The sequence below is a fragment of the Leptothrix sp. (in: b-proteobacteria) genome (assembly GCF_965250675.1).
Taxonomy (GTDB): domain Bacteria; phylum Pseudomonadota; class Gammaproteobacteria; order Burkholderiales; family Burkholderiaceae_C; genus Sphaerotilus.
The window spans coordinates 1-115,343 of record NZ_CBDFPH010000012.1 but is presented as its reverse complement, the minus strand read 5'-3'; the positions used below and the strand labels follow the sequence as shown (position 1 = coordinate 115,343).

The following is a 115,343-nucleotide window of genomic DNA, read 5'->3' as shown; positions in this document are numbered from 1 at the left end:
GGCTTCGGCGCTCATGCCGTCGCCGCCAGCACCTGTCTTGGTGTCCGAGCCAACGTTCTTGACCAGCAGTACGATCAGGAAGATCGGCACGATGAACGCAAAGACCACCGCAGCGATCAGTTGCTTGGAGGTCTTGATCGGGCCCTCATGGCCTTCTTCGTGGGCGTGTTCGGTATGTTGAGCGTCGCTCATGGGTTCCTCTGACTTAGAAAACGCGGCGTGCGCCTGGCGAAAAACCTGCAGATTATAGAGGCCCGCATGCTGTCGGCGGGCTTGCAAGGCCGCAGATCGCGGCGTGGCTGCTACACTTCGGCGCTTAGCGTCTGTAGCTCAGTGGATAGAGTATTGGCCTCCGAAGCCAAGGGTCGCTGGTTCGATCCCAGCCAGACGCACCACATCAGAAGCCGGAATGCTGTAAAGCATTCCGGCTTTTTCTTTGCTCAGATGCCGGAGTCTTGATGGACTGGAACCAGCAAATCGCCAACAGTGCCCTCTGGCTGGCGCAGGCTTATGTGATCACGCTGATCTCGTTTGCGGCGGTCATGACGGTGCTGGCGCGCACCACGGTCTGGGGTCGGCAGTTCTGGGCGCTCAGCGGCGACTACTTCAGCCCCCGGCGCAGCTGGCGGCCGTTGCTGGGTGTGGCGCTGATCCTGTTCTTCGTGCTGCTCGGCGTGCGCATGAACGTGCTGTTTTCCAACTGGTACAACGGTTTCTACAACAGCCTGCAGGCGCTGGACGCCAAGGCGTTCTGGTTCCACATGAGCCTGTTTGGCCTGCTGGCGGCGCTGCACGTGGTGCGCGCGCTGCTCAACGCCTACATCCGCTCGGCCTTCACGATTCATTGGCGGCTGTGGTTCAACGACCGGCTGGTATCGAGCTGGCTCAATGGCCGAGCCTATTACCTCGGCCGCTTCGCCCAGCCGCAGGTCGACAATCCTGAGCAGCGCATCCAGCAGGACGCCACCAGCCTGGTGGCCGACACGCTCGGCCTGTCGATGGGCCTGGTCGGCGCAGTGGTGTCGATGTATGAGTTCACCGGCATCCTCTGGGGCCTGTCTGCGCCCATGCCGGTGATGGGCGTGGAGGTGCCGCGGGCCATGGTGTTCCTCGTCTACTTCTACGTGCTGACCGCCACCGTGTTTGCGGTCTGGATCGGCCGGCCGCTGATCGCGTTGAACTTCATGAACGAGAAGCTCAGCGCCACCTACCGCTACCTGCTGATGCGGTTGCGCGAGTACGGCGAGAGCATCGCGCTTTACCGGGGCGAAACGGTCGAGCAGAAGAGCCTGCTGACGGGCTTCAACGCCGTGATCGCCAACGCCTGGGCGACGCTGTTCCGGTCGCTCAAGTTCGATGGCTACAACCTCGGCGTCAGCCAGCTGGCGGTGGTGTTCCCCTTCCTGATCCAGGCGCCACGGCTGTTTGCCGGCCAGATCAAGCTCGGCGACGTCATGCAGACCGGTGAGGCCTTCGGCCAGGTGCAGGAATCGCTGTCGTTTTTCCGGAGCTCCTACGACTCGTTTGCCGGCTACCGTGCCGTGCTGGACCGTCTGCACGGCTTTGCGCGCAACGTCGAGGGTGCGCGCGACCTGCACCTGCCGCAGCTGCAGACCCAGCCCGACGCGCTGCGCCTGCAGGACCTGACCGTGCTGCGCCCCGACGGCCGCGCCCTCACGCTTGGCGTCAACCTGCAGCTCGCCCCCGGCCAGGCGCTGCTGATCCGCGGCCCGTCCGGCGCTGGCAAGACCACGCTGCTGCGCACCTTGGCCGGCCTGTGGCCGTACTCCAGCGGCTCGGCCAGCCGCCCGGCTGACGCGCAGTGCCTGTTCCTGTCGCAAAAACCCTATCTGCCGCTGGGCAGCCTGCGCGCCGCGCTGGCCTATCCGGGCGCCACGGTCGATGACGCCAGCGCTGCCCGCATCCTCGACCAGGTCCAGCTTGGCCAGCTTGCCGGCCAGCTCGACGACGAGCGCGACTGGTCCCAGCAACTCTCGCCCGGTGAACAGCAGCGCCTGTCCTTCGGCCGCGTGCTGGCCAACCGCCCGGCACTGGTCTTCCTCGATGAAGCCACCTCCGCCACCGACAGCGGTCTGGAACACAGCCTCTACCAACTCCTGCGCCGCGAACTGCCCGATGCCATGCTGGTCAGCGTCGGCCACCGCGAAACCCTGGCCGCCTTCCACGACCAGGCGCTGACGCTGGATCGGGAGGGCGGGTGGAGCGTGCAGCGCCTCGGCGCTCAGCCGGGCTGATGGGCCTCGCCGGTCTTGAACGGATTGCGCTCCCGCAACTCGTCCACGTAAGCCGCAATCCCGTGCCCTTCCTGCGCCAGGAAGCGCGCCACGGCATCCTCGAAGCCGGGGTGGCTCAATTTGTGGGCTGACCAGGTCTGCACCGGCAACAGGCCGCGCGCCATCTTGTGTTCGCCCTGCGCGCCGCCCTCGAAGCGCTGCCAGCCCTGGGCGATGCACCACTGCAGCGGCTGGTAGTAGCAGGCCTCGAAGTGCAGGCAGTGGATGGGCTCGGTCGCGCCCCAGTAGCGGCCGTAGGCGACGCGGCGTTCGGGGTCGAGTGCGATCAGCGAGGCGGCGACTGCCACGCCTTCGCGCTCTGCGATGAACAGCAGCCAGTGCTCGGGCATGTCGCGGGCCTGGGCGGCGAAGAAATCGCGCGTCAGGTAGGGCTTGTTGCGGTGGGCGAGGTAGGTGAGGGTGTAGCAGCGGTAGAAGAAATCCCAGTCGGCGTCGGTGATTTCGGTGCCGCGCAGCACCTTGAAGGTGACGCCGGCCTCGGCGACGTAGCGGCGCTCCTGGGCGATCTTCTTGCGCTTGTCGCGCTGCAGGCTGCTCAGGAATTCGGGGAAATCGGCGTAAGGCTGCGGCACGTTGTCGACGACGCGGTTATGCCAGTGGAATTGCACCGTGCTGCGCAGCAACCAGCCGGCGTCCAGGGCGCTCTGGCGGTCGGCCTCGGCCATGAACAGCAGGTGGGCGGACGAGACTTTCTGCGTGTGCATCAGCTGCTCGATGGCCTGCAGCAGCAGCGCCCGGCCGGCGTCGCTGCGCGCCAGCAGGCGCGAGCCTGGCACCGGCGTAAAGGGCACGGCACCGAGCAGCTTGGGGTAGTAGGCGAGGCCGTGGCGCTGGTAGGCGTCGGCCCAGGCCCAGTCGAAGACGTATTCGCCGTAGGAGTGCTGCTTGAAATAAAGCACGCAGCCGGCCTCGTAGCCTGAGCCTTCCGGCGCTTCGAGCGTCAGCCACAGCGGCTGCCAGCCGGTCTCGGGCGTGGCGCTGCCGCTGTCGGTCATGGCGGCCAGATAGGCGTGGCGCAGAAAGGGGGTGGGCTCGGGCGAGGCGGCCAGCAGCGCGTCCCAGGCGGCGGCGTTCACGTCGGCGGCGGCTTCGTGCAACTGGACTTGCCATTGGACTTGCCATGAAGGGCCGGATTTGTCGGCGCCATGGGGCTGCTCGCTACTATCCGCATTTCGTGCCGGCGCCGTGCCGGAAATGTCTTCGTCTTGCCTGGCCTGGTTCATGTCCTCTTCGACCCTGGAGTCGCCTGTTTTGTCTTCTGCCACCTGCGACATCGCCCTGCTGCAGATCAATCCCACCGTGGGTGATCTGGCCGGCAACACCGCCCGAATCGTGCAGGCTGCCCGCACGGCGCAAGCCCAAGGTGCGCTGCTGGCGCTGGCGCCGGAGCTGGCGCTGACCGGCTATCCGCCCGAAGACCTGCTGCTGCGCCCGGCGTTCCTGGCCGCTTGCGAGGTGGCGCTGGCCGACTGCGCCGCGCAACTGGCCGATCTGGGCGGTTTCACGCTGGTGCTCGGTCACCCGCGTGCGCTGCCCGATGCCGGCGGCGATGTTCGCACGCGCTCGCATCGCCTGCAGGGCTGCCTGAATGTGGCCTCGGTGCTGCGGGGGGGGCAGGTCATCGCGACCTACGCCAAGCGCGAATTGCCCAACTACCAGGTGTTCGACGAGCGGCGCTACTTCGTCAGCGGCCGCGATGTCGGCCTCGGCCCGGTGGTGTTCGAGGCCGGTGGCGTGCGCTTCGGCATCAACATCTGTGAAGACGCCTGGTTCGAGGAGCCCGGCCAGGCCGCACGGGACGCCGGCGCCGAAGTGCTGCTGGTGCTCAACGCCTCGCCGTTCCACCTCGGCAAGCAGGGTGAGCGCGAGGCCCGCATGGCCGAGCGCGCCCGCGCGCTGGGGCTGCCGCTGGTCTACGCCCATCTGGTGGGCGGGCAGGACGAGGTGGTGTTCGACGGCGCCTCGTTCGCGCTGCAGGCCGATGGCGCCGTGGCCGCCCGCGCGCCGATGTGGGCCGAGCACGTTGCGCTGGTCCACGTGTCGGCGCAGCAGCCGACGCAACGGCAACTGCACGGCGACATTGCCCCGCTGCCGTCGCTGGAAGAGCAGGCCTGGGGCGCGCTGACCACCGGCGTGCGCGACTACCTGGACAAGAACGGTTTTCCGGGCGCGATCATCGGCCTGTCGGGCGGCGTCGATTCGGCGCTGGTGCTGGCGATCGCGGTGGACGCGATCGGCGCCGACCGCGTGCGCTGCGTCATGATGCCCAGCCCGTACACGGCCGAGATCAGCTGGATCGACGCCCGCGACATGGCCACCCGCCTGGGCGTGCGCTACGACGAGCACAGCATCGTGCCGATGTTCGACGCCTTCCGCGCCACGCTGGCCGGTGAATTCGCCGGCCGGGCCGAGGACGCGACCGAAGAAAACATCCAGGCCCGCATTCGCGGCACGCTGCTGATGGCGCTGTCCAACAAGTTCGGCTCCATCGTGCTGACCACCGGCAACAAGAGCGAGATGGCCACCGGCTACTGCACGCTCTATGGCGACATGGCCGGCGGCTTTGCAGTCATCAAGGACGTGGCCAAGACGCTGGTCTACCGGCTGTGCAACTGGCGCAACGAGCAGGGCCGCATGTGCGGCGAGGGCGAGATCATTCCCGAGCGCATCATCATCCGCCCGCCCTCGGCCGAGTTGCGCCCGGACCAGACCGACCAGGACAGCCTGCCGCCCTACGACGTGCTCGACGCCATCCTGGCGCGCTATATGGAAGAGGACCAGAGCCTGGAGGAAATCCTGGCTGCGGGCTTCGAGCGCGCCGACGTGGAGCGCGTCACGCGCCTGATCAAGATCAACGAGTACAAGCGCAGGCAGGCGCCGGTGGGCATCCGCATCACGCACCGCGCGTTCGGGCGGGATTGGCGCTACCCAATTACGTCCAAATTCCGTGCCTGATCGGGTCTTTACAGGGGCGGCGCATGATGCACGCTAATGTCTCGCCTGTTTTTTCTTGAAGAGCCTGTCCCATGCCATTCCGTCTTGATCTGTCTCATGCCGCTGCCGTCTCAGTGGCCCTGCTGTTGGCAGGCTGCGCTCATCAGACGGGCAGCGTCAGTCAGGTGGCGTCTGCCAAGCCGGCAGCCGTGGCCGCTGCCGCCGCAGCGGCTCCGCGCCCCGGCCAGCCGCCTGCGTTCGACAGCGTCATCAAGGAGGCCCGCAAGATCAGCGGCCCGCTCACGGTCTGGCAGAAGGACGACAAGTTCTGGCTCGAACTGGCCGAGAGCGATTTCGGCGTGCCGCTGTTCTTCGCGCCCAAGCTGGTGTCGGGCATCGGCGAGAGTCGGCTCTTCGGCGGCCTGCCCGGCGGCACGTTCGGGCTGTTCAGCAGTGAGCAGCTGGTGGAGTTCCGCCGCGTGCACAACCAGGTGCAGCTGATCGCGCGCAACACCGAATTCAGCGCCCGCGCCAACACGCCCGAGGCGCGTTCGGTGCGCGCCGCCTACTCGCCCAGCCTGCTGGCCAGCACGCCGGTGGCGAGCCTGCCGCACCCGGAGCGCAAGTCGGTGCTGATCGAGGTCAACCCGCTGCTGCTGAGCGATCTGCCCGGCATCGGCGCGCAACTGCAGCGCAGCTACCGCCAGGGCTACGGCTTCGACGCGCGCAACTCGGCCATCCTGAGCGCGCGTGGCCGGGCTGACGAGCTGGTCTTCCAGGTGCAGAGCCATTACGCCACCAGCTCGGTCTCGCTGCCGCAAGGCCCGTCGCTGCCTGGCCAGCCCGCGCCCAGCCTGCCCAACACGCTGCCCGATGTGCGCAGCATGTTCTTCACGCTGCAATATTCCATCACCCGCCTGCCGGCCGAGCCGATGCGCGCCCGCGCGGCCGATGCGCGCCTGGGCCACTTCGTCGTCACGCACAGCGACTTCAGCGACGACCTGGCACGCAACCCGCGCCAGCGCTTCATCTACCGCTGGCGGCTGGAGAAGAAAGATCCGGCGGCCGAGCTGTCCGAGCCGGTCAAGCCCGTCACCTACTGGATCGACCGCAGCGTGCCGCTCAAGTACCGCGCGTCCATCACGGCGGGCATCCTGGAGTGGAACAAGGCTTTCGAGCGCATCGGCTTCAAGGACGCCATCACCGTCAAGGTGCAGCCCGACGACGCCGAGTTCGACACGCTCGACACCCAGTACGCCTCGGTGCGCTGGATGACCAACGCCGGCACCAGCTTCGGCGCCATCGGCCCGACCCAGGTCGACCCGCGCAGCGGCGAGATCCTGGACGCCGACCTCGCCATCGAGAGCCTCAGCTCGCGCGGCCTGCGCACGCTGCGCGGCCAGATCCTCAACACCAGCGGCAGCCACGGCCACAATGCCTCGGCGGCGCAGTCCGCCCAGGCCGGCTGGGCCGAGCTGCTGCAGGCGCGCGACCTGCAGCGCGAGCAGGGTACCGCCCACGCCACCGATCACGCCAGCCATCAGCATGACGCGGACTGCAGCTACGGCGACTTCGCCGCCGAGCAGCTCAGCTACGCCGTCGACCTGCTTGAAGCACGCGGTGAACTCGATGCGGGCAGCCCCGAGGTCGAAGCCTTCGTGCAGGACTACATCAAGGACGTGACCATGCACGAGGTCGGCCACACCCTCGGCCTGCGGCACAACTTCCGCGCCTCGCGGGTCTATACCGAGCAGCAGCTGGCCGACCCGGAGTTCGGCCGCGCCAATGCGCTGAGCGGCTCGGTGATGGAGTACGCGCCGGTCAACCTCGGCCTGCCCGGCGAGCCAACGCCTCAGCCCTTCCAGGGCACGCTCGGGCCGTACGACTACTGGGCGATCGAATACGCCTACAAGCCCATCGCCCCGGCGCTGGAGGCGGCCGAGTTGAAGCGCATCGCCTCGCGCAGCGGCGAGCGCGAGCTGGCGTTTGCGACCGACGAGGACAACTTCCTCGGCATCGACCCCGAGGCGCTGCAGTTCGACCTGGGCGACGACCCGGTCGCCCACGCCCGCAAGCGCATCGACATTGCCCGCGACCTGCTGCAGCGCCTGGAAACGCGCAGCCTGCAGGACGGCGACAGCTACGCCACCCTGCGCCGTGGCGTGGCCTACGCGCTGCGCGACGTGGGCCGCGCCACCGGCCTGCTGGTGCGCCAGATCGGCGGCGTGCGCACGCTGCGCGACCAGCCCGGCACCGGGCGCGACCCGATCCAGCCGGTGCCGGCGGCCGAGCAGCGCGCCGCGCTCGACCTGCTCGCCTCGGGCGTGTTCTCGGCGCAGGGGCTGGGTGTCACGCCGGCGCTGCAACGCCGGCTGGCGCCCGATTACCTTGACCGCAACGATGCGCTCGCCAGCGGTGAATTCCAGGTCGCGACCGATTTTTCGCCCCAGCAGATGCTGTCCGACCTGCAGCGCGCGTTGCTCGGCCAGCTGATGAGCGACGGCGTGGCGCAGCGCCTGCTCGACAGCCAGGCCAAGGTCAGCGCCCCTGACCAGAGCCTGCGCCTGGGCGAGTTGCACCGCCGCCTGGTGCAGGACGTCTGGAGCGAGCTGGACGCGCGCACCGACGTCGACATCGCGCCGCTGCGGCGCGAACTGCAGCGCGAATACGTGCAGCGCCTGAGCGGCCAACTGCTGCGCCCGGCCAGCCTGGGCCGGGTCGACGCACGCAGCCTGCTGCGCCAGCAGGCGCAGGACCTGCTCACCCGGCTGCAAACCGCCCAGCGCCGCCGGGGGCTGTCCGAGGAAGCCCGCGCCCACGTGGTGGACGCCGCGCAAATCCTGACTGAATCGCTCACCGCCAAGGTCGTGCGGCCGGGCGCCTGAGCCGCAGTCGCAGGTTTTGCGTTTATTGCATTGCTGCCGGTTCGAGCGGCTTTTGAGCCACTTTTGACCGGGGTCGAGCGCCTGCATTAGGGGGATGGCCGGGGGCGGGACAGAGGTTCAGAATCAATGTCATGAACTCGTCGCAGAACTCAACCTTGTCCTTCAGCCCCTCGCGCCCGCTGCGGTGGGGATTCGCGGCGCTGATTGCCGCCACGCTGGTGCTGTCGGCCGTGCAGCTCTACAGCCTGCAGGCGCATCGCCTGCAGCTGGAGCCGCAGTTCTGGCTGGCTGCCGGCCTGATGGCTTGTGCTTTCTCACTGGCCTGCCTGGCGGTCTGGGGCGTATCGCACCCGCGTGCGCAGCCCCGTACCGAATCGGCTGAAGACGAGGCGATGAACTCGATGTTCGACCCGCGCGACCACGAGGCCGCCAGCCTGAACAACCCGCTGACCCGTTCATTGAGCCATCCCTTGGGCGGCTCCTCATCAAGCAGCCCGCTGATGTCGGTGCTGGCGCAGGAGCCCCCCGCCGCACCGGCCGTCGCTGCCGTGCCGGTTCCGGCCCCAACCCAGGTCGATTTTGACCTGAGCGCTGCCGCCTCTGCGCTGGCCGCCGACCCGAGTCGCACGCTGGTGCACAGCAAGGTGGTGTTCCATGCGGCGGAAGCCGCGCAGCGCGGCGGCGAGGTGGTGTCCAGGGTGGTCTCCAACATGGAGGACATCGCCAGCTCCAGCCGCAAGATCAACGAGATTCTGTCCACCATCGACAGTATTGCCATGCAGACCAACATCCTGGCGTTGAATGCGGCGGTGCAGTCGGCCCGGGCGCGCCAGGAAGGGCGCGGCTCCGACGACGTGGCCGGCGAAGTGCGCACGCTGGCGCAGCGCGCAGCGAGTGCTGCCAAGGAAATCAAGACGCTGATCCACGCCTCGGTCGAGAAAGTCGAGTCCGGTGACCGCCTGATGCGCGATGCCAGCGCCACCATGGATGCCATGGTGTCGTCGGTGCAGAGCGTGACCGAACTGGTCGGGCAGATTTCCGGTGCCGATGGCGCCAATGGCCTGGCGCTGGCGCAGGTCGACGTGTCGGTACAGCGCCTGGACCACCTGACCCAGCAGCACCTGGGGCTGGTCGAGCAGAGCACCACGGCGGCCGAATCGCTGCGCATGCAGGCCGAGCGGCTGCAGAAGGTGGTGGGCGCCTTCCGCCTGCTGCAGCAGACCCAGGAAGCGGCCTGGGAGGCTCACACCGTGATCCACAGCGTGCGCGCCAGCGCCCGCGCCGACACGCGCCCCGGCAGCCTCGACAAGCACGGCCCGCCCAGCGGCTGGACCAATTTCTAGATCGGCCGGGTGCGCGTTTCCAGCCAGTCGCGCGCTGCGCTGCTGGCGGTGCCGCCCAGATGCGGGCTCAGGCGCCGCAAGACCTCGGCGTGATACGCGTTGAGCCAGGCGCGCTCATCGTCGCGCAGCAGGCTCAGGTCGATGCAGCGGGTGTCGATCGGGCACAGCGTCAGCGTCTCGAACTGCAGGAAGTCGCCGAACTCGTCGGTCACGTCCGACGGCACGTTCAGCACCAGGTTCTCGATCCGCACGCCCCAGCGGCCAGGCCGGTACAGGCCGGGTTCGATCGAGGTGATCATGCCCGGCTGCATCGCCATGTCGGCGTTCGGGATGGTGGGCGAGATGCTCTGCGGCCCCTCGTGCACGTTCAGGAAATAGCCCACGCCGTGGCCGGTGCCGTGGCCGTAGTTCAGGCCGGCCTCCCACAGCGGTGCGCGGGCGATGGCGTCGAGCATCGGTGACAGCGTGCCCTGCGGATAGCGTGTGCGGCTCAGCGCGATCGTGCCCTTGAGCACGCGGGTGTAGTCGGCCTTCTGCTGCGCCGTGGGCGTGCCGATCGGCCAGACCCGCGTGATGTCGGTGGTGCCGCCCAGGTACTGCGCACCGGAGTCGATCAGCAGCAGGCCTTGCGCCACCAGTCCGGTAGCAGTCGATATTTGCGCGTGCGATTCGGGCGTGGCGCGGTAGTGCGGCATGGCGCCGTTGGCGTTGAAGCCGGCGATGGTCGGGAAGCTCAAGCTGACGAAATCGGCCTGCTTCTCGCGCTCGGCCGTCAGCCACTCGTCCACTGTCAGCTCGCTGATCTGCTCATGGCCCAGCGCGGCCTCGAAGCGGGCGTAGAACGCGCACATCGCCGCGCCATCGCGCTCCATCGCTTCACGCACGAAGGCAGCCTCGGCGGCGGTCTTGCGGCTCTTGGCCAGCGTGCTCGGGTTGATGGCTTCCACCACCTTCACCGCCGCCGGTACCGCCTGGCGCAGGCCGAGCGTGATGCGCTTGGGGTCGACCAGCAGCACGGCGCTGGCGGGCAAGGCGGCCAGCGCGGCGCGGGCGGCTTCATAGGGCGCGACCGCGACGCCGTCCTCGGCCAGCCGCGTCTGCAAATCAGCGTCGATCTTGCTGGCGCCGACAAACAGCGTCGCGCCTTGCACGTCGATCAGCAGGTGCGCCAGAAACACCGGGTTGTAGTCGACGTCCGCGCCGCGCAGGTTGGTGATCCAGGCGATGTCGTCCACCGTCGACACCAGGTGGTGGCTGGCACCGGCGCGGGCCATGGCGGCGCGCACGGCGGTCAGCTTGTCGGCGCGCGGCGTGGGCGCCTGCGGTGCCACGTGCTCATAGACCGGTGCGGCGGGCAGGGCAGGGCGGTCGGGCCAGGCGGCACCGATCAGGTCGATGTCCGTGCGCAGTTTCAGGCCGCTCGCGCTCAGGCCTTCGTCCAGCGCCTTGGCAGACGCCAGGCCCAGCACCGCGCCATCCACCGCCACCGTGTCGCCCGCCTTCAGCTGCGCGGCCAGCCACTCGATGTGCGCGGGCGCCACCGCACTGGCGATCTTCACCAGTTCGACACCGCTGCCGGCCAGCTCGGCCTCGGCCTGGGTCCAGTAGCGGCTGTCGGCAAACACCGCCGCCCGCGTCAGCCCGACCACCAGCGTGCCCATCGAGCCGGTGAAGCCCGAAAACCGCACCCGGCCCTGCCAGTGCTCGGGCAGGTATTCCGACAAGTGCGGATCGCTGGAGGGCACCAGCACGGCGGCAATCTGCTGCTGCGCCATGGCCTGGCGCAGCGCGGCCAAGTGCGTCGGAACGGCGGTGTTGGAGGGCATGCAGGTATCCGTGATGAGTTCAATTTCAATGAAAACCAGAGTAACTCAAGCGAGTTTTGAGCCGTTCATGCATCGGCATTGAGCCCATGGTTTTATGGCTGAAAGATTGTCCTCAAGTTATGAGGTGGCGTGCCGATGAAAAAAACATGACGTCACCGAAATATCGATTTGCACGTCACTGAAGCAGAAAGGTACTGCTTCATAAGCACGTTGTTCAGTCGCCTGTTTCAGGGATCGAAAACGCGACCGCATCTGAAAATTTCCGACGTTGTATCAGACAAAAACAGACGTTACCCATCGCTTGGAAAGTTCCTTCATGACACGTGCCGCTGCCTTGCCCCTTGCTCTCTTACTGGGAGCGTCCCCCATGTTGTCGGCGTGGGCTCAGCAGCAGCCTGATGCGGGCAGTTTGTCGAGGGAGGTCGAGCGCCGTGCCCCTGTCCTGCCTGTGCCCAGCGCGCCGTTGCTGATCGAGCCGGCCGTGACTGCGCCGGCCGTGCCCAAGGTCGTGGTGCGGGTCAACGAGTTCGTCCTGACCGGTGTGACCCTGATGGCCGAGAGCGATTTGCAGGCTGTCCTGCTGCCGTTCAAGGGCAGGGATCTGTCGTTCACGGAGCTTCAAAAGGCGGCGGATGCCGTCGCGCAGGCCTACCGCCGACAAGGTTATCTGGTGCGGGCGGGGCTGCCGGAGCAGGATCTGTCGTCCGGCCGCCTGATGATCGCCGTCGTGGAGGGTCGACTCAGCGAGTTGCGTGTCGACGCGGGCGGGGCGACGCTTCGCCTGCGCGAAGACACCGTTCGCCGCTTTCTGCTGTCGCGTCAGAAGCTGGGCGATGCGATCCGGGCGGATGACCTGCAGCGCGGCATCAGCCTGCTCAACGACCAGCCGGGCATCAAGGCCGACTTGCTGCTGGAGCCGGGGCGCCGCGAGGGCGAATCGCTCGCTGTCGTGCGTGTGCGGGATGAGCCGCTGCTGAGCGGCACCGTTCAGATGGACAACACTGGTGTGCTCACCACAGGCAGCCAGCGCGCGCAGGCGTTCCTCAACCTCGACGATCCGCTCGGCATGGGCGACCAGTTGGGTCTGGGTGTGCTCAAGACCTCCCATTCAGACTACGGCCGCCTGGCGTACAGCCTGCCCGTGGGCGGGCAGGGCTTGCGCGTGGGGGTGTCGATCTCGCGGTTGAACTACGACTACACGGCCAGTGGCTCGCAGTTTGCCGGCACCGCCGACATCACCTCGCTGACGATGGGCTATCCGCTGCTGCGAGGCGTGGAGACCAACATCAACGTTGTCGCCTCGGTGGACGACAAGCACTTCCAGAACACGATCGCCAGCGTGGAGATCAACAACAAGCAGGCCCGGGTCGCGACGCTTGGCCTCAGCGCGGATCGCAATGATGCCCTGGGTGGCGGTGGGGTATTGCTTGGCGGACTCCACTGGAGCCGGGGCGACTTGAATCTGGAGCGTAATTCCTCGGACTTCGGTGCCGACCAGACGGGAGCGCAGCGCCAGGGCAGCTTCGACAAGTTTCAGTTCAATCTGGCACGCCTGCAGCAGATCAGCGTCCGTCACACGGCCTGGCTGGCCGTGAGTGGCCAGGCCGCAGGCAAGAATCTGGATTCGTCGGAAAAATTCAGTCTGGGCGGTGTCTCGGGTGTGCGCGCCTACCCCTCGGGGGAGGCCAGCGGTGACGATGGCTGGCTGATGACTGCCGAATGGCGCTACCAGCTCAATCCCGCCGTGCAACTCAGCGGTTTCTATGACCGCGGTGGCATCAAGCGCGATCACACGCGCTATGCCGGAACCCTAGACCCCAATTCCGTCGTCCTCAGCGGCGCAGGTGTGGGCGTGAAGTCGTTGCTCGGCTACGGCGTCTCGATCAGTGCGAGTGCAGCCTGGCGCATCGGTGACAACCCCTTGCGCGACGCCGCCGGGAAGGACAGCGATGGAAGCCATCGCAGCCCGCGCGTTTGGCTGTCCGTCAGCAAGACCCTTTGACGATGGCTGACACGACGTCCGGCACGCCGCCGGAGTTGTGTCGCCGCGCCCGTATTCCCCTTCCGGCACCTGCTGGACATCGTGTGTGGAGCAAAAAATGAACAACGGCCCTGGATCCCTGAATCGCATCTATCGTCTTGTGTGGAATGAGGCCTGTGGCGGCTTTGTCGCCGTCGCGGAAAACGCCAATGCACGCGGCAAGCGGGCGTCGGCCCGAACGGCCGGCGCGCTGATCTCCAGCGCCCTGCTGGTGGGGGCTGCCATGGCGGCAGGTCCGCAGGCGCCGCCCGTGAATGCGTTGCCGGTCGGCGGCCAGGTGGCAGCGGGTCAGGTGCAGATCGACCAGAGCGGCAACCGCATGAACATCAGCCAGGCCAGCGCCCGGGCCGTTCTGAACTGGGACAGCTTCAATATCGGGGCTTCGGCGCAGGTGCGTTTCCAGCAACCGAACGCCAGCGCCGTTGCGCTCAACCGGGTGACGTCGGCGGATCCGACGGCGATTTTCGGCCAGCTCTCCGCCAATGGCCAGGTGATGCTGATCAACCCGAACGGCATCGCCTTCGGTGCCAGTGCGCGGGTGGATGCAGCAGGGATCGCCGCCAGTACGCTGAAACTCAGCGATGCCGACTTCCTGGCCGGTCGCTACCGCTTCACCCGCGACGGCAGCACCGCCAGCGTGGTCAACCAGGGCGAGATTCGCGCGGCCGATGGTGGCTATGTGGCACTGCTGGCGCCTGAAGTGCGCAACGAAGGTGTCTTGCAGGCCCGTCTGGGCACGGTGGCGCTGGCTGCGGGTGATGCAGTCACGTTCGACCTGTCGGGCAACAGCCTGCTGGGCGTGCGGGTTGACCCTGCCAGCGTGGCGACGCTGGTGGAAAACCGCCAGCTGATCGAGGCCGAGGGCGGCCAGGTGCTGCTCTCCGCAGGTGCCGCGCAGCGTCTTGCCGAACAGGCGATTGCCGGCGGCGCCGGTGCCACGACGCTGATCAGCGACAACGGCGTAATGCGCCTGGTGTCGGCCGGTGGCGAGATCAAGGCCGGCAGCGGCCGCGTCAGTCTCGAAGGGCGCGTGGTCGATGTGTCGGGCACCGTCACTGCCAGTGGCGTGCACGGCGGCCAGATCGATGTCAGCGCGGATGCGCTGCTGCAATCGGGGGCGCTGCATGCAGAAGGCCAGGCCGGCCAAGGAGGCCGCATCGGCGTGAGCGCCACCGAGGTCGTGCAGACCGCGTTCGCGACCCTGTCGGCCGACGGCAGTGCCGGTGGCGGCATCGTGCGTGTCGAGGGAGCCCGCACGGGGGCGCTCGGTGAATCCGCTGGCCGCATTTACACGTCGGCCACCTTCAGTGCCCGGGGCACCGGCACGGGCGCGGTCGGCGGTCAGATCGATCTCTCGGCCGACAGCGTGCAGTTGCGCGCAGCGACGCTCAACGCGGATGGCCGCACCGGCGGGGGTCGGGTGCGCGTGGGCGGCGGCTTCCAGGGCAAGGAGGGTGATCTCGCCAATGCGCTGGACGTGGGTATCAACGCCAGCACCGTGCTGCGCGCCGATGCGGTCGACAGCGGCAACGGCGGCCAGGTGGTGGTGTGGAGCGATGGAACGACAGCCTTTGCCGGGCGCATCGCTGCCCGCGGCGGCGATGCGGGGGGTGATGGCGGCCAGGCTGAAGTCTCAGGCCGCCAGGGCTTGGCTTTTGCGGGGTCTGCCGACTTGTCGGCGGCCCACGGCGGCAAGGGCAGCCTGCTGCTCGATCCACGCGACATCGTGATCGACGACGCTGGTGCCACCATCGCTTCGCTCTCGCTCGACAACCCGAACGCAGGCACGCAGGCCGGTTTCGGCAGCGGCGTCAGCACGTTGGGCAATGGCAACGTCGTCATCACTGCGCCGACGGCCAGCACTGCAGGCGTCAGCCGTACGGGTGCCGTCTATCTGTACAACAGCCGCACCGGCGCCCTGCTGGGTCAACTGCGCGGCAGCCACGCCAATGACCAGGTCGGCAACGGCGGCATCACGGTACTGGACAACCAGAACTATCTGGTCAAGAGCACTGAGTGGGACCCGATCACGGCCACCGCCACGACGGTCGACTCCGTCACCACTTACAGCGGGGGTGCGACTTACTACAGTGGCAACTCCGGCTACTACCGGCTCAACTCCAATGTCAACGGCGCTGCGGGCGCCATCACCTGGCAGAGCGGCACCGGCAGCAACGGCGGCGCGGCGGCTGTGGTGGACGCATCCAACAGTCTGGTGGGCGACAAGACCACCAACGACCGGGCGGCCAACGCAGCGCAGACCCTGCTGTCCAACGGCAACGTGGTGTTCAGCAACGCCGGCTGGAACAACGGCCGCGGCGCCGTGACCTGGATGAATGCTGCCACCGGCCAGCTGGGCGATGGCAGCGGCGGCGGGGTGATTTCAGCCGCCAATAGCCTGGTCGGCACGACACCGATCCGCGCCACTGCGCTGCAGGAAGGTGGCGTCTGGATCACCGGCGTGGACAGCGCCGCCCTGACCCTGCACACCTACATCGCCGGTGCCAAGGGAGGCACCAGCGACACACCCAACGTGATGGGTCCGGGTGACGAGATCGGCCGCAGCGGCGTGACCGTGCTGGCCGGCGGCGGCTACGTCGTGGCCAGTCCGCTGTGGACCAACAACGCGCAGGCTTATGTCGGCGCAGTCACCCATGGGGACGCCAACGGCACGGTGGGTGCGGTCTCGACGGGCAACAGCCTGTATGGCAGCAGTGCGTTCGACTTCGTCGGCAGCCTGGGCGTGAAGACCGTGGGCGCAACCGACGTCAACGGCTTGCGCAGCAACTACGTGGTGATGAGTCCCTACTTCGGCTCAGGTGGCCAGTTCCTGTCCACCACGGCCACCGGTGCGGTCACCTGGGTCGACGGCACCACGGGCTTCCTGCAGGGTGGGAGTTCCGCGAGTGACGCCATCGACAGCAGCAACAGCCTGATCGGCAACGCCAGCGACCGGCTGGGCAGCGCGAGTTCGGGAACGACGTGGTTCTACACCCGCAGCAGCGACAGCTGGGTCCCCTACAACGGCGGCGGGGGCTACTACAACAGCATCAGCCAGACCCCTTCGTCTCCCCGCAGCTATGCCACACAGCAAGGTGTGACGGTTCTGGACGATGGCAACTATCTCGTCACCAGCACCACCACGGGCGGCGGCAAGGGCTCGGTCACGTTTGGCGGCGGCAGCGCCGGCAGCACGGGTACGCTCGGCAGCAGCAACAGCCTCATCGGCAGCGGCACGGGCGATTCGATTGGCTCGGGCGGAATCCTCCAACTCTCCGGGGGGCGTTATGTCGTGAATTCGCCGAACTGGGATGGTGACGGCGCCACGGATGCCGGTGCCGTGACCTGGGGCAGCGCCACGGGCATCGTCGGCGTGCTTTCGGCCGCGAACAGCCTGGTGGGCAGTACCGCGTATGACCGGGTCGGCAGCGGTGGCGTGATCGGCGTTGGCGCGAAGGATGCCAATGGCCGCTTTGACAACGCGCTGGTGCTCAGCCCGTATTGGGGCAGCGGCAGCGCCCTCAGCACAACCGGCAAGGGCGCCGTGAGCTGGATCAACGGCGTGACCGGCCAGCTTGCCGACAGCAGCGGCGGCGGCAGCGTGGCTGCTGTCAACAGCCTGGTGGGCGGCAGCAGCGGCGACTATGTCGGCAGCTTCCACGCGTCCGACAGCCGCAACGGCGGCTACACCAGCACGGGCGTCTACACATCGGCCGCCGCCTGGAGCGCCAACCTGACCGCCACGGTGGATGTGCTGGCCAACGGCAATTTCCTGGTGCGCAGTCCGAGTTGGTCCGACGGCAAGGGTGCTGCCACCTGGGGCAGTGGCACCGCAGGCGCCGTCGGCGTCGTCAGTGCCGATAACAGCTTGGTTGGCAGCACCAGCGACGTCTATGCACCGCAGTCTGGCACCGCCACGCCCGCTGGTGACCAGACGGGCCGCACCTTTGACACGGTGACGCGCACGATGACCGCGACCGGCGATCACGTCGGTCTGCAGGCCAGGAGCTTGAGCAATGGCAATGTGGTCGTCGCCAGCCCGTTCTGGAGCGATGGCCGTGGGGCGGTGACGCTGGTCGGTGGCCCCACCGGCGAAGTGGTCTCGGCCAGCAACAGCCTGGTGGGAAGCACCCCCGACACCTACACGCTCGACAACAGCGGGGGGCGCATTGCGGTGGCGAGCTCCGGTGATCACATCGGCATCAACCTGTACAACCCCACCAACTACGTCGTGCCGGTGATCTCGAGCCTGCAGGGCAACAGCAGCACCGTCGTGACCACCTCGATGCTGCTGGCGCCGTATCAGCTCGGCTACCTCAACCCCGTCACCTACAGCTGGAACGACCCCAGCTACAACCCGACAAGCAGCTATCACTACCGTCCCGTCACCACGGGCAGCAACAGTAGTTTCAGCGGGTTCCCCAGTCTGACCATTGATGAACTGGCCAACGGCAACGTGCTGGTGCGCAGTCCGATGTGGAACAACGGGTCGGCCACCCGCGCGGGCGCCGTGACCTGGCTCAATGGCAGCACGGGCGCACTCGGCACCGGCAGCGTCGGTGGCACGGTGTCCACGGCCAACAGCCTGGTGGGCAGCCACACCGACGACAAAGCAGGCCTCAACGCGCCCCTGCTGCTGGGCAATGGCAACGCGGTCCTCGGCAACAGCGGCTGGAACGTCAACCGCGGCGCGGTGTCCTGGATCAACGGTGCCACCGGCCAGCTCTCTGATGGCTCCCTGGGCGGCACCGTCAGTGAGGCCAACAGCCTCGTGGGCTCTGTGGCTGACAGCATCACCACGCTGACGGGCTATCACCTGGTCGACGGCAGTTACGTCTACGGTGACTACCAGGGGCCCGACGGCAAGGGCGACCGTGTCGGCTCGGGTCTGACCCTGCTTTCCGATGACGATGTCGTGGTCAGTTCATCCGGTTGGGGCAAGACCGGCACCAATTCTGCCGCCAAGGGGGCCGTCAGCTGGATCAGCGGCGCGACCGGCCAGCTCGTGGACACGCAGGCCGGGGGCGTGGTCAGCGCAGCCAACTCGCTGGTGGGCAGCCAGGGGGGTGATCAGATCGGCAGCCAGGGCGTGACGGCGCTGGCCAATGGCCGCTACGTCGTCAACAGCCCGAACTGGAGCAATGGCGCGATTTCCTACGCCGGGGCTGTCACCTGGGGTGACACGGGCGGCGTGTCCGGCCTGGTCTCCAGCAGCAACAGCCTGGTTGGCACGCACACCTACGACATGGTCGGCTCCAACGGCATCACGCTGCTGCGCGATGCCAATGCCACCTACACCAACTACCTGGTGCAAAGTTACATGTGGAATGGCTATGCCGGCCAGGTCACCTGGGTGGATGGCAGCACGGGCCATGCCTACGGCGAGACCGGGACCGGTGCCACCGTTTCAGCCGCTAACAGCCTGGTTGGCACACAACGTGCCAGTGGCTATATCGGTCTGGAGGTGACCGCCCTGTCGATCGGTGACGTGACCACCGGCGACGCACTCATCAACAGCAACTACTGGTCGGACTGCGGTCTGACGGGCGCCATCACCCTGATGCCCGGCGCCACCGGCCTGGCTGGCGAGGTGGGCTGGCGCAACAGCCTGCTGGGCCTGCAGGGCTCGGCTTCCTCCAACGGGGGCTATGCCTACCTGCAGTACCAGGTGCTGCCCTATGCCGCCAGTGCGGAAGAGAAGGTCAGCAACCGCGTGATGGTCTGGACCGGCGGCGGCAACTCGCGCGCCGCCGTGCTGTCGGTGGTCGATGAAACGGCGGCCCAGCCGCTGGGCACGCTGGGGCATTCCAGTCTCAGCCTGGCGGCGGGCGACAACGCGAACTGGTCAACCGCAGGCTTCGCAGCCGATGCGGCGGGCTTCGCCTCGCTGGGCGGCAGCAACGGCACGGTCGGCTTCTCGGCCTTCAGCGGCGGCAACCTCGTCATCACGCCCACGCTGATCACCAGCATGCTCAATGCAGGTACGGACGTCACGCTGCAAGCCAGCAACGACATCACCGTGGCCAAGGCCGTGGTGGCCAACAACCCGAACGGCAATGGTGGCGATCTCACGCTGCAGGCTGGGCGTGCCATTCACGTCAATGCCGATGTGGTCACCGACAACGGCCAGTTCACCGCCACGGCCAACATGTCCACCGACGATGGCGTGGTCGTTGCCGATTGCGGCACCTGCACGGCCGAGATCACGATGAAGGACGGCGTGAAGATCGACGCCGGCAGCGGCAACGTCCGCCTGACCGTGAAAACGGGCAGCAACAGCGGCGACATCGTGCTGGGCAGCGTGTTCGGTCACAGTGTTCAGATCGTCGACGAGATTGGCAGCATCCGCACCAATACCGCCACGGCCGTGGACCTGAAGTCCGATGCCGCGCCCGGTAGCGAACTGCTGCTGCGTGCCCGCGAGCAGGTGGTGCTGGGCAACGACACGGTGTCACAGGCAGTGGCCATCGACGCGGCCAGCATCACGCTCGAAGCCCGGGGCTACGACAACGCCGGCAGCGTGCAACTGACCACCGGTGTCGCCCTGAGCGGTAAAACGCTTGCAGTGCGTGCCCTCGACGCCACGGTGCGCACCCAGATCGGGGACTCCAGCGCCGGCAGCGCCATGAACTCCGGCAACGGCGATTTCTGGCTCACCGATGCCAACGTGGGCCGCGTGTTCAGCCAGGCCAGCGGGTTTGACAGCATCACCTTCGGCCGGGCTGACCAGATGGGTGTCACTGACTTCCGGGGCGCCGACCTGAGCCAGGCTGCGTCCTCATCGATCGCCGTGAAGGGCGGGGCCGGTGGCCTGCTGCTGTCCGGCAGCACCACGCTCGCCGCGGGCAAGACCCTGACGCTTGCAGACACCGGCGGCAGTATCGCCACGGTCGGAAGCTTCAGCGTCAGCAACCCGGCCCAGGGCGCCAGCGCGCTGGCGCTGCGTGCCGACGGTGTCATCACGCTGGCCAACGCCACGCTCGACCTGACGGGCGCGACCCTGTCGATCGAGACCGGCTCCAGCACGCCGATGACGCTGGACGGCGCCACCACGCTGACGGCCGACGCGCTGCGTCTGAAGGGGGTGAATGCTCAGTTCGACCTCACGGCTGCCGCGGTGCAGGTCGGTACGCTGGCCGCCGACGTGCGTTCGCTGCAACTCGTCAACGCGGGTGGACTCACGGTCGGTTCGGTGGGTGACGTCCAGGGTGTCACCACCCAAGATGGCGTCCTGCTCGAAGCCCGTGGCAACAGCGCTGATCTGGCCCTTGATGCTGCCGTGAACAACACCAGCGGCGACACGGTGCTGGCAGCCGGTCGCCACTTCCTCAACCGGACGGCGTTCGACACCGGCATCAACCCCGGCAGCGGTCGCTTCATGGTCTATTCGAGCAATCCGGTGGATTCGCTCGAAGGCGTCACGGTCTCGGCCAAGCGCTACAACCAGACGTACACGCCCGGCAGCGCGCCGGCGTATGCGGCCGGTGGCAGCTGGTTCCTCTACAGCGTGGCGCCCACGCTGACGGTGGGCGCCGGCAATGCCTCGGCGATGTACGGCACCAGCGACGCCAACAGCGCCGTACCGTCCTTCGGTGGCTTCATCGATGGCGATACCTTGCAGACAATCGGTCTCACCGGCAACCTGCCCGCGCTGAACATTGCGGCCGGCGCGACCAGCGGTGCGGGGTACCGCGCGGTCGGCACTTATGCCACCAGCCTCGCTGGCGACCCGTCGGCCTTGGCAAGCAGCCTGGGCTACCGCTTCGTGACGGGCGCCGCCACCGGCACCTACACCGTGACCCAGCGTGATCTGACGCCCGGCGGCACGCAGGTCTATGACGGCACCACCCGCGTGGCCGCCAGCCAGTTGACGTCGCTGGGCGCCTTGAGCGGCGATGCGGTGCAACTCACCGGTGAAGGCGGCCGCGACCGCAATGTCGGCAGCAACAAGACCGTGACGCTGGACACCCTGGCGCTGAGCGGGGCCGATGCGGCCAACTACCGCCTGGCAGGCGCCACGGTCACCGTGACGCCGCGTACCCTGACCGTGACAGCCGACAACCAGCACAAGGTCTATGGCGATGCCGATCCGACCCTGGGCTTCCAGGTGGGCGGACTGGGTCTGGCCAGTGGCGACAACCAGGCGGCGGCACTCAGCGGCGCGCTGGTCACGACCACCGGCGCTGCGGCGACGGCGGGCAACCATGCCATCACGCAGGGCAGCCTGCTGGCGTCGGCCAACTACCAGATCGGCACCTTCAATGACGGTACGTTGAGCGTCGACAAGGCCGTGCTGACCGTGACGGCCGGTGACCGGAGCAAAGTCGTTGGCGCAGCCACCCCCGCTCTCGGCTACACGGTCAACACGGCCCAGCTGAAGTACGACGACACCGCCAGTGTCGTCAGTGGCGCCACCCTGGCCACAGCGGAGGGTGCGCTGGCTACGGCTGGTACACACGCGATCACCGTGCGCGGCAGCACGGCTGCCAACTATGAGGTGACCGAGGTTGACGGCACGCTCACCGTCAACTCGAACGGCTTGCGGGCCGAGAACCTGGTGACGCTGATCTCTGCCGCACCAGCGACGACGGTCTTTGTCCCGCCCAGCAGCACTGCGGCCAATGTGGCGGCCGTCAGCAGCACGCTGCAGCCAGGCCAGGTTACGGTGGTGGCCGGTGGTCTGCAACTGTCGACGCCCGTGCTGCCGAATGGCGTTATCAATGCGCCGCTCCAGGCTGCGATGCCCTTGCTCACGCAAAGCGCCGTGCCGGGTCAGGCCATGTTGTTCACCTTGCCGGCCGGCACCTTCATCCAAGGCACCAGCATGGCGAAGGTCAGTCTGGAAGCGCAATTGGCCGACGGTCTTCCTCTGCCCGCCTGGCTGGTGTTCGATGCCAAGACCGGTCAGCTTGCCGGCACCCCGCCGGCCGGCTTCTCAGGCAAGGTGATGGTGCAGATCCGAGCTGTTGACGCCAGCGGGGCGCAGGTCACCACGATGGTGGAGGTCGACGTCAGCAGTCGCTGATCGACGGGTCCGTGCTCAGGCTCCCTCGGGGGCCTGAGCCTGCATCAGCCGCTGCCGCACCATCACGATGTGGCTGCGCAGCGAGTACAGCTCGTCGGCGTGCGACAGCGGCACGGGCAGTTTCTCGACCCGGGTGTCGATCTCGTCCAGCTCGGTCAGCAGCGCTTCGCGCTGGGTGGCGTCGGCACCGAGCTGGTCTTCGATCTCGCGCAGGCGGCCGTACCAGCGGAAGATGCGGCTGCGGATGCGGAAGGTGTAGAGCGGCGGCACCACGCGGGTGAGCGGAATCAGCACCGCCACGATCGACACCAGCACCACCCACATGCGGTCGATCAGGTTGGCCAGCCAGAACGGCAGGTAGCGCTGCAGCAGCGGCGCGCCGCTGGCGTAGAAGCGCTGGGCCTCGCCGGCGAGCGCAAATTCACCCGCCTCGGCACGCGGAAACTCGCCCTTGCGCTGAAACCAGTTGGCCTCGCCGTGGATGCGTTTGGCCGCCTGCACCAGCAGCTGTTGCAGCGCCGGATGGGTTTCGTCGCGCACCACCAGCGTGGCATTGGCGGCCAGCAGGCGCACGTCCTGCGTGGGCAGGTTCTTGGCCAGATCGACCACGCCACGCGGCAGCCGCACCGGGCTGACCTGCGGCACGCGGCGCGAATAGGCCTCGGCCTGGGAAAAGTCGAGCAGGCCGATGCCGGGCGTGATCAGCAGCATGCGCACCAGCGGCGACTCGGGCGCCGACACCAGCGCCAGCGCGTCGATGCGGCCGGCCAGCAGCTCGACCACGGCGGGGGTGGGTTCGAGCCGGCCGAGCTTCATCTTGGCCATGTCCAGGCCGTTGGCGTCGAGCAGGCGCCGCATCAGGTTGGAGACGCCGCTGCCTTCGTGGCCGATGTTGAGGCGCCAGCCGGCCAGCTGCGCCAGGCTGTCGAGCCGCTCCTGCTTGAGCCGCTGTTGCGCCGCCGGCAGGCGGTAGAAGACCCAGACCGGCTCGCGGAACAGGCTGCCCAGGCTCATCATCCCCTCGGGCGGCGGCTCGTCGATGGGCTTGAGCTCATCGGCGCCGCCTTGCACAAAGGCCGCATCGACCTCGCCGGCCTGCAGCAGCGCCAGGTTCTCCTGCGAGCCGCGCGTCTCGCGCAGCGTGACGGTGATGCCCTGCCGCGCCAGCGCCTGCGCATAGCGCTGGCCGAACTCGGCGTAGGCGCCCGATTGCGGGCCGGTGGCCAGGCTCATGCGCTGCGGCGGCGTCGGGTTGAGCACCTTGTAGGCCAGCACGACCAGGCCGACGGCCAGCAGCAGCACCGGGCCGGCGGTGAGCAGCAGATCCCAGATCTGCAGCAGGGTGGTTTTGAGGCGTCGCATGCGGGTGGGTGGCGTGAGGCGGTTCAAGAGAGGTGGGTCAGCTTGGGTTTTGACGGCTGCGCCAGAACAGCTCGGCGCTGAAGATCAGGCAGGCCAGCCAGATGATGCAGAAGCCCACCGCGCGCTGGGCGCCGAAGGGCTCGCCCAGCACCCACACGCCCATCGTCAGCGCCAGCGTCGGGCCGATGTACTGCAGCATGCCCAGCAGCCCGAATGGAATGCGCTGCGCTGCCGCGCCGAAGAACAGCAGCGGAATGGCGGTGGCCGGCCCGGCCGCCAGCAGGAGCAGCTGCATGGGCAGATCGGTGTGGTTGAAGGTGGCCTGACCGTTGTGGAGCGCCCAGGCCAGGTAGGCCACGGCCAGCGGCGCGAGCACCAGGCTCTCGACCGTCAGGCCTTCCAGCGCACCCAGCGGCGCGGTCTTGCGCAGCAGGCCGTAGGTGGCAAAGGTGCCGGCCAGACTGAGCGCAATCCACGGCACATGGCCCTGGTGCCAGGTCAGCCAGCCGACGCCAAAAGCGGCAATCACCACCGCCAGCATCTGCGGCCGGCGCAGCCGCTCGCGCAGCACGAAACTGCCCACCAGCACGTTGATGAGCGGGTTGATGAAGTAGCCCAGGCTGGTCTCGACCACCCGGTTCTGCCCGACCGCCCAGATGAAGATGAACCAGTTGACGCCCAGGATCAGCGCGCTGGCGCTGAAGGTGGCCCAGACCCTGGGCTGGCGCAGCGCGGGCCCGACCCAGTCCCAGCGTCGCGTGACGGCCAGCAGCCCGAGCAGGAACACCAGCGACCAGACCACCCGGTGTGACAGGATTTCCAGCGGCGTGACCTGGTGCAGCAGCGCGAAGTACAGCGGCAGCACGCCCCAGATCGTGTAGGCGGTGGCGGCGTAGCCGATGCCGCGGCGCATCAGCGGGGCAGCGCGGTGTCCGCGCGGGCGTTTTGCAGGATCGGGGGGTGCAGAAGATTCAAGATCGGTTCCGGCCAAGGTGGGCGGCGAGCATACCCGGCGGCGTTGCCGTCCGTGACCGGCAGGACTTGAAGCGGGCGCCTTCCGGCCCCAGATCAGGGCTGTTGTTTTTCGCGGTGAGTGCCATGCCCATGTCCCGATCATCTTCCTTGTTGCGCGCGGTGAGCCGCGCTGTGCTGCTCGCGCTCGGCCTGACGGTGGCCGGTGGTGCGGCCCTGGCGCGTGACGCCCAGCCGCGCAGCGTCAACCCGCGTGGCGCGCTGCTGTCCGACGAGCAGGCAGTGGTCAAGCTGTTCGAGGACACCGCGCCGTCGGTCGCCTACATCACCACCGAGACGGTGCAGCGCAACGCGCTGGGCGGCGCGGCGGTCAGCCAGGGGGCGGGCAGTGGCTTCGTGTGGGACACCGCCGGCCACGTCGTCACCAACTTCCACGTCGTGCAGGGCGCGCGCCGTGTCTTCGTGCAACTGGACGCCGGCAAGCCCATTGAGGCCGAAACGGTGGGCGGTGCGCCCGAGTACGACCTGGCCGTGATCCGCCTCAAGACCGTGCCGGCCGGCCTGCGTCCGGTGCCGCTGGGCAGCAGCCGCGACCTGCGCATCGGCCAGAGCGTCTACGCCATCGGCAACCCATTCGGCCTCCAGCGCACGCTGACCAAGGGGCTGGTGAGCGCGCTCGACCGCGAGTTGCCCACCGCCAACTACCGCGAGGTCATCGGCGTGATCCAGACCGACGCGGCCATCAACCCCGGCAACTCGGGCGGCCCGCTGCTCGACAGCGCCGGGCGGCTGATCGGTGTCAACAGCGCCATCCGCTCGGCCAGCGGCAGCAGTTCCGGCATCGGCTTCGCGATTCCGGCCGATCTGGTCAACCGCGTGGTTCCGTCGCTCATCAGCAAGGGCCGCGCGCCGCTGCCCGGCATCGGCGTGACGCCGGTGCGGCCGGACCTGGTGGCGCGCGCCGGCATCAGCGGCGTGGTGCTGGCCGAGGTCGGCCGTGGCACCCCGGCAGCAGCGGCTGGCCTGGTGCCGCTCAACCGCAAGACCGGCGATGTGGGCGACGTGATCGTGGCGGTCAATGGCCGCTCGACCGAGAGCCTGTCATCGTTCGTGGCCGAGCTGGAGCGGGCCGGTGTCGACAACGATGTCGAGCTGACCGTGCGCCGCAAGGAGCGCGACCGCAAGGTCAAGGTGCGGGTGATCGATTTGAGGGAGTGAGGGGGATTTGCATTCACCCCCCATGCCGCCGCCTGTAGACGGCCACATAAGAGCAACTCGCCTCCACCTGCAGCCCTTCGGCCTGCGCCCAGGCCAGCGCCTCGCGCACCAGCGCGGCGGCGATGCCACGGCCTTCCAGCTGGCGTGGCACGCCGGTGTGGTTGAAGTCGACGGTGTCGCCGTCGCGGCGGTAGCTGGCGACGCAGAGCAGGCCGTCGACGGTGGTCTCGAATCGGTGTGCGGCGGCGTTGTGCACGATCGCCGGTCCCAGCTGGACCTGCGCACCGGAGGCGATGGCCTGCAGGCAGCTCACGCACAGGCAGTCGCTGTAGGCCGCGCGCAGGGCGGCGCGGTGGGCGTCAGTCAGTTCAAGGTTGCAGCAGGCGCAGGGCTGGGCGTCGTTGGTGCCGCAGTGGAAGGCGCCGCCGCAGCGTGGGCAGCGGTCAGACAGGGTCGGGATGGTGCTCATGGCGAGGTTCCTGCAAAGGTGCCGGCCCAGTGGCGCACGGCCGTGTCCAGCCCCAGCCAGCGCAGCGCCACACGACGCAGCAGCTCGGTGTCGCCGCTGGTCCAGAACTGCGGGGTGGGTGCCGGGTCGGGGATGCGTGCGCCGGGGCGGATCTGCGCGCAGAGCTGCTCGGCGCGGCGGGCGATGGCTTCGGCGGTGTCGACCAGTTGCACGTCTGCGCCCATCTGCGCCTGGATGTGGTGGGCCGCAAACGGGTAGTGGGTGCAGCCGAGCACGACGGTGTCCACGCCGTGCTCGCGCAGCGGCTGGCAGCAGGCGGCAATGCGCTCGACCACGGCCGGCGCATCGGCGTCGCCCGCTTCCAGCGCGGCGGCCAGGCCGGGGCAGGGCTGCAACACCAGTTCGATGTGCGCGGCGTGGGCGGCCGCCAGCAGGCGGAACTTGTCGCTGCGCAGCGTGCCTTCGGTGGCCAGCACGCCGACGCGGCCGTTGCGCGTCAGCGCCGCTGCGGGCTTGATGCCCGGCTCCACGCCGACGATGGGCCAGTCGGGCCAGTGCGCCCGCACCGTCTGCGCGGCGGCAGCGGTGGCGGTGTTGCAGGCCATCACGAGCACGTCGCAGCCCTGTTCGCGCAGGAAGCCCGCCACCGCCAGCGAGCGCTGCACGACGAAATCGGTGCTGCGCTCGCCATAGGGCGCGTGGCCGGAATCGGCGACGTAGACGTATTCCGCCTGCGGCAGCCGCGCCCGCAGTGAGCGCAGCACCGACAGGCCGCCGACGCCGGAATCGAACACGCCCAGGCGTGGCGCGGCGGCGGGAGGGGCGGTGGGGTGATCAGACATTTGCACCAGTCTAGCAACGCGTTGCACAGAAGACGCTGGACAAGACGCCGCAGATTCAGACAAAATAGAACGATCGTGCTTTTTATGGCGCGTCAGGCTGGTGCATAGATCTGCCACGAAGATGTGCAGCCCATGCCGCCCAAAAGGTGCGCCCTAAAATCAGTCGTTGTACGTTTCATTCAACTACCTCACCGCTTCCCCGCAGGAGAACATCGCATGAAGGCACTGGTGCCCGTCAAACGGGTCGTCGATTACAACGTCAAGGTTCGGGTCAAGAGTGACGGCACGGGCGTGGACATCGCCAACGTCAAGATGAGCATGAACCCCTTCGACGAGATCGCGATCGAAGAAGCGGTGCGACTGAAGGAAAAGGGCGTCATCACCGAGGTGATCGCCGTTTCCTGCGGCGTGACCCAGTGCCAGGAAACCCTGCGCACCGCGATGGCCATCGGCGCCGACCGCGCCATCCTGGTCGAGACCGACGCCGAACTGCAGCCGCTGGCCATCGCCAAGCTGCTCAAGGCCCTGGTCGACAAGGAACAGCCCGGCCTGGTGATCCTGGGCAAGCAAGCCATTGACGGCGACAACAACCAGACCGGCCAGATGCTGGCCGCGCTGACCGACCTGCCGCAGGCGACGTTTGCCAGCAAGGTCGAAGTTGTCGACGGACGTGCTGTCGTGACGCGTGAAGTCGACGGCGGCCTGGAGACGCTCAGCTTGAGCCTGCCGGCCATCATCACCACCGACCTGCGCCTGAACGAGCCGCGCTACGTCACGCTGCCCAACATCATGAAGGCCAAGAAGAAGCCGCTCGAGGTCATCAAGCCCGACGCGCTGGGTGTGGACGTGACGCCGCGCCTCAAGACCCTGAAGGTCTCTGAGCCGCCCAAGCGCGGCGCCGGCATCAAGGTGGCCGACGTGGCCGCGCTGGTCGACAAACTCAAGAACGAAGCGAAGGTGATCTGATGGCCTGCCTGGTTATTGCCGAACACGACAACGCCCACCTCAAGGGCGCCACCCTCAACACCGTCACCGCTGCCGCCCAACTGGGCGAAGTGCACGTGCTGGTCGCCGGCCACCACGCCGCCGCCGTGGCGCAGGCCGCCAGCCAGATTGCCGGCGTCACCAAGGTCATTCACGCCGACGGCGCCAGCCTCGAATCGGGTCTGGCCGAGAACGTCACCGCGCAGGTCGTGGCCTTGGCCGCCGGCTACAGCCACATCCTCTTCCCCGCGACCGCCAGCGGCAAGAACATCGCCCCGCGCGTGGCCGCCAAGCTCGACGTCGCGCAGATCAGCGACATCAGCAAGGTCATCAGCGCCGACACCTACGAGCGCCCGATCTACGCCGGCAACGCCGTGGCCACGGTGCAGAGCAGCGACAAGACCCAGGTGCTGACCGTGCGCACCACCGGCTTTGACGCCGCAGCGCAAGGCGGCAGCGCCGCGATCGAAACCATCGCCGCGGCAGCCGATTCGGGCCAGAGCAGTTTCGTCGGCCGCGAGGTCACCAAGAGCGACCGGCCCGAGCTGACCGCCGCCAAGATCATCGTCAGCGGTGGCCGGGCCCTGGGCAGCAGCGACAAGTTCAATGAAGTGCTGACGCCGCTGGCCGACAAGCTCGGCGCGGCGCTCGGCGCCAGCCGTGCGGCAGTGGACGCCGGCTACGCGCCCAACGACTGGCAGGTCGGCCAGACCGGCAAGATCGTGGCGCCGTCCCTGTACATCGCTGCCGGCATCAGCGGCGCGATCCAGCACCTGGCCGGCATGAAGGATTCCAAGGTGATCGTGGCGATCAACAAGGACCCGGAGGCGCCGATCTTCAGCGTGGCGGACTACGGCCTGGAGGCCGATCTGTTCACGGCGGTGCCTGAGCTGGTCAAGGCGCTGTAAGCCGGCCGGCCTGACCTGCTGACCCCGACGCTCTGACGCGACAAGGCACCCAACCGCGGTTGAGGTGCCTTTTTTACGCCCTGAATTCAAACGACTGGAGACTTCCCATGACCTACCGCGCCCCGCTGAACGACCTGCTGTTCGGCATCAAGGAACTCGCCGGCATCGACGCCCTGACCGCCTTGCCCGGCTATGAAGACGCCGGCTACGACACGGCTGCCGCCGTGCTGGAAGAGTGCGCCAAGTTCAACGAAGGCGTGGTCGCGCCGCTCAACTGGGAGGGCGATCAGAAGCCCAGCTTCTTCAAGAACGGCGAGGTCACCACCACGCCGGGCTTCAAGGAAGCGTTCAAGCAGTTCGGCGAAGGCGGCTGGCAGGGCCTGCAGCATCCGGCAGACTTCGGCGGCCAGGGCCTGCCCAAGACCATCGGTGCGGCCTGCATCGAGATGATCAACAGCGCCAACCTGAGCTTCGCGCTCTGCCCGCTGCTGACCGACGGCGCCATCGAGGCGCTGCTGACGGCCGGCACCGACGAGCAGAAGGCGCTGTACCTGCCGCCGATGATCGAAGGCCGCTGGACCGGCACCATGAACCTGACCGAGCCGCAGGCCGGCTCCGACCTGGCGGCGGTGCGCTCCAAGGCCGAGCCGCAGGCCGACGGCAGCTACAAGGTCTTCGGCACCAAGATCTACATCACCTACGGTGAGCACGACATGGCCGAGAACATCGTCCATCTGGTGCTGGCGCGGGTGGTCGGCGCGCCCGAGGGCGTCAAGGGCATCAGCCTATTCATCGTGCCCAAGTTCATGGTGAATGCCGACGGCAGCCTGGGTGCGCGCAACGACGTGCACTGCGTGTCCATCGAGCACAAGCTCGGCATCAAGGCCAGCCCGACGGCTGTTCTTCAATATGGCGACAACGGCGGTGCGGTCGGTTACCTGGTCGGCCAGGAAAACCGCGGTCTGGAATACATGTTCATCATGATGAACGCCGCCCGCTTCGCCGTGGGTGTGCAGGGCATCGCGGTGGCCGAGCGTGCGTACCAGAAGGCGGTGCAGTACGCCCGCGACCGCGTGCAGAGCCGCCCGGTCGACGGCTCGCTGCCGGCAGCCGGCGCCATCATTCATCACCCCGACGTGCGCCGCATGCTCATGACCATGCGCGCCTACACCGAAGGCTGCCGCGCGCTGGCGCTGGTGTCGGCTGCCGCCTACGACACGGCGCATGCGCATCCGGACGCCGACACGCGCAAGGCCAGCATGGCCTTCTATGAATTCATGGTGCCGCTCATCAAGGGCTACAGCACCGAGATGAGCCTGGAAGTCACCTCGCTGGGCGTGCAGGTGCACGGCGGCATGGGCTTCATCGAGGAAACCGGTGCGGCGCAGTACTACCGCGACGCCAAGATCCTGACCATCTACGAAGGCACCACCGCCATCCAGGCCAACGACCTGGTCGGCCGCAAGACCGCGCGCGACGGCGGTGCCGTGGCCCGCGCCATTGCCGCGCAGATCGAACTGACCGAGATCGCGCTGGACGCCCGCGACGGCGCCGCCAAGACCTACGCCCAGCGCCTGAAGGCTGCGCGGCTGGCTTTCCTGGACGTGGTCGATTTTGTGGCTGCCCACACCCGCTCCAACCCGAACGCGGTGTTTGCCGGCTCGGTGCCCTACCTGATGCTCGCCGGCAACCTGATGGCCGGCTGGCAGATGGGCCGCGCGCTGATCGCCGCCGAAGACGGCCTCAACGAGGGCGACAACGCCGCCTTCATGCAGGCCAAGATCGCCACCGCCCGCTTCTACGGCGACCACCTGCTGACCAAGGCGCCCGGCCTGCGCGACAGCATCGTGCAGGGCGGCGAGTCGGCTTGCGCGATGGCGCTGGAGGCTTTCTGATGGCCCGCCAACTTCCGGGCGCTTTGGCGCATTTGCCGCTGCCCATCATCGGCTCGCCGCTGTTCATCATCAGCAACCCCAAGCTAGTGATCGCGCAGTGCATTGCCGGCGTGGTCGGCTCGATGCCCGCGCTCAACGCCCGCCCGGCCGAGCTGCTCGACGACTGGCTGGCCGAGATCACCGAGACCCTGGCCGCCTACAACGCGGCCCACCCGGACGCGCCCGCTGCGCCGTTCGCCATCAACCAGATCGTGCACAAGAGCAACGACCGGCTGGAGCACGACCTGCAGGTCTGCGCCAAGTACAAGGTGCCGATCATCATCACCAGCCTGGGCGCGCGCGCCGACCTCAACCAGGCGGTGCACAGCTGGGGCGGCGTGGTGCTGCACGACATCATCAACAACGCCTTCGCGCACAAGGCCATCGAGAAGGGCGCGGACGGCCTGATCGCCGTGGCTGCCGGCGCCGGCGGCCATGCCGGCGTCAAGAGCCCGTTCGCGCTGATGCAGGAAATCCGCCAGTGGTTCGACGGCCCGGTGGCGCTGTCGGGCTCCATCGCCAGCGGCGGCGCGGTGCTGGCCGCGCAGGCCATGGGCGCGGATTTCGCCTACATCGGCTCGGCCTTCATCGCCACCGAAGAGGCCCGCGCCAGCGATGCCTACAAGCAGGCGATCGTCGACGGCAACAGCGACGACATCGTCTACAGCAACCTCTTCACCGGCGTGCACGGCAACTACCTCAAGCCGAGCATCCGCGCCGCGGGCCTCGACCCCGACAAGCTGCCCGAGAGCGACCCGAGCGCGATGAACTTCGGCGGCGCCTCGGCCAAGGCCTGGAAAGACATCTGGGGCTGCGGCCAGGGCATCGGCGCCATCGACGCCGTGGTGCCGGCGGGCGAGCTGGTGGCGAAGTTGAAGCGCGAGTATGCGGAGGCCAAGGCGCGGGTTTGCGGGTGAACGCAGGCTGGGCTCAGCCCTCCGCCTCCACCACCATCTGGACCCGCTGCCGCCCCTGGTAGCTGTCCAGGTTCAGCCGGTAGGCCAGCCGCGTGTGCGCCGGCAGTGAGGCGGTCTGGTTGAACCAGATCGCGTCGCGCAGCTGGCCGTTCAGGCGCAGGCTGAGCTTGAGGTGCTTCTCACCGACCAGGCGCTGGCTGATGACGTCGACCTCGTCGGTGAACAGCGGCGCCTCGAAGGCCTGGCCCCAGACCTCGCGGTCGAGCATCTCGACGATCTTGGCGTCAAAGCACTCGGGCGGCAGCGGGCCATCGGTGGCCAGCCGGCGTTGCAGCGCAGCGGCGTCGAGCCATTCGGTGGCGACCTGCTGGAAGGCGGTCTCGAAGGTTTCGAGGTCTTCTTCTGCCAGCGTGCAGCCGGCGGCCATGGCGTGGCCGCCGAATTTCTTGAGCACGCCGGGGTGGCGCTTGACGACCAGATCGAGCGCGTCGCGCAAATGAAAGCCGGGAATCGAGCGGCCTGAACCCTTGAGCAGCCCGTCCTGACCCAGCGCCAGCACGAAGGTCGGGCGGTGCAGGCGGTCTTTCAGGCGGCCGGCAACGATGCCGACCACGCCTTCGTGGAACTCCGGGTCGAACAGCACCACGGCGGGCGGCGGGTCGCCTTCAGGCATGACGAGGTCCAGCAGCGCCTCGGCCTGTTCCTTCATGCCGGCCTCGACCTCGCGGCGGGTGCGGTTGATGGCGTCGAGCTGCTGCGCCAACTCGGCCGCGTAGCCGGCGTCGTCGGTCAGCAGGCAGGCGATCCCCAAGCTCATGTCGGCCAGCCGGCCGGCGGCGTTCAGGCGCGGCCCGAGCGCAAAGCCGAAGTCGAAGGCGCTGGCCTTGCTGGCGTCACGCCCGGCTGCGGCAAACAGCGCGGCCACGCCCGCGTGCATTTGCCCGGCGCGGATGCGCTTCAAGCCCTGCGCGACCAAGCGGCGGTTGTTGGCGTCGAGCTTGACCACATCGGCGACGGTGCCGAGCGCGACCAGATCCAGCAATACATCCAACCTGGGTTGATTGGCCGGCGTGTAGACGCCGCGCTGGCGCAACTCGGCGCGCAGCGCGAGCAGCACGTAGAACATCACGCCGACACCGGCCAGCGCCTTGCTCTCGAACGGGCAGCCGGGCTGGTTGGGGTTGACGATGGCGTCGGCGGTAGGCAATTGCACCGCGCCGCTGGCGTCGACGCCGGGCAGGTGATGGTCCGTGACCAGGACTTTGATGCCCAGCGATTGCGCGTGTGCCACGCCGGCCAGGCTGGCGATGCCGTTGTCGACCGTGACCAACAGCGTGGGCCGGTGCGGCAGGCACAGGTCGACGATGGTGGGCGTGAGGCCGTAGCCGTGCACGGCGCGGTCGGGCACGACGTGGCTGAGGCGGTCGCGCTCGAAGCCCAGCAGCGCCAGGCCGCGCAGCGCGACGGCGCAGGCGGTGGCGCCGTCGCAGTCGTAATCGGCCACCACCACGACGCGCCCGCCCGCCTGCAGCGTGTCGGCCAGCAGGCGGGCGGCGGTGTCGGTGCCTTTCAACTGGTGGGGCGGGATGAGCTTGGCCAGGCCGTCGTCCATGTCGGCGGCGTTGCGGATGCCGCGCGCGGCAAACAGCCGTGCCAGCAGCGGGTGCACGCCGGCCTGTTCCAGTGCCCAGACGGCGCGCGGCGGCACGTCGCGGATGTCGATGTGAGGGGAGGTCATAGCGCGTGCAGGGTGGTGGCGATGTCGGCGCGGCTCTGGCGCAGGCCGAGTTTTTCGAGCAGGCTGAGCGGGCGCGGGGCCCAGCTGCTCGCCTGGCTTTCGCCACAGAGCGTCAGGCGCACCGGCTGGCCCGCGCGTGAGGCTTGCAGCAGCGCCTGCACCGGCCCGGCGTCCAGCGCCTGCCAGCCGTCGCACCAGGCCTGCCAGTCGCCGGCCAGCAGCGGCGCGGCCAGGCGGGTGTCGATCTGCAGGTCCGCGGGCAGGACCGATGCGGCCGGCGCGATGCCCGTGCCGCTGAGCCAGAAGGAGTTGACCGGCAGCGCGCCGCGCGCCTCGCGCTCGGCGCTGAGCGGGTGCTCATGCAGCGTCATCTGCAGCTCGACCTGCAGGCGGCGCACGATGCGGGCGTCCGGGTCGCGCGGTAGCCACAGGTCGATGTTGCGGCCGATGACGCGCTCCAGCGACGCGCTGCGGATGCGGCCCATCAGCGGCGCCGTCACGTACCAGCGCGTCGGCGCGCCGTAGTGCAGCGTCCAGCCGGCCTCATTCACCAGCGACTGCAGCATCGCCAGCAGCACGCGCGACTCAGGCTCGGTCAGCGCCAGCAAGGCCGGGTCGAGCAGGCTGATCTTGTCGGAGCCGACGCTCCAGTGCACCGGCGTGATCAGGCCGACCGCGCGGCCGGCGGGCAGCGCCAGGCCGTCTTGCGCCGCCCGCCACGCAGCCCACGGCAGCTGGCCGTCTGCGGCGGCGGGCCAGCCCGCTGCTTGCAGGATGGCGCGTTCGTGCGGCGGGTTGAGGCTGTATTCATCGAGCGGGGCATCGATATCAGGCGCAGCCTGCAGGCGGCCCAGCAGTGCGCTCAGGTGGGGCAGGTTCTGTTTCTGCAGCAGGGCGATGGCGGCGTCTGCCGCCTCGCCCAGGGCGCTGGCGTGCGGAATGAGGAGGTGCATGGGCCGCGATTATGGGCAGGCCCCGCCGCCGCGCTGACGCAGGTGGATTCATTGCGCAGAAGTGCACGCGCTGGCGGGGACTGTTGGCGGCTTTGTCCTGAACAATGATGAGTATGCTTTTGGTGCTGCGCTGCAAAAAATCGGTGGCCGGCGTTCGTTGGACAGGGAATGAAATTCATGATGATGAACATAAGAATCAGAGCCCGATTGCTCATCGCTTTCGCCACCATGGCGGCTGTCGTGTTCGGTGTGGTGGTCTTCGCCATCCATTCATTGGGGCGCGCCGATGAGCGGTTCAGGGATTACCTTTCAGGCATTGCCCAGATGGAGCAGCTGGCGTCCGAGGTCCAGAACGCGGCTGGGCGGCGTGCGATTGCTGCGCGGAATTTGGTGCTGATCCGGTCTGCGGCAGAGCGTGAGCATGAACTGGCCGACGTCCGCCAGGCCCACGCCGACATGGGCCGGGTGCTGGGGCAGCTCAAGCAACTGCTGATGTCCGACACCACTCAGGATGCCCAGGCGCGTGAGTTGCTCGTGCGCATCGATGCCATCGAGGCCCGCTACGGGCCGCTGGCGCTGAACATCGTGGAGATGGCGACCCAGGGCGACCGAGAGGCGGCCGTCCAGAAGATGAACGACGAATGCCGGCCCCTGCTGGCCGCGCTCGTCCAGGCCACCGATGCGTTTGTCAAGCATGACAAGGAGATCGGACATGTGCGCATCGCGCAGGCGTCTGCCGATTACACGGCAGATCGCCACATCCTGATGCTGGTGAGCGGCCTGGCGATCCTGTTTGCGCTGGGGCTGGGCTGGGTGATCAGCCAGTCGCTGACGCGGCCTCTGGCGAACGCGGTGGAAGTGGCCGAAGCGGTGGCCGCCGGCCACCTGGACACGCCGATCCACACCACGCGGCGCGACGAGATCGGCCAGCTCATGACGTCGCTGCAGGGCATGAGCGCGGGGTTGTCGACCCTGGTGTCCAAGGTGCGCGAGTCGGCCCAGGGCATTGCCGTGGCGTCGGATCAGATCGCCACCGGCAACCAGGATCTGAGCGTGCGCACCGAGGAACAGGCCAGCGGGCTGGAGCAGACCGCCGCGTCGATGGAAGAGCTCAGCGCCACCGTGCGCCACAACGCCGCGAGCGCCCAGGAGGCCAACCGCCTGGCGCAAAGTGCCAGCGCCGTGGCCGCGCAAGGCGGGGTGGCGGTGGGCCAGGTCGTGCAGACCATGCGCGGCATCCAGGACAGCAGCCACAAGATTGCCGAGATCATCGGCGTGATCGACGGCATTGCCTTCCAGACCAACATCCTGGCGCTGAACGCCGCCGTGGAAGCTGCCCGTGCCGGTGAGCAAGGCCGCGGCTTTGCGGTGGTGGCGGGCGAGGTGCGCCAACTGGCGCAGCGCAGCGCCGAGGCGGCGCGTGAAATCAAGGCGCTGATTTCCGCCAGCACCGAACAGGTCGAGCAAGGCACGGCGCTGGTCGATCAGGCCGGCCAGACCATGGACAGCGTGGTGGCGGGCATCCGCCGCGTCACCGACATCGTGTCCGAGATCAGCGCGGCCAGCCAGGAACAGAGCGAGAACATCGGCCACGTCAGCACGGCGGTGTCGCACATGGACCAGGCCACCCAGCAGAACGCCGCGCTGGTCGAGCAGGCGACCGCCGCGGCCGAAAGCCTGCGCGGCCAGGCCGCGCAACTGGTGCAGGCGGTGGCGGTGTTCCGGCTGGCCTGACGTGGCCGGGGCCGGCAGGCCCCTCGGTTAGCATGCCGCTCCTATGTCCTCACTGAATTGGCCTTTCGAGCTGCGCATTGGCTGGCGCTACACCCGAGCCGGGCGCAGCGGGCGGCGCAACGGTTTCATCTCCTTCATTTCTGGCGTGTCGATGCTGGGCATCGCGCTCGGTGTGGCGGCGCTCATCATCGTGCTGAGCGTGATGAACGGCTTCCAGAAAGAGGTGCGCGACCGCATGCTGAGCGTGATCGCGCACGTCGAGGTCTTCGGCAACGGCGGCGACGCGCTGGGCGACTGGCGTCAGCTGGCCGCTGCCACGCTGCGCAACCCGCAGGTGGCCGCTGCCGCGCCGTTCGTGACCGCGCAGGCGTTGATCGCGCGCGGCGACGACATGCGCGGCGTGATGGTGCGCGGCATCGACCCGGCCGAGGAAGCCGGCGTGACGCCGCTGGGCGCGCAACTCACCAGCGGCCCCGACGCCGTGCTGTCGCGCCTGACGCCCGGCAGCTGGGGCGTGGTGCTGGGCGCGCAACTCGCCAGCAGTCTGGGCGTGCGGGTGGGCGACAGCATCACGCTGGTCACGCCCAGTGGGCAGACCACGCCGGCCGGCATCGTGCCGCGCCTGAAACAGGTCACGGTGGTGGGCACCTTCAACGCCGGCCACTACGAATACGACAGCGGCATGGCGCTGATGCACATCGACGACGCCGCGCGGCTGTTCCGCACCGGCGGCCCGCAGGGCGTGCAGCTGCGGCTGAAGGATTTCCACCAGGCGCGCGAGGTGTCGGCCGAACTGTCGACCCAGCTGGGGCAGGGCGTGGTCGTGCGCGACTGGACCCGCACCAACGCCACCTGGTTCGACGCGGTGCAGATCGAGAAACGCATGATGGGCCTGATCCTGACGCTGATCGTCGCGGTCGCGGCCTTCAACCTGGTCAGCACGCTGGTGATGACCGTGACCGACAAGCGCGCCGACATCGCCATCCTGCGCACGCTGGGCGCCAGCCCGCGCTCGGTCATGGCGATCTTCATGGTGCAGGGCGCCGCCTCGGGCGTGATCGGCACCTTCAGCGGCCTGGCGCTGGGGCTGCTGGTGTCGTTCAACATCGACGTGATCGTGCCGGCCATCGAGCGGGCGTTCAACACCACCTTCCTCCCCAGCAACGTCTACCTGATCAGCCGCATGCCGAGCGATCCGCAAAGCAGCGACATCATGCCGATCGTCATCACCTCGCTGGTGCTGGCTTTCCTGGCCACGCTGTATCCGAGCTGGCGCGCCAGCCGCGTCAACCCGGCCGAGGCGCTGCGCTATGAGTGACACCACGACAAACCCGGTGCTGCGCGCCACCGCGCTGGTGCGGCGCTACCACGAGGGCGGCGCAGGCGGCCCGGACGTGACCGTGCTGCGCGGCGTCGACCTGGACATCCGCCGGGGCGAGGTCGTGGCGGTGGTCGGCTCGTCCGGCTCGGGCAAAAGCACGCTGCTGCACCTGCTGGGCGGGCTGGATGCGCCCAGCAGTGGCTCGGTCGAGCTGATGGGCCGGCGCCTGGCCAGCTTCAGCGCGGCTGAACTGGGCCGCTGGCGCAACCAGCACCTGGGCTTCATCTACCAGTTCCACCACCTGCTGCCTGAGTTCACGGCGCTGGACAACGTCGCCATGCCGCTGCTGATCCGGCGCGAGCCGCAGGCGGCAGCGCGTGCGGCGGCGCTGGAGTTGCTGACGGCGGTGGGCCTGAAGGACCGCGTGCAGCATCGCCCGTCCGAGTTGTCTGGCGGCGAGCGCCAGCGCGTGGCCATCGCCCGCGCGCTGGTCGCCCGCCCGGCCTGCGTGCTGGCCGACGAGCCGACCGGCAACCTCGACCGCGAAACCGCCAGCACGGTGTTCGACCTGCTGGTCGGCCTGGCCCGCCAGCGCGGCACCGCCTTCGTGCTGGTCACGCACGACCCGCTGCTGGCCGCGCGCTGCGACCGCACGCTGCGGCTCGATCGCGGCGCCATCGTCTGATCGCGTTTTCCTAGGGTTCACCCTGATGGATGAGGGGGAACCTTTTTCTTTAAACTAATCATCAGCATACACATCATATGTATTCATACGAACTGATCTGGCTGCGCTCCTGTCACTGACCTTCCGAACCCGACCCGCCGAGGTATTGAATGAACACATCGACTTCCCCGCAGACCGTGCTTGTGGCCGGTGGTGGCATCGGCGGTCTGGCTGCCGCGCTGGCGCTGACGCGTCGCGGCCTGGCCGTCAAGGTGCTGGAGCAGGCGCCGCAGCTGGGCGAGATCGGCGCGGGCATCCAGCTTGGGCCCAATGCCTTCAATGCGTTCGACGCGCTGGGCGTCGGCCCGCAGGCGCGCGCCAAGGCGGTCTACACCGACTTCATGGTGATGCACGACGCGCTTGATGAATACCAGGTCGGCAAGATCCCGACCGGCGAGGCCTTCCTGGCCCGCTTCGGCAACCCCTACGCCGTGATCCACCGCGCTGACGTGCACGGCACGCTGCTGCAGGCGGCGCAGGCGTCCGACCGCATCGAGGTCTGCACCGCCACCGCGGTGCAGCGCGTCGAGCAGGACGCGCAGGGCGTGACGGTCTTCGACCAGCACGGCACCGCGCACCGCGGCGTGGCGCTGATCGGCGCCGACGGCGTCAAGTCGGCTGTGCGCCGGCAGTTCGTGGGCGATGAGGCCCGCGTTTCTGGCCATGTGGTCTACCGCGCCGTGGTCGACAAGGCCGATTTCCCCGAAGACCTGCGCTGGAACGCCGCCAGCATCTGGGTCGGCCCGAACTGCCACCTGGTGCACTACCCGCTGCGCGGCGGCGAGCAGTACAACGTCGTCGTCACCTTCCACAGCCGCGACAAGGAAGAGTGGAGCGTGCGCGAGGGCAGCAAGGAAGAAGTGCAGAGCTACTTCCAGGGCATCAGCCCGCGGGCGCGTCAGCTGATCGACCTGCCCAAGGACTGGAAGCGTTGGGCCACCGCCGACCGCGAGCCGATCGACCAATGGACGTTCGGCAACGTTACGCTGCTGGGCGATTCGGCCCACGCCACGCTGCAGTACCTGGCGCAGGGCGCGTGCATGGCGCTGGAAGACGCGGTGACGCTGGGCGAGGCGCTGCGGGTACACGACAACGACTTCGCCAAGGCCTTTGAGCTGTACCAGCGCTCGCGCATCGCCCGCACCGCGCGCATCGTGCTGTCGGCGCGCGAGATGGGCCGCATCTTCCACGCCAAGGGCGTCGAGCGCCTGGTGCGCAACGACCTGTGGCGCGGCCGCACGCCGGAGCGTTTCTATGACGCGATGGAATGGCTCTACGGCTGGACCGCCGCGAAGTGCCTGGCGGCCTGACCGCCCCTGACCGCGATTCACCGAACACTGAATGAGGCCTTCCCATGAATGACGACGCCCCCCTCGGCACGCTGGCCGACCTGCCCGCCGATTACGTGCAAGCCCTGCGCGACCAGAACCTGGTGCCGCTGTGGCCCAGCCTGCGCGGCGTGCTGCCGCCCAAGCTGCCGACGCGCCAGACCCGGCCGACGCACTGGGCCTATGCCGACATCAAGCCGCTGCTGCTGCGCGCCGGCGAGCTGACGCCGATCGAGAAGGCCGAACGCCGCGTGCTGGTGCTGGCGAATCCCGGCCACACGCTGGAGAAGATGCAGGCCAGCGCGGCGATCTACCTCGGCATGCAGCTGCTGCTGCCGGGCGAGTGGGCGCCGTCGCACCGCCACACGCCCAACGCAGTGCGCATGGTGGTCGAGGGCGAGGGCGCCTGGACCAACGTCGATGGCGAGCGCTGCCCCATGTCGCGCGGCGACCTGATCCTGACGCCCACCGGCCTGTGGCACGAGCACGGCCACGACGGCACTGAGCCGGTCATATGGCTCGACGTGCTCGACCTGCCGCTGATGTTCTACATGGAAGCGAGCTACCACTTGAACGGCGGCCGGCAGGACGTCAAGCCTGGCCGGGGCGACCAGTCGTATCAACGCGCCGGCCTGGTGCCCACGCCGATCTTCGGCCGTGCATTGGAGGGCAGGGGCAAGCGCTACCCGATGCTGCGCTACCCCTGGGTCGACGCCCGCGCCGCGCTGCTGTCGCTGGCGGCTGACCAGCCCGGTCTGGACGCGGTGCAGATTACCTACATCAACCCTGAGACCGGTGAGGATGCCGAGAACGTGCTCGGCTTCTACGCCCTGATGCTGCGCCCGGGCCAGACGCTGGCGCTGCCGGCGCGCTCGCCGGCGTCGGTGTTCCACGTCATCGAGGGCGCGGCCCGCGCCACGATCGACGACACGCGCTTCGACCTGGCGGGCGCCGACACCTGCTGCGCCCCCGGCTACACACCCATCACGCTGAGCAATGGCTCAGCCACCGAGCCTGCCTTCCTGTTCATCGCCGACGAGAGCCCGCTGCACCGCAAGCTGGGCGTCTACGAAGTGCGTTGAACGAGCCGCCGACCCCATTCATTGACTCAAGAGAACTCACCCATGACCACCTACCTCTGGAACCCGCCCGCCGTTCAGTCCCTGCCCGTGCGCGGCCAGGAAGAGCGCCTGCCCATCAACCGCCTGTTCTTCGTGGGCCGCAACTACCACGCGCATGCGGTCGAGATGGGCAAGCCGGTCGACAAGTCGGTCGAGCGGCCGTTCTACTTCACCAAGGCGCCGCAGACGCTGGTCGAGTCGGGCGCCACCACGGCCTACCCGCCCGAGACCCAGAACTACCACTTCGAGATGGAGCTGGTCGTCGCCATCGGCAAGGCGGGTTTCCGCGTCAAGGCCGAAGATGCGCATGAGGTCATCTACGGCTACGCCACCGGCCTGGACATGACGCGCCGCGACCTGCAGCTGGTCGCCCGCGACAAGGGCCGGCCGTGGACGCTGGGCAAGGACGTCGAGCAGTCGTCGGTCTGCAGCGAAGTGGTGCCGATGCCGGGCGTGGTGATCGAGCAGGGCGAGATCGCACTGGCCGTCAACGGCGTCACCAAGCAGCACTCCGACGTCAACAAGCTGATCTGGAACATCCGCGAAATCATTGCCGACCTGAGCCTGTTCTATCACCTGCAACCCGGCGACCTGATCTACACCGGCACGCCTGAAGGTGTGGGCGCTGTGCTGCCGGGCGACCGCATCACCGGCCATGTGGCCGGTGTGGGCGAGATCGCACTCAACGTTGGCGCGGCCGAATAAGCCATGAGCACCTCGCACGATGCCGCGCTCGACGCGCGGCGCATGCGGACCGTGGTGTGGGTGATCTCGCTCGCCACGGTCGGCCTGATCTTCGATGGCTACGACCTGGTGGTCTACGGCGCGGTGGTCTCGACCTTCCTGCGTGACCCCTCGCAGATCGGCACCGTGACGCCGGCCATCGCCGGCCTGCTGGGCAGCTACGCGCTGGTTGGCGTGCTGGTGGGGGCGCTGCTGGCCGGCACGGTGGGCGACCTCCTTGGCCGCCGCAAGGTGATGCTGTTTTCCTACGCCTGGTTCTCGGTCGGCATGGCGCTGACCGCGCTGACCACCACGGTGGCGATGTTCGGCTGGATGCGCTTCTTCACCGGCCTGGGCATCGGCTCGCTGGTGGCCACCACTGCGGCGCTGGTGGCCGAATACGCACCCAAGGGCAAGAAGAACCTCTGCAACGCCATCAGCAACGGCGGCATCCCGCTCGGCAGTCTGCTGTCGGCGCTGGTCGCCATTCTGTTCATGCAGGACATCGGCTGGCGCGGCATGTTCTGGATCGGCGCGCTGCCGCTGGTCACGCTGCTGCCGCTGGCGTATTTCAGGATGCCCGAGTCGGTGGCCTGGCTGGCCGCACGCGGGCGGATGGACGAGGCCCGCGCGCTGTCCGAGCGCACCGGCGTACCGTTGCCGGCGGTTGCGCCAGCCATGTCTGCCGCGTCGGCGCGTCCGGTCCGGGCTCCTGTGGCCGACGCGGGTGGCAAGGCCGGTTTTGCCGGGCTGTTCGGCTCGCTCTATCTGCTGCCGACGATCGTGCTCGGCCTGATGAGCGCCACCGGCCTGATGCTGGTGTATTCGCTCAACACCTGGCTGCCCGAGCTGATGCTGCGCGCCGGCTTCAACGCGAAGGGCTCGCTGTCCTTCCTGCTGGTGCTCAACGGCGGCTCGCTGCTGGGGGCGCTGGCGGCGTCGCGGGCGGCGGACCGCTTCGGCCCCAAGCCGGTGGTGGCCACCTGCTTCGCGATCGGCGCGGCGGCGCTGGTGCTGCTGACGATGGGCTTCCCGCTCGCCGCACTGCTGGCGATCGTCGCGGTGGTCGGCCTGGGCACCAGCGGCACGCAAACGTTGATCTACGGCTTCGTCGCCAACTACTACCGCACCAACGTGCGCGCGGCCGGCGTGGCCTGGTGCGCCGGCTTCGGGCGCCTGGGCGGCATCGGCGGGCCGATGCTGGGCAGTGTGCTGATCGGCGCCAACTTCGCGCTCGACTCGATCTTCTACGTGCTGGCGGGCATCGGCGTCGTCGGCATCCTGCTGACGCTGCTGGTGCCGATGACCCGTGCCAGCGCCGAATTGCGCGCCATGGGGCAAAGTCCCCAGCCGGATCTGGTTCCGGTGGCCCCGGTGGCGCCGTCCCATTGATACCTAGACGACAGAGGTCCATCTTTGAAGCTCTACACCTTCTTCCGCAGCGGCACCTCGCACCGGCTGCGCATCGCGCTCAACCTCAAGGGGCTGGCGCCCGAGCACATGGCCATCGATCTGCGCACCGAGCAGCACCTGGGCGCCGCCTTCAAGGCCATCAACCCGCAGGGCTTCGTGCCGGTGATCGAGACCGACGAGGGCGCGCTGCTGACCCAGTCGCCTGCCCTGATCGAGTGGCTGGAAGAGCGCTACCCCACGCCCGCGCTGCTGCCGGCCCTACCGGAAGACCGGGCGCGGGTGCGGGCGCTGGCGGCGATCGTCGGCTGCGACATCCACCCGATCAACAACCGCCGCATCCTGGAGGCGCTGCGCAAGACCTTCGGCGCCGATGAAGCCGCGATCAACGCCTGGTGCGCCACCTGGATCGGCGACGGCTTCGACGCCATCGAAGCCCTGCTGGCCGCCGATACGAAACGTGGCGCGTTCTGCTTCGGCGATGCGCCCACGCTGGCCGACGTCTACCTGATCCCGCAGGTGGAAAGCGCCCGCCGTTTCAAGGTCGACCTGACGCGCTGGCCGCGCATCGCTGCCATCGACGCGACCTGTGCTCAACTGGATGCCTTCAAGCGTGCAGCACCGGCGCTGCAGCCGGACGCGGGCTGAGCATGGCACCTCGGGCCATCCGGCCCGTCCCCTGTTTCTTCAACCACAAGAATTTTTCCCCGGAGACAACACGATGAACCGCAAGACCTTTCTCGCCACGCTGCTGCTTGGCACCACCCTCGCCCCGCTGGCCGTGCAGGCCCAGACCGATTTCCCGAACAAGCCGGTGACGCTGATCACCGCCTTCGCCCCCGGCAGCGGCCCGGACGCGACGCTGCGCGTGGTGGCCGAGAAGCTCGGCAAGTTGTGGAACCAGCGCGTGATGGTCGAGAACAAGCCCGGCGGCGGCGGCTTCATCGCCATGGATTCGGCCAAGCGTGCCGCACCCGATGGCTACACCCTGCTGCAACTCGACAGCGACCACCTCGGCGCCGTGCCCCACCTCTACAAGCAGCGCGGCGCGGACACGGTCAAGCAGTTCGAGCCGGTGGCCTCGATCTTCCGCACCACCTTCCTGTTTGCCGTGGCGACCAACTCGCCGTTCAAGACTGTGGCCGACATCGTCAACGCCGCCAAGGCTGCGCCGGGCAAGGTCACCTACGGCTCGTGGGGCGTGGGCAGCCCGGGCCACCTGGGCGCCGAATTGCTGGAGTTGCGCACCGGCATCCAGATGCAGCACATCCCCTACCGCGAGGTCAGCCAGCTGTTCACCTCGGTCGCGGCGAGTGATGTGCAGTGGAGCCTGGGCACGCTGCCGTCCAGCGCGGGCGTCTACAAGGCGGGCAAGCTGCGCTACATCGCCGTCGCCTCGGGCAAGCGTCTGTCGCAACTGCCTGACGTGCCGACGGTGGCCGAAGCCGGCGGCCCCAAGGACATGGATGTCAACGCCTTCGTCGTGCTGATGGCCCCCAAGGGCCTGCCGACCGCCGTGCGCGACAAGATCAACGCCGACATGCTCAAGGTGGTGGCCGACCCCGAGGTCAAGGCCCGCTTCGACACCTTCGCGTTCGAGCCGATCGGTTGGTCGCCGGCCGACATCACGCGCGGCGCGGAAGAAAAATACAAGCTCTACGAGCAGTTGGTGAAGAAGGCCAACATCAGCCTGGATTGAGGCCGGGGCGGCGCGTGCCGCCTGCTTCAGTCAAGTCCCGACCTGTGCGGCAGCAGCGCCCGCGTCACGTCTGCCGCCGGCACCGCCCGGCAGCCGCTCAGGTTCTGCCCCGCCCACAGCGGTGAAAAGTCGCTCCGGCCCTGCGCCTCGGCCGCCGCGCGCAGCGGTGCCAGCGCGGCGCTGGCCCCCGGGAACGCTGGGGCGACCGGGTTGAGCGGGCCCAGTTCGCGCATCAGCCGGTTGACCAGCCCGCGCGCCGGGCGGCCGCTGAAGAGGCGGGTGAGGGCGGTGAGTGCGCCATCGGCCTGGGCTGCGGCGAGGGCGGCGCGGTGCACGGCGCTGGTGGTGGCCTCCGGGCACAGCAGGTAGGCGCTGCCGATCTGTACTGCCGCCGCGCCCAGCGTGCGGGCGGCTGCGACGCCGGCTGCATCGGCCACACCGCCAGCGGCGATCACCGGAATCTGTACGGCCGCCACGACCTGTGGCAGCAGCGCGAAGGTGCCCTGCTGGCTGTGCAGGTCATCGCTCAGGAACAGCCCCCGGTGTCCGCCGGCCTCCAGCCCCTGGGCGATGACGGCATCTGCGCCATGTGCCTGCAGCCAGCAGGCCTCGGCCACCGTGGTGGCGCTGGACAGCACCATCGCGCCCAGCGCCTTGACGCGCGCCAGCAATGCGGGCGCGGGCAGGCCGAAGTGGAAGCTGACGACGGCGGGGCGAAAGCGCTCCAGCACCTCGGCCAGGGCGGCGCTGAAGGGCGCGCGGCCAGGGCTGGCGGGAATGCAAGCCAGGTCCAGGCCGAGTTCGGCGTAGTACGGCGCCAGTGCGGCGCGCCAGCGGGCTTCGTGTGCTGCGTCGGGCTCGGGCGGGCGGTGGCAGAAGAAGTTGACGTTGTACGGCGCCCCGGCGCAGCCCAGCGCGGCCAGACGCGTCTGCAGCGCGATCAGCTCGTCATGCAGGCCTTGGGGCGTGAGCATGGCGGCGGGCAAGGCGCCCAGCCCGCCTGCGCTGCAGACGGCTGCCGCCAGCGCGTGGCCTTGCGAGCCGGCCATGGGTGCCTGCAGCAGGGGCAGGGGAGTGAGGGTCCAGCGGGTGTCCATCGTGCGGTCGATTTTCAGCAGGCCAGCGATTCGGTGAAGGGCAGCGGCGCGGGCGCCTCGCTGCGCAGCGCGTGTGCGTCCAGGCTGAGCGTTGTGCCGTTGGCGAACTGCAACTCCAGCGTCAGCGGACCCATCAGGACGGCGGGCAGCGGGATGTCGCCTTGCCAGCGCCCGGTGCGCTGCAGGCGCCCGTCGCGCAGGCGACCGAAGGCGTCGGTCAGTGCACCGGGATCTGTCGCAGGCGCCACGCCGGTCAGGTGCAGCACCAGGCTGCGGGCATAGCCTTCCAGGGGCGCTGCGCCCTGCTCATCCGTCTGGCGTCGGACGCAGGCCGCTGAAAAGCGCAGTTGCAGGTCGGCGCCGTCGGGCGTCAGGCGGGCGATTTCGCTGTCGGCCAGCAGCAGGGTGTCGGTGGGCATGGGGCAGATTCTGGCGGCTTGGCTATGCTGATGGCCCCTTTTGTCGATCTTGAAAGGCTCCGAGATGCCAGCCACCGCCTTACCCGACTTCAACCCGCAACTGGATCTGCGCCTGGAGCGCTTCGTGGATCTGACCCCTGCCCAGATGTGGGCGGCGTGGACAGATCCGCAGCACCTGCCGCACTGGTTCACGCCCCGGCCATGGACGGTGTCGGATTGCGAGATCGACCTGCGCCCGGGTGGCCGCTTCTACACGCGCATGCATGGGCCGAACGGGGAGGACTTTCCCAACGTCGGCTGCTTCCTGGAGGTGGTGCCCGGGCGCAGGCTGGTCTGGACCGACGCGATGCAGCCGGGCTGGCGGCCGTCGGAAAAACCGTTCATGACCGGACTCATCGACCTGCAGCCCGAAGGTGCCGGCACGCGTTACACCGCGATCGCCCTGCACCGCGACGAGGCCAGCCGCCAGCAGCATGAGGCGATGGGCTTCGAGCAGGGCTGGGGCGCGGCGCTGGACCAACTGGTGGCGCACATGAAGGCCGTTGCTGCCACGTGACCGCGGGCGGCAGGAATTGCTTCCTGCCGCCCGCAGCGTTTGTGATCAAGGCCGTGTGTGGCGGCCCCGGTGCGATTACTCGTCGCGGCCGCCGAAGATGCCCAGCAGCGCCAGCAGGTTCTGGAACACGCTGAACAGGCTCAGGTAGACGCCCAGCGTGGCGGTGATGTAGTTGGTCTCTTCGCCGTCCTTCACGCGCTTGAGGTCATGCAGGATGAAGGCCGAGAACACGCCGATGGCCAGCACCGACAGCGTGATCATCAGCGCGCTCGACTGGATGAAGATGTTGGCAATGCCCGCCACCAGCATCAGCAGCATGCCGATGAACAGGAACTTGCCCATGCCCGACAGGTCGCGCTTGATGACCGAAGACAGCGCCGCCATGCCCAGGAAGATGCCGCCGGTGCCGGCAAACGCCGTCATCACCAGGCTGGCGCCGTTGGCCAGGCCCAGCACGCTGCCGACCAGGCGCGACAGCATCAGGCCCATGAAGAAGGTGAAGGCCAGCAGCACCGGCACGCCGGCTGCGCTGTTTTTGGTTTTCTCGATCGCGAACATGAAACCGAACGCCCCCGCCATGAAGACGACCAGGCCGACCATGGGCGACATGGCCCGGCTCAGCCCGGTGCTGATGCCCAGCCAGGCGCCCAGCACGGTCGGCACCATCGACAGGGCCAGCAGCCAGTAGGTGTTGCGCAGCACGCGGTTGCGCTCGGCAGCAGTGGTGGAGCCGTAGACGTCGGTGACGCTGGACAGGGCAGAGTAAGCACGGTTCATGGAAGTCTCCTGCAGGGATGGGTGGCGGAACGAAATGAATGGACTGGAGTGTGAATGAAACCAGTGTCCGCGTCAGGCTGCGGCTTTCAGGCGCTTGCCGCGGGCGCGGATGTTGAGCGACTCCACCGCCAGCGAGAACGCCATCGCGGCGTAGATGTAGCCCTTGGGCACATGCACGTCGAAGGCTTCGGCCGTCAGCGCCATGCCGACCATCACCAGGAATGCCAGCGCCAGCACCTTGACCGACGGGTGCGCGTCGACGAAATCGCCGATCGACTTGGCGGCAAACAACATCACGCCCACCGAGGTAATGACGGCCGCCACCATGACGCCGATCTGGTCGACCATGCCCACGGCGGTGATGACCGAGTCCAGCGAGAACACGATGTCGATCACGCCGATCTGGGCCACCGTGCCCCAGAACACCTTCTGGCCGGCCGCAGCCGCAGCCTTGGCGTCAGCCGGCGAGCCGGTGTGTGCGGCAGGGGGGCCTGCTTCCTCGCGGGCCTCGACTTCCACGAAGATCTCGTGCGAGGCCTTGTAGAGCAGGAACAGGCCGCCCAGCAGCAGCACCAGATCACGCCCGCTGATGCCCTGGCCCATCACGTTGAACAGGTCGGTGGTCAGGCTCATGACCCAGCTCAGCGAGAACAGCAGCGCCAGGCGGCTGAACATGGCGAAGCCCAGGCCCATGCGGCGGGCCATGTCACGCTGTGCAGCCGGCAGGCGCCCCACCAGGATGGAGATGAAGATGATGTTGTCCACACCCAGGACGATTTCCAGGGCGGTGAGCATCGCGAAGGCGATCCAGAGGTTGGGGTCGAAGAGAAATTCCACGGTGTGTTCCGGTTGTAGTTGTCGCGGACTTTAAGGGCTTTCAATACTTCGCGTAAATTCGAAAATCAGGAAGAAAATATTCGAGAAAACCGCATAGTGGCGCCGACGATGAACTCCCGACTCAATTTCAAGCATCTTCACTACTTCTGGGCCACCGCCCGTGCCGGCGGCGTGATGCGCGCGGCCGAGCAACTGCACACCACGCCGCAGACGCTCTCGGGCCAGATCAAGCTGCTGGAGGTGCAGCTGGGTTGCGCGCTGTTCCGCAAAACGGGCCGGCGTCTGGAGCTGACCGAAGCAGGCCGCGCCGCGCTGGTCTACGCCGACCAGATCTTTGCGCTGGGCGCCGAGCTGGAGGCTGAGGTGCGGCCGTCAGGCGCCGTGCGGTCGGTCGATTTCCGCGTCGGCATTGCCGACTCGGTGCCCAAGGCGATGGCCTACCGGCTGCTGGAGCCGGCGCTCGACCTGCCCGGCGGCGTGCGGCTGATTTGCCATGAGGGCGAGTTCCGCGATCTGCTCGGCCAGCTCTCGGTGCAGCGGCTCGATCTGGTGATCGCCGACGAGCCGATGGGCCGCCAGCTCAGCGTCAAGGCCTTCAACCACCCGCTGGGCACGACGGCGATGAGCTTTTTTGCCACCGCTGCGCTCAAGCAATCGCTGCCGGGGGGCTTTCCCGGCTGCCTGGATGGCGCGCCGATGCTGCTGCAGGGGGCGGCGTCGGCTATGCGGCAGCGGCTGGAGGCCTGGCTGACGCGGCATCAGCTGCATCCGCAGCCGATTGGTGAATTCGACGACGCCGCGTTGATGAAGGCCTTTGGCGCCGAGGGCCGCGGCGTCTTCATGACCCCCACCGTGCTGGAGGCCGAGACCTGCGCGCAGTACGGCGTGCAGGTGCTGGGCCGCACCGAGGAGCTGGTCGAGGCCTTCTACGCCATCTCGGTCGAGCGGCGCATCACCCATCCTTGCGTGGTGGCCGTGACCCAGGCGGCGCGTCAGGCCCTGTTGCCGGCGTGAGTCCGGTCCCGGCGGCTCTCGCGCGGGATTGATTCTGGATAGACTGCGCAGCGCCGCCCGCCCCGTTGCGTCGCGCGGGCCCCCGATTCCTCATCGCTCACCCCATGCCCAAGAACATGACCTGCACTCCTTCTTCATTGCGCCCGGTTGTCGGGGCGGCCCTGGTGCTGATGGCCGTGCTGACACTGGCCGCGCCAGTGGTTCAGGCGCAGGCAGCTTCTGCGCCGGCCAAGGCGGCATTGACCGTCACGGTGGTCACGCCGAGTTCGGCCAGCGTGCCGGCGCTGCTGGCGGCCAACGGCAACATCGCGGCCTGGCAGGAGGCCAGCGTCGGTTCCGAGGCCAGCGGCCTGCGCCTGGCCGAGGTGCGCGTCGAGGTGGGCGAGCGCGTGCGGCGCGGCCAGGTGCTGGCCACCTTTGCCGGCGAAACGCTGCGTGCCGAGCTGGCGCAGTTGCAGGCGGCGCAGGCCGAGGCCGAAGCCAATCTGGTCGAAGCCGCTGCCAACGCCGACCGCGCCCGGGCCCTGCGCGACAGCGGCGCCATGAGCGCCCAGCAGGTCCAGCAGGCGCTGACGGCCGAGCAGACCGCCCGCGCCCGCGTCGCGGCGCAGAAGGCTTCGCTCGACGTGCAGCAGCTGCGCCTGGTCAAGACCCAGGTGCTGGCGCCCGACGATGGCCTGATCAGCGCCCGCAGCGCCACGGTCGGCGCGGTGGTCGGCGCCGGGCAGGAGCTGTTCCGGCTGATTCGTGGCGGCCGTCTGGAGTGGCGCGCCGAGGTGCCGTCGGCCGATCTCGCGCGCATCAAGCCTGGCCAGCGCACCACGCTGGTCACGCCGTCGGGCCGCAGCGTGCCGGGCACGGTGCGCAAGATTGCGCCCACGGTGGACGCGCAGACCCGCAACGGCCTGGTCTACGTCGACCTGCAGCCCGCGCCTGACAGCGATGCCCGCGCCGGCATGTTCGCGCGCGGCGAGTTCAGCTTCGAGGCCCGCCCGGCGCTCACGCTGCCGGCCTCGGCCGTGCTGCTGCGCGACGGCTTCAGCGTGGTGATGCGGGTGGGCGCCGATTCGCGCGTCAGCCAGGCCAAGGTCCGGGTGCTGTCGCGCGACGGCGAGCGCATCGCTGTCGAAGGCCTGGCCGCCGACGCCCGCGTGGTGGCGCGCGGCGCGGCCTTCCTGAGCGATGGCGACACGGTCAAGGTGGTGGCGCCATGAACGTCTCTGCCTGGTCCATCCGGAACCCGATTCCGGCCATCATGCTGTTCGTCCTGCTCACGCTGGCCGGGCTGATGAGCTTCAAGGCGATGAAGATCCAGAACTTTCCGGATCTGGAGTTGCCCACCGTCACCGTCAGCGCCTCGCTGCCGGGCGCCTCGCCGGCGCAACTGGAGACCGAGGTCGCGCGCAAGATCGAGAACTCGCTGGCCACGCTGCAGGGCCTGAAGCACATCTATACCAAGATCCAGGATGGCTCGGCCACCATCACGGCCGAGTTCCGCCTGGAGAAATCGACCCAGGAAGCGGTCGATGACGTGCGCGACGCCGTCAACCGCGTGCGTGCCGACCTGCCCGGCGACCTGCGCGACCCGACCATCAGCAAGCTCAACTTGTCTGGCGCGCCGATCCTGACCTACACCGTGGCCACGCCGCGCCTCGATGACGAAGCCTTGAGCTGGTTCGTCGACAACGACGTCACCAAGGCGCTGCTGAGCATCAACGGCGTCGGTTCGGTCGCCCGGGTGGGCGGCGTCACGCGCGAGGTGCGGGTGGAGTTGGACCCCGCTCGCCTGCTGGCGCTGGGCGCCACCGCCGCCGACGTGTCGCGCCAGTTGCGTGCTGTGCAGCAGGAGTCGTCCGGCGGCCGTGCCGACCTGGGCGGCGCCGAGCAGACGGTGCGGACCATCGCCACGGTCAAGTCGGCCGAGGAGCTGGCGCAGCTCGACATCCCGCTGTCCGACGGCCGCCGCATCCGGCTGGCGCAGGTCGCCCGCGTGGTCGACACCGTGGCCGAACGCCGTAGCGCCGCGCTGCTCAACGGCGCGCCGGTGGTGGGTTTCGAGATCACGCGCAGCCGGGGCGCGAGCGAGGTCGAGGTCGAGCAGGGCGTGCAGCGCGTGCTGGCCGAGCTGCGCACGGCGCATCCGGACGTCGAGTTCAAGCAGGCTTTCAACCTGGTCGACCCGGTGGTCGAGAACTACGACGGCTCGCTGGCGCTGCTCTACGAGGGCGCCATCCTGGCCGTGATCGTGGTGTGGTTTTTCCTGCGCGACTGGCGCGCCACGCTGGTGGCCGCCACCGCGCTGCCGCTGTCGGTGATCCCGGCCTTCATCGGCATGTGGTGGCTGGGCTTCAGCATCAACGTGGTGACGCTGCTGAGCTTGTCGCTGGTGGTGGGCATCCTGGTCGACGACGCGATCGTCGAGATCGAGAACATCGTGCGCCACCTGAAGATGGGCAAGAGCCCCTACCAGGCGGCGATGGAGGCGGCCGACGAGATCGGCCTGGCCGTGATCGCCACCACCTTCACGCTGATCGCGGTGTTCCTGCCGACCGCCTTCATGGCCGGCATTCCGGGCAAGTTCTTCAAGCAGTTCGGCTGGACGGCGGCGCTGGCCGTGTTCGCCTCGCTGGTGGTCGCGCGGGTGCTGACGCCGATGATGGCGGCCTACCTGCTCAAGCCCATCGTCGCCGGCCATGACGAGCGCGACGGCTTCGTCATGCGCCACTACCTGCGCGCGGCGGCGTGGTGCGTGCGGCACCGGCTGGTGACGGCCATCGGCGCGGGGCTGTTCTTCGTCGGCTCGATCTCGCTGGTGCCGCTGCTGCCCACCGGCTTCATTCCGGCGGACGACTTCGGCCAGAGTCAGGTCAGCATCGAGCTGCCGCCGGGCAGCACCTTCAAGGACACCTTTGCGGCGGCCGAGCAGGCGCGCGCCATCGTCAGCGCCAACCCGCACGTCAAGCAGGTCTACACCGCCATCGGCGGCGGTTCGTCGGGCGGCGATCCATTTGCGGCGGGTGGCGCGGCGGAAGTGCGCAAGGCCTCGCTGACGCTCACGCTCACTGCCCGTGCCGACCGGCCCGGCGTGCGCAAGCAGGTGATCGAAGGCGAGTTGCGCGACGCCATGCAGCAGCTGCCGGGTGCGCGGGTCAGCGTCGGCCTGGGCGGCTCGGGCGAGAAGTACGTGCTGGTGCTCTCAGGTGACGACGGCGTGGCGCTGCTGGAGGCGGCCCGCGCGGTCGAGCGCGACCTGCGCAGTCTGCCCAATCTCGGCAACATTGCCTCCACCGCCAGCCTGGTGCGGCCGGAGCTGGTGGTGCGGCCCGACTTCGCCCGGGCGGCGGACGCCGGCGTCACGTCGGCAGCCATGTCCGATACGCTGCGCATTGCCACCCGGGGCGACTACGACAGCGGCCTGCCCAAGCTCAACCTGGCGCAGCGCCAGGTGCCGATCGTCGTGCGCCTGCCGGATGCGGCGCGTCAGGACGCGGCGCTGCTTGGCCAGCTGGGCGTGCCCGGCAAGGGCGGCCCGGTGATGCTGGCCAACATCGCCACGCTCGGGCTCGAGAGCGGCCCGGCGCAGATCGACCGCTATGACCGCCAGCGCAACATCAACTTCGAGGTCGAGTTGAACAACCAGCCGCTGGGCGACGTGGCCGCCGCCGTGGCCCAGCTGCCCAGCCTGCAGCAGTTGCCCGCTGGCGTGCGCCAGACCACGCTGGGCGACGCCGAGGTGATGGCCGAACTCTTCGCCAGCTTCGGCCTGGCGATGCTCACGGGCGTGCTGTGCATCTACATCGTGCTGGTGCTGCTGTTCAAGGGCTTCATGCAGCCGGTGACGATCCTGGCGGCACTGCCGCTGAGCCTGGGCGGCGCATTCGTGGCGCTGCTGCTGACCAAGAGCGCGTTCTCGATGCCCAGCCTGATCGGCCTGATCATGCTGATGGGCATCGCGACCAAGAACTCGATCCTGCTGGTCGACTACGCCATCATCGCCCGTCACGCCGGCATGGGCCGCTTCGACGCGCTGATCGACGCCTGCCACAAGCGCGCCCGCCCGATCGTGATGACCACCATCGCGATGGGCGCCGGCATGATGCCGATTGCCTTGGGCCTGGGCGCCGACCCGAGCTTCCGCGCGCCGATGGCGGTGGCGGTGATCGGCGGGCTGATCACATCCACCTTCCTGAGCCTGCTGGTCATTCCAGTGGTGTTCACCTATGTCGATGATGCGGTGCAGCTGACGCTGCGCGGCGTGCGGCGGCTGCGTGGCACGCCGGCCGCAGCGGCCTCGAATCAAGGAGTGTCCCCATGAGTCATCTTGATGGGCCTGCTGCGCCGCTGTCGCGCCGGGCGCTGTTCGGCCTGGGGGCGGGTGCGGCTCTGGCGGTGCTGGGCCTGCCGGCGCTGGCGGCGCTGGCGGCCGAGACGCCGCCGTTCGCCACGCTCGATCTGGACTGGGTCGACGCCACCCGCGACCGCGCCGTGCCTTCGCGCCTGTACCTGCCGCACGCCTCGCAGGAACGCGCCGGGCCGCTGCTGGTGTTCTCGCACGGCATCGGCGGCTCGCGGCGCGGCTACAGCTACCTGGGCCGGCACATGGCCGAGCACGGCGTGGCCAGCCTGCATCTGCAGCACGTGGGCAGCGACCGCGACCTGTGGGCCGGCAACCCGCTGACGCTGGTGTTCCGCCTGCAGGCCGCCGCGCGCGAGGCCGAGGCGCTGGCGCGGGTGCAGGACCTGCGCTTTGCGCTCGACCGCCTGCTGGCCGACCCGAAGCTGGGCGAGCGCTTCGATGCAAACCGCATCGCCGGCGCCGGCCATTCCTACGGCGCCAACACCATGATGCTGGCCGCCGGTGCGCGCGTGCTGCGCCAGGGCCAGGCGCTGGCGTTGCGCGAGGAGCGCCTGAAGGGCGTGCTGCTGCTGTCGTCGCCGCCGTTCTACGGCGAGCCGGACCTGGCGGCGGTGCTGCGGCCGGTGCAGCTGCCGTCGCTGCACATCACCACCACCGAGGACATCATCACCATTCCCGGCTACGGCAGCCCGGCCAGCGACCGGCTGGCGGTGTTCGAGGCCATTGGCAGCCCGCGCAAGGCGCTGGCGGTGTTCCAGGGCGGGCCGCACAACATCTTCACCGACCGCACCACGCCGGGCGGGGCGGAGTTGAACGCGCGCATCAAGCAGGCCACACAGGAACTGGTGCGGGGCTTTGTCGACAGCCTGTTCCAGTCCGGTGGCCTGACCGAGGCCGAATTGGCGCCGTGGCGGGCGCGACACGCCGGGCTGCTGTCGCGCTTCGACCTGCGCAGCGTGGCCACCTCGGCCTGACGTTGCGTCTGTCATGCACCTGCCCCGCCGTCGCCGGCCCGAGTTCGAGCAGGAGCGCCACTTCGACTACCCGGCGCACCTGCTGCCGCTGATTGAAGACCTGCCGTCGGCGCCGGGCGTCTACGTCTTTCATGGCGAGGAGGGCGACCTGCCGCTCTACATTGGCAAGAGCGTCAACCTGCGCAGCCGCGTGCTGTCGCACCTGCGCAATGCCGACGAGGCGCGCATGCTGCGCCAGACGCGCCGCATCAGCCACATCCGCACGGCGGGCGAGATCGGCGCGCTGCTCTTGGAGGCGCAGCTGATCAAGCAGCAGCAGCCCGTCTTCAACCAGAAACTGCGCCGCAACCGCCAGCTGTGCTCGCTGCGGCTGCGCAGTGATGAGGCTGTCCGCCCCGAAGTGGTGCATTCCACCGACATCAACTTCGCCACCGAGCCGCACCTCTACGGCCTCTACGTCAGCCGCCACGCCGCGCTCGACGCGCTGCGCCTGATCGCCGATGAAGAGCGGTTGTGCCTGGGCGCCCTCGGCCTGGAAAAGCTCCCCGCCGGGCGGGCCTGTTTCCGGGCGCAGCTGAAGCAGTGCGCGGGCGTCTGTTGCGGCCATGAGAGCGCGGCGTCGCACCGCCAGCGGCTCTTCACCCGGCTCGAAGGCCTGCGCTTGGCCTGCTGGCCCTACCCGGGCGCGATCGGTCTGGTGGAGCAGCACGAGGCGCTGCGCCAGATCCACGTCATCCGCAACTGGTGCTACCTGGGCAGCGTGACCGAGGAGGCGCAGGCGGCCGCACTCGACGAGGTGGCCGCCGGCTTCGACGCCGACGGCTACAAGATCCTGTGCCGGCCGCTGCTGAGCGGCACGGCGGAGATCATGGCGCTCTGAGCGCCGCCGTGGCGGTTGAACTGGCGGCCGATCAGGCCTCGCCGCCGTCGGTCGACAGCGCTTCGACGCAGTGGTGCGGCGGAATCAGCACGCCCTGGTCGTTGGGCAGCGCTTCGATGTGGATCACCGGCGGGGCCGATTGCACGGTGCCGAAGATGGTGGCGAAGGCAGCGTCGGCCGCATCGCGCCCGGTGTCGAGCCGCACGAAGCCCATCGGAATGGCGGTGCCCGACGGATCGAACATGTACCAGCGGTTGCCCAGATAGGCCTCCACGTAGGCGTGGAAGTCGGGCGGGCCGAGGGCCGGGTCGGCGCCGAAATCGAAGCCGGTGGCAAAGCGGGCCGGAATGTTGACCGCCCGGCACAGCGCGATCATCAGGTGGGCGAAGTCGCGGCACACGCCCTTGCGGCTGGCGAGCGTGTCGCAGGCCGAGGTGATGCTGGTGGAGGTGTTGGACTCGAACGCCACGTGCCGGTTGACCCAGTCGCGGATCGCCATGACGCGGCTGTAGCCCTGCCAGAGCTTGCCGAACTCCTGCACCGCGAAGGTGTGCAGCCGGTCGGACTCGCAGTAGCGGCTCGGGTACAGATAGGGCAGCACGTGCGCGGGCAGGCCGACCACGGGCATCTCGCTGATCTGCTGCGGTGCCATGCGGTGGTGCGCAATGTCGACCGTGGCGCCGTAGGCCACCCGCAGCGGGCCGGTGAAGGCCTTCAGGCGCAGGTAGCGGGCGTGGGTGATGGCGTCGGTGTGGCCCTGCGGCTGCACGGCGCGGCTGAGTTCGAGCTTTTCACTCAGCACCAGCTGGTGGCGGGTGTGCGCGGCCTGGATGTTGAAGATGAAGTCGGCGTCCGGCCCCATCACCTGGTAGTTCAATTCCACCGAAAACTTCATGCGGACCATGACGAATCCTCGGTAGCAGTAGCGGTGGGGGTGGGCAGAAAACCTGCGCGGTGGGCGGGCGGCGGTGGGGTGCGGTTCGAGGCAGTGGAGTAGGGCATCTTGGTCGGTGGGTCGTGTCGTCTTGCGGGTTCAGGTCGGCAAACTGCCATTGAGGGCGCCCGACGGGTCTCGCACATTGTCAGGGTGTCCCGAGCGCCAGGCCTTGGGCGTGGTCCCGAAGTGCTCCCGAAACGTGCGAATGAAATAGCTTTGTGTGGCGAAACCACAGGCCCATGCAATCTCCTTGCCGGCCATGTCGCTTTCGGTCAACAAATGTGCCGCGCGCGCCATGCGCTGGCGGGTGATGTGACTGACCAGATGCTCGCCGCTGGCCTGGCGGAAGCGGTGCGAGAGGTAGTCGGCGCTGCAGCCCGATTGCTCGGCCAGCCGGCGCACGCTCAAGGCCTGGTCGCCCAGCTGGTTCTGGATCAGCACCCGCAGCCGGGCCAGCAGTGGCGGCTCGGGGCGGGTTTGCGCGGTGGTGGCGTCGTCCAGGGCGCGCTGGACCCCGGCCACGGCGGCCAGCACCAGCGCGCGGGCCTGCAGTGCGGCGGGGGTCGTGTCGACGGCTTCGACGTCCGCCAATGCCGCGTCGCCCAGCCAGCTCAGGATGCGCGCGGCCTGCGGGTGCTGGCGCGACTCCAGATGCTCGATGCCCGGCTGCCCCGGCGCGTGTTCATGCGCCAGGTGGCAGCTGAGCACCTGACCGTCGGCGTAGATGACCAGATTGCAGAACGGCGCGCCGCCGGCCCCGGCGCCCACGCTTTCGTGGTGCAGCAGGCGCGCTGGCATCAGCAGCGCCTCGCCGGGGCCGAGGTGCACGTCGCCCTCGGGCAGTCGGAAACGCGTCCAGCCCGAAATCTGCAGGAACAGCTCAGGCGCGAGGTGAAAGTGCCCCTCGCCCCGCGACACGCCTGCTGGCGCGGGCCGGTGCAGCGGCCAGCCGTCGCGGCCCAGCCCGTCGGCAAAGGCCTGCAGGTGGGCGCGCAACTGCTGCGCCAGCGCGGCAGTGAGCGCCGGACTGCGCTCGATCGCGTCTGCACGGGGCGCAGGGCAATCGGATCGGGCATCCAGGATTTTTGACATTGTTCGCAGTTTTCTGGCAGCGGTTGAACTTGGGCTCCAGGGGGGTTTTCCCCTAAGCTGACGGCTCTTGTCACCCCACCCCTGATTGTCATGAAGACCAAGATTTCTGTCATCGTCTGGAACGAATTCGAGCACGAACTGCAGAACCCGGCCATCGCCGCGATCTACCCCGACGGCATGCACGCCGTCATCGCCGCTGCGCTGCGCGACACGCCCGGCCTCAACCTCGGCGCGCTGCCGCTGGAAGTCAGCACCGCCACGTTGGCCGAGCCCGAGCACGGCCTTTCCGAGGAGCGCCTGGCCGGCTGCGACGTGCTGATCTGGTGGGGCCACAAGGCGCACGGCAAGGTGGCCGACGCGATCGTCGACCGGGTCCAGAAGCGCGTGCTCGAAGGCATGGGCCTGATCGTGCTGCACTCGGGGCATTTCTCGAAGATCTTCCGCCGCATGCTGGGCACGAATTGCTCGCTGAAGTGGCGCGAGGCCGACGAGAAGGAACGCATCTGGGTGATCGAGCCCTCGCACCCGATCGCCGCTGGCCTGGGCGAATACTTCGAGCTGCCCTACGAGGAGATGTACGGCGAGCGCTTCGACGTGCCGCAGCCCGACGAGACGGTGTTCATCAGCTGGTTCGAGGGCGGCGAGGTCTTCCGCTCCGGCCTGTGCTGGCAGCGCGGCCACGGCCGCATCTTCTACTTCCGCCCCGGCCACGAGGCCTACCCGACCTACTACGACAAGAACGTGCAGCGCGTGCTGGCCAACGCGGTGCAGTGGGCCAATCCGCGGGTGCAGATCGTTGACGTCTGCCCGATGTCGCCGCCGCTGGAGACGCTGTCCAAGAAGGACATGACGTTTGCGAAGGCCGGCGTACTGCAGACCAAAGAGGACATCTGATGGCGGCCGCTTCCAACGATTACCAAGCACAAGCCGCAGCGCTGGCGGCGTCAGGCGCAGCAGCGTCGACTGGCAAGCTGCGCGTCGGCGTAATCGGCCTGGGCATCGGCCGCATGCACATCGAAGGCTGGCGCCAGCACCCGGGCGTGGAGGTGGTGGCGATTGCCGACGCCGACGCGGCCCGGCTGGCCACGGTCGGCGAGCAGTTCGACATTGCCGCCCGCTACACCGACGCACAGGCGATGCTGGACGCGGGTGGTTTGGACGTGGTCAGCGTCTGCACTCCAAATAAGTTCCACCACGACCTGACGCTGGCCGCGCTGGCGGCCGGCTGCCACGTGCTGTGCGAAAAGCCGATGGCGATGAACGCGGCCGAGGCGCGCGAGATGCTGGCCGCGGCTCAGGCCGCCGGCAAGCGGTTGATGATCAACTTCAGCTACCGCTTCAGCGCCGCCTCGCGCGAGCTGAAGAAGCAGGTCGACTCCGGCATGTTCGGTGACTTCTACTTCGGCCGCAGCGTCTGGCACCGTCGGCGCGGCATGCCGGGCTTCGGCGGCTGGTTCGGCAACAAGGCGCTGGCTGGCGGCGGCCCGCTGATCGACCTGGGCGTGCACCGCCTGGACCTGGCGCTGTGGCTGATGGGCTATCCCAAGCCGACCTGGGTGCTGGGCAGCACCTACGACCCGATCGCCCGCGCCGCGGCCGACAAGGCGGGCAAGCATTTCGACGTCGAGGACCTGGCCTGCGGCCTGATCAAGTTCGCCAACGGCGCCACGCTGGTGCTCGAAGCCAGCTGGGCCGCCAACATCCAGCAGGCCGAGCTGATGGAAACCCGCCTGCTGGGCACCCAGGCCGGCCTGCTGCAGCGCAACGTCGATGAGGGCTACCAGTTCGAGGCCCAGGTGTTCACCGAGCTGAACGACGCGCCGGTCGACATCGCCCTGCGCGCGCCCACCGGCACGGCGCAGTCGGCCATGTTCGACTACGCGGAGGTCATCCTGACCGGCCAGCCGCACCCCGCCACCGGCGAGGAGGGGCTGATCGTGATGGAGATCCTCGACGCCATCTACGCCAGTGCTGCCACCGGTGCGCCGGTGCAACTTTGATCTCTTGACCCTGTGACCTGCTGAGCTGCCCATGAGTCTTGCCGATCTCGAAGTTCCCGGCCCTGCGGCCGACCTGGATGCCGCGCCGTCCGACCCGGCTGCGCTGCGTCGCGCCCGCTGGGCCACCCGCACGTTGTTCGCCAGCCTGGGCGTGATGGGGGGCATCTGGGGCGCGCACATTCCTTCACTGAAGGCGACGTACGCGCTCAACGAAGGCGAGTTGGCGATGGTGCTGTTTGCCGCCGCGCTGGGCGCCGTCACCTCGCTGTTCTTTGCGGGCCGGGTGATCGGCCGGCTGGGCACGCGCCGGGCCGCGCTGCTCACCGGACTGGTGATGGCCGTGGCGCTGGCGGTGGCCTTGCGTTGGCCGTCGGTGGCGTGGTTGCTGGTGGCGAACTTCTTTTTCGGCATGACGATGAGCGTCCACGATGTCACCCTCAACGCCGAAGGCACGGCGCTGGAGCGGCTCTCGGGCCGCGCCATCATGGGCAATCTGCACGGCATGTTCAGCGTGGGCGCCATGTCGGGCGCCTTGGCGGCCGCGGGCATGCTGAATCAGCAGTGGGCGCCTGCGCTGCAGCTGCTGGTGGTGGGGGGCGTGGTGGCCACTGTGCTGCTGCTCGCTCAGCGCGGCATGCTCGATGCACACCCGGCGTCCGACGCCAGGGAAGGCCAGGCCCATTTCGTCTGGCCGCGTGGCCTGCTGCTGCTGATCGGCCTGCTGATCTTCGCCGGCATGACTGCCGAGGGCGTGATGTACGACTGGTGCGTGCTCTACCTGAAGCAGGAAGTCGGCATGAGCCAGGATGTGGCCGCACTGGGCTACGCCGCCTTCGCTGGCGCGATGGCGGTGGCGCGCTTTGCCGGCGATTCGCTGCGCTCGCGCTTTGCCGATGGCGTGATGCTGCGCGGCAGCGCCACACTGGCTGCGGTGGCGATGGCGGCGGTGCTGCTCAGCGGTGATCCTGTGGTGTCGCTGATCGGCTATGCGCTGGTCGGCATCGGCCTGGCGCCCATCGTGCCGCTGCTGTTCACCGCGGCCAGCCGCGTACCGGGCAGCAGCAGCGCAGCGGCGATCGCGGCGGTGTCGTCGATTGGTTACAGCGGCTTCCTGGTCGGCCCACCGTTGATTGGCGCCATCGCCCATGCCGCATCACTTACGTCGGCGTTGACGGTGGTGGTCATTGCATCGGCTTTGCTGGCGGTTGGCGCACGTCGGGTGGCTTAGATGTAAACCTTTGTTGCAAGTGGGCGAAGAGATGCTTAAACTACTCTAATGGGAATTTATCCCATTAATGGAGATGCACATGAACACCTTTCGCCTGCTGCCTGCCGCCCTGACGCTTGCCGGTCTGTCCCTGATGAGCCATGCCGCTGTTGCCGCTCAGTTGCCCGCAGATGTGGCCGCGTGGTCCGCGCGGCCTGTTCAGGCGGCAGCTGACAGCGCTATTGCGCATCCCGTCATCCTGCTGGCCAAGAACGGCGGCAGTTCGTCGGGCAGTTCTTCCAGCGGATCGTCTTCGGGCAAGTCCTCGAGCGGTTCATCCAGCTCGGGGTCGTCGAAATCCAGCACGTCGTCCAGTTCCTCGACTTCGGGCTCTGACACGCGTCACGGTCGTGGCAGCGATGATGCGCCTGGCCACATTCGCCGGGGTCGTGGTGCTGACGATTCGACATCGCCCTCGACTTCGACCAGCGAAGTACGCCAGAGCCGCAGCAGCGATGACTCGACCACCTCAGAAGACCTGCGCCGCAGCAAGGTGCGTGGCAGCGATGATGGCGTGAACCATCGCTGAAGTGCAGTGCGTGCAGGGCGCAGCCCTGCGGCGAGCGCCCATGAAAAAAGCCGTCGCTCGCGCGACGGCTTTTTCTGCTTCAAGTCTGACAGGGGCTTGTGCCCCCGAGGGACTTACAGCGGGCGGATATTGGAAGCTTGCGGGCCCTTGGGGCCTTGCTTGACTTCGAACTCGACCTTTTGGTTTTCCTGCAGGCTGCGGAAGCCGCCACCGTTGCGGATTTCGCTGTGGTGAGCGAACAGGTCCTTGCTGCCGTCTTCAGGCGTGATGAAGCCGAAGCCCTTGCCGTCGTCGAACCACTTCACGGTGCCAGTTTGGGTACTCATGGATGATGTTCCTTAATTGAGTGTTGATGAAAAAAAGCGACCCCGCTGACATCACGCCAGCAGGAACAGAAACACTCAAGAAACGCCAAACAAGGGGAATTTGACTTAGGCCGACTCTGTAGGGCGCAAGCGCCACGGCAGAGTGGGAGAGAAGCAAGACTTTGAAAAAAACGGTCTTGTGTATGACTGCTCTTTCGATTCTAACGCGCTGTCGGCTGCACAACCGAGCTTTATTTGCTGAACATCGCCTGAGCCTTGTTTTGCGGCGGTTTCTGCGGTGCTTGTGTGCGCTGGGACACAGCCTTTTGCAGGGCTGCACGAGCAGACTGTCTGGCATCCCACCGGAGAGTTCTTGTCTGACGTCGAAAACCATCTGCTGCACGAGAAAATCGACCTGCTGGCGGAACTGCTCCAGATCCAGCAAGAGCAGCTCAAGTTCCTGTCCACGCTGGCTTCGCAGCATCAACCCCCGCCCCCGCCCCCGCCCCCGCCCCCGCCCCCGCCCCCGCCTCATGCCCCTGCACCCGCGCCTTGAACGGCGCTGCGCCACACTCGCGGCTTACCGCCCCGACGGGCATGGAGCAATGCCTTGATGAAATTCGCATCTCTTCCGCGCGTCAGCGCACTGGCACTGGCCGTGTCGCTGGGGGGGTGCGCCGCGCAGGCGCCAATGGCCACCCCCGACGTCCGCCTGAGCTGCGCGCTGCCGACCAACTGCGTCAACTCGCTCGATGGGGGCGCGCTGGCCTACACCGGCTCGCCCGAGCAGGCGCTGGCGCGGCTGGAAGCCACGCTGGCGGCGCTGCCCGAGGCCCGCATCGTGCGGCGCGACGGCCTATGGCTGGAGACGATCTTCACCACCCGCATCGGCTTCAAGGACCAGGTCGACTTTCTGATCGATCCGCAGGCGCAGCGCATCGACTTTCGCTCGCGCTCGCTGCTCGGCCTGTACGACTTCGGCAAGAACCGCTCGCGCATGCGGGACTTCGCCACGCGTTTCGAGCAGCAGGCGGCTCGATAACATGGCTCTTTTTCACCGACGACAGCAGGATCCCTCATGAAAGCAATCTGGAACGGCGTGATCGTGGCCGAAAGCGACGACACGGTCGTGGTCGAAGGCAACCACTACTTTCCCGCCAGCGCGCTGAAGCAGGAATTCCTGCTGTCCAGCAACCTGCGCACCATGTGCTCCTGGAAGGGCGAGGCGCACTACCACACGCTCTTCGTCAACGGCGACGCCAACCCCGACGCGGTCTGGTACTACGCCGACCCCAAGGAAGCCGCACAGGAGATCAAGGGCCGTGTCGCGTTCTGGAAGGGCGTGCGGGTCGAGGCCTGAGGCCTGACACCTGACGCTTCCAGCGTCAGAACAGCTCGATGCGTGGCTGCTCCTGCCGGTCTGCGGCCTGGGTCAGCGCCTGGCCGGTGACCGACTCGTGCGCGACGCGCTGGCTGTGCATGACGTAGCTGTCGGCCTGCTCGGCCAGCAGTTGCTTGAGCGTGCTCATGCCGTCGGGGTCCCAGGGCTGGTCGAGCAGCTGGTCCGCCAGGCTTTGCAGGTGGCGATTCATGCCCCGCAGCGCCTGCTGCACGGACTCCACCCGCTGGCGCATCACGTCCTGGCCCTGCATTTCGCCCAGCGCTTCCGCGAGCCGGCCGGCAATGTCCTGATGCCCGGACTTGATGTCGGCAATGACCGTCTCCAGCTGCAACTGCGACATCGACACGGCAAAGCGCTGCTGCATTTCGGCGATGTCGGCCAGCACCCGTCGCATGTTGCCGCTGCTGGTCTGGCGGCCGGAGGCGTCCATCGCGCTGACCAGTTCCTCGTCGATGCCGGTGGTGGCGGCGTTGATCTGGCTGGCAATATCGACCGCCACCGTGGCGGTGCGGTTGGAGAGTTCACGAATTTCTGCCGCGACCACGGCAAAGCCCCGGCCGGTCTCGCCTGCCCGCGCGGCCTCGATGGCGGCGTTGATCGACAGGAAGTTGGTCTGACGCGCCACCGACGCGATCACGTCCACCAGCGGCGCCAGCGCCTTGACGCCCTGCAGCCGGCGGATGCGCTCCAGGTTGGCCGTGACCTCGGCCTCCTGCGTCTCGACGAACATTTCCAGGATCGCGCCCAGCTGGGCGTCGGCCATCAGCTTTTCCTTGATGACGCGGGTGAGTTCGTGCCCGTGTTCCTCGGTGATGCGGATGCGCTCGATCTGCTGGCTCGACACCTGGTGGACCGACTGCATGCGCTCGATCACCTGCAGGGCGGCTTGCTCGGAGTCCTGCAGCGCACCGTCCAGATGCCGGCTCATCAGTTTCAGGTGCGGCGCCACGTCGCGCACCTCTTGAACCGCCTGCGTGCGCGGCATGCCGCGGGCGGCCGGGCGCACGCGCATCAGCAGCGCGGTGAGCAAGGCCGCGCTGACGAGCGCCAACAGGGCGACAGCCGCCAACTCCAGTGCCGGCGGCAAGGCCTGGGCGCGCAGCCATGGCGTCACCCAGGCCACGGCGGCCACGGTGATGACGGCAGCGGCACTGAACACCAGGGCCAGCGGCCCGCGAGGAGCAGTTTTTGAACTCATTGCGGCGTCCCTCTTGTTTCGGCAATCAATCGGTCGACCAGCGCGAGCAGCTCCCACGGGCTGAATGGCTTGATCAGGTAGGCGCGTGCGCCGGTCTGCAGGCCGCTGTCGATGTCCTCGGGCGCGCCCAGGGCCGACAGCATCACCACCGGAATCTGCCTCAGCGCGGCGTCGGCGGCCAGCGTGCGCGACAGGCTCAGGCCGTCGACGCCGGGCATCATCACATCCAGCAGGATCAGGTCCGGGCGCTGGCTGCGTGCCAGGCTCTGCCCCTGTGCGGCGTCACCCGCCTCCAGCACCTCGAAGCCCTTGAACTCCAGGGTCATGCGGATCAGGCGGCGGATGTCGGCCTGGTCTTCAATGGTCAGAACGGTGCGTTTCATGGTCATGCCACTACAAAAAAACTCATGTCAGGGCTTCAGCCGCAGGCGGATCAGCGTGCCGCCGCCGGGGGCGTTGAAGGCTTCGATGCTGCCCTCGTGCGCCCGCATGATCTTGCGGCAGATGGTCAGACCCAGGCCGGTGCCGCCCGAGCCGTCGCGGGTGCGGCTCGACTGAACGAAGGGCTCGAAGATCGCCTCCAGCTCCTCGGGGGGAATGCCCGGGCCGTGGTCGCGCACGGTCAGCGCCACGTGTCCCGTGCCGTCCAGGCTTTCGCCGGTGATGTCGATCGGGCTGCCTTGCGGCGCAAACCGCAGCGCGTTGTTCAGCACGTGGTGCAGCACCTGCTGCAGGCGCGCCGGGTCCGCGTGCGCGGGCAACGCGAGGGACGGGTCGGGCAGCCGCAGCCGGAGTTGCCGTGCGTCGGCGGTGGCCTGCAGTTGCCGGGCCACCTCGGCAGCCAGCGCGGCCAGGTCGACCCGGTGCAGCGTCAGGGCGCTGGCCGTGCTGTCCGAGGTCGAGATGTCCAGCAGCCCGTTGACCAGCGTCAGCATGCGCTGCCCGCCGGCCTGGATGTCGTTGAACATCTGCTCGAACTGCGGCTGGGCCTGCAGCTGCGCGAAGTGCTCGCCCAGTTCCGAGAAGCCGATCACCGACTGCAGCGGCGTGCGCAACTCGTGGCTGATGTTGGCGATGAACTCCGACTTGGCGCGGCTGCTGCGCTCGACCGCCTCGGTGGCGAGCACGATGCTGGTGATGTCCCGCAAGGCGCCCACGATGCGCACGGGCCCGCTGTCGTCGAACTCGCCCTCGGCCACCGCATGCACCCAGATTGCGCGGCCCCGGGCGGTGATGAATTGCAGCTTGAAATCCCAGCCCAGGCGGTCGTCGCCGAAGCCCTGCGCCATGGCCTGCTCGATCACGGTGCGCGCTTGCGGGGTGAAGAAATCCGGGCACTCCTGCAGCGTCGGCTGATGGCCCGGCTCGACCTCCAGGATGCGGCAGGTCTGGTCCGTCCAGTGCATCTGGCGGCTGCGCAGGTCGTAGGCCCAGCCGCCCACGCCGCCGATGCGGCCGGTCTTGTCCAGAAAAGCCTCGCTGGCGCGCAGGTTGGCTTCGGCCTGCTTGCGCTCGGTGATGTCGGTCTGGATCGCCATGAAGCCGGTCAGCACCCCGTGCACATCGTGGATGGGCTGGATGTCGAGCTCCAGCCAGTAGATGCGGCCTTGCTTGCCGCGGTTGCACACATCGCCGGCAAAGGCGTGTCCGGCATCGAGCGCTTTACGCATGTGCGCGATGACGTGGGGCGCCGTGCCCTCGAACTGCAGCAACTCCCCGGGTTTGCAGCCCATGACCTCTGCCGTGCTGTAGCCGCTGATGCGCTCGAAGCCGGCATTGACCCAGGTGATGCGGCGCGCCACGTCGGTGATGACCACGGCGTTGGACGTGGCCTGCGCCACCAAGGCCAGCTGCGCGATCTCGGCCGTTGTGTGTGCCAGCAGCGTCTCGGCGCGGCGCAGGCTGGCCGATCGCTGCCACAGCAAGGCCGCCAGCAGCGTGCTGACCAGCGCACCCAGCACAAACACCAGCCATGCCACGGGCTGCATCTCTGCGGGAATGCTTCGCGCGACCCACATCCCCGCGCCTGCAGCCAGGCCGCAACCCGTCAGCCAGAGGCTCACCGGCAGGTGCAAGGGCAGTGCGGCGTGGTGTTTCATGTTCCCGGGAGGATTCTGTGAGGCGCGGGGGGGTGGTGCTGGCAACAGGAACTGGCAAGAGGTGCGTGCTTGATTTGAACTTTTCGTCCATTGCGCCCGAAACTTGAGCGCCCGCCAGAATCCGCCCATGCAGATCCCGCCCGATTCCACACTCAAGCCTTCCCACCAAGCCCGCAACCCGCTGCACGGCATCACGCTGGAGGGCATCGTCACTGCGCTGGTGGCGCACTACGGCTGGGCAGGGCTGGGCGAGCGCATTCCGCTGCGCTGCTTCACCGTCGAGCCCAGCCTGCCGTCCAGCCTGCGCTTTCTGCGCAAGACGCCCTGGGCGCGTGAAAAAGTGGAGAGCCTCTACCTGTTCACGCTGCGGCAGCAGCGGGTGGGGTCAGAGCGGCCCTGACGCCGCCCTGAACGCAACCCCGCCTCAGCTGCCGGAGCGCTCACCGATCAGCACCGCCCAACGGGTCTCACCGGCCCCCACCATCACGCGCACCGGCAGCGCGCCGGCTGGCACGGCCGTCAGCACGAGGCTTCTCGTGTCGGACTTGAACCGCATCCAGATGGGCAGCGGCTTGTCGTCCATCAGGGTCACCTGCAGGTCGGTCGCCCCGTTGGGTACAGCGATTTCCTGGGGCAGCGCGAAGCTGACCTCGGCCCCCGAGTCGATCGCTGACCGGGTCACGAACACGGCCACCACGCCCACCCGTTCGGTCGTCGCCGGACGCACCATCGAGATGGACGTCGCGCTGCCCGGTTTGGCCACGCTCACCTCGCTCCGGGCCGGACTGCCGATGGCCACGGCGGGCGTCCCGACCGGACTCGGATTCACATTGCCGGCACTGACGCTGCTGCCGACCGCGGGCGTCGACACGTCCAGCAGCGCCGCCGGCGCCGATGGCACGAGCGGTGCCGACGGCGAAGGCCCGGCCACCGGCAAGGTCGGCGCCACCGACAGCCCGTCGCTGCCGCTTGTGGAGCCGCCCCCCGTGCCCGTGCCTGAGTCGTTGCCGTTGCCCAGGATGCTGGCCGTGGTGCTCTGCACCGGGGTGGCCAGCGTGTAGTTGCCTGCATCGGTGCCGGTGAGCTGGTGGGTGACCGTCACGGTCTTGTTCGAGCCGATGTCCTTGGTATCGAACAGGCCGGTCTGCGCCAGCGTGACGGCATCGCCCGAGAACAGGCCGCTCAGCAGGCCGGTCATGGCGGCGGTCGTGGTGCCGTCATAGACCTTGTCGGCAGCGGCGACGTTGCTGACGCTCACCGCCCTGGGCGTGATGCTGGCCGTGGCGCTCTGCACCGGGGTGGCCAGCGTGTAGTTGCCCAGGTCGGCACCGGCCAGGCTGTTGAGCACCGTCACGGTCTTGTCCGTGCCGGCATTCCTGCTGTCGAAGGCACCGGTCTGCGCCAGCGTGACGGCGTCGCCCGAGAACAGGCCACCCAGCAGGCCGGTCAGTGCCGCGCTGGTGTTGCCGTCATAGACCTTGTCCGCCGCACGGGTCACCACGCTGAGCGGTGCCCGGGTGACCGTCGCGAAGGTCGCGGCACGGTCGTTGACGGTGTAGTTGCCCGCGTCGGTGCCGCTGATGGCGATGTCGGTGACGCCGACGAACTTGCCAACGCCCACGTTCTTGTCGAGCAGCGCCGCGCTGGCGCTGACCGTCAGCACGTCGCCGACAACGCGGTTGTCGCTCAGGTTCACGACGGCGGCCGTGCTGGCGTCGTAGACCTTGTCGACGCCGGTGGCGGCGACCACCAGGCTGCGGGGCGTGATGCTGGCCGTCAGGCCTGCCGGCTGGACCAGGGTGTAGTTGACCGCGTCCGCGCCGCTCAGCACGAAAGTGCCGCTGTTGAGGATCGGCTTGTCGATGCCGACATCCTTGCTCTGGAAAGTGCCGGTGACCGAGGACACCTGCACATCGTCGGCGCCGAGTGCGCCGGACAGCACGGCGGTCGACACATTCAGGTGGGCCACCAGCGTGCCGTCGTAGACCTTGTCGATGGCGACCAGCCCGGCGACGTTGAGCGTGGCCGGCGTGATGCTGGCGTGTGCGGTCACACTGCCCGGCACCGTGTAGTTGCTGGCCAGGCCGGCGTTGGCGCCCGTGCCGTCCTGCAGCGTGATACCGGTGATCGTGACCGGCTTGTCGGCCGCCACGTTGCGGTCCTCGAACCGGGTGCTGCCGCTGTGCGTGCCGTTCAGGGTCTCGCCGTTGACCAGGCCGCTGAAGCCGAAGGATTCCAGCGTGGCGCTGGTGCTGCGGTCGTAGACCTTGTCGGCCACCGAGGCCTCCACCGTCAGCAGCCTGGGGCTGATCGTGGCCTGGGCGCTGGCGGTCGGGGCGACGCGGTAGTTGGATGCCAGGCTGCCCTCCGGACCGTCGACCAGCGCAATGCCGTGGATCGTGACCGCCTTGCCCGCACCCGCATTGGCGTCCGCGAAGGTGGCGCTGCCGGTGGTGGCGCCCAGGATCTCGCCGTTGACGAAGCCGCTCAGCGTGCCGCCCGTCTGGGTGGCCGTGCGGCTGCCGTCGTAGACCTTGTCGGCCACGCTGCCGGCGTAGGTCAGCACGGCCTGCTCGATCGTGCTGGTGGTGTTGGCTGCGTGGATGACGTTGTAGTTGCCACCGCCGTTGCCGTCGTTGACCGTGACACCGCTGGCCGTGACGGTCTTGTTGCCGCTGCCGGCGTTGGCGTCGGTGTAGGCGAAGCTGCCGCCGCTCAGGGTGTCGGTCGTGTTGCCGTTGCTGACGTTGGTGTAGAGCGTACCGGCCACCACGGTGGCGCTGCCGCTGGCATCGAGCGTGGCGTCGTAGGTCTTGGTGAGGTTGGCGGCCGCCACCGTGATGTTGGCGCGTTCGATCGTGCTGTGCGTGTTGGCGGTGTAGCTGACGTTGTAGTTGTTGCCGCCGTTGCCGTCGTTGACGGTCACGTCGCTGGCAGTGACGGTCTTGTTGCCGCTGCCGGCGTTGGCGTCGGTGTAGGCGAAGCTGCCGCCGCTGAGGCTGTCGCCGCCGAAGACCTGCGTGCCGGCGGTGGCCACCGCCGTGGCGCTGGCGGCCAGCGTGCCGTCGTAGGTCTTGGTCGTGTCGCTGGCGGCCAGCGTCAGGTTGGCGCGGTTGACCGTCAACGCGCCGCTGGCGAAGCTGATGGCGTAGTTGCCCGCCGTCAGGCCCGAGGGCGTGATGGTGTAACTGCCTGCATGGCGTGCGCCCTGTGCGCTGCCGCCGTAGACGAGCGTGCCGCCGAGCACGCCGTCGCCTTCGCCGTTGGCAAAGCCGCTGTAGCTCACGCCGTGGCCGCCGCTGTAGGCCTGGCCGTCGTAGGTCTTGCTGTCGGCCTGGGCGGTGACGGTCAGGTTGGCGCGGTTGACGGTCAGCGCGCTGGCGTTGCCTGCCGCCTGCGCGAAGGTGTAGTTGACCGCCGTGTAGCCGCCGCCGTTGATGGCGTAGCTGCCGACGTTGCTGCCCGCGCCAGCCGGGGTGGACCAGCTGGCCGAACCGCCCAGCACCGACGCGTCCTGCCCTAGCTTGAAGCCGCTCACGCTGCCGCCGAGCACCGGGTCCGCTGCGCCGTAGCTGCGTTCCGCCGTGTTGGCGGTGTAGGTCAGCACGGCGGGCGTCACGGTGTAGGTCACGCCGGTCGTGTCGGCGATCAGCGTGTAGGCAGAGGTCAGGCCGCCGGTGTACCTGATGCTGGTGCTGCCGACGTCCATCGCGCTCGACAGCCCGGCCGTGAAGGCCGCCGTGCCGCCGCTGATGACGTTGCCGGTGGTGTCCTCGCTGTCGAGCATGCCGGCGCTGATGATGTAGCCGAGCGTGCCGGTCGGCGTGTCGCCGTAGACCTGCGTGGCGGCGCCGGTGACGGCGGCGCGCACCGTCAGCGTGGCGGTCGAGTCGGTGTAGATGAAGCCGTTGCCGCTCTCGCTCACCGCGCCTGGCGCGTAGCTGGCGAAGCTGGCGCCGTAGTGGCGGAAGTTCGAGGTCAGCCCGCCCTTGACGGTGTGTGCGCCCCCGACCAGATCGCCCACATTGCCGTACACCAGCCAGCGGTGGTCGTCGTCCACGGTCAGTGCGGCTGCGCCGGCGGTCGCGTTGTTGATGAGGTTGCCCGCGCCCTCGGTCGAAGCGACCAGGTCGCCGCCCGTGGCCTGCAGGCGGGCGCCGCTGTCGAGCGTCAGGTCGCCCACCGTGCGCAGCAGCAGGTCGCCCCCATGGCTGTGCACCGCACCGGACACGGCCAGGCCGCCGCTCGCGTCCCGCAGTTGCAGGCCGGTGCCGGCGCTGGCGCCGGCGAGCGTGTCGATGGTGTTGGTCGCGTCGGCCAGCGTGATCGCGCCGCCCGCAGCCACGGTCAGCGCGGTCACGTCCTGCAGCGCTGCGCTTTGCGTCAGGTTGCCGGCGCCGCCATTGGCGCCTGCCGTCAGGTTGACCGCCGCGCCACCGGCGTTGATGCCTGCCACGGTCAGGCCGTTGGCGTCGACATAGGTGATGGCGTGGCCGCCCGAGGTGACGGCGAGCGTGTCGACATCGTTGGCCCCGTTGGCCAGCATCACGGTGCCGTTGGCGGTGATGTCGAGGGCCGGGGCGCTGATCGGGCCGTTCTGCGCCAGTGCGCCGGCAGTGGTCAGCGTCAGGCGGGTGAGGGCCTGGGCGGTGTCGATCGTCGTCAGGCCGGTGGCGGCGTTCTTCACGTTGACCGTGGTGCCGCTCAACTGCAGCGTGCCGAACTGGTTGCCGTTGTTGCTCAGGTCGATGCCCAGGCTGCCGGCACTCGACGCCTCGGCCGTGAAACTGGCGACGCCGGCCACCGACAGCGCGGTACCCGCAGACTGCCGGATACCGGTCTGCACATCGGCGCCACCGCCCAGGGTCGGCGCGCTGGCGCTGACGGCAATGTGGCCCGTGATGTTGTTGGCCGGGTTGGCCAGCACGACGGCATCGCCGCCGATCAGGCTGCTGCTGAACGAGCGGTTGGTGCGCTCGCTGATCACCGTCAGGTTGCCGGCTTCGATGCGGTCGCCCAGCGTGATGACGCCGGCCTGGCGCACTTCCACGGTGCTGGTGGCCGGCAGCGTGGTGATGCCGCCGATCAGGTTGCCCGCACCGCCCAGCAGGATGCTGGTGCCGGTGGCGGTCAGGTCACCGCGCACCTGCAGGCTGGCGCCGGCGGCCTGCGAGATCGCGTCGCCGGTGGCGGTCAGCACATAGTGGCCGCCGACCTGGGTGTTGCCGATGCGCGTGGCGCTGGCGCCGGAGTTGTCGATCGTGACGTCGCCCGCAGCCACGCTGGTGGTGATGTCGAGGTTGCCGCCGATGGTCAGCGGTGCCGCCTGCGTGACCGTGCCCGCCGCCGTCAGTGCCACGTTGCCGGCGGAGGCCAGCGCCGCGCCGATGTGGATAGTGCCGCTGGACGTGACGCTCAGGCTCTCGCTGGCCTGGGTGGCGCCGAGGTCGGTGGCCGCCGCCTCCGTCACCTGTACCGTGCGGCCGGTCAGCGTCAGCGTGCCGAAGGTGTTGCCGGCATGGTCGAGCGTGATGTCGCTGCTGCCGGCATCGAGCGTCACCGCGCCGCTGCCGAGCACCCACGCCGCCGTGCCGGCCTGCGTGATGTCGAGCGTGTTGGCCAGGTTCAGTGCAGTGGGTGTGCCGTTGAGCGCCACCGTACCGAAGGCGTTGGCGGGGTGGGACAGCTCGATGCCGTGGCCCGCCGCGTACAGCGTCAGGTCGCCCGAGGTGATGGCGCCGCCGCTCTGGCTGATGCCGCCGCCGCCGTTGAGCGTGAGTGGCTTGCCCGGTGCGTTGAGCGTGCCGGCCACGTCGAGCGTGCCGGTGCCGGTGGCGCTGCCCAAGGTCAGGCTCGCCAGCGTGCCGATCGGCAGTTGGGCCAGATCGGTGGCGGTCAGGTTCAGGCCGGTGATGGGGCTGGTGCCGCCGATGGCGACGTTGCGGCTGGCCGTGGCCGGCTGCATCAGCAGGTGGCCCGAGCCGGTCACGGCGCGCGCGAAGTTGATCTCGTCGGCCGTCAGCGTCAGGTCGTTGGCGTTCAGGCTGGCCAGGTTGTTGAAGGCCAGCGTGCCGGCACCGGCGTTCAGGGCCAGCGCGTGGCCGCTGGTGGGTGCCATGTCGACCAGCGCGTTGAAGGCGATGCCGACGCCGCTGAGGTCGCCGGTGGCGGTGATGGTGCCAGTGTTGTAGACCTGCGGGCCGTTGATGTCCAGCGCCGGCAGCGTGATGCCCGAGGTGCTGTTGACCGTCAGGCCGGTGAGGGCGCTCTGCAGCTGGTCCAGGCCGGTGACCGAGCCGCCGCCCAGGTTCATGGTCAGCGTCTTGTTGCTGCCGACGGCGCCGCCCAGCGTCAGCGTGCCGTTGCCGGTGGTCAGTGTCAGGTCGTTGTCGACGGCCAGCGTGCCGTTGAAGCGGATCGCGCCGCCGCCGCTGTCGATCACCGACGCGCCGGCCACCGCCACGGGCGTGGCGAAGGTGATGGCGTCGTTGGTGCTGCTGAGGTTGACGCCCACGTTGATCGGCCCGCCCGTCGCGTTGGCCGTGACCGCGTTGAAGGTCGATGCGGCGGTGACGAAGCCGATGTCGCCCGTGCCCTGCGCCTTGAGGCCCAGCGTGCCGGTGATGTTCTGGCTCTGCGGGGCGCTGATGCCGTTGACGTGAATCCAGCCGCTGCCGCTGGTCTTGAGGTCGAGGCCGCCCGAGCTGGTGATGCGGGCGAGTTCGCTGCCCGAGATCGTCATCTGGCCGGCCGCGTCGGTGCCGCCCAGCGCGATGTTGCGGCTGGTGCTGGCGCTGAGGCTCATCAGCCCCGAACCCGACGACAGCGTGCTGCTGCCCTGCAGGTCGAGGTCGGCGGCCTGGATCGCCAGCGTGTTGTTGGCGGCGGTCAGCGACACGCCGTTGAGCAGCACGAACGCACCGCTGCCGTTGCCATCCGAGTCGGCGGTGAACGCCACCGGCGCACTCAGCGTGCGGCTCTGGTTGAGCGTGATGTGGTTGAGTGCGCTGTAGCTCTGGTTGGCATCGCCCACCGTGGCGATGCCCGGCAGCGTCAGGTCGTTGCCCGAGATCGTCATGCCGGTCAGCGGCGTGATGCCGCCGGCGGCGCCGCCGAGCACGACGTTGCCGGCGCCTGCGGCCAGCGTCAGGGCGTGTGCACCGTTGACGGTGCTGGTGGCACCGGTGAAGGTGATGTTGCCCGCGCCTGCGCCGGTCGAGATCGCCACATCGGCGCCCAGCGTGGCCGGGCCGGTGACGGTGATGTCGCTGTGGGTGCTGCTCAGGTCGCCGCCCAGCGTCACGCCGCTGATGGCGGTGTAGGCCTGCGTGCTGGTGGTGGTGACGTCCGCTGCGGTGACGGTCAGGCCGTTGGCGGCCAGCGCCGTCAGCGCGGTGGTGTCGCCGACGGCGCCGTTGAACTGCACGGCGCTGGTGCCGGCGTTGGCCGTCAGGCTGCGCGCGCCGTCGAGCGTGCCGTTGAAGGTCAGGCCGGCGCCGGCCAGCGTGGTGTCGGCGCCGAGCGTGACGGCGTCGTTGTAGGTCTGCGCGCCGCTGGTGGTGACGGCACCGGCGTTGAGGGCCGTGCTGCCGCCCGCGTTGGTGGTGAGGCTGGCCAGTGCGGTGTTGCCGCCGACCACGCCGCCGAAGGTCGTCGTGCCCGAGGCGTTGACCGTCAGCGCCTGCGCGCCGTCCAGGCTGCCGGCAAAGGTGACGTCGCTGCCGGTCAGCGTGGTGCCGGCGCCGAGCGTCACGGCGTCGTTGAAAGCCTGCGCACCGCTGGTGCGGACGGTTGCGCCGTTGAGCGCGGTGGTGCCGCCCGCGTCGGTGGCGAGGCTCGCCAGCGCGGTGGTCGCGCCCACGGCGGCGCTGAAGGTGGTGGTGCCGCTGCCGGCGTTGACGGCCAGCGCCTGTGCGCCGTTGACCGTGCCGTTGAAGTTGACCGGCGCGTCGTGGGTGGTGACGGTGACCGGGCCGGTGGCCAGCGTCATGGGGCCGTTGAAGTCGACCTGGCCGGTGGCCGGGCCGCTGGACTGGCCGACCGCGCCGTTGAGCGTGAGGCCGCCGGCGGCGCTGAAGCTCATCGGTCCGGCCACGGCCAGGCCGGTGCCCGGCAGGCTCAGCGTCTGCGCCGTCACGGTCAGGCCCGTGAGGTCGGACGCAAAGCCGATCTGGTCGAGACCGGTGACCGTGCCCGCGCCGCCCGCCAGCGCGTTGAGCGTGAGGGCGTGCGGGCCGGCCACCGCGCCGCCGAAGCCCAGCGTGCTGCCGTTGGAGGCCACGCTGACGTCGCCGCCGCTGAGCGTCAGGCCGCCGTTGAAGGCGATGCCGTCGAAGCCGCTGATGGCGTTGCCGCTGCCGCCACCGCTGGTGACGGCGCCGGCGAAGGTCGAGCCGGTGTCGCCATTGGCGAGCGTGACGTCCTGCGTGAACACCACCGGACCGGCCGCGCTGAGGCCCGAGCGGGCTTCCAGCGTGTCGTCGAACGTGGCCGTGCCGCTGCCTTGCAGCGTGAGCGCCGCGCCCGTGCCGCTGCCCAGCGCGGACACGTGGCCCACCGGGCCGGTGAAGGTCTTGGTGCCGCTGCCCGAGCTGACGGTGAGGTTCCTGTTGCCGTCGAGCGTGTCGGCGAAGTGGATGGCCGAGTCGGTGCTCGACACCGTGGCCGCCGCGCCCACCGTGACCGGGCTGTTGAAGGTGATCGCGCCCGCTGCCGTGCTGGTGACGTTGCCGGCCAGCGTGATGCTGCTGCCGTTGGTGGCGGTGTAGGTCTGCGCGCCGGCGATGGTGACGCCGCCGACCGGGATGGTGGGGTTCAGCGCCGTGACGCTCAGGCTCGTCAGGTCGCCTCCCAGGCGGTCGAGGCCGGTCAGCGACTGCGTGCCCGAGTCCAACGCCAGGGCGTACGGCCCCGACACGCTGCCGGCGGTCTGGAAGGCCAGCGCGGCATTGTTGGAGGTGATGGCCGCCGGGCCGTTCTGCAGCAGCACGCCGTTGTTGAACGTCATGCCGTCGTAGCCCGACAGGTTCATGCCGCCGGCCTTGCCGAGCGTGACCTGGCCGGTGAAGACCGAGGCGGCGTTGCCGTCGGCCAGCGTGACGGTGTCGGCGAAGGTGACCGGGCCGGTCACGGCCAGGCCGTTGTTGGCGCCCAGCGTGCTGTCAAAGCGCGCGCCGCTGGATGTGAGTTGCAGTGCCGCCCCCGCGTCGCCCGTGCTGCCGAGGTTGCTGACGGCGGCATCGAAGCCGACCGTGCCCGTGCCGGCATTGACGGTGAGCTGGTGGCCGGCACCGGCGAGGGTGCCGTTGAAGTCGATCGCCGAGTGGGTCGATTGCACGCTCAGATCGGCGCCCAGCGTGACCGGGCCGTTGAAGGTGATCGCACCGGCTGCCGTGCCGGTCACGCTGGCGCCCAGCGTGATGCCGCTGCCGCCGGCGGTGTAGGTCTGCGGGCCGGCGATGCTCATCTGCGGCAGGCTCAGTGCCGCGCCGGCCGTGACGGCCAGCGAGCTGCTGCTGGCGTTGACGGTGGACAGGCCTGTGACCGTGCCCGCCAGCGACGTCAGGCTGACGTCGTTGGCACCGATGGTGATGCCCGACGTGCCGCCGATCACCCCCACCGCAAAGCTGCCGGCGTTGTTGAACACCAGGTCGCCGCCCGAGAAGCCGGCGGCCAGGTTGTCGATGTCGTTGGCGGCGTCGTCGAGCGTGGCGTAGCCGGTGCCGATCAGGCGCAGCGACGACGCGGTGATCGCGCCGGTCTGCGTGATGGCGCCCCCGGCGCTCACGGTGAAGGTGCCGCCGGGAGCGACGGTCGACGCTGCCAGCACGATGCCGTTGACATCGGCGATCTCGGCGCTGGAAGCCGACACCACGCTGACGCGGCCGAAGTCGCTTGCCGGGCTGGCGTTCAGCACGATCGGGTTGGCGCTGCCGGCGGTCAGGGTGGTGGTGCCCGGCACGGTCCAGGCGCCGCCGTCGGTGATGCCGGCGGCGTGGTTCTCGGTCACGCTGACGTTCTGCGCGGTGAGTGTCAGGTCGCCGAGCTGGTTGCCGGCCTGGGTCAGCAGCACGTCACGGCTGCCGGCGTTGAGCGTGAACGGCGTGGTGCCCTGTGTCCAGGCTGCCGCCTGGGTGATGTCGTCGTTCTCGGTGATGCTGGCTGCGCTGGGCGTGCTGGCGATGGCCAGTGCACCGAGCACGTTGCCGCTGTTGTTCAGCGTGATGGCGTTGCTGCCGGCATTGAGCGTGGTGACGCCGCTGGTGGTCCATGCGTCGGACACGCCCGTGCCTTGGGTGATGTTGTCGCTTTCGGTGATGCTGACCGTGCCGCCTGTCACGCTCAGCTGGCCCAGGATGTTGGTCGCGCGGGTCAGCGTGACGGCCTTCGCGTTCTCGGCCAACAGCGTGACCGGCACGCTGTTGAGCACCCAGGCGCTGGCCTGGGTGATGTCGTCGTTCTCGGTGATGGCCACCGAGGTGGGCGTGCCGTGACTGGTGATGATGCTGATGTCGCCCAGCACGTTGCCGCTGCGCGACAGGTCGATCGCGTTGTTGCCACCGTCGAGCGTGACCGGCGCGGCACCGACGTTCCAGACGGCTGATTGCGTCAGGTCGGTGGTGTCGGTGATCAGCACCGCGGTCAGCGTGCCTGCCGTGCCGGTGGTGTCCAGCGCAATCGCGCCGAGGTGGTTGCCCTGGTTGTCGAGCGTGATCGACTTGCCCGCAGCATTGGCAACGGTCAGGTGCGTGGCGCCGGAGGTGTACCAGCCGGTATCGCCCGCGCCGTTCCAGGACGTGATCACGCCGTCGGTGATGCTGTCGTTCTCGGTGATGGTGGCGTTGGTCGCCCGCAGGTAGATGTCGCCCAGCACGTTGCCGGCGTTGCCCAGGTTGATGTTGCCGCCGCCAGCCGTCGCTCCGGTGCTGTCGTAGGCGACCAGCTTGGTGGTGCCGGTGGCCCAGGCGCCGGCGCTGCCGGCGTCGCTGATGGCGTCGGTCGTGGCGGTGTCCCTGGCGTAGATCGTGATGCTGCTGGTCACGCCGTTGGTGCTGCCGGTGCCGCCCAGCACCTGCAGCGGCCCGAGCACGTTGTTCGGATTGTTCAGGGTGGTCGACGTGGCGCCCGAATCGAGCTTGGTGGTGCCGTGCAGCGTCCAGGCACCGCCCTGCGTCAGGCCGTTGATGCTGTCGGCGGTCTCGCGCACGTGGACTGCACCGGCGCTGGCCGCGCTGCGGTTGAGTTGCGTCAGCGTCAGGTTGCCGAAGCTGTTGGCCTGGTCGAGCGTGATGGCCTGGTCGTCCGAGGTCGTCAGCGTCACCACCGGCAGCGGCGTGACGAGGGTGCCGCTCCAGGCCGCGGCCTGGGTGATGGCGTCGTTTTCGCGGATCGTCACCGAGGGCGCGTTCTGCACCGTCAGGTCGCCGAGGCTGTTGTCGGCCTCGTTCAGCGTGACGCCACCGGTGGCGCTGAAGTCCCTGAAGGTCGTGTTGCCGCTGGCGACCACGGCCGTCGAGGCGCTCTGCGTCAGCGTGCCACCGGTGCGCGAGTCCAGCGACAGCGTGCCGCTGGCGTTGACGTGGCCCAGCTCCACGCTGCCGTTCGGGTTCAGCACCACGTTGTGGGCAGCGGGAACCGCGACCGTCTTCCACTGGTTGTAGTCGTTGTCGAGCGTCAGGTCGTTGGCGCTGCCGGCGTTGAACGTGGCGACGCCGTTGCTGGCGTTGATGTAGTAATTGGAATTGCTGGTCGAGGTGTCGGTGATCGCGCCCCCGGCGGTGACGCCGAGGTTGCGCTGCACCGTGAAGCCACCGTTGCTGACGTACAGGTCAATCGCATCGGCATCGACGAAGCTGGCATCGCGTGCATTGCGCACCGTGACGTGGTTGAAGTCGTTGCCCGAATTGGCGAGCACGATGTCCGCGCCTGCCGCCGCGCGGAAGGTGCTGTTGCCTGCGCTGACACTGTCCACCACCAGCGCGCCGGTCTGCGTGATGCCGCCGTTCTGGATGTCGACCACCAGGCTGCCGGTCAGCGTCATGGCGGGCAGGCTGATCGAGGGGGCGTTGTCGTAATAGAACAGCACGTCGCGCAGGCCGCTGCCCAGGCCGGAGATCAGCCCGGCAGCGGCGTTGGTGTTGCGCAACTGGATGTCGCGGAAAGCGCCAATGCCGGTGGTTGCCGTCGTGACCGTGCCGGCAATCGAGTTGGTTGCGCCGGTCCAGCCGCCGATGTAGTGACCCAGGCTCGGGCCGAGCAGCAGGTCGCTGCCGGGGGCCGTGACGGTGAAGGTCGCGTTGCCGCCCACCGTGATCGGCGCGCTGTTGCTGATGTAGTTGTACTGGCTGATCGTGCCACCGGCGGTCACGTCCAGGTTGCCGGCCATGTTGCTGGCGCCGTAGCCGAATTCGATGGCGTTGCTGTCGACCAGCGTGACGTTGTTGCCCGAGTTGATCTGCACCCGGGCGAAATTGTTGCTGGTCGAGCCGAGCGTGATGTCGTTGGCTGTTCCGGCCGTCAGTACCGTGTTGCCGGTGACCGTGACGGCGCCGCTGGCGGTGATGGCGCCGTTGGCCGAGACCGTCAGATCGGTGCCGACCGTGGTGCTGCCCAGACTCACGCCGCCGCTGGCGGTGACCGCCATGGACCGGTTCACGTTGGCGCTGGCGATGTCGATCGCCCCGGCGTCGCGGATCGTCACGTAGCCGCCGGTGCCGGTCTCGCCGGTGGAGGCCACGTTCAGCGTGACGGCGCCGCCGAAGTCGTTGCCGCTGTTGCCGAGGTTGATGTAGGGGTCCGCATAGCCGTAGCCGCCGTTGTTGACCGTCAGGCTGGTGGTGCCGGCCACGGCCATGTCGCCGGTCTGCGCGATCGGGCCCCGCGTGACCTGGATCAGGTTGCCCGACAGGTGGGTGGCACCGAAACGCATCGCGTTGGTGTCGTTCAGCGTCACGTTGCCGGCGGTCAGGCCGATGGTGTTGAAGTCGGTGGTGGCGCGGTTGAGGGTCACGTCGCCCGTGCCCACGTTCACGGTGGTGGTGCCACGCACGACCACGCTGCCGAGCGCGTTGGTGACGTTGCGCGCCGCATCGGCGTTGATCGTCATGTTGCCGGTGAGGCTGAGCTCGCCCAGGTCGATCTGGCCGGTCACGGCGCCGGCAGTCGGGCCGTTGTGCGTGATGTCGAGGTTGGCTGCCACGACCTGGCCGGCGCTGATGGCGCCCGACGCGTCCTTGGTGCCCATCGTGATCGACACCGTGCCGGTGCCGGCGTCGATCAGGCTGTTGTTGGTGAAGACGGCGGGCGTGGCCGCCGTGCGGTTGGCGTCTGCCGCGCTGTCATTGGCGGTAAAGCTGACGTGGGCGTTGTCGGTCGTGATGCTGGCGTTGAGCGTGATGCTGCGGCCGGCGCTGAAGGTCAGCGCGCCGCCGCTGCCGGCGGGGTTGGCGCTGACGATCGAGCTGTTGACCGTGATGTCGTTGTTGGCCTGCAGCGTGACGGCGGTGCCGGTGTTGGTGATCGCGGTGAGGGTGTTGGGCGAGATCACGCTGTCGGCTGACGGTGCATCGGCAAAGGTGTCGATGTCGGTGACGGCAGCGGCGCCTGCTGCATCGACCGTGATGTTGCGCGGATCGAGCAGCAGGGTGCCGGCGGCACCGTGATCGGCGCCGGCGTTGACCGTGCCGGTGAAGTCGAGGTGCTGCTTGCCCGAGACCTCGACCTGGCCGCCCGAACCTGCCGTCACGCCACCGCGTGCCGTGATGCGGCCTGCGAACGCGGTCTGCCCCTCCGACCAGACCACCACCTGGCCGCCGTCGCCGGCCTGCGTGGCGCTGGCGTCGATGCGGGCCTGGCGGCCCACCGCCACCTGCTGCGCGTTGGTGATGGCGGCATCCTGGCCCTGGAAGCCACCGCCGATGGCGACATCGCCGCCGCCGGCGCTGCCCGAGGCCTCGACCACGCTGGCGCCGAACAGGCCGACGCGCTCGGCGCTCAGCGTGACGCTGCCGCCGTGGCCTGCGGCGTTGGAGGCGTCGACCACGCCATCCTGCAGCGTCACTTCGGTGCTGGCTTCCAGCACGATGCGCCCGCCCTTCATCGACAGGCCGGTGGCCTCGATCTGGCCGGAGTTCCGCACCACGCCGCCCTGCAGGCGGTCGAGCGCCTTGGCCGACAGCACGATCAGGCCGCCGGGGGCGAGCACCGCACCCTTGTTCTCGACCAGCGCGCGCAACGTGCTGGGCTGAACCGTGACGCCCGCCAGCGATTGCTGGCCGTCGTAGTTGATCGTGAAGGCGTCGCCGGCGGCCATCACCACCCGACCCAGGCGGGCGATGACGATGCCTTCGTTGCGGACCTCGGGCGCCAGCAGCGCGATGTAGCCGCCGAGCGCCGTGCTCAGCTGGCCTGCGTTGATGACGCTGCCGGTCGCACCGTCACGCGTGAGCGTGGTCTGGCCGGCCATGAAGGCGGTGTCGCTGATGCCGTGTGTGGTGGCGACGAGGCCGCCCACGTCGACCGAGGCGCTCTGGCCGAACACCACCCCGTTCGGGTTGCTCAGGAACACCTGGCCGTTGGCGTTGATCTTGCCGAAGATCTGGCTCGGATTGCTGTCGAGCACGCGGTTGAGCGTGGCCGCCGTGGCGCTGGGCTGATTGAAGTTGACCTGTGCGGCGCTGCCGACGTTGAAAGTGTCCCAGTTGATCGCCGCACGCGCGCTGGTCTGGTCGATGTTGAGGACCGCATTGCCCGGCACCGATCCGGCGCGGATGTTGGCCACGCCCGCGCTCACCACGCCGCCCGTGGGCAACTGCCCGACAGGTGGCGCCCCCGGCGCGGCGGCATGCGTCAGCATCGGCATCATCATGGGGGCCAGCAGGGCGATGGCGCGCACACTGCGCTTGCCGCGGCTGCTGGCGTTTTCTGCCACCGCGATCCAGGCGCGCAACACCTCGCTCCAGACCAGTCGATAGATGCGGTTCATGCTGGCGTGTCCACTCATGGCGTGCTTTCGGGGAATCGTTGTTGGTATCGGATGCGGGTGTGGCCTGGAACGGATCAGAACGCCATGCTGGCTTGCAGCCAGAAGCGCTGCTTCTGCAGCGTGCCGTCCTGGTCGTTGCCGTTGGCGGTGGCGTTCGGGTTGTTGCCCAGACGGCGTGCCAGCACGGCCTTGATCGACAGCCCGTTGTTGCCCGACCAGCCCAGCGACACGCCCACACCATGCAGCGCATAACGGTTGAGCGTTGCGGCCCCGGCGATGTTGTTGTTTTTGTTGACCCGCACCGAGCCCCAGTCGTAGAAGCCTGTGAGATCGAAATTGGCCGGCAGGCGGGTTCGCACCTCCAGGTTCAGCAGCTGGCCTTCGGAGCCGCTGCCTTCGCTGGAGGGGTAGGCCCGCACGCCGCCTGCGCCGCCCAGGTAGAACTTCTCCGACGAGTCGAGATTCTTCCCCGCCATCTGGCCCGACAGCGAGGCGAACAGCGCGATCCGGGGCGTGACCGATTGCTGACGTGCCGCGCTGTAGCGCAGCTTGTTGAAGCGGCCGGCGGTGCGGGTGCTGGCCGCGTCGGCGGCCTGGTTGGGCGAGCCGGCCAGGTTCACCCGACCCTGCACCAGCGCGATGCTGGCGTTGTTGGCACCGCCGCCGCCCAGGTTGTCGTAGAGGTTGCCATTCAGGCCCAGACTGGCCAGCGTGACCTTGTAGCGCGTCGTGGTTGCACCGGCGGACCGGTTGTCGAAGCGCTTGTCGTCCAGGTTGGCGGCCAGGTTGATGTTCTTCTGCCGCGAGCGCAGCAGGGGATAGCTGGCTTCCAGGCCGGCGGTGCTGGAGGTTCCACGTACATCCAGCGGTGCGAACTCGGGCGTGACCACCCTGTAAGTCATGTGCGAAGCGTTCAGTCCCAGCCGCCAGCCGTTGCTGCCCAGCGGCAGCGAGTACGCGGCGCGGCCATAGGTGCTGCCCTGCGTGCGCAGCAGCAGGGCACCGCCCTGGTCACCCAGTCCCAGCGCGCTGTTGAGGCTCAGGTTGGCCGAGGCCCGCGTGCTGCCGGTGGAGCGCGAGCCGGTGTTGTCGATGGCGACATCGGCACTTGCCAGCCGGTCATCGGACACGCTCAGCACAAGATCGGTCTCAGCCTGCTTGCGGCCTTCGACCAACCTGCCGGTGGCGCTGATGCCGGGCAGGTCATCAACCAGCAGCAGGGCGCGGTCGAGCGAGTCGCCGTTGACGAGGGTGCCGGGCGCTTGCGCGCTCTCGACCATGCCCTTCAGGCGTGTTGCCGAGACACGGGTCGGTTCGCCCTCCACGCGCACGGCACCGAACGCCGCCTCGACGATCTGGATCGTCACCTGGCCGCTGGTGATGTCCTGCTGCGGCAGAAAGGCGCGCACCACCCAGCCGGCTTCACGGTAGGCGGTGGCCACGGCGCTGGCTGCACCCTGCAGTTCCGGAAAGCCGAGTGGTCGATTCAGCAGACCTGCCACCGAAGCGGCCAGCGCCTGCTCGCTCAGCCGCGTGTTGCCTGCAAAGCGAAACGTGCTCACGGTGACCGTCGCGCGATCGAGCGACTGCATCGGCTGTGGCGTGGCCAGCGAAGGCGCCGGCGGTGCCTCGGGCCGCGGGGCCAAACGGCGCTGCTGCTCAATCTGCCGCAGCAGCGAACCGGCGTCGGGTGCGGTCTGTGCGCTGACAACGCCCGCACTCATCAGTGCGGCGGCGATGGCCAAGCCCTGTGCGAAGGGAAGATCGGTGGATGCGGTCTTGTTCATGAGGCGAGCTGTATCACTGCGGAAGTAAAAAATTGCGAAAAATCATTCGCAATAACAGCCGTCAGGTTACAGATCGGATCAGTGGGCCAAGCCCTCGAAAAGCGGGCTTATCCGGGTCAGTTCCAGCTTTGCGCACCGCGTGGGCATTCGTGCAGATCGCTTCACGCCGGTCGACCGCGTCCTCGCGAGCGAAGCATGGGGTAACGCGCGAACCCAGAATGGCAGGGACCCGCAAACCTGCGCACCAGAGATGCACCAGAAGCGAAGCGGAAAAGAAAAAAGCACTTAAGTCTTGTGACCTAAGTGCTTGATTCCGTTGGTGTTTTGGCTCCTCGACCTGGGCTCGAACCAGGGACCTACGGATTAACAGTACGTGTGGCCGGAGCTATGTCGGCGTGCTGTTCGGGAAGAAGCGCGAGCAAAAACAAGTACTTGCTGCACATGAGGCGTCATGCGTCCCGTCCAGGCGCGTGACCAGATCATGACCAGATGGGGCAGACAAGACCGGAGCAGGACCGGCAGCCGCTCCCCCGCCAGCCGAGGCCATCACCGCTTTGCCGCCGCCTTGTACACGGCATCGCGCTCACGCTTACCTACGGCCACCACCAGCACGGTCACGATCTCGTCCTGGACTTCGTAGACCAGTCGGTAGCCTGCGTCGCGCAGCTTGATCTTGTAGCGGGCCTTCTGGTTGTGCAGCTTGGCCGCAGGCACATGCGGCGGCTCCAGTCGTTCTGCCAGCTTCTTCTTGAAGACGGCCTTCACCGACCCGTCCAGCTTCTTCCACTCGTCCAGTGCAGCCGGCAGGAACGCCAGCTCATAGGTCATCGAGCGACACCTTCACCGGGGTTCCACCCGCTGCCAAGCGGGCGTCGGCCAGCGCGTTGAGCTCCAGGTTTTCCAGCCGCTCCAGCAGGGCCTCGTAGGCCAAGGCCGGCACGCAGTAGAAGGTCGGCTCATTTCGGTTGAGGATCGCAACGGGCAGCCCTTCGCCAGCCGCAACGGTGGCCATCGGGTTACGCTTGAGTTCCGAAATGCTGGCTGTGGTCGATGCCAAGATGGTGTGGGTCATGATCTATCCAGAGGGCCTTGAACAGGTCTCAGTTTAGGTCGGTTTGAGGTGGTGGTGTTGTCGACTGAATCCTGACCACCCGTGCGGTCTACAGCATCAGACCTAGCTCGCGCAGCAAGTCGGTGACAACGTCCAGCATCGGCTCCACCAGATCGGACGGCAAGGTGCCGAGGTGGCGCCCTTGCGAGCATCAAATTAATCGTTTTCGCGCAAAGACCATCTGATCTAATAGATTTTTTACCAGCGTAATCGCTCCCACCCTCCATGACGACCTGGCCTGATGACCCGATCGGCGCCGCCTGGCTGGCGATGACCTTCGCTGTCGAGCCGATGGCGGGCTTGCCGGTCATCAGCCGGATCGGCGGCCGGCGCGCAACCCATGATGACCACAGCCTGCGCACCGAGACCTACGTCGAGGCGATGCGCCCCGATGCCACGTTCGTGCGGCATCTGCAGTTTCATCTGCGCCACGAGGTAACGCAGCTTGAATTCCTGGCCCGGCTGTTCGCCCAAGTCGGCCCGCAGCCGATCCAGGATTGGATCGATGCCGAGCCCACCGGGGCCTATGCGCGCCGCAGCGCCTTCCTCTACGAGTGGCTGACCGGGCAGCGCCTGCAGCCCCCTGCGGCGCTGGGCGGCAACTATGTCGATGCGATTGACAGCCGGACCCTGGTGGCAGCGTCCGCAGACCGTCGCGTCAGGGTGCCGCGCTGGCGCGTCAACGACAACCTGCCGGGTACGCGCCATTTCTGCCCCATGGTTCAACGCACTGCGGCGCTGGAGTTGGCGGCTAGTCTCGACATCCCCGGCCTGCTGGCCGAGCTGAGCCGCGACTTTGGCGAGGCCTTGCTCTACCGGTCGGCGGTGTGGATGACGCTGCGCGAGAGTCGGGCCAGCTTCGCGATCGAAGGCGAGGCCGATCAGGCCGACCGCGTGCAGCGCTTTGCCGACGTCATGGCCCGGCGCACCGGCATCGGTGATTTGCCGCTGCAAGGGCCGGCCCTGGCCGAGATCCAGCGCGACATCCTGGGCCCCCGGCGTGCGATTGGGCAGCTGGGCCTGCGCCAGTCGCCGGTGTTCGTCGGCGAGACGGTGCGCTTTCAAGAGGTGATCCATTACGTCGCCCCGCCACCGCAGGACCTGGCCGACATGCTCGATGGCCTGCAGACCTTCGTGACCCGCACCGAGGGCCAGTCCAGCGTGCTGCGCAGTGCGGTCGTCTCGTTCGCCTTCGTCTACATCCATCCGCTGGCCGATGGCAACGGCCGGGTGCACCGGTTCCTCATCAACGACATCCTGCGCCGCGACGGCGTCATCGCCGATCCGATGATCCTGCCGGTCTCGGCCGTGATCAGCGCGGACGCAGGCGAGAAGCGGGCCTACGACAGCGTGCTCGATCGGGTGTCCAAGCCGCTGATGCAGGCGGTGCGCGGGCAGGTCGACTTGAAGGGACCGCGCATCACCTACCCGGACGGCGTGGTGTCCAACCTGCAGTTCTCCGGCGATGAACAGGCCCGCCCGCTGTGGCGTTACCCGGACCTGGGCGCGCATGTCATCTACCTGTCGCGCGTACTGCGCAGCACGATCACCGAGCAGATGCGCGAGGAGTCGCGCTACCTGCGCAGCCACGCCCGCGCGCGCGCCGCCATCAAGAACCTCATCGAGATGCCCGATCCCCAGGCCGACCGCCTGCTGCGCTCGATCGAGCAGGGCGGCGGCCGGCTGTCGAACGTGCTGGTCAAGGAACTGCCGCTGCTGGCCGAGCCGGGGCTGTGGGAAGACCTGGTGGCGGGGGTGCGTGCGGCATTCGCTGACGACTCCGGGCGGTGATGGCGTGCTGCGGCTTGATCAGGGGCCGTACGGGCGGCAGGCACAGGCATCACGTTGCTCTCGTCGTGGCAGCTGCCGCAGCGCCACACGCTGCCGTCGCACGCTTCTAGTGAGTGCCACAGGCAGAAGTGTGTCCCACGCCTCGCTTTGCCATGCCGCCGATACCGACAGATCGTGTTCGTGAATGGGAACGCCAGGCTTGGTGGATGCGCATGTCCGGCGTATTTACAGTGCGGGGCGATAGCTATTGGCAACCCTGGGCGGCAGTTTGATGTGCGACTTGCCGGTTTTGCGGTCCTCATCGACCAGCATGATCGACGAAGCGGGCGAGTGATCCGAGGCCCCCATGATGCTGCGCAGCCATTGCCAGAGCAGCTTCATCGTGCACGGGCGGTTCCCAGCGGTTTCGTTCAGGGTCGCCATGGGCGGTCCTAGTGCGCCCACAGGGCCAGAAAGCCGCTGACGACCAGGTCTTCATCCTCAACGTGCAACATCGACCGCCACACAGGGTTGACCGAAGCAGGAGATTCCGGTGTCAAAGGCGGCACTTGTATACCCCCATATGCGCTTTGACACCGGCCAGCCGTGCCAGGGGCTGTTGCAGGTAGTTGAACGGTCTAGTGCACATGTGCAGTGCCAAGGTTGAATCCTGCCATGTAGACATGTGCGAACACTGCGTTCGCCTTCAGGCTGATCTCGTCGTCTTTCGTGTCGATCAGCGAGCAGATCACTATTCGGATTTCCGACGCTTCGCCAGCATCTGTTAGCGCCTTAAACCAGTGGACAGCGCCTGCGATCTTGAATTCTTCCAGCAAAGGATTTCTTGAGAACCTATGAGAATTTCCGCTTCACAGGCGTGTCGCATGGTGTGTCACGCAATCCAAAAAAGCACATTCGCGTCCGCCACCCGGTTAAGTTGGTTATCAAGCTATCCGACAAAGCATTGCCATTATTTTTTCTTCGGTGAACCACTATTTTCCAGCAATGACTAATCGCTCAAGCCCGCCTGCTGCAGGACATCGGCGACGATCTCCGCGATCTGGAATGCAAGGTATGGCGGCACCGCATTGCCGACCTGCGTGAATTGCGAGGTACGATTCCCCAGAAAGACATAACTGTCCGGAAACGTCTGCAGGCGGGCAGCCTCCCTGACGGTCAGGCTGCGACCCTGCATCGGGCTTGGATGGATGAAAGCATGCCCATCCTTGGCGATGTGGCTCGTGACTGTCATGCTGTGACGGTCGCGCAACTGCACACGGAAGCGATCCTTGAATATCGCATCGCCTGGCGCCAACGGGTCGACATTCTGGTGCTCGGGAAGGAGTCGCGACGGGAAGTCGGCCAACTGGGGGCTTTCACCTGTTTCCTCGCCGAACGCTGCGACAAAGAGGTATCGCAGCACATCGCTGGGCATGTGCGACCGACACTGATGGTTCGCCAGCAATCCGATCGACCGATCACGGTACCAGCGGGTGTGTGCGCTTGGAGATGGAGTGTCTCCACTGGCCGTCATCACGCGATCTTCTCCGATTCCCGGATCGGGTAACGACTTCAGTTTCCGACGCACGTCGCTCAGACGCTGGGCAATCCTTCTCTGGACAGCATCCTGCGAAGACTTCAAGGATTGCAGCACCTCATCCATCAAGGGTGAGTCTAGGCACTCGATCCAAGTGGTCCCACGCCCGCGGAACGATAACGCCGACCGAAGTCGCGGAAGGTCGTCAATCACCTCGCCCACCGACGGCGCACTGGCCGCCTGCAGATGCTTGACCAACGCCGCCTTGCGGAATACATCGTTCCTGATTCCGCAGATGATCACCCGATGCCGCGCCTGCGGAATGCCATGCGCTTCCGCCTTCACGATGTACTCAGCCGGATCGGGATCGAACAGATCTGCGGAACCCCGGGGGAGGGCGACCAGCGTGTAATTGAGGCCGGAATCGTTTCCCGATGCGATGTCTGGCCGTTTGAGGTCAGAAACGATCGTCTCGAAGATTTGCCGGTCAGATACCCTCGATGAAAGGATCCCCTTCACGTTCTCCATGATGAATACCGCTGGCCTGAATTCCTCGATGACCCTCAGATACTCCTTGTAAAGGAAATGGCGGTGATCATCCTCGGCCTTGTATCCTATTGTCCCTCGATTCCTAGCCCTGCCGACGACGGAATATGCTTGGCACGGCGGCCCGCCGATGAGTACAGCATTACTGGGAAGCACATCGCTACCCGTCATGTGTCGCAATCGCTCCCTTATCCCTCGACTGACCACATCCCTGTTGGTGGGCCCCATTTCGAGATTCCACGCTTCGCCTCGCGCCTTCTTGCAGGCAGCCCGAATCAGTTCATCACCGCAGGCCTCCAGAGATTCGAAGACGATGTTCCATGGCGACTTCGCAAGGATGGAATCCCATTGATGCCACGTTGTACGATCAGCGCCACCACCCTTCATCAAGGCCCGGTGAGCTGCCCGCAACTGCAACGTCTCGAATGCCATGCCGTCCTTCTCGATGGACACTGCGATCTGGAAATCCGCTGATTGGGCTTTGGAGAATCCTTCGCCGAGTCCGCCGGGGCCGGCAAACAGGTCTATCACGGGAATGGGCATTCGGTAATGGCTTCTAGTTTTGTGTCGGTATGGGTGGCAGGACACGATCCTGACCAACCCTGCATGCTACCAGGCACTGCGGCGTGCGTTGTCTGTGCAACGGCATTGCCGCGGTGCTCGGGTCTTCTGATCCGACTCCGGGTTCAAGGAACCAGCCATGGTTGACGTCGTGGACATCAGAACGCGGTCAAGGATGATGGCCGGTATCCGGGGTCGTGACACCAAGCCGGAACTGAGGGTCAGACAGTACCTTCACGGTGCAGGCCTGAGGTTTCGCCTGGATGCAGCGGGCATCCCCGGCAGACCCGACGTGGTCTTCCGCGGATGTCGGCTGGCGGTGTTCGTGCATGGATGCTTCTGGCACCGGCACGCGGGCTGCCGGTTCGCGACCACGCCAGCAACGCGGATCGAGTTCTGGGCGAGCAAGTTCGAAGCCAACATGGCTCGTGACGCACGCGTGAGCGCTCAGCTTCAGAGCTTGGGCTGGACCGTCTTGACTATATGGGAGTGCGATACAAGGGATGTAGAGGCGCTCGACCGCCTTGTATGGCAGATCCGCGCAGCCGGCAATTAACGATCTCCATCCTTGCTCCAAGCATGCAACCCCTTATCGAACTTCGGGGATGCCGGTGGCTGCAGTGGAGTACGTCGCCCCCAGGACCGCTTCACGACACTCGGGCTTCTTCGCCCATTCCGAGATCATCTTGCCGTTCGAGGTTCTGGCAAGCGTGTCGTTGACTTCCTTGGCCCATGTCGCGATCTGCGCCATGAGCTGAGGTGAGGGTGTCTGCTGTGTCCAGATGCGGTCAAGATCGATCCGAGCACCGAGCTTGTCGGCCAGCACCGAGACGGTGTAAGCAGCCACGTTTGCTTGGAAAGCAAGGAACGCCGTCCGGGTCTGCTTCTGCGTTGCCCGAAAGATCAGGCCTTTGGCGATCATGGCCTTGTAGTCGGCAACCTTGGGAAGAGGCCGTTCAGCCTCGTCAAGCCCGGAGAGCATCGCCATGAAGTGCTCGAAGTTCTTCTGCGAACCCTTGCTCACGACATCGGGTAGCTTGTTCCAGGCCGTCACGTACTTGGCCAGATCTGTCTTCGTCAGCCGTCTGCCCAGGGGAATGGCCTCCTTCAAGGCCTTGAGCTTGCCGGGTGTCGTTCCTTCGCGGGCAAGCATCGTCGCGTAGCTTCCTGCCGCTCGCTCGTAGAACCAGCGCCCGACACCGTCCGGGCAGTAGACCGACAGCGACAATTTTTCCACGGCTACGTGGAACGGCTTGTTGGCGGACAGATCGGACTGCTTGACAGCGTTCTGGCTGTTGGCGAAGCGGGAGATGTCGGAGATCAGGGATTCTTCGTCGACCGGATCCTGAGCCTTCATGACGATCACCTTCGCGGGCACGCGGACCTTGCTCAGGTCAGTGTCCTTGAACCTGCTCTTGGTGAAGTAGATCGATGCTGTTGTCTGACCGCCGTTGACGATCTGCATGCCCTTGAGCCATGCGATGCCCGCAGAACCGTCTGGGGTCCGGCTAAGCCGCATCTCGTCGGCTACGAGCACGATACCGTTGTTGTAGGCCATGAAGCGCCCCGGCGCGTCCCGCAGGGTGGCCTGGATGCCGGCATTGACTCCCTTGCCCTTCACGCTGAGGAAGGAGCGCACGTTGGCTTCAAGCAACCTCGCACCAAACCGCTCGTACAGAAGTCGCAGCGCCTCGCCCGGAATGGCGGTCAGGGCGAAGTCGTAGTCAGTGCTTTCACCCGGCACGTAGACACAAGGCAGCGGTCCGCCCGACACATCGAGGAAGTTGACGACGAGTTCATCACGCGGCTTGCCCTCGGACCAGTGCCTGTGCAGGCGCTCGATGTCCATGACCTCCAGCCGCACCGCCTTGCCACCGATCTCGCGGGTCTTGAAGCTCTTGGACTTGGCGATCCGGTCTGTGAGGACATAGATCCGGACCTGTTCCAGATCGTTGTAGATCGCCTGCAGCGTCTCGGCAAGTGATCTGACGTCACTTGCCGGATCGAGCTTGGGTGCCAGCTTGCCCTCGGCGCATAACGTCAGGAAGCGAAGGCACTGCTCCACCGCGACCTTGGTATCCGCATCAGGCACGGGTGTTGGCACGTCGACGCCGTCGTAGAGGCTGACGAACAGGTCGAGCTGGTCCTGGTCGTCATTGACCGAGTAGCCACTCATCCGCAGGGTGGCATTGCTCACCTTGCCCTTGAAATGGCATGCCACGGGCTCGAATGTCATGCCGATCTCAGCCATGTGCTTCATGACGATCTCGGAAAAAACGATCTCGGCGAACGGGGAACCCTCACCCATCTGCGTACGGACATTGGCCTGTGTCTCGTTCAGGAAATCGGACAATTCCATCTTCAGATTGCTCCCAGTTCTTTCAAAACAGTATCGATCGCCATGCCAGGACCGGGAACCTTGTCCAGATCGATCTCGTAGGACGCCCTCATCACCCCGAAGGGAACACCGGCAGGCGTGAGTCGAGGAAAGCCCTCCACAACCAGCAGGAGCCGCAGCCCGACGGAGACAAACCGGCGCGAGTAGCTGTCGGCATGTGCGTCAAAGTATCCAGCCGCGATCAGCCGGTCTGACAACAGCCGCTCAGCCTCGGCATCACCGCGGACGATGTCCTTCATCCCTTCGACGAAGTCGGTTAGCCCTTGGCCAGACGCTGCCTGTCGCAGGCGTACCCCACCCACGAACAGCGGCTGACGGACTGTGTCGTCAAGCTGGTCCAGCGAACCGATTCGCGCCGGAAAACCCGATACGGCCAGCGTGCATTTCACCTCCAGGCCACCGGTTCCGAGCTCGAAGTCTCGTCTTCCGTCGAGAGGGCCGACCCAGGCCTCGCAGGCGGTCTCAGCCGGCACGCCAGCTTCGATGACTGCGGAAAGGGCCACCAGTTCGCCGATCAGGCCGATTTCAGCCTCGGGCCCCAGCGGCTGCATGCCCTTGCGCATGAATTCCTGCCACGCACGCACGCGACCAAGGAACACACGCAAGAGCTTCTGTTCATCCGCACCAGTTGCAGCGTCGAGCGCATCGGCCACGTCGCATGCCATGGCCAGGAACAGGTCGAGGCTTCCCGTGGATCGACGTGTCAGCGCAAGCCAGGTTTTGCCATCAGGTAAAGGATCGATGCGCTCGACCGAAAAACCATGCCCCTCGGGCAAACGCTCCGCCGCGGGAACCGCGGCCGTCGAGAACCTGGCCAACAGCGCTTCCTCCCTGGAAGGGAACCGCCGCCCTGCATGAAGCACCCCGCCTGCACTTGACGAGATGGGGATGCTGCGCCAGCCCGATGCATGTTTCCCCGCGTTGGCCAGCGAATCCCACGCAACGGAGATCTCCTCACTCCGATGTCTCAAACTGCTGCTCCCAGTAGAGGTGGTCCACCTCGTATTCCACGACAACGCCGGATTCACTGGCTGGAAAGCTCATGGCAAATGCCATGACCGGATCGGTCCAGTCATCTGGCACAGCGCCCTTGCCACCCGCCGCCGCCAGTGGATAAAGCAGCAGAAGGCCTCGCGCCGAGGCGCCCTGCTGGCGGGCGAGCACTTCGCGCAACTTCTTTCCGCTGGGCCGCGTTGGCACCGTGACACGGTTGCGCGCGGGGTCCGGCTTCCAATCATTCACCGTCAGGCCAAGCGCTTCCAGCCAATCTGGCTCATCGATGTCAATGGCCTCGTCCGAGGGATCGGTGAGGACACCGATCGTGTACGAGCCCTCATTGCGATCCCTGTGTGATCGCTTGGGAAAACTGGACACGGTGTGGCGGTGCGCAAAGGTATGTGCCGGACCTGAATCAGCTTCCCCCTCGGCGACGAGTGCAACGGTCCATGACAACAGCTCGCCTCGTGCATTCATCTTCGTGATGAACTCGGCAAGCACCCGGCTGTGCGCCCTGGGAGATCCCCGTGGCGTGACATACCCGGAAAGGAATTCGATCACCGCTTCCGCTGAAACATGGCGCCACAGGATCGAGTTGTTCCATCGCTCAGGTTTCTCAGTGCCGCGGTTTCGAACCGGCGCCATCTCGGACGGATCGCCGATGGAACCGATCAGGCGGTCAGCAGCCTCCAGGTTCTGCCTGAGCGCGGGCTTGTCATTCCTGAAGACAATGGTTTGGACCAAGGTGCCGCTGTAGGTCAGCGACAACGTCTGCGCGCTGCGCATCTTCATCGGAGATGTCACGAGGAGCACCGGATGAGACTCGACCTTGAGGCCATAGTCCCACGGCGTCCCCCCAGTGGCGACCATGACATCGAACTCTTCCCTGAGCTCCTCCGAGGCGTCCGCAATGTGACCGAACCAGTTGACCAGGTCCGCGGTCGTGTAGAGGCGGCACAGGTCGAGATACCCGGGGCGATAGCCGAACCACCGCCCCATCTGCATGAGGGTGTCATACATCTTCGTCGTGCGGACGAAGTAGCTGGTGCACAGCCCCTCCAGTGTCAGGCCGCGCGCCAGCTTGTCTCCACCGATCGCGATCACCTTCAGGCCTGTCGACTGGTGCTCGACGTAGTCCAGCGTGTCCGAGGCCGAACCGTTGATGATGCGCACGTCGATGTCGGACAGCACCAGGGGAAGCACGTCCAGCACGGAATCCCAGGACGGCATGCAGGGCGGCCCGCCGGGTTCAGGAACTGTCTTCGCAATCACTTCACTCGTGGTGACGAAGTCCTGGTGCCAGAGCTCTCTCAGCTCGTCGACGAGGGCTTCATGGTCGATGCGACGGGTGATGCGCTGCTTCATCCGCCGCACGAGTTCCTCGATCTGGCGATGGACCTCGACCTGCACGTCGGTGAAGCGCGTCACATGGACGAGCATCGACGAGTGAGCCTTGCCCTGACCTCGACAAGACCGGGCGGCACAGGAAAGCACGAATGAGCACACTGCCTCCCTGAGCGAGGGCGGAACGGCATCGGTTCCCTTGTAGACAGGAACGTGGGTCTTGTTGTGCTTGGGTGGCATCCATCCGCCAGGGACATCCTTGTTGACGTGGTCGGAGATGTCGCGCGTGAGCGGGAGTTCACCAGCGCGGCCGTTCACGCCGCGAAGACCGAAGACACGAGCTGGACCGACATAGTTGGATGGTGCGGCCAGGTTCTTGATGAAGGACCTCGGGAACAGGTCCGGTCCTTCTTCCTTGGTCTCGTTTCGTCGATGGATGAAGATGTTCGCGAACGGCGTGGCGGTGTAGCCGACGTAGGCCGACTTCGCGAACGAGTGCAGGATCCTGCGGATCAGCCGGTTGATCGCCGTGGGCTGATGGTCATCGTCAGGCACACCCTCTGCATTGAAGGACTGCTCGCCCGTGTCGACCGATGCATTGTCGGCCTCGTCGTCGATGACCAGCAGCGGCAGCTTGCTGACGATCCGCCGGCCGGTGACGGTATCCGTCGCATCGGCTACGTGATGACCCTGGATCCACTTGAGCAGCCGCCCCAGCACCGTCTTGTTCTTCTTGATGACGAACAGCCAGGGCTTCTCCTCGGGGGAGATCGCGAAGTGCTTGGCGACCGCCGTGTTGAAGTCACCGTTCTCGGCGCGGGTCGTCGCGCAGTGAGGATGGATCTTCGGATCGCTGTCCTCCTCGTACACGCCGAGCGGCTTGCCCGGATCGCGGTTCGGCGATGTCTCGTAGCCGAGGAATGCCTCTTCCAGGCGGATCTGGGTCTGCGAACGCAGGTTGTTGTGCAACCCGGCCAAGACGATGATGATCTTGTAGCCGGCATCCGCCGCCTTGCAGATCAGTGCAGAGTAGCTGCTCGTCTTGCCGGACTGGACGTGCCCCACGACAAGCCCTCGACGGTCCCAAGAACCGTCCCGCCGGGGATCCTCCAGCAGGCCGAGGATGCCGTCGGTCGACTTGTCGAGCGCATCGACCACGTCGACCGACAGGGACCGCTCCATGTACCGCTGGAGCCGGTGCCAGTAGCGCCAGTCTGTTTTCCTGGAGGCATCAAGCCAGTCAACGTGGCCCTTGTCATCGCGCAGCGTTCCGTCGCTTCCAATCCAGTGACTGAACCTGCGAATCAACTCCGAAACGGCAGCGTCCTTGTCGACCTGATCTTTCGCACCCGAGAACAGGGACGCCGCGATGGCCACCTTCTCCGCAATGAGGCTTGGAGATCTCTTGCTTTCGTCCGGTTCATCTTTCAGCAACGTTTGCGCTATCGAGATGACCTTTGCCTGCAGGGCCTCGTTGATGGTCATGAATGTCCTCCCCCTTCGTACGAGCCGGATACCTGTGCGCCCAGTGCTGCAACAAGCTGCGGATAGTTCTGGAACGGCTCGGTCGTGGACAGGGTCTGCCGGGCAAGCTCGGGGCTCATGCCGCGTCGACCGACCATGTCCTTGAAGAGCGTTGCAAGCACTCCGGTCACGTCAGCCGCCGGAGCTCCCGAAAAACCTGTCCGAGGCATGTCCTTGTTCTCGGCCGTGTCGAGCCAGATCTTCTGCACGGGCACGGTCTCCTCAATCACCCTCAGCATGGCCCTGACGATCTCGGCCTGTTCGCCTGCGGCTTCAAGCGCGGCCGCCACGGCTGGATGTTTCTCGTCGACCCGGTAGCGCATGCCGGCCTTCGTCTGATCGACCCTCCAGGCTTGCTCTATCGGGAGACCTCCACGCACGGGCCCCGGAGATCCGCGATAGGCGAAGACCTTTCGTGCTCGGTTGCGCGTGTCCTCGGCAATGCTCGACAGCCAGCCCCTGAGAGCCACTGGCGGCCTGGCGGTGGACTTGCGGATGTCGATCTTCCAGTCGGCATCTGCAGTATTCGGGATGTCAAGCCGGATGCGGGCCAGGCGATAGGCCTCCTCGCGGTTCCAGGCACGCCCCTGTCCCAGACCCAGCCAACCGCCAGCAACAAGAAGTCTCTGGTTACGGTAGACATAGAACCCCTGCTGCGCATTCCATCCATCGGGTCCTGCGCCGTCCTCGAACTCCCCGGCAGACAGCCGGTCCTTGTGCGGAAGCACGTGACACTCGACGCTCACGATGCCAGTATCTGACTTGAACGGTTGCACGGGCGACGCCCAAGTCTTCGACGGATGGTCTGTCATGAAAGGGTCCCAGGGCGATACGGGGTTGTTGTTCAGATAGATGCGAAGCCGCGCACGAGGGCCCTGAAGCAGGCGATGGAAGACCATCGCGAGGTGGGCCTCAACCCTGTCGACGAGATCGACGAAGTCATCGGCGTCATAGGATTTCGTCACGATGCGGTCCAGCACTTCCCACAGCACCAGCGTGCCCGATGCGCCGGCCGGCAAGGACGTCAGGCGATTCTCCGAACCAGCCACTGCTCCCTCGAACAGAAGCCAGCCACCCTGGGGGTTACGGGCAAGCTCATCAAGATCCCAGCGAAGGCAGGACCTGACCCCCCCCTTGCAGCTGGCGACCGTCAGGCGTCTGCACTGGGAAAACGATGCCGTCTTCAACCCCATGCCGAACCGGCCTAGATCTCCAGCCACACGTTCATCAAGAGGGCTCCTGTCACCCAGGGTCATCGCCCGTTCGAGTTCGGCATCCGTCATGCCGTTGCCGTTGTCGAGCAACGCGATATAGCTCGCCGTGCCGACCCACGCGAAGGTCACGCGCACTTCCGACGCCCCTGCCGAAATGCTGTTGTCGATGATGTCCGCCATTGCTGTCGCGGTGGAGTATCCGAGACCACGCAGGGCCTCAAGCATGGCGCAAGCCCGGGGTGGGGCGTTACGTGCGGTAGGTCTCATGCAGATCACTTCCAGTAGCCATGGCCAGGCCATTCCCTGAATCCGAGATGGAGAAGCCGCCGACCAAGCACGGCATGATCGAAATCAGACGACGCTGGAATCCTGATCCAGATCACCCCCGTCTTGCTGCCACGCTGGTCGTCGACGGTGCCACCGGCGGCAAGTACCTTCTCAAGCACCATCGCCACTTCTCCCCCATCCTCATGAACGACACCCATAGGTTCATTCGAGGAAGTGCGCGTGTCGACGGCGGTGTACACCGGTTCGGTTTGGACCATCCGTGGCGTGATGACGGCCGCGCGTAGAGTGAACGTCGCTGCTGGCGCAGTGTCAGCGTGGCCGTCCGGAACATGTGCCCCCTGGTCTGCCGCGTTGGGAACGCAGCTCGTCTGGATAACTGCACGTGTAGGGCGTCTTAGACGCCTCAATGCCTTGGCTTCAACCTGTCGTATACGTTCACGCGTCAAGTCGTACAAGTCTCCGATTTCCTCAAGAGTGCGCGGATCTATGCCATCCAAGCCGAACCGCAGTCGCATGATTTTTGCTGACCTCGCGTCCAGGCTGGCAAGCATCTGATCAAGCCCTCGGCGAAGTTGAGTTGCTGACACAGCATTGATGGGGTTCGAGAGCCCTGACGCATCGGCAGGCTCGCCAGGATCGAGTTCGTCCAGTGAGATGGGCGTTGCAGCAGCGGCCAGCAGCGCCTTCACTTTTGACAACTTCACGCCGAACTTTTCTGCAAGCTCCTCGTTTGTCGGACTTCTGCCGAGCTTCGATTCGAAGCGTCTCGTCTCACCGAACAGGTGCTGTACGACCTCATGGACATGGACGGGCAGGCGTATCGTTCGGCATGTGTCGCCAATCGCGCGTGTCACCTGTTGTCGAACCCACCACGTGCCCATCGTCGAGAACTTATACCCTCGCCGCCAGTCGAACTTGTCCACGGCCTTGATCAGGCCGACGTGTCCTTCCTGCAGGAGATCGTCCATGAGCAGGCCACTGCCCATGTATCTCTTAGCGATCGAGAACACCAGCCGAAGGTTGGCAACCACGAACAGGTTGCGCGCAGTCAGATAACGCTCGACTGCCCCGCGATACGAGGTGGCAGCGGGAGACCTGTCGCGGCGGGCCTCGTCGACCAGCGAGACCAGAAATCCCCGTGCAAGCTGCATTGATTCCAGCGCACCATGAATCCGTGCTGAAGGAATCCTCTCGGCAACGGCAGCTTCAGCCATGCCTTCCAGTTCGGAAAGTGCTGCCCGCACCCGCGCCAGATCATCGTCGGCAGTCAGGGTGGGCAGATCTTCCGTATCGGCACCAGCGCCATCGTTGTCGTCACCAGCGGAATAAATCGCTTCAGCTTTTATGACACCAAGTGCATGGCTGTCGTCACCGTCTTCAGCCATGACCTGATCCGGATTGATACCTTCATCCCGGCTTGGGGTCGTGAAGCTGGAAAGTCGGACAGCATCTGCAATCACCCGTCTGCCCGCATGCAAGACCTTTTGAAGGCCGTGCGACCATGATGCAAGGGCTCTTACGGCCTCCTGCAACGCGACCTCCATGGCTTTCGCGAGGTCGACTTCCTCCTCCGCCGATATCATCCTTTGTCGATAAGCCTCGCGCATGAATATGCGCATGGGGTCGTTTCTATGGGCAACAAGGTCGTCGAGGAAGGTCATCGCCGCATCGATCTCCTCCTCCTCGTCGGAAGATTCGACCGGGTCCACATCCACGGCGAAAGACTCGAACGGACCGCTGTATTCGACACGCTCGTCGGTCTCGGCACCCAGATCATTGATGACCTGCAGCAGTGATGAATCCGACGTCTCGTTCTCGTGAGTCGCCTGTCCATGCCAGGTCTCTTCGACGAGGAAGACAGGCACGCTCCCCTCTCTCAAGGCCCGCAGCAGAAGCTGGCGCAGGGCCATCCGATCCTCGACAGTGCTATCGCTGCGCACCGCAACTGCACGATCAGGAAGGAACGCTTCGAAATCTGCCCAGTCAGCCCAGGTGTCGACAGGAACATGCCGGGTGATCGCCTTGTGAACAGCGGTGGCCGACTCGATTGACGTCACGTCAGGTTCGGACGGCATAACCTCCTCATCAGCCGCCCAGTCGCCCAGATCGATCAAACCATCGATCTCGAAATCCGCCACTTGGTCTGACCCGATCGTGTCGTCCTGTTCGACCTCGAATACGAGCGAATCGACCTGTCCGGCCTTGTCCAGCAAGGGGATCGGTTCAGCTTCGTACCCAGGCCTCCCTGCCGGCGAACTGACTACCGTAGGGTGGACATCGATCGCATCCGAAGGTCTTGCAACTTCGACAACTGTGGCGGTGTCCGATTCAGTCTGTCCGTATCGCCCACTTGCAGCGCACCAGGATTTGATTGACGCCAAGGCCTCAGTGGCTCCCGAGGCTCGGGCGATTGCAAGAGCGTCAGCTCCATCGCTGTCGCGCAGTGAGGGGTCAGCCCCTGCATTCAGAAGAAGTACGCAAATCGCCGCGCGATCTCGCAAGGCGGCGAGCATCAGTGGCGTCTTGCCTGTGGGATCACGAGCGTCGAGGTCATCCCCCCGCGAGATGTGTACTCGCACGGAACTCTCGACACCAGCCATAACAGCCAGCTTCAGCAATCGGTTCAGTGGGCACTCGGCGAGCACTGACTGAGCAACGCTCATGAAATGCGGACTCCCATCGCTGCGATGACGCGGGGAATCTCCGTCAGGAAGTTGGTGCTGAAATAACTCTCAGATATCGAATCTTGGTAACTTCCAGCACGCACCGTCTTCCTTTTGGCCATTCGGCTCTTTCTCCCTTAAGTCCACTGGGAATCTACCCTACCAGCGCCTCCGCCATGGCGATGTCGTCGTTGATCGTGTCCTATATGAAAAATTTTTCACACTTGCGTCACATGGTGCAAATTCACCCCTCATTTTTTCTCTTGGAATAAAAGTGTATGGGGCCGGTCGCGTAGACGTCGGATCTAGGATGAATGTCCACTGGGTGGGCGGCATGCGATCCTTGAGGGGCGGTTCATCATGCGAGGTTTGCAGGCGCCGACGGCGGTCAAGTCCTTCAAGGCGTAATGTCCACATGGACGTGAAGTACCTGCCGCAGATGGCCGACGAGACAGCGCGGCGCTATATGTTCGTGGCCATCGACCGCGCCACGCGCTAGGTGTTTATCGCCATCAAGAGCCACAAGACGGCCGCGGCCGCACGCTCGTTCCTCAACGCGCTGGCCAAGGCCTCGCCCTGCCATGTCCGGACCATCCTGACCGACAACGGCAAGGAGTTCACCGACCGTTTGTTCGGCAAGCGCGCCAAGGAGCTCAGCGGGGAGCATGAGTTTGACGAACTCTGCCAGGCGCTGGGCATCGAGCATCGCCTGACTAGGCCCAAGACGCCGCAGACCAACGGGTTGGTCGAGCGGTTCAACGGCCGCCTTGAGCAGGTGCTGCGCTCGCACCACTTCAATAGCGCAGAGGATTTGCAGAGCACGCTGCTGCGCAACGTCTGGCTCTACAACCACCACCTGCCGCAGAAAGCGCTGGGGCACGAGTGCCCGGTTCAGGCGCTCAAGCGATGGCAAAAATCATATCCTGATCTGCTCTCCAGGCATGTTGGGAATCGTGCGCGGGACCTGACACCTAGATCTTGGCCACAAACCGCGCCACCTCCAGACCCTGGAAACGGCCTTGGACGACCGCCAGGAACGCCATCACCTCAGCCGACGGCGCGACCACCTGCTCATTGAGCTGTGATCGCCCGGCGTTCTTGACGTCGTGCAGCTTGACCTCATAGCCCTGGGCCGTCAGCCACTCGGCCAATTGCGCCTGACTCAAGTCCACCTCAGCCAGGCCCCATTGCCGTTGCACGTACGCGGCGAGAAACGTTCGGATGGTCAGCCGCAAATACCCCCCGTTGCCGCGTGCGTACATCATCCCTGTCCCTCCACGTGTTTTGACGCCACCGGCCCCTGCTAATTGGCGTGGCGCACTCCCGATAGCGGTAGGAGCCGGTGCCTCCGGTGCCTGCGGCGTCGACGGGGCCGCGTTGCGACGTCGCCAGTTGCCCAGGTGGTGCGTCATGAACGCCTGCCAGCTCTCCCAGTCGGCCATCGTCTTCAGGCAGTTCTTCAAACGCCACTGATCAAAGATCGTGCGCACCAGTGCACCCTCATCGACGTTGGGCCACGGCACCGTGTCGAACGCGAGGTGCTCAGTCTCATAACCTTCAACAACCACCATCCGCGGATTGACCGGCTTTCGTTTGAAGTCGTACTCCAACGCAACCTTGATCTCACGGGCCTGCATCTGCAGATCCCAATCGCTGTTGAGCTGGTCACGCATCGAAAGAAACGCTTCCTGCGGCAGCTTCTGACCGGGGTAGCGGTTTAACGCGAGCCGCACCATGAAGTCCGCCTGCCCCTGGGGCGTCATCTGCCACTGGCGGCGCGCCTCATCCCCTTCCAGCACCACCTTATGCCCGGCCTTGGCGATCACGACGGCGTGCTTGCCGTCGGCTTCGGACGTGAACTGGCCACGCGTTCGCGCGGCAAACACCTGCATCACCTGGTGCTTGAGCTCAAGCATTGAGGTGCCCGGCGCAATCCGCTCTACCAGTGCTTGATAGCGGCGGCACATCTCGCCGGTCAGGTCCAATTCACCCGCGGGCACGCTCACCAGCATCCCGTCTGTGGTCACCGATACGGCGGTCGCGTCGGCTGGTAGCTTCCACAGGATTTCGCTGGCGGTCGCGCGTACGAACCCGCACACCATCGCTGCCACCGCAGCTTCCGATACGCGCGACGCCCCGATCGGCTTGCTGCCCATCGTCTTGGGATCGAAACTGCGCTTGCTCTTGTAGCCTTGACCGGTCTTGCCGTACAGCCCGTTGCCCACCCCCTTGATGAACTCGAAAGGCAGCGACTTGCGCTGGTATTTCAACCGTTGGTGTCGGATGAAAGCAGCAAAACCCTCCATCGGCCGATAACCCTCATCACCTCGGGGATCTGGCGGAAACTGCATCTCGTCAGGCACGACCAGAACATCATCCACCCCCTCCAATACCGGGATGCCCGGCCGCTTCTTGGCCATCTGAGCCTGCCAGCGCGCCAGCCGCGGCGCACTCTCGGCAAACACCGCGTCACGGTTCTTCCAAGGAATCACGTACCCGAATGTCACCTCGACCTGCGCGCCCATCGCCACAGCCAGTTCGATCTCCGGGGCCGTGCACAAGCTAATACCTCCGAGCGGATACCAAAGCCCCCGGATGCCTACCTGCACGGGCAGACAAGGGTATTTCGTACCCAGTGGAAACTGGAAGGACACCTCGGCAAAACCAGCCACATGCCCAATGAAATCACTGACGCTCCTGGAGGTCACCGCTCGCGAATAGTCCAGGGTCATCACATAAGCTAGACCTGTCACATAGGCGCCGGCCAGGTCCGGGTCGTAGAGTCGCCCGCGCTCGGTCGGGCCGAATACAAAACACTCGTTGCGCCCGCCCAGGTAGGTGTCGGCGAGAAAGGTTTCCAGCCAGCCCCGGATCCGGTGAGGAACCCGTTCTGTGCGTGTCGTCGGCCTCCCATTGAAGGTATCCCAGCCGGATTGCGTGTGTATCTCGAAATTCATGGCCACATCCGGGTGCACACCGTCCTTGCGCATGCACAGCTCGCCTACTCGCACCGCCAAGCCGCTCATCGTCGTTGACAACCCCTTCAAGCCCAGATGCCGGTCTGAGAACCACAACACCCACAACACGTACAGCGCAGCCAGGCGAGCGTCGTGCAGGGCGTACTCGCGGAACTTCACCGGCTCCTTGCGCATGAAGGTCAGCATGTCCGACTTGGAGTAGCCCGCGGGCAGCTCAACTTTAGGCTCCTTCAGCCACGCCCCCAGCTTCTCCAGCGCCGTGCCCGGCGGGGCCAGGCGGCTCGCATCGATCAGGCGGACCTTCAACTCGCGCGGATCGAAACCATCGTTGACCACCAGCCGGTAGCGACTCTTCAAGCGCGCGACGCGCTCAGCGCTCATCGGCAGGGTCAGATCGGCCGGCTTCATCACCGTGGCAAACGTGCCGTTGACGCCGTTGAGCTGGTGCCGGAACTCCTTGAAGTCGGTAAAGGCCGTGATGTCGGCCCGGGTGAAAAACCCCGACAGCACCACCTCGTGGGGCCACTCCTCGAACACGCGTTCCTGCTCGGCCTCGTCGAGCACCACGTCCAGCGCATCGACCAGCCGCAGGCGCAGGTCTTGGTCGTGGTCGCCCGCCAGATCGAAGAGCTTTGCGCAAGTTCGGCCGGTCGGGCCGAAGACATAGAACTGCGCGCTGATGATGCGGTTACGGCCCTTGGATTTGAAGTTCCACTCGCAGTCGAAGCCGATGAACAGGCGCGGGCCCAGACCGCGGCGGGGCACCCGCTTGCCGGTGGGTGCGGGGGACGGACGCAATGCCAAAGCGCGGGAGGCCGGTGCCTGGCGCATCGCCTTGAACGCGGCCAACGCTTGCTCATCACCTGCACGTTCGGCGCGTTGCATCGCATGCATCTGCTCGACCGGGCTCAGCGGGGCTGCGGGTTCCGCACCCGTGCTGGGTTGAGGCTGGGCGCGCGCGGTATCGAGTAGTCCGCTGAAAAGCTCGTCGAGATGCGCCAACAAAGCATCGTCGCTGCGATCGACTTTCTCGGGCGCAGGCCCGTCGATCAGCTCACCCGCAGCCGCAGCGGTCGTACGGCGTTTGGCGCCTGTTGGCGCGGCCGGGGTTGCCTGGCGGATGGGCGGGTGACGCCCTCCATTGGCCGCGTCGTCTCCGGTGACCAAGTCGGTGTCAAAGTTCATGTTCTTATACCCCCATGATGGGATTGACACCAGCGACTTGGCAGCTGGTGTCGTCCAACAAAAAGGCCACCTGATAGGCGGCCTGAGGACAAGGACACAGGCGGTGATCTGAGGTCAGTAACACCGCCCGTGTCGAGGGTCGATCAGGTGGCGGTGCCGCTGTTGCCAGCGCCGCTGTTACCGGTGCCGCTGCTTGGACGGGTGGGCATCACGGCCGTGCGCGCCGAAGTCACCGTCGGTGCGCTGACGGCCGAATCGTCGTTGAGGTAACTCCAGTCGGGCTGCTTGGCACGGCGCGGGTTGTTGATGATCTCCAGCAGCAGATCGGAAGTCCGTTCTGACTGAGTCTCGTTGCTGGTTTCGATCCAGGCGATCATGCGATTGCGCTCGTCGAAGATACCAACGCCGCCGTCGAAGATGGACGCACGCGCCATCTGGTCGACGCGAAGGATGTTCTTGTCAGGGGTCTGGAAAGCGCGAACTGCTTGGGCCATGGGGTTCTCCTGTTCATGGCGTTGAAAAAGGGATGACGAACACCGCCACCGCAAAAAAACACACTCACTGCACTGCACTGCGATACACACACGCGGCGGCGCCCGGATCTCGTTGAACATGGCTAGCCCCGCTCGGTCGCGTCAGGTTCGTCATCGACCCGTATCGGCACTGGCAGCCAAGCCACCATCACACCCAGGTCGTTGAAGACCGCGATGCCGCCGGGCAACACCTGGCGGGTGTATGGATCCTCTGGCTGCTGCAGCACCCCGTTGAGGGCCGGTTGCGCGCTCACAAATCCTCCAGCGTGACTTCTTGAGGGGCGGGGCGAGGGCCATTGGCCCGGTAGTTGTCGAGCTCCTCTTCGGTCCAGCGGCGTGGCTTCGGCTGAGGTACCGGTGGGGCCAATCGCGACAGGCCAATGCGACGCCGGGGCAAGCCGACTTTGGGGTTGGCTTCAGCGAGGATGCGTTCTAGGGCACGGGCGAGGGACATGGGTTCTCCGGGTTGTTGAGCGGTGGTGGAAAGTCAAGCCCGCAGCGCATGCGCGTGAACGGCCGCGAAGCGGTCATCCACAACCAGGCTGCGGGTGGTTGGGGATACAGAGCCTCGACGGAGGTTGAAGGACGACCTCATGCGCTCTGCGCGACGCCGGTGATGAAAGGGCGGCTGTCGTTGACCGCGACGCTGCGCACGGTGGGCTGCGGGTGGTTCAGTGGCTTGATCGCCAGCCCGAGCGGCAGGGCCTGGCTCAGGCCTTCGACGGCCATGCGCAGGCGCTCCTGGCCGACGACGACATAGCGGGTCTCGGTCAGGCGCACGCTGGCGTGGTTGGCCAGGCGGCTGGCATCCAGCACCGACATTCCAGGCAGTTGGACCACTGCCGAGATGGCCGTGCGACGCGCATCGTGGAAGGTGCGGTTGCGAATACCCAGCCCGGCCAGCACCTTCTGAAAGGCCTTGCGCGGCGGACTCATCGGGCCGCAGCCATGGCTGGCGGGGAAGAGGTGGGGGTTACCCTCGCGGGCCAGCGCCTTGAGGTCGGCGTAAATTGCCATGACCACCTGCGACAACGGCAGGGTCATCGGGCGGCCCGACTTGGTCTTGACCAGGCGCAGCGTGCGCGCCGCCTCGTCGACATCGGCATGGCGGGCGTTGAGCAGTTCACCGATCCGCGCACCGGTCCCCAGCAGCATCACGAACAGCTTTCCCACCAGGGGGTTGATCGCATTCAGCGCTGGCAGGATGCGGGCGATTTCCTCGTCGCTGTAGATCTCGTGGCGCAGGTTATCGACTTTGAGCAGCTTGACCTGCTTGGCCGGATTCGCCTCGATGGCACCTGCGTTGCAGCCCTCGCGAAAGATGGCCTTGAATAAATTCAGCACGGCATTCACGGTGCTGTCGGCCAACCCTTTTTCTTGGCGCAGTTCCTCTCCCAGCGCTTTGATCTCGCGAGCAGTGATCGTGCACGCCACCTTCTGGCCCAGGCCGTCTCGGATATAGAGGTTGAAGCGGCTCTCGTCGTCGCGCCAGGAGCGCTTGTTGGCCTTCGCCCAGGGCAGGTAGTGCCTGTCGAAGTAGGCCGCCAGCGTCATCGACGACTGGCGAGGGCTCAGCCCGGCCTGCAAGCGCTGGGCGTACGTACGGGCCTCGATGCGTGCCGCGATCTCGTCAATGTCACGGCAGTCACCGATCGTGATGCACGGCCGCTTATCGGTCAGCGGATCGGTGTAGCGGTAGATCCAAGTCTCGCGGCCTGAAGGGTAGGTGACCTTACGCAGGCCGGGAACGCCTTCGACGGCGACCTCGTCCCGGCGAAGACGGGTTGCCTTCAGTACGGGTTGTTGAGCGCCGCAGGCCGCGGCAATGGGCGTTGGCTGGATGAGGCGGTGGTCGCCCTTGCGGTAGTCCGCCAGGGTGAAGACTTGGCAGTTCTGCACGCTGCTGACGTTCTGATTTTTGTCGTTTGAAGTGTTCATGGAGCTCGTCGAACGGCTGGTTTGAGGCTTCAGGAGGAGGTCTTTGCTGCTGACAAAACGAAATGTAGGGTGCCTCACACGCCATGAATAGAGGACAAAAAGTCTCGTAATCTGCTGATTTACATGAATAAATTTGTAATCAGCCGAACTCTCGGAAATCGGTCCCGTGCGCTTGACTTTGCAGGCCCCGAAATGAACAATTGATTCCATCAAATTAGGAAAAAAGAGGCAAAATAGCTAAAGCTCCGCTTCACTACAGACCCATGTGGACCCGACAAGACATCGACAGACGCGAAGCGCTGCTCCGAACCTGGCTGAATCCACAGGCAGGTGGTGAGGGGGCGGGCAAGCTGGCCGGACAGCCCTACGGGACCATCGTTCAGGCGCTGCGGCAGGAATTCCCGGACAAGAAAATCAGCGCGCGGTCTGTCCAGCGCTTCTTGCAGGAGCTGCGCGACGGGGAGCCCGGTGTAATGCTCGACACCTTGCGGCGCGGCCGGCCGCGGCTGCGGAGCGGTGACACGACACCCGTGGTTGAGGGGAGCACGAGCAAGTCAGCGGCGGATGCTGCCCGGCGCGAGGTGGAGACTGGAATCTGGTGCGAGCTGCTGTCGCTGACTGGGCTGCAGCGTACGCACTTGCACGCGCTGCTGCGTCGGTCCGAGGGGGGCGGATCGGGGATGCCAAGCCTCTCGACGTTCATGGGTCGCTTGATCGGTGTGCAGCCCGCCAAACCCTGTCCCATAGTGGCCGAACTGATCGAGTGGCTTGAACCTGAGGAGCACGTCGTGCGGCTGCATCAGGTGACGCTCGACGGTCCCAATGGCGAGCTGCAGGTGATCGCGCTGGCTTACGACCCCAAGACGCACTACGTCAACGCGCAGTTGATCGTGCTGCATCGGCGCCAGCGGAATCGCCAGCCAGGGCGCCCCGTGACGCGGCTTACAGCAGGACCACCACCACAGGTGACCCTGGTGGATGGGCGCAGGAGTGTCGTGCTCTCGGCTAGCTGGTGGCGGGACTTTCTGGATGACACCAAGCGCCGCATGCAGCTGCCGGTGGCGGGCGCTTTGGTGAGCCCGAGCTTGGGGCCTACGGAGCTCTTGCTGGTTGAGCTCAGGGCACTGGAACCCGATGGGGTATTCCTCGGTGTGCCGGGGGACGCGCAGACGACGTTACGCGGCCGCTCTGTTTCGCAATCGGTAGAGGCGTTGCGGCGGTCGCTCATCGCGATCTTGAACCATCACAACCGGCAGGTGGCTGCACCGCACTTGGAGCGCCACCGGCGGCATGTCGAGGACTGCAAGGCGGTTGCTGCAAGTAAGTCCGACGCCTGGCTGGCGGAACAGGAGCGGTACGCGTCACTTTTCGACTTGCATCTCCCAGATAGCAAGGAAGAGCGGGCGGAGGTCCGAAGACGGGTCCAGATCGGACTCCACCTGGTGCTCCAAGACAAGTTGTCGCCGCTTGCGCCGCACCGCGGGACGCTTTTGGCATGCCATCCACTTCGCTGGGAGGTGGAGGGAGACTCGGATTCGGATGCCGAGCAAGCCAACAGGCCGTGGGTCGGTGTCGGTGTCAAACCAACCATCCCGACACCCCTGAGTACAGACTGACACCAGGCACCGGCCTGGTGATCTGAAAAAAGCAGCCGGGAAGTCCCCCTGCCCGCAAGGGCAGGGGGGGCGCAAAGGCTTCAGCGCTGAGCGTCTGTCATCACCAGCGAGACCTGCGCCACCGCCTCGCGCAATTGCGGAGCGGCCATGTGGCTGTAGCGCGCACTGACCTTCGAGTCCCGGTGGCCGAGCAAGGCCGTCACGATGGGCAAGCTGCCTGTGCTCTGCACCACCCAGCTGGCATAGCTGTGCCGCAGGGAATGCAGCACGATGCCCGAGATGCCTGCACGTGCCAGCACGCGCTTGAAGGCCTTCTTCGGGTCCGCCAGATGCGCGTCCTTACCGCCCGCCGCCGGAAACACCCAGTCCCAGCGCGCGACCTTGTGCTGCTCGCGCACGATGTCGAGCGCTACGGGATTCAGGTAGACGGTACGCGCATGCCCGTTCTTCGTCTTCGTGAGCCGCCAGGTCGCCTGCTTCAGGTCCATGTCGCTGAAGCGGGCCGTCAGCGCCTCGGTGCGCCGCACGCCGGTGGCCAGCAGGAACTTGATCACCGCTGCGGCCGTGCGGCTGGGTTCCTGATCCAGCGCGGTCAGGAACCGCGTCAACTCCTCGCCCGCCAGGTAGCGCTCGCGCTGGTTGTTTTCGGCATGCATCTTCACGCCGTGCACCGGATTCCTGACCAGACCACCGCGCTGCCACAGCATCGCCAGCGTCAGGGCCCGTTTGAGCACCGCCAGTATCCGGTTGGCCGTGGCTGGGCTGAGCTCGACCTTCTTCTGGTCGTGAAACCGCTGGATCTCCTGCGTCTTCAGATCCTGGAGCGCCTGGGGACCGAAGGCCGGTTTGAGGTGGTGATTCCAGCGACCCAGGGTATCGCGATAACTGCGCTGCGCCGACTGGGCATGCGGCAGGTATTCCTGCTCCATGAACTGGGTCAGCGTCAGCCGATCCTCGACGACGGCCACAGCTTGCACCTGGGGATCGACGCCTCGCGCGAGCATTGAGCGCGCATCGATGGCCCTCTGTCGAGCCTCGCCGATATCGACGCCGGGGTAATCGCCCAGCTTCATCGCCCGCTTGGCGCCCGCGTGTGTGTACCTCAAAAGCCAGGCCTTGCGCCCCAGCCGGTTGACGACGATGCGCAAACCCGCCACGTCGACATCGGAATACTCAACCTCGCGCGCGACGGGATCGGGCGTGAGCGCATCGATGGATTTCTTGGTGAACTTGAACTGTCGTTTCATCGACCAACTCCTCATCAAAAAAGAAGCACACCACCGCGCCCATGCGCAGCGACTCGGCTCACGAAGTACGTATCCGTGGGCCGCGTCGCGCGCATCGGCGCTGGGTGTGCAAAGGGTTAAGAAAAACAAGCACTACGGTGCGGCGAGCCCGGCGGGCTTCGACCCACCCGGGGCTCGCCGGTCCGTTTCCGGTACTCGGCGCGCCGGCAGGCCGGCGCGGGGCGGGCAGGCGCTGCTCAGGCCGGGCCCGGCCCCTGATGGCCCATCTGGAAATGGCGCACCAGGTCCTCCCAGGCACCGGCTTCGGCATCGCGCCGAGAAACCCCCTCGGCCATGAACTCCCGCATCGCCGCGCGCTCACTGAACCACTCCTTCTGGTTGTCATCGAGCCCGGCGAAGCGACGAGCCATCGCCGGGTCGAGCGGGGGCAGGTAGATCGGCTCTGCCATGCTCAGTACTCCCCCGGCAGCAGCAAGGTCGTGACCGAGCGGTCGGCCTCGGTGATCAGGTAGATGCCCTCACCATCGGGCAGCGCGTACTTCGACAAGAGGCGACCGCCCTTGACAAGCGCTTGCCGGTTGAGTTGCTGGTCCTCCTGGCAAAGCTCGCCGCCATCCAGGCGCTGATGGCGGCGCACCAGCCCCCAGGCACTGATGCCGTGGGCCTGAAGCTGCGCCAGGGCGCCCGGAGTCGCGACAACGCGGCCCAGGGTGAAGAGCGGCGCCTGCGCGCCCGAATCCTGTTCGGATGTCATGTGCAAGTCCTCAAAAGCAGAAGGCCCCGTGCGCAGCGAGCGCACGGGGCCGAGGTGGATGGAAAGCAAGTCGGGATGGGCAGCCTGTGATCCGCCATCGCGCCATCAGCGCAAGCGGTGCAAGACACACCACCACAGCGCGCGACCAAGCCGCTGGTCGTAGCCGGCCAGGCCCTCGACAACGGCTGCGGTGCCGCTCATCTGCGCCTGGGCGTAGTGACGGGCCAGCCCGGCCAGATGGCGGTTCACGCCGCCGCCGGGGCTGCCTGGGCTGCCTGAGCCGTCGAGCGGCAGCAGCATCCAGTGATCCGGCCGCGCCGGCAGCGGCCCAACCTCGGCCGACAGCAGCGCCAGCCACAGGCCAGCTCGGGCGGGCGAGAGTCCGTCCAGGTCGGCGTCACACGCGGTGTCGAACGAGGCGCGGAAGACGCCGCGCCGCGGCGACCAGGCCAGCAGCGCGATCGGTGCGCCGCCCGCCAGCACGCACGGCACATCCTGCAGAAGTCGCAGGCAGCGCCCCACACCGGCGACGTCCACCGCCATTTCTTCGGCAAGCCGATTGACCGCTTCAGCCGGTGTCTCGCCATCGAAGCGGTCGATGCCCTGCGCGGCCAGGTCGGAGGCTGTCAACGCCTGCAGCCAGGCCGTCGAGTCCCACTCAGGTGAGCTGGACATCGGCATCACCCGCGCAGCGTGATGCGGCCTTTGCGGCGGACCTTGACGGGCACGTCACCCGGCTCAGCCTCGCCGTTGTCGGCAGCGGCGTCGGCAGCGGTGTCGGCAGCGGCGTCGGCAGCGACGTCAGGATCAACCGACTCGTCATCGCCCGAGCCAGCATCAGCTGCGGTCGCTGCTTCGCTGCGGGCGGCATCGTCGGTATCGGGCGCAGCCTTCTTGCGCACCGGCGGAACCGGCTTGTGCGGCAGCTTGCCGACCAGCACGATGGGCAGCTCGCCCGGGGTGGCCAGCTCACGCGTGGCCCAGGCCTGCCAGCTCTCGTCGCCGTCATCGAACAGGTGCGGTCGGGTGGCGTCACGCTTGATCAGGCGCTCGTGGACCAGCACCGCCGCCAGCGCGCCCGGGTTGTTGGACGAGCGACCGCGAAACGCCCCGATGAAAGACGCAGCCTTGAGCAACTCCTCACCGCGTTCGTTGACGCACCGGCGGATGGCATGCAGGCTCACCGCCTCGTCGCTGATGTAGCCCCCGCCCTCGTTGTGCGAGATGCGGATGAACAGCGCCTGGCGGGCCTCATCCGTGAGGATCTGGAACGTGATGCGCCCGGTCGACCGCGCACCGAGCTTGGCCGCGCGCTCCTCGCGGATCAGACGAAAGGGCTGCGGGCCCGGGGCGGGTGTGGGTACCGGGGCAGCGCCGGGGAGGGGGGTCATGTCCATATCGAACTCCAGAATGCAAAACGCCGCCGGGCTCCAGAGGAACCAGGCGGCGCGGGGTGGGTGGATGGCAGCGCCTCGCTGCCGGAAAGAGGATGGAACGGGGGAGGGCGGTCAGTCGCGGTCGATGCTGTTCAGCGCGCAGGCCGCCAACAGCAGCACAGCGGGCAGGGCAGACACGGGCCCAGCGGCCAGGGCGGGCAGGACCAGACGCGCGCCAAGCGACGCAAGGGTTGAGAACACATGAGCTCCTCGAAGGGGTGGATGAAGACGATCACCGAGAGCGCCGCGGACAGAGGTGTCCAGGGCCGGTGACCAGCGATATGAAATCCACTTGAAGTGCCGGGCTGTCGCGCCTGGGGGACCCACCCTGTCCAGCGTCAACCGCCCTGTGATCCGGCCGACAAAAAAAGAAGCCGCCATGGTCGGGTGACCATGGCGGCTTCCATCAAAGGTGCGACGCTGACGATTTATCGAGCCCAGCAGCGTTGCCAAAGACTCTTGTGCTCCCGGCCGGGGGCGACCCTGGTGCGAGCGGGTCAGGGTGATGAAATGCGCTCGACAGGCGGGGTTGTGACGCCCGGACGCCAGGTGGTCGGGTCAGCTCAAAACAGGCACAGCCGGATGGCGTCGTAGTCCGCACCGCCTCCAGCGATCAGGCCGGCGGCGAACAGCGAGCGCAGGTGATCGCGGTAGACGTCGGGGTGGCCGCTGATGCGCACCATCCGTTCTACGCTGACATGCAGAATCTTGTCGCTCTGGCCGCGTAGTTCTACGACGAGCTGGCGCGCGGTGCTCAGCGCCGCGGGACGGGCACGGTCCTGGGCGGCTTGCAACCAACGCTCGTGCTTGGCGTGCTCGTCGGGAGCGAGGAACTGGGTGAGGCGGTCGTCTGCCGGCTGGCCGGGGTAGAGGTAGGAGAGGGTCGTCATGGTCGATCCAGGGCGGCGTGGAAGATCCCACATCGACCTGTTCACGATGGCAGAGGCTGGCAGCCTCTGCGGCAGCCATTTTGTTGATCTGCCATACACGGGGCGAACGCCCCCCCTTGGTCGGGTACAGCGCGTGGTGAGGGCAGGTTCAGGCTACTGGCGATCATTCACGTCAGGCCGATCTGACTGCGGGTATCGACCCAGAGTGGTCCAAACAGAGCGCGAATTCAGCGCCCGGAAGCTGCCGCTCAACGTTCGAGCTAAGCTGGCGCCAACGGTGTGGCGCGTTGGGCGGCAGGCGCAAAATGAGCCGCAGGCCCTGCGCCAGGCGACCGGCGCGACACGCCGTTGGTGCTCAGCTTGAGCGAGGGGTTAGACAGTTCTCGCTCCATTGGTATGCATGTTGAAAGTAATTTGCTCACGAATACGTTGTTCTGAATTTGTTCGGATACTCTCTGAGCAAATACACGCAGGGAAGTATGACGGCGAGATAGGATCGGTCTTCTGGGCGACTCTCATCAAGCTGTGTGCAGACATCGAAGAGAGTCGAAACCCCAACTTCATCACAGCCGAAGTGATAGCAAATGGCTTCACGGATGCCCGATTCAATCTTGGATTTCGGTTGACGCATCGCGTCTATTGATGTCGAGACTGCCAAGTTTGGCTTATCGAATTCCTTCGCTTCGTAGTAATAATCGATAATGTGTTTGACCGTCACGAGTTTGGCACGCACTTCCGCCTTGACGCGTTCATGTTCCGGCGTTCCGGGTGGATAGCATTCGTCCCAGGCGGTGTAGCAGGGCATTCTTTGGCCTTTGGTGTGCTGCGAAGGTTGAATTGAGCTGCCTAACGTTTGAGCTAAGCGGCACGCCGTTGGCGCTCCGCTTGAGCGAAGGGTTAGGCGTCATCTCGCAGCGCGTTGAGTACTTGCATGCTTCATGACCTGGTCGACTGACTTGGCCCCAGGTGCATAGGCGGCCATGGCTGCGCCAACAGCCACAAGGAAGACGGCGGTCGCTGTAAAAGGCAATACCGTTCGGCGGAAGGCACTGGAAAGCCAGTGCTGTGGATCTTGCCCGCGGAGATGGCGAAAAAGCACGTAGGAGAGCGCCCCGTCTACCAACACTTCGGCGAACAAGACTGGAGCGATGTACACAACGTACAGCGAGGCGACCGCAATGCCGATAGCGAGAGCGATCGCTACCAAAGGGATGGCGAACTCGTCGGCATCCGCGGCGGACCCCATGGTTTCACCGACCGCTCTCATTGGTGACGATCCCGCTTCTTCAAGAGGCACAGCCGCGCCATCGAATGTGCCAGAAGCTCCACCGCCGCCAAAGTCGCCCCCGCCACCACTCTTGAAGTCGGGTAGGCCGCTTGGCTTCCCAGGTCGGGGTATCAAGTCAGTGATGTCCGGTACATCCAGGTAGTCTTCTGCTTTTGTCCGGAGCCACAGCCAGATCAGGAACAGGAAGAATACGTAGGCAAATGCCAGTGCTAGCGGATAGCGCAACGCCATCGAGTCCACACCGAACTGCAGCATGGTGAAAGACGCGAGCAGTCCGAATCCACCCGTGAGGGCCACGAGCAGTGCCATCTGGATGCGCGGGAAGGAATCTCGGGCCAGGCGGTCCTTCACGCGCTGAATTGCGAGGGCTCGGGTGTTTGCGATCGTGGAGCGAGGCACAATGTTCCTGTATGACGCCTAACGTTTGAATTCAGCGGCCGCCGGAGGCGGTCCGCTGGAATAATGGGTTGGGCATCACTTTGTTGCCTCGTTTGCCTCAACAAGAAATAGCACCGTTGTGGCGGTAAGGTTGAGCGCGTAGCGGGCCAAATATGCGGGCACGACTACTGGGTCAGGGCCTTGCCCGTGACCGCCATTTTTATTTCGGACTGTCGGCACGCCACTTTCAAGTAGAGACCTTAAAGAAGAAAACTGCGACTCGAAGTACGACGGTAGAAGTCCTTTGCTTAAACATATTGCTATTAGGGCTTTGGCCGTGTCGCTTGGTTGCACTGTCCATCCGCGAATTTTGCAGATTGCCTTCATCGTACTTTCGAGCGCTTTTAGAGAGTCGACAAGACTCTCTTTGTGGCGCCCGTGACGGTAATGTTCATGTGCGAGCAAAAACTCTTCGTTCGCCCCTTTGAAACCACTGCCGCGCAAAACGGTCAAGGTCGGCTTTACTGCCTCCGCGTGCAAATAATCGGAATCTATCCGAATCAACTCGTTCGATTCAAATTGGTAGCCAACGCTGCTTTCCTTGAGGCGTTCGTTAAGTTCGGATACCGCCTCCTCAGGCTCTATTTTTCGATCCGTGTTGTACTTATAGTTTTGGTTTTCCGCAATAAATGAATTGATAACCTTGAAACATAATTCAACAACGTCGAGCGCGCGTTCGGTGGATTCTTCTTGCAGGAAAAAGTTAAATACTGAGTCTTGGTCAGTTTTTGGATATTTCACCAATTCGAAAAGCCCATATTCCCGGCAGAGCGCTTGTTTGATAAATTCGTACGCTTTCTCTGCGTTATGTGAGCCGTAATGATCCGTTCCAAATGCGTCCTGAACGATATGGACGATTTGTACGCGCAATGGCTGCGGAAGTTTGTCGTAGACATACACATCGGGCATTTCACCGCGCGCACGCTTTTGTCTTTTTGAAAATAGATCAAATACTCCCAAGGCTCTCTCCTTAGTGTGATGCCCAACATGTTATGGACGACACCACACTGTCGCCTAACACGGCAACTGTCGTCCTAATCGAGTGCGCCTGACGTGGCCGATGTGCTTGTCGCATCTGACCTCCCTCCCTGTTGACTGTGCATTCATACAGTACTAAATTTGCCGTCAAAAGCGGCGTTTGCTTGTGATTTTGTCGGCAGTGCACCGCCTTGCCAAGGGAGGCAACCATGGCATTTTCGCGACAAGCTCAGGCGCACGGACGCACGGCCCTGCGACCCGTGGCTCCAGCAGCGGCCCTGTCGCCCTTGAAGTCCGTTCGGCTGCTTGACCAGTTGCGAGAGCGCATCCGGCTGCTGCACTACAGCTTGCGCACCGAAGAAGCCTACGTGTACTGGGCGCGGGCCTACATTCGCTTCCACGGCCTGCGGCACCCGGCCGAGATGGGCAAGGCAGAGGTGGAGGGTTTCTTGACGCACTTGGCAGTAGAAAAGGGTTTGTCTGCCTCGACCCATCGGCAGGCTCTGTCTGCGCTGATCTTTCTCTACGACAAGGTGTTGGGCCTGCAACTGCCGGTGGTGTTGTCGCGCGACGAGGTGGCCGCCGTGCTGGACGGTTTGCAGGGCGTGCACCGGGTGCTGGCGCGACTGCTGTATGGCACGGGCATGCGCATCACCGAAGGCCTGCAACTTCGGGTCAAGGACGTCGACTTTGCCCACCGCGCGCTGATGGTGCGCGAGGGCAAAGGCGGCAAGGATCGCGTGGTGATGCTGCCCGATGCGCTGGTGGCCGAGTTGCGTGATCAGCTTGGCACCGCCCGCCAGCTGTGGGCGGCGGATGTCGAGGCCGGCCGTGCCGGTGTGGCCATGCCGTCGGATGCGCTGGCACGCAAGTA

Annotated in this window: 81 protein-coding genes, 1 tRNA gene and 2 pseudogenes (1 of these 84 running past the window's edge); 39 read left to right on the top strand and 45 right to left on the bottom strand. The window is 66.8% G+C overall.

Annotation, left to right across the window (positions count from 1 at the left end; all coding sequences use genetic code 11):
• Positions 1-192, bottom strand: the 5' portion of a protein-coding gene (locus tag AC5IG3_RS18020) for a c-type cytochrome (RefSeq protein ID WP_491907677.1). It extends 351 nt beyond the left edge of the window; the window shows 192 of its 543 coding nt (coding positions 1-192); its start codon is at positions 190-192; its stop codon lies off the left edge, out of view.
• A 127-nt stretch (positions 193-319) separates the two neighbouring features.
• Between AC5IG3_RS18020 and AC5IG3_RS18015 the strand changes: the two genes are divergently transcribed.
• Positions 320-395, top strand: a tRNA-Arg gene (locus AC5IG3_RS18015).
• Between the two features lie 63 nt (positions 396-458).
• Positions 459-2,255 carry an ABC transporter ATP-binding protein/permease gene (locus tag AC5IG3_RS18010; RefSeq protein ID WP_491907676.1) on the top strand — a complete coding sequence of 599 codons (1,797 nt, stop codon included), beginning with the start codon at positions 459-461 and terminating at the stop codon, positions 2,253-2,255.
• On the opposite strand, the gene AC5IG3_RS18005 is transcribed toward AC5IG3_RS18010, so the two are convergent.
• Entirely contained in the window at positions 2,243-3,538 is a 1,296-nt protein-coding gene (locus AC5IG3_RS18005) for a GNAT family N-acetyltransferase (RefSeq protein WP_491907675.1), read from the bottom strand. The genes AC5IG3_RS18010 and AC5IG3_RS18005 overlap by 13 nt on opposite strands.
• Between AC5IG3_RS18005 and AC5IG3_RS18000 the strand changes: the two genes are divergently transcribed.
• The 3 genes from AC5IG3_RS18000 (at position 3,537) to AC5IG3_RS17990 (ending at position 9,477) form a co-directional block, all read left to right on the top strand.
• Positions 3,537-5,270 carry an NAD+ synthase gene (locus tag AC5IG3_RS18000; RefSeq protein ID WP_491907674.1) on the top strand — a complete coding sequence of 578 codons (1,734 nt, stop codon included), beginning with the start codon at positions 3,537-3,539 and terminating at the stop codon, positions 5,268-5,270. The two genes, AC5IG3_RS18005 and AC5IG3_RS18000, sit on opposite strands and share 2 nt — an antisense overlap.
• Positions 5,271-5,341: 71 nt before the next feature.
• Positions 5,342-8,134: a zinc-dependent metalloprotease gene (locus tag AC5IG3_RS17995; RefSeq protein WP_491907673.1), complete on the top strand. Its 2,793-nt coding sequence runs from the start codon at positions 5,342-5,344 to the stop codon at positions 8,132-8,134.
• A 131-nt stretch (positions 8,135-8,265) separates the two neighbouring features.
• Positions 8,266-9,477: a methyl-accepting chemotaxis protein gene (locus AC5IG3_RS17990; protein ID WP_491907672.1), complete on the top strand. Its 1,212-nt coding sequence runs from the start codon at positions 8,266-8,268 to the stop codon at positions 9,475-9,477.
• Here AC5IG3_RS17990 and AC5IG3_RS17985 read toward each other — a convergent pair.
• A complete protein-coding gene (locus tag AC5IG3_RS17985) occupies positions 9,474-11,303 on the bottom strand; it encodes a M24 family metallopeptidase (protein WP_491907671.1) in 1,830 nt (609 codons plus the stop codon). The genes AC5IG3_RS17990 and AC5IG3_RS17985 overlap by 4 nt on opposite strands.
• A gap of 367 nt (positions 11,304-11,670) precedes the next feature.
• On the opposite strand from AC5IG3_RS17985, the gene AC5IG3_RS17980 reads away from it, so the two are divergent.
• The gene (locus AC5IG3_RS17980; RefSeq protein WP_491907670.1) at positions 11,671-13,305 is read left to right on the top strand and encodes a ShlB/FhaC/HecB family hemolysin secretion/activation protein; all 1,635 of its coding nucleotides are present in this window, start codon (positions 11,671-11,673) and stop codon (positions 13,303-13,305) included.
• Positions 13,306-13,402: 97 nt separating this feature from the next.
• Positions 13,403-22,369 (top strand): two-partner secretion domain-containing protein, encoded by an 8,967-nt coding sequence (locus AC5IG3_RS17975; RefSeq protein WP_491907669.1) that lies wholly within the window; start codon positions 13,403-13,405, stop codon positions 22,367-22,369.
• Positions 22,370-22,384: 15 nt separating this feature from the next.
• Here the strand turns inward: AC5IG3_RS17975 and AC5IG3_RS17970 are convergent, their stop codons facing one another.
• Both AC5IG3_RS17970 and rarD read right to left on the bottom strand, forming a co-directional pair.
• A complete protein-coding gene (locus tag AC5IG3_RS17970) occupies positions 22,385-23,731 on the bottom strand; it encodes a TAXI family TRAP transporter solute-binding subunit (RefSeq protein ID WP_491907668.1) in 1,347 nt (448 codons plus the stop codon).
• Between the two features lie 37 nt (positions 23,732-23,768).
• Complete coding sequence (gene rarD, locus AC5IG3_RS17965; protein ID WP_491907667.1) at positions 23,769-24,644, bottom strand: EamA family transporter RarD; 876 nt, start codon at positions 24,642-24,644, stop codon at positions 23,769-23,771.
• 191 nt (positions 24,645-24,835) lie between these two features.
• On the opposite strand from rarD, the gene AC5IG3_RS17960 reads away from it, so the two are divergent.
• Positions 24,836-25,921 carry a S1C family serine protease gene (locus AC5IG3_RS17960; protein WP_491907666.1) on the top strand — a complete coding sequence of 362 codons (1,086 nt, stop codon included), beginning with the start codon at positions 24,836-24,838 and terminating at the stop codon, positions 25,919-25,921.
• A 13-nt stretch (positions 25,922-25,934) separates the two neighbouring features.
• On the opposite strand, the gene AC5IG3_RS17955 is transcribed toward AC5IG3_RS17960, so the two are convergent.
• Both AC5IG3_RS17955 and murI read right to left on the bottom strand, forming a co-directional pair.
• Positions 25,935-26,390: a cysteine-rich CWC family protein gene (locus tag AC5IG3_RS17955; protein ID WP_491907665.1), complete on the bottom strand. Its 456-nt coding sequence runs from the start codon at positions 26,388-26,390 to the stop codon at positions 25,935-25,937.
• Entirely contained in the window at positions 26,387-27,232 is an 846-nt protein-coding gene (gene murI / locus AC5IG3_RS17950; RefSeq protein ID WP_491907664.1) for a glutamate racemase, read from the bottom strand. Before murI ends, AC5IG3_RS17955 begins: the two co-directional genes overlap by 4 nt.
• 216 nt (positions 27,233-27,448) lie before the next feature.
• Between murI and AC5IG3_RS17945 the strand changes: the two genes are divergently transcribed.
• The 4 genes from AC5IG3_RS17945 (at position 27,449) to AC5IG3_RS17930 (ending at position 31,975) form a co-directional block, all read left to right on the top strand.
• Positions 27,449-28,198: an electron transfer flavoprotein subunit beta/FixA family protein gene (locus AC5IG3_RS17945; RefSeq protein WP_491907663.1), complete on the top strand. Its 750-nt coding sequence runs from the start codon at positions 27,449-27,451 to the stop codon at positions 28,196-28,198.
• Positions 28,198-29,124: an electron transfer flavoprotein subunit alpha/FixB family protein gene (locus tag AC5IG3_RS17940; RefSeq protein WP_491907662.1), complete on the top strand. Its 927-nt coding sequence runs from the start codon at positions 28,198-28,200 to the stop codon at positions 29,122-29,124. The genes AC5IG3_RS17945 and AC5IG3_RS17940 overlap by 1 nt, the downstream gene beginning before the upstream one ends.
• 107 nt (positions 29,125-29,231) lie before the next feature.
• Entirely contained in the window at positions 29,232-31,019 is a 1,788-nt protein-coding gene (locus tag AC5IG3_RS17935) for an acyl-CoA dehydrogenase (protein ID WP_491907661.1), read from the top strand.
• Positions 31,019-31,975, top strand: a complete 957-nt coding sequence (locus tag AC5IG3_RS17930) for an NAD(P)H-dependent flavin oxidoreductase (protein ID WP_491907660.1) — start codon at positions 31,019-31,021, stop codon at positions 31,973-31,975. The genes AC5IG3_RS17935 and AC5IG3_RS17930 overlap by 1 nt, the downstream gene beginning before the upstream one ends.
• A gap of 13 nt (positions 31,976-31,988) precedes the next feature.
• Here the strand turns inward: AC5IG3_RS17930 and recJ are convergent, their stop codons facing one another.
• Positions 31,989-33,713, bottom strand: a complete 1,725-nt coding sequence (recJ, locus tag AC5IG3_RS17925) for a single-stranded-DNA-specific exonuclease RecJ (protein WP_491907659.1) — start codon at positions 33,711-33,713, stop codon at positions 31,989-31,991.
• On the bottom strand, positions 33,710-34,666 hold the full coding sequence (locus tag AC5IG3_RS17920; RefSeq protein ID WP_491907658.1) for a hypothetical protein: 957 nt from the start codon (positions 34,664-34,666) through the stop codon (positions 33,710-33,712). The genes recJ and AC5IG3_RS17920 overlap by 4 nt, the downstream gene beginning before the upstream one ends.
• Before the next feature lie 207 nt (positions 34,667-34,873).
• On the opposite strand from AC5IG3_RS17920, the gene AC5IG3_RS17915 reads away from it, so the two are divergent.
• The 9 genes from AC5IG3_RS17915 (at position 34,874) to AC5IG3_RS17875 (ending at position 44,726) form a co-directional block, all read left to right on the top strand.
• Positions 34,874-36,400 (top strand): methyl-accepting chemotaxis protein, encoded by a 1,527-nt coding sequence (locus AC5IG3_RS17915; RefSeq protein ID WP_491907657.1) that lies wholly within the window; start codon positions 34,874-34,876, stop codon positions 36,398-36,400.
• 52 nt (positions 36,401-36,452) lie between these two features.
• Positions 36,453-37,718 (top strand): lipoprotein-releasing ABC transporter permease subunit, encoded by a 1,266-nt coding sequence (locus tag AC5IG3_RS17910; protein WP_491907750.1) that lies wholly within the window; start codon positions 36,453-36,455, stop codon positions 37,716-37,718.
• Positions 37,711-38,406 (top strand): lipoprotein-releasing ABC transporter ATP-binding protein LolD, encoded by a 696-nt coding sequence (gene lolD / locus AC5IG3_RS17905; protein ID WP_491907656.1) that lies wholly within the window; start codon positions 37,711-37,713, stop codon positions 38,404-38,406. Before AC5IG3_RS17910 ends, lolD begins: the two co-directional genes overlap by 8 nt.
• A 149-nt stretch (positions 38,407-38,555) precedes the next feature.
• The gene (locus tag AC5IG3_RS17900) at positions 38,556-39,755 is read left to right on the top strand and encodes a 3-hydroxybenzoate 6-monooxygenase (protein ID WP_491907655.1); all 1,200 of its coding nucleotides are present in this window, start codon (positions 38,556-38,558) and stop codon (positions 39,753-39,755) included.
• Between the two features lie 44 nt (positions 39,756-39,799).
• Positions 39,800-40,855: a cupin domain-containing protein gene (locus tag AC5IG3_RS17895; protein WP_491907654.1), complete on the top strand. Its 1,056-nt coding sequence runs from the start codon at positions 39,800-39,802 to the stop codon at positions 40,853-40,855.
• Positions 40,856-40,897: 42 nt separating this feature from the next.
• Positions 40,898-41,599 carry a fumarylacetoacetate hydrolase family protein gene (locus tag AC5IG3_RS17890; RefSeq protein WP_491907653.1) on the top strand — a complete coding sequence of 234 codons (702 nt, stop codon included), beginning with the start codon at positions 40,898-40,900 and terminating at the stop codon, positions 41,597-41,599.
• Positions 41,600-41,602: 3 nt separating this feature from the next.
• Entirely contained in the window at positions 41,603-43,009 is a 1,407-nt protein-coding gene (locus AC5IG3_RS17885; RefSeq protein WP_491907652.1) for an MFS transporter, read from the top strand.
• Between the two features lie 24 nt (positions 43,010-43,033).
• On the top strand, positions 43,034-43,675 hold the full coding sequence (gene maiA, locus AC5IG3_RS17880; protein ID WP_491907651.1) for a maleylacetoacetate isomerase: 642 nt from the start codon (positions 43,034-43,036) through the stop codon (positions 43,673-43,675).
• 73 nt (positions 43,676-43,748) lie between these two features.
• Positions 43,749-44,726, top strand: coding sequence for a Bug family tripartite tricarboxylate transporter substrate binding protein (locus tag AC5IG3_RS17875; RefSeq protein WP_491907650.1), 978 nt, complete (start codon positions 43,749-43,751; stop codon positions 44,724-44,726).
• 26 nt (positions 44,727-44,752) lie between these two features.
• On the opposite strand, the gene AC5IG3_RS17870 is transcribed toward AC5IG3_RS17875, so the two are convergent.
• The gene (locus AC5IG3_RS17870) at positions 44,753-45,823 is read right to left on the bottom strand and encodes an NAD(P)H-dependent flavin oxidoreductase (protein ID WP_491907649.1); all 1,071 of its coding nucleotides are present in this window, start codon (positions 45,821-45,823) and stop codon (positions 44,753-44,755) included.
• 14 nt (positions 45,824-45,837) lie between these two features.
• Entirely contained in the window at positions 45,838-46,242 is a 405-nt protein-coding gene (locus tag AC5IG3_RS17865; RefSeq protein ID WP_491907648.1) for a hypothetical protein, read from the bottom strand.
• Positions 46,243-46,306: 64 nt separating this feature from the next.
• On the opposite strand from AC5IG3_RS17865, the gene AC5IG3_RS17860 reads away from it, so the two are divergent.
• Positions 46,307-46,798 carry an SRPBCC family protein gene (locus AC5IG3_RS17860; protein ID WP_491907647.1) on the top strand — a complete coding sequence of 164 codons (492 nt, stop codon included), beginning with the start codon at positions 46,307-46,309 and terminating at the stop codon, positions 46,796-46,798.
• Between the two features lie 75 nt (positions 46,799-46,873).
• Here AC5IG3_RS17860 and AC5IG3_RS17855 read toward each other — a convergent pair whose 3' ends face one another.
• Entirely contained in the window at positions 46,874-47,575 is a 702-nt protein-coding gene (locus tag AC5IG3_RS17855; protein WP_491907646.1) for a Bax inhibitor-1/YccA family protein, read from the bottom strand.
• 72 nt (positions 47,576-47,647) lie between these two features.
• Positions 47,648-48,370, bottom strand: coding sequence for a TerC family protein (locus AC5IG3_RS17850; RefSeq protein WP_491907749.1), 723 nt, complete (start codon positions 48,368-48,370; stop codon positions 47,648-47,650).
• Between the two features lie 150 nt (positions 48,371-48,520).
• On the opposite strand from AC5IG3_RS17850, the gene nhaR reads away from it, so the two are divergent.
• The 5 genes from nhaR to cho all read left to right on the top strand — a co-directional run bounded on the left by nhaR (position 48,521) and on the right by cho (position 55,637).
• Complete coding sequence (gene nhaR, locus AC5IG3_RS17845) at positions 48,521-49,426, top strand: transcriptional activator NhaR (protein WP_491907645.1); 906 nt, start codon at positions 48,521-48,523, stop codon at positions 49,424-49,426.
• Positions 49,427-49,530: 104 nt separating this feature from the next.
• Positions 49,531-50,640 (top strand): efflux RND transporter periplasmic adaptor subunit, encoded by a 1,110-nt coding sequence (locus AC5IG3_RS17840; RefSeq protein WP_491907644.1) that lies wholly within the window; start codon positions 49,531-49,533, stop codon positions 50,638-50,640.
• Entirely contained in the window at positions 50,637-53,741 is a 3,105-nt protein-coding gene (locus tag AC5IG3_RS17835) for an efflux RND transporter permease subunit (protein ID WP_491907643.1), read from the top strand. The genes AC5IG3_RS17840 and AC5IG3_RS17835 overlap by 4 nt, the downstream gene beginning before the upstream one ends.
• The gene (locus AC5IG3_RS17830; protein WP_491907642.1) at positions 53,738-54,757 is read left to right on the top strand and encodes an alpha/beta hydrolase family protein; all 1,020 of its coding nucleotides are present in this window, start codon (positions 53,738-53,740) and stop codon (positions 54,755-54,757) included. The genes AC5IG3_RS17835 and AC5IG3_RS17830 overlap by 4 nt, the downstream gene beginning before the upstream one ends.
• Positions 54,758-54,770: 13 nt before the next feature.
• The gene (gene cho / locus AC5IG3_RS17825) at positions 54,771-55,637 is read left to right on the top strand and encodes an excinuclease Cho (protein ID WP_491907641.1); all 867 of its coding nucleotides are present in this window, start codon (positions 54,771-54,773) and stop codon (positions 55,635-55,637) included.
• A gap of 31 nt (positions 55,638-55,668) precedes the next feature.
• On the opposite strand, the gene AC5IG3_RS17820 is transcribed toward cho, so the two are convergent.
• Positions 55,669-56,541: a transglutaminase-like domain-containing protein gene (locus tag AC5IG3_RS17820; protein ID WP_491907640.1), complete on the bottom strand. Its 873-nt coding sequence runs from the start codon at positions 56,539-56,541 to the stop codon at positions 55,669-55,671.
• 129 nt (positions 56,542-56,670) lie between these two features.
• Positions 56,671-57,666, bottom strand: a complete 996-nt coding sequence (locus tag AC5IG3_RS17815) for a helix-turn-helix transcriptional regulator (protein WP_491907639.1) — start codon at positions 57,664-57,666, stop codon at positions 56,671-56,673.
• Positions 57,667-57,756: 90 nt separating this feature from the next.
• On the opposite strand from AC5IG3_RS17815, the gene AC5IG3_RS17810 reads away from it, so the two are divergent.
• The 4 genes from AC5IG3_RS17810 to AC5IG3_RS17795 all read left to right on the top strand — a co-directional run bounded on the left by AC5IG3_RS17810 (position 57,757) and on the right by AC5IG3_RS17795 (position 61,462).
• On the top strand, positions 57,757-58,560 hold the full coding sequence (locus AC5IG3_RS17810) for a ThuA domain-containing protein (protein ID WP_491907638.1): 804 nt from the start codon (positions 57,757-57,759) through the stop codon (positions 58,558-58,560).
• Positions 58,560-59,666, top strand: a complete 1,107-nt coding sequence (locus tag AC5IG3_RS17805) for a Gfo/Idh/MocA family protein (protein ID WP_491907637.1) — start codon at positions 58,560-58,562, stop codon at positions 59,664-59,666. The genes AC5IG3_RS17810 and AC5IG3_RS17805 overlap by 1 nt, the downstream gene beginning before the upstream one ends.
• 31 nt (positions 59,667-59,697) lie before the next feature.
• Positions 59,698-60,894 (top strand): MFS transporter, encoded by a 1,197-nt coding sequence (locus AC5IG3_RS17800; RefSeq protein ID WP_491907636.1) that lies wholly within the window; start codon positions 59,698-59,700, stop codon positions 60,892-60,894.
• Positions 60,895-60,973: 79 nt separating this feature from the next.
• Positions 60,974-61,462, top strand: a complete 489-nt coding sequence (locus AC5IG3_RS17795) for a hypothetical protein (protein WP_491907635.1) — start codon at positions 60,974-60,976, stop codon at positions 61,460-61,462.
• Positions 61,463-61,575: 113 nt separating this feature from the next.
• Here the strand turns inward: AC5IG3_RS17795 and AC5IG3_RS17790 are convergent, their stop codons facing one another.
• Positions 61,576-61,788, bottom strand: a complete 213-nt coding sequence (locus AC5IG3_RS17790; protein ID WP_491907634.1) for a cold-shock protein — start codon at positions 61,786-61,788, stop codon at positions 61,576-61,578.
• A 592-nt stretch (positions 61,789-62,380) separates the two neighbouring features.
• On the opposite strand from AC5IG3_RS17790, the gene AC5IG3_RS17785 reads away from it, so the two are divergent.
• Positions 62,381-62,809, top strand: a complete 429-nt coding sequence (locus AC5IG3_RS17785; protein ID WP_491907633.1) for a DUF1499 domain-containing protein — start codon at positions 62,381-62,383, stop codon at positions 62,807-62,809.
• 36 nt (positions 62,810-62,845) lie between these two features.
• Positions 62,846-63,127: a DUF427 domain-containing protein gene (locus tag AC5IG3_RS17780; RefSeq protein ID WP_491907632.1), complete on the top strand. Its 282-nt coding sequence runs from the start codon at positions 62,846-62,848 to the stop codon at positions 63,125-63,127.
• 25 nt (positions 63,128-63,152) lie between these two features.
• Here AC5IG3_RS17780 and AC5IG3_RS17775 read toward each other — a convergent pair whose 3' ends face one another.
• Genes AC5IG3_RS17775 through AC5IG3_RS17765 form a run of 3 tightly spaced genes read right to left on the bottom strand, consistent with a single transcriptional unit; the run spans position 63,153 to position 66,466 of the window.
• Positions 63,153-64,367, bottom strand: coding sequence for a methyl-accepting chemotaxis protein (locus AC5IG3_RS17775; protein ID WP_491907631.1), 1,215 nt, complete (start codon positions 64,365-64,367; stop codon positions 63,153-63,155).
• Positions 64,364-64,750, bottom strand: coding sequence for a response regulator transcription factor (locus AC5IG3_RS17770; RefSeq protein ID WP_491907630.1), 387 nt, complete (start codon positions 64,748-64,750; stop codon positions 64,364-64,366). Before AC5IG3_RS17770 ends, AC5IG3_RS17775 begins: the two co-directional genes overlap by 4 nt.
• A gap of 27 nt (positions 64,751-64,777) precedes the next feature.
• On the bottom strand, positions 64,778-66,466 hold the full coding sequence (locus AC5IG3_RS17765; protein WP_491907629.1) for a sensor histidine kinase: 1,689 nt from the start codon (positions 66,464-66,466) through the stop codon (positions 64,778-64,780).
• A gap of 127 nt (positions 66,467-66,593) precedes the next feature.
• Here AC5IG3_RS17765 and AC5IG3_RS17760 point away from each other — a divergent pair, with 127 nt between their 5' ends.
• Positions 66,594-66,866: a VF530 family protein gene (locus AC5IG3_RS17760; protein ID WP_491907628.1), complete on the top strand. Its 273-nt coding sequence runs from the start codon at positions 66,594-66,596 to the stop codon at positions 66,864-66,866.
• A gap of 24 nt (positions 66,867-66,890) precedes the next feature.
• Here AC5IG3_RS17760 and AC5IG3_RS17755 read toward each other — a convergent pair whose 3' ends face one another.
• The 4 genes from AC5IG3_RS17755 to AC5IG3_RS17740 form a co-directional block, all read right to left on the bottom strand.
• Entirely contained in the window at positions 66,891-81,467 is a 14,577-nt protein-coding gene (locus AC5IG3_RS17755; protein ID WP_491907627.1) for a YDG domain-containing protein, read from the bottom strand.
• Positions 81,468-81,523: 56 nt separating this feature from the next.
• Entirely contained in the window at positions 81,524-83,236 is a 1,713-nt protein-coding gene (locus tag AC5IG3_RS17750) for a ShlB/FhaC/HecB family hemolysin secretion/activation protein (RefSeq protein ID WP_491907626.1), read from the bottom strand.
• A gap of 546 nt (positions 83,237-83,782) precedes the next feature.
• A complete protein-coding gene (locus AC5IG3_RS17745; RefSeq protein ID WP_491907625.1) occupies positions 83,783-84,064 on the bottom strand; it encodes a type II toxin-antitoxin system RelE family toxin in 282 nt (93 codons plus the stop codon).
• Complete coding sequence (locus AC5IG3_RS17740) at positions 84,054-84,308, bottom strand: type II toxin-antitoxin system Phd/YefM family antitoxin (protein WP_491907624.1); 255 nt, start codon at positions 84,306-84,308, stop codon at positions 84,054-84,056. Before AC5IG3_RS17740 ends, AC5IG3_RS17745 begins: the two co-directional genes overlap by 11 nt.
• 264 nt (positions 84,309-84,572) lie before the next feature.
• On the opposite strand from AC5IG3_RS17740, the gene AC5IG3_RS17735 reads away from it, so the two are divergent.
• The gene (locus tag AC5IG3_RS17735; protein WP_491907623.1) at positions 84,573-86,138 is read left to right on the top strand and encodes a Fic family protein; all 1,566 of its coding nucleotides are present in this window, start codon (positions 84,573-84,575) and stop codon (positions 86,136-86,138) included.
• A 225-nt stretch (positions 86,139-86,363) separates the two neighbouring features.
• Here AC5IG3_RS17735 and AC5IG3_RS17730 read toward each other — a convergent pair whose 3' ends face one another.
• From AC5IG3_RS17730 to AC5IG3_RS17720, 3 genes are all read right to left on the bottom strand, one after another.
• Entirely contained in the window at positions 86,364-86,561 is a 198-nt protein-coding gene (locus tag AC5IG3_RS17730; RefSeq protein ID WP_491907622.1) for a hypothetical protein, read from the bottom strand.
• 194 nt (positions 86,562-86,755) lie between these two features.
• Complete coding sequence (locus AC5IG3_RS17725; protein WP_491907621.1) at positions 86,756-86,953, bottom strand: hypothetical protein; 198 nt, start codon at positions 86,951-86,953, stop codon at positions 86,756-86,758.
• 173 nt (positions 86,954-87,126) lie between these two features.
• The gene (locus AC5IG3_RS17720) at positions 87,127-88,743 is read right to left on the bottom strand and encodes a DNA cytosine methyltransferase (protein WP_491907620.1); all 1,617 of its coding nucleotides are present in this window, start codon (positions 88,741-88,743) and stop codon (positions 87,127-87,129) included.
• Positions 88,744-88,900: 157 nt separating this feature from the next.
• On the opposite strand from AC5IG3_RS17720, the gene AC5IG3_RS17715 reads away from it, so the two are divergent.
• On the top strand, positions 88,901-89,317 hold the full coding sequence (locus AC5IG3_RS17715) for a very short patch repair endonuclease (RefSeq protein WP_491907619.1): 417 nt from the start codon (positions 88,901-88,903) through the stop codon (positions 89,315-89,317).
• Between the two features lie 33 nt (positions 89,318-89,350).
• On the opposite strand, the gene AC5IG3_RS17710 is transcribed toward AC5IG3_RS17715, so the two are convergent.
• The 6 genes and pseudogenes from AC5IG3_RS17710 to AC5IG3_RS17685 form a co-directional block, all read right to left on the bottom strand.
• Entirely contained in the window at positions 89,351-91,120 is a 1,770-nt protein-coding gene (locus AC5IG3_RS17710) for an AIPR family protein (protein WP_491907618.1), read from the bottom strand.
• A gap of 2 nt (positions 91,121-91,122) precedes the next feature.
• On the bottom strand, positions 91,123-92,187 hold the full coding sequence (locus AC5IG3_RS17705) for a PD-(D/E)XK motif protein (RefSeq protein ID WP_491907617.1): 1,065 nt from the start codon (positions 92,185-92,187) through the stop codon (positions 91,123-91,125).
• A complete protein-coding gene (locus AC5IG3_RS17700) occupies positions 92,114-94,984 on the bottom strand; it encodes a Z1 domain-containing protein (protein ID WP_491907616.1) in 2,871 nt (956 codons plus the stop codon). Before AC5IG3_RS17700 ends, AC5IG3_RS17705 begins: the two co-directional genes overlap by 74 nt.
• A complete protein-coding gene (locus AC5IG3_RS17695) occupies positions 94,981-96,462 on the bottom strand; it encodes an ATP-binding protein (protein ID WP_491907615.1) in 1,482 nt (493 codons plus the stop codon). The genes AC5IG3_RS17700 and AC5IG3_RS17695 overlap by 4 nt, the downstream gene beginning before the upstream one ends.
• Positions 96,463-96,509: 47 nt before the next feature.
• On the bottom strand, positions 96,510-98,738 hold the full coding sequence (locus tag AC5IG3_RS17690; RefSeq protein ID WP_491907748.1) for an RNA polymerase sigma factor RpoD/SigA: 2,229 nt from the start codon (positions 98,736-98,738) through the stop codon (positions 96,510-96,512).
• 180 nt (positions 98,739-98,918) lie between these two features.
• A pseudogene (locus tag AC5IG3_RS17685) lies at positions 98,919-99,125 on the bottom strand (ankyrin repeat domain-containing protein); the annotation flags it as partial.
• A gap of 472 nt (positions 99,126-99,597) precedes the next feature.
• Between AC5IG3_RS17685 and AC5IG3_RS17680 the strand changes: the two are divergent.
• A pseudogene (locus AC5IG3_RS17680) lies at positions 99,598-100,143 on the top strand (DDE-type integrase/transposase/recombinase); the annotation flags it as partial.
• A gap of 16 nt (positions 100,144-100,159) precedes the next feature.
• On the opposite strand, the gene AC5IG3_RS17675 reads toward AC5IG3_RS17680, so the two are convergent.
• The 4 genes from AC5IG3_RS17675 to AC5IG3_RS17660 all read right to left on the bottom strand — a co-directional run bounded on the left by AC5IG3_RS17675 (position 100,160) and on the right by AC5IG3_RS17660 (position 106,032).
• Positions 100,160-103,351 (bottom strand): hypothetical protein, encoded by a 3,192-nt coding sequence (locus AC5IG3_RS17675; RefSeq protein WP_491907614.1) that lies wholly within the window; start codon positions 103,349-103,351, stop codon positions 100,160-100,162.
• Between the two features lie 143 nt (positions 103,352-103,494).
• A complete protein-coding gene (locus tag AC5IG3_RS17670; RefSeq protein WP_491907613.1) occupies positions 103,495-103,845 on the bottom strand; it encodes a hypothetical protein in 351 nt (116 codons plus the stop codon).
• Between the two features lie 289 nt (positions 103,846-104,134).
• Positions 104,135-104,338: a hypothetical protein gene (locus tag AC5IG3_RS17665; protein ID WP_491907612.1), complete on the bottom strand. Its 204-nt coding sequence runs from the start codon at positions 104,336-104,338 to the stop codon at positions 104,135-104,137.
• 137 nt (positions 104,339-104,475) lie between these two features.
• The gene (locus AC5IG3_RS17660) at positions 104,476-106,032 is read right to left on the bottom strand and encodes a site-specific integrase (RefSeq protein ID WP_491907611.1); all 1,557 of its coding nucleotides are present in this window, start codon (positions 106,030-106,032) and stop codon (positions 104,476-104,478) included.
• Positions 106,033-106,085: 53 nt separating this feature from the next.
• Between AC5IG3_RS17660 and AC5IG3_RS17655 the strand changes: the two genes are divergently transcribed.
• Complete coding sequence (locus AC5IG3_RS17655) at positions 106,086-107,438, top strand: hypothetical protein (RefSeq protein WP_491907610.1); 1,353 nt, start codon at positions 106,086-106,088, stop codon at positions 107,436-107,438.
• A gap of 80 nt (positions 107,439-107,518) precedes the next feature.
• On the opposite strand, the gene AC5IG3_RS17650 is transcribed toward AC5IG3_RS17655, so the two are convergent.
• The 9 genes from AC5IG3_RS17650 to AC5IG3_RS17610 form a co-directional block, all read right to left on the bottom strand.
• The gene (locus tag AC5IG3_RS17650; protein ID WP_491907609.1) at positions 107,519-108,685 is read right to left on the bottom strand and encodes a tyrosine-type recombinase/integrase; all 1,167 of its coding nucleotides are present in this window, start codon (positions 108,683-108,685) and stop codon (positions 107,519-107,521) included.
• Positions 108,686-108,921: 236 nt separating this feature from the next.
• Complete coding sequence (locus AC5IG3_RS17645; protein WP_491907608.1) at positions 108,922-109,134, bottom strand: hypothetical protein; 213 nt, start codon at positions 109,132-109,134, stop codon at positions 108,922-108,924.
• A gap of 2 nt (positions 109,135-109,136) precedes the next feature.
• Complete coding sequence (locus tag AC5IG3_RS17640; RefSeq protein ID WP_491907607.1) at positions 109,137-109,508, bottom strand: hypothetical protein; 372 nt, start codon at positions 109,506-109,508, stop codon at positions 109,137-109,139.
• Positions 109,509-109,544: 36 nt separating this feature from the next.
• Complete coding sequence (locus AC5IG3_RS17635; RefSeq protein WP_491907606.1) at positions 109,545-110,114, bottom strand: hypothetical protein; 570 nt, start codon at positions 110,112-110,114, stop codon at positions 109,545-109,547.
• Positions 110,115-110,119: 5 nt separating this feature from the next.
• On the bottom strand, positions 110,120-110,836 hold the full coding sequence (locus tag AC5IG3_RS17630) for a hypothetical protein (protein WP_491907605.1): 717 nt from the start codon (positions 110,834-110,836) through the stop codon (positions 110,120-110,122).
• Positions 110,837-111,438: 602 nt separating this feature from the next.
• On the bottom strand, positions 111,439-111,765 hold the full coding sequence (locus AC5IG3_RS17625; RefSeq protein WP_491907604.1) for a hypothetical protein: 327 nt from the start codon (positions 111,763-111,765) through the stop codon (positions 111,439-111,441).
• A gap of 418 nt (positions 111,766-112,183) precedes the next feature.
• Positions 112,184-112,570, bottom strand: coding sequence for a hypothetical protein (locus tag AC5IG3_RS17620; RefSeq protein ID WP_491907603.1), 387 nt, complete (start codon positions 112,568-112,570; stop codon positions 112,184-112,186).
• A 99-nt stretch (positions 112,571-112,669) separates the two neighbouring features.
• Complete coding sequence (locus AC5IG3_RS17615) at positions 112,670-113,404, bottom strand: hypothetical protein (RefSeq protein WP_491907602.1); 735 nt, start codon at positions 113,402-113,404, stop codon at positions 112,670-112,672.
• Between the two features lie 123 nt (positions 113,405-113,527).
• Positions 113,528-114,451: an abortive infection family protein gene (locus AC5IG3_RS17610; RefSeq protein ID WP_491907601.1), complete on the bottom strand. Its 924-nt coding sequence runs from the start codon at positions 114,449-114,451 to the stop codon at positions 113,528-113,530.
• Positions 114,452-114,678: 227 nt separating this feature from the next.
• Here AC5IG3_RS17610 and AC5IG3_RS17605 point away from each other — a divergent pair.
• Positions 114,679-115,343, top strand: a 665-nt coding sequence (locus AC5IG3_RS17605) for a phage integrase N-terminal SAM-like domain-containing protein (RefSeq protein WP_491907600.1), incomplete at its 3' end; no start/stop codon positions are given.

What these genes read in the sequence shown, in the direction of transcription:
- AC5IG3_RS18010 (WP_491907676.1), top strand. Translation starts at nt 459, where the DNA reads ATGGACTGGAACCAGCAAATCGCCAACAGTGCCCTCTGGCTGGCGCAG.
- AC5IG3_RS18000 (WP_491907674.1), top strand. Translation starts at nt 3,537, where the DNA reads ATGTCCTCTTCGACCCTGGAGTCGCCTGTTTTGTCTTCTGCCACCTGC.
- AC5IG3_RS18005 (WP_491907675.1), bottom strand. Translation starts at nt 3,538, where the DNA reads ATGAACCAGGCCAGGCAAGACGAAGACATTTCCGGCACGGCGCCGGCA.
- AC5IG3_RS17995 (WP_491907673.1), top strand. Translation starts at nt 5,342, where the DNA reads ATGCCATTCCGTCTTGATCTGTCTCATGCCGCTGCCGTCTCAGTGGCC.
- AC5IG3_RS17990 (WP_491907672.1), top strand. Translation starts at nt 8,266, where the DNA reads ATGAACTCGTCGCAGAACTCAACCTTGTCCTTCAGCCCCTCGCGCCCG.
- AC5IG3_RS17985 (WP_491907671.1), bottom strand. Translation starts at nt 11,303, where the DNA reads ATGCCCTCCAACACCGCCGTTCCGACGCACTTGGCCGCGCTGCGCCAG.
- AC5IG3_RS17980 (WP_491907670.1), top strand. Translation starts at nt 11,671, where the DNA reads ATGTTGTCGGCGTGGGCTCAGCAGCAGCCTGATGCGGGCAGTTTGTCG.
- AC5IG3_RS17975 (WP_491907669.1), top strand. Translation starts at nt 13,403, where the DNA reads ATGAACAACGGCCCTGGATCCCTGAATCGCATCTATCGTCTTGTGTGG.
- AC5IG3_RS17970 (WP_491907668.1), bottom strand. Translation starts at nt 23,731, where the DNA reads ATGCGACGCCTCAAAACCACCCTGCTGCAGATCTGGGATCTGCTGCTC.
- rarD (WP_491907667.1), bottom strand. Translation starts at nt 24,644, where the DNA reads ATGCGCCGCGGCATCGGCTACGCCGCCACCGCCTACACGATCTGGGGC.
- AC5IG3_RS17960 (WP_491907666.1), top strand. Translation starts at nt 24,836, where the DNA reads ATGTCCCGATCATCTTCCTTGTTGCGCGCGGTGAGCCGCGCTGTGCTG.
- AC5IG3_RS17955 (WP_491907665.1), bottom strand. Translation starts at nt 26,390, where the DNA reads ATGAGCACCATCCCGACCCTGTCTGACCGCTGCCCACGCTGCGGCGGC.
- murI (WP_491907664.1), bottom strand. Translation starts at nt 27,232, where the DNA reads ATGTCTGATCACCCCACCGCCCCTCCCGCCGCCGCGCCACGCCTGGGC.
- AC5IG3_RS17945 (WP_491907663.1), top strand. Translation starts at nt 27,449, where the DNA reads ATGAAGGCACTGGTGCCCGTCAAACGGGTCGTCGATTACAACGTCAAG.
- AC5IG3_RS17940 (WP_491907662.1), top strand. Translation starts at nt 28,198, where the DNA reads ATGGCCTGCCTGGTTATTGCCGAACACGACAACGCCCACCTCAAGGGC.
- AC5IG3_RS17935 (WP_491907661.1), top strand. Translation starts at nt 29,232, where the DNA reads ATGACCTACCGCGCCCCGCTGAACGACCTGCTGTTCGGCATCAAGGAA.
- AC5IG3_RS17930 (WP_491907660.1), top strand. Translation starts at nt 31,019, where the DNA reads ATGGCCCGCCAACTTCCGGGCGCTTTGGCGCATTTGCCGCTGCCCATC.
- recJ (WP_491907659.1), bottom strand. Translation starts at nt 33,713, where the DNA reads ATGACCTCCCCTCACATCGACATCCGCGACGTGCCGCCGCGCGCCGTC.
- AC5IG3_RS17920 (WP_491907658.1), bottom strand. Translation starts at nt 34,666, where the DNA reads ATGCACCTCCTCATTCCGCACGCCAGCGCCCTGGGCGAGGCGGCAGAC.
- lolD (WP_491907656.1), top strand. Translation starts at nt 37,711, where the DNA reads ATGAGTGACACCACGACAAACCCGGTGCTGCGCGCCACCGCGCTGGTG.
- AC5IG3_RS17900 (WP_491907655.1), top strand. Translation starts at nt 38,556, where the DNA reads ATGAACACATCGACTTCCCCGCAGACCGTGCTTGTGGCCGGTGGTGGC.
- AC5IG3_RS17895 (WP_491907654.1), top strand. Translation starts at nt 39,800, where the DNA reads ATGAATGACGACGCCCCCCTCGGCACGCTGGCCGACCTGCCCGCCGAT.
- AC5IG3_RS17890 (WP_491907653.1), top strand. Translation starts at nt 40,898, where the DNA reads ATGACCACCTACCTCTGGAACCCGCCCGCCGTTCAGTCCCTGCCCGTG.
- AC5IG3_RS17885 (WP_491907652.1), top strand. Translation starts at nt 41,603, where the DNA reads ATGAGCACCTCGCACGATGCCGCGCTCGACGCGCGGCGCATGCGGACC.
- AC5IG3_RS17875 (WP_491907650.1), top strand. Translation starts at nt 43,749, where the DNA reads ATGAACCGCAAGACCTTTCTCGCCACGCTGCTGCTTGGCACCACCCTC.
- AC5IG3_RS17870 (WP_491907649.1), bottom strand. Translation starts at nt 45,823, where the DNA reads ATGGACACCCGCTGGACCCTCACTCCCCTGCCCCTGCTGCAGGCACCC.
- AC5IG3_RS17865 (WP_491907648.1), bottom strand. Translation starts at nt 46,242, where the DNA reads ATGCCCACCGACACCCTGCTGCTGGCCGACAGCGAAATCGCCCGCCTG.
- AC5IG3_RS17860 (WP_491907647.1), top strand. Translation starts at nt 46,307, where the DNA reads ATGCCAGCCACCGCCTTACCCGACTTCAACCCGCAACTGGATCTGCGC.
- AC5IG3_RS17855 (WP_491907646.1), bottom strand. Translation starts at nt 47,575, where the DNA reads ATGAACCGTGCTTACTCTGCCCTGTCCAGCGTCACCGACGTCTACGGC.
- AC5IG3_RS17850 (WP_491907749.1), bottom strand. Translation starts at nt 48,370, where the DNA reads ATGCTCACCGCCCTGGAAATCGTCCTGGGTGTGGACAACATCATCTTC.
- nhaR (WP_491907645.1), top strand. Translation starts at nt 48,521, where the DNA reads ATGAACTCCCGACTCAATTTCAAGCATCTTCACTACTTCTGGGCCACC.
- AC5IG3_RS17840 (WP_491907644.1), top strand. Translation starts at nt 49,531, where the DNA reads ATGCCCAAGAACATGACCTGCACTCCTTCTTCATTGCGCCCGGTTGTC.
- AC5IG3_RS17835 (WP_491907643.1), top strand. Translation starts at nt 50,637, where the DNA reads ATGAACGTCTCTGCCTGGTCCATCCGGAACCCGATTCCGGCCATCATG.
- AC5IG3_RS17830 (WP_491907642.1), top strand. Translation starts at nt 53,738, where the DNA reads ATGAGTCATCTTGATGGGCCTGCTGCGCCGCTGTCGCGCCGGGCGCTG.
- cho (WP_491907641.1), top strand. Translation starts at nt 54,771, where the DNA reads ATGCACCTGCCCCGCCGTCGCCGGCCCGAGTTCGAGCAGGAGCGCCAC.
- AC5IG3_RS17820 (WP_491907640.1), bottom strand. Translation starts at nt 56,541, where the DNA reads ATGGTCCGCATGAAGTTTTCGGTGGAATTGAACTACCAGGTGATGGGG.
- AC5IG3_RS17815 (WP_491907639.1), bottom strand. Translation starts at nt 57,666, where the DNA reads ATGTCAAAAATCCTGGATGCCCGATCCGATTGCCCTGCGCCCCGTGCA.
- AC5IG3_RS17810 (WP_491907638.1), top strand. Translation starts at nt 57,757, where the DNA reads ATGAAGACCAAGATTTCTGTCATCGTCTGGAACGAATTCGAGCACGAA.
- AC5IG3_RS17805 (WP_491907637.1), top strand. Translation starts at nt 58,560, where the DNA reads ATGGCGGCCGCTTCCAACGATTACCAAGCACAAGCCGCAGCGCTGGCG.
- AC5IG3_RS17800 (WP_491907636.1), top strand. Translation starts at nt 59,698, where the DNA reads ATGAGTCTTGCCGATCTCGAAGTTCCCGGCCCTGCGGCCGACCTGGAT.
- AC5IG3_RS17795 (WP_491907635.1), top strand. Translation starts at nt 60,974, where the DNA reads ATGAACACCTTTCGCCTGCTGCCTGCCGCCCTGACGCTTGCCGGTCTG.
- AC5IG3_RS17790 (WP_491907634.1), bottom strand. Translation starts at nt 61,788, where the DNA reads ATGAGTACCCAAACTGGCACCGTGAAGTGGTTCGACGACGGCAAGGGC.
- AC5IG3_RS17785 (WP_491907633.1), top strand. Translation starts at nt 62,381, where the DNA reads ATGAAATTCGCATCTCTTCCGCGCGTCAGCGCACTGGCACTGGCCGTG.
- AC5IG3_RS17780 (WP_491907632.1), top strand. Translation starts at nt 62,846, where the DNA reads ATGAAAGCAATCTGGAACGGCGTGATCGTGGCCGAAAGCGACGACACG.
- AC5IG3_RS17775 (WP_491907631.1), bottom strand. Translation starts at nt 64,367, where the DNA reads ATGAGTTCAAAAACTGCTCCTCGCGGGCCGCTGGCCCTGGTGTTCAGT.
- AC5IG3_RS17770 (WP_491907630.1), bottom strand. Translation starts at nt 64,750, where the DNA reads ATGAAACGCACCGTTCTGACCATTGAAGACCAGGCCGACATCCGCCGC.
- AC5IG3_RS17765 (WP_491907629.1), bottom strand. Translation starts at nt 66,466, where the DNA reads ATGAAACACCACGCCGCACTGCCCTTGCACCTGCCGGTGAGCCTCTGG.
- AC5IG3_RS17760 (WP_491907628.1), top strand. Translation starts at nt 66,594, where the DNA reads ATGCAGATCCCGCCCGATTCCACACTCAAGCCTTCCCACCAAGCCCGC.
- AC5IG3_RS17755 (WP_491907627.1), bottom strand. Translation starts at nt 81,467, where the DNA reads ATGAGTGGACACGCCAGCATGAACCGCATCTATCGACTGGTCTGGAGC.
- AC5IG3_RS17750 (WP_491907626.1), bottom strand. Translation starts at nt 83,236, where the DNA reads ATGAACAAGACCGCATCCACCGATCTTCCCTTCGCACAGGGCTTGGCC.
- AC5IG3_RS17745 (WP_491907625.1), bottom strand. Translation starts at nt 84,064, where the DNA reads ATGACCTATGAGCTGGCGTTCCTGCCGGCTGCACTGGACGAGTGGAAG.
- AC5IG3_RS17740 (WP_491907624.1), bottom strand. Translation starts at nt 84,308, where the DNA reads ATGACCCACACCATCTTGGCATCGACCACAGCCAGCATTTCGGAACTC.
- AC5IG3_RS17735 (WP_491907623.1), top strand. Translation starts at nt 84,573, where the DNA reads ATGACGACCTGGCCTGATGACCCGATCGGCGCCGCCTGGCTGGCGATG.
- AC5IG3_RS17730 (WP_491907622.1), bottom strand. Translation starts at nt 86,561, where the DNA reads ATGGCGACCCTGAACGAAACCGCTGGGAACCGCCCGTGCACGATGAAG.
- AC5IG3_RS17720 (WP_491907620.1), bottom strand. Translation starts at nt 88,743, where the DNA reads ATGCCCATTCCCGTGATAGACCTGTTTGCCGGCCCCGGCGGACTCGGC.
- AC5IG3_RS17715 (WP_491907619.1), top strand. Translation starts at nt 88,901, where the DNA reads ATGGTTGACGTCGTGGACATCAGAACGCGGTCAAGGATGATGGCCGGT.
- AC5IG3_RS17710 (WP_491907618.1), bottom strand. Translation starts at nt 91,120, where the DNA reads ATGGAATTGTCCGATTTCCTGAACGAGACACAGGCCAATGTCCGTACG.
- AC5IG3_RS17700 (WP_491907616.1), bottom strand. Translation starts at nt 94,984, where the DNA reads ATGACCATCAACGAGGCCCTGCAGGCAAAGGTCATCTCGATAGCGCAA.
- AC5IG3_RS17695 (WP_491907615.1), bottom strand. Translation starts at nt 96,462, where the DNA reads ATGCTTGAGGCCCTGCGTGGTCTCGGATACTCCACCGCGACAGCAATG.
- AC5IG3_RS17675 (WP_491907614.1), bottom strand. Translation starts at nt 103,351, where the DNA reads ATGAACTTTGACACCGACTTGGTCACCGGAGACGACGCGGCCAATGGA.
- AC5IG3_RS17670 (WP_491907613.1), bottom strand. Translation starts at nt 103,845, where the DNA reads ATGGCCCAAGCAGTTCGCGCTTTCCAGACCCCTGACAAGAACATCCTT.
- AC5IG3_RS17665 (WP_491907612.1), bottom strand. Translation starts at nt 104,338, where the DNA reads ATGTCCCTCGCCCGTGCCCTAGAACGCATCCTCGCTGAAGCCAACCCC.
- AC5IG3_RS17660 (WP_491907611.1), bottom strand. Translation starts at nt 106,032, where the DNA reads ATGGAATCAATTGTTCATTTCGGGGCCTGCAAAGTCAAGCGCACGGGA.
- AC5IG3_RS17655 (WP_491907610.1), top strand. Translation starts at nt 106,086, where the DNA reads ATGTGGACCCGACAAGACATCGACAGACGCGAAGCGCTGCTCCGAACC.
- AC5IG3_RS17650 (WP_491907609.1), bottom strand. Translation starts at nt 108,685, where the DNA reads ATGAAACGACAGTTCAAGTTCACCAAGAAATCCATCGATGCGCTCACG.
- AC5IG3_RS17645 (WP_491907608.1), bottom strand. Translation starts at nt 109,134, where the DNA reads ATGGCAGAGCCGATCTACCTGCCCCCGCTCGACCCGGCGATGGCTCGT.
- AC5IG3_RS17635 (WP_491907606.1), bottom strand. Translation starts at nt 110,114, where the DNA reads ATGTCCAGCTCACCTGAGTGGGACTCGACGGCCTGGCTGCAGGCGTTG.
- AC5IG3_RS17630 (WP_491907605.1), bottom strand. Translation starts at nt 110,836, where the DNA reads ATGGACATGACCCCCCTCCCCGGCGCTGCCCCGGTACCCACACCCGCC.
- AC5IG3_RS17625 (WP_491907604.1), bottom strand. Translation starts at nt 111,765, where the DNA reads ATGACGACCCTCTCCTACCTCTACCCCGGCCAGCCGGCAGACGACCGC.
- AC5IG3_RS17620 (WP_491907603.1), bottom strand. Translation starts at nt 112,570, where the DNA reads ATGCCCTGCTACACCGCCTGGGACGAATGCTATCCACCCGGAACGCCG.